This is a genomic window from Undibacterium hunanense (assembly GCF_014284335.1).
GTDB lineage: Bacteria > Pseudomonadota > Gammaproteobacteria > Burkholderiales > Burkholderiaceae_D > Undibacterium > Undibacterium hunanense.
Map to the genome: position 1 here is coordinate 57,672 of NZ_JACOGF010000009.1, position 115,343 is coordinate 173,014.

Consider the following 115,343-nt stretch of genomic DNA (forward strand, 5'->3'; position numbering starts at 1 on the left):
AGATGATGATGGTGGCGCCGCCGGTGCAGCTGCCATTTCTGCAGAACAGCTGGAACAACTGAAACGTGATTCGCTGGCAAAATTCGAAATCATTGCGACGAATTTTGAAAAAATGCGCAAGTCCTTCGAAAAAGAAGGCTATAACTCCAAGTCTTACATCAAGGCACAGGAAGCGATTTCCGGTGAATTGCTGGGCATACGCTTTACTGCCAAAGTGGTTGAAAAACTGTGCGATACCTTGCGTGGCCAGGTAGATGAAGTACGCCATGTGGAAAAACAGATACTTGAAGTGGTGGTTAATCGCTGCGGTATGCCGCGTTCGCATTTCATCAAAGTCTTCCCTGGTAATGAAACCAATCTGAGCTGGGTTGAAGGCGAAGTGAATTCCGGTCATTCCTACAGTGCTGTGCTGGGTCGTAATATCCCTTCAGTACAACAACTGCAGCAAAAACTGATTGATTTGCAGGCCCGCGTTGTATTGCCTTTGCCTGATCTGCGCAACATCAATAAAAAGATGTCTGCTGGTGAGATGAAAGCGCGCAAGGCCAAGCGTGAAATGACCGAGGCCAACTTGCGTCTGGTAATTTCCATCGCCAAGAAATACACGAATCGTGGTTTGCAATTCCTGGATTTGATCCAGGAAGGCAATATCGGTTTGATGAAGGCAGTGGACAAGTTTGAATACCGTCGTGGTTACAAGTTCTCGACGTACGCCACCTGGTGGATACGTCAGGCGATTACCCGTTCCATCGCTGATCAGGCACGTACCATCCGTATTCCAGTGCACATGATAGAAACGATCAATAAAATGAATCGTATCTCACGCCAGATCTTGCAGGAAACAGGCGTCGAGCCGGATCCGGCTACCCTGGCGATCAAGATGGAAATGCCGGAAGATAAGATTCGCAAGATCATGAAGATTGCGAAAGAGCCAATTTCCATGGAAACACCGATCGGTGACGATGACGATTCGCACCTGGGTGATTTCATTGAAGATAACCATACACTGGCTCCGGCTGATGCAGCCCTGCATGCATCCATGCGTAATGTCGTCAAGGATGTGCTGGATTCACTGACACCGCGTGAAGCAAAAGTACTGCGCATGCGTTTTGGCGTTGAAATGTCTACCGACCATACTCTGGAAGAAGTGGGTAAACAATTTGACGTGACCAGGGAGCGTATTCGTCAGATAGAAGCCAAGGCATTGCGTAAATTACGTCATCCTTCGCGTTCTGATAAGCTGAAGAGCTTCCTAGAAGGTAATTAATGTTGTACAATGGGCGTCGGTTTTTTCGGTGCCCATTCAATTGATATTGTGCTGAGTTTTTAGTAGGTAGGCACAGTATTTTGCAGGTGGCAGCATCGGGCTTTTCCTGCAAACCTGAAGTATTTTTCCAATCCTGGATTATCCTCAGATTAAAGCAGGCAGAGCTTGCAGAAAGAATTGGGCCTCTAGCTCATGTTGGTTAGAGCAGCGGACTCATAATCCGTTGGTACCGTGTTCGACTCACGGGAGGCCCACCAAATACCATGACTGATATCAAGTCCCCAGCTATACCTGTCCCCGGGCAAACTACACCAGACGTGAAGTTTGCTGATTTCGGCCTGTCGCCGGATATTTTGCGTGCCCTGACTGATCAGGGTTATGTCCACCCCACACCTATACAAGAACAGGCTATTCCGGTTGTTCTGCAAGGGCGTGACGTCATGGGTGCGGCACAAACCGGCACTGGCAAGACCGCCGGCTTTTCCCTGCCCATTATCCAGTTGCTGCTGGCGCATGCGAATACCAGTGCATCACCGGCACGCCACCCGGTGCGCGCGCTGATACTGACGCCTACCCGTGAGCTGGCTGATCAGGTCGCTGAAAACGTGAAAGCCTATTCTCGCCATACACCCCTGCGTTCTACAGTCGTGTTTGGTGGGATGGATATGGCACCGCAAGTTGCGGCCCTGCGTTCCGGCGTTGAAATCGTGATTGCCACGCCTGGGCGCCTGCTGGATCATGTGCAGCAAAAAACCATCAACCTGTCCCAGACCCAGATCCTGGTCATGGATGAAGCCGATCGCATGCTGGACATGGGCTTTTTGCCTGATCTGCAACGCATCATCAATCTGCTGCCTAAAAAGCGCCAGAACCTGATGTTCTCCGCTACCTTTTCACAGGAAATCAAAAAGCTTGCAGCCAGCTTTTTGACCAATCCGCAGACGATAGAAGTGGCACGCAGCAATGCCACGGCTGACAATGTCACGCAGATTCTGTATAAGGTGTCGACGGAAGAAAAACGCGATGCCGTATCCTTTATCATCCGCGAACGCGGCTTGAAACAGGTGATTGTCTTTTCCAATACCAAGATAGGTGCATCACGTCTGGCTGTACATCTGGTCAAACAGGGTGTCAAGGCATCGGCAATTCATGGTGACAAGTCACAGCAAGAACGCATGGCTGCACTGGAAGCCTTCAAGCAGGGCGAAGTTGAGGTGCTGGTGGCGACTGACGTGGCTGCACGTGGACTGGATATTGCAGAACTGCCTTGCGTCATCAATTTTGATTTGCCATATAACGCCGAAGACTATGTACACCGCATAGGCCGTACTGGTCGTGCCGGTGCCAAAGGGGATGCGATTTCCCTGCATACCGATCAGGATGAGCGTTTGCTGATCGATATCGAAAAAATGATCAAGCAAAAGATCGTGCGCCTGAACCTGGCTGGTTTTGTTGCTACATCCGTACATCAGGCTGAACACCGTGCGCCGCGTGAACGCGCTGACCGTGGTGGCGAAAGAGGCGCTGAGCGTACCGAACGCACAGAACGGACTGATCGTGCCGACAGAAGTGACAGGCCAACACGCAGTTTTCAACCGCCAAGAGAAAAAATCGATCCCTGGTTCCTTAAGCCTTACGAACCTAGCGCCTCTGCCGCCACACCAGTGGCAGATGCAACAGACGGCAAGGCAGGCACTACAGCCAAGCCACAAAGAAAAGCAGCCTTGCTTGGTGGCTTCTCCAAGACCTGATCAGCATTGCCCCATCTGGCTACTCAGCCATGCTGGCTGACTTGAACGAAAAATGGCTGTATGACGCTTTAGGCGTTGGCAGCCAGACTTTCCCAGACCAGGTTGGCGGCACATAAATCTTCTATCGCCGTTCCCACCGATTTAAACACACTGATGTCTGTTGCTTGCGTTCTTCCGGGATGTTGGCCTGCACAGAGTTCGGCCAGTTCCGCAACGATGGCTGATCTGGCCAGGCTTCCATTGGTCAGGGTTTGCGTCAGGTCCCCCGCCTCTGCCAGAGCGCCTGCGTACGTATCCACGTAGACAGTGGCCTTGTGCATCAGGGCATCGTCCACTTCACGCATATCGGGGCGAAATCCACCCACCAGATCCACATGTGTGCCTGCCTTCACATGTTCACCCAGTACCACCGGGGTCTTGCTGGTGGTCACACAGGAGATGATGTCGGCCTGCGAGCAGGCAGCTGCCAGGTCACTTACCACTTCAATATGGACAGTTGCAGGCAGCTCGGCATGTTCACGCAGCATCCTGGCAGTCAGTGCAGATTTATCGCCTGATCGTCCCCAGATGCTGATATGGCTGACAGGCCGGGTATGGCAATGTGCAACCGCAATGTGTGGAGCCAGGCTGCCATTGCCGACCAGCAGCAGACGCTGACTGTCGCTTCGGGATGCAAACGATGATGCCAGTGCTGAAGCGGCAGCTGTGCGACGCAGGGTCAGTTCTTCGCCATCCATCAGGGCCAGCGGCGCACCGGTTTGCGTATCAAACAAAACAAAGATCGCATGTACCGAGGGCAGGCTGGTATTGTGCGGGGCAACCGTCACCAGTTTCACTCCCAGGTGCCCGTGGCTTTGCCAGACCGGCATCAGCAAAAGACTGGAATTATCCGCCTCTGACAGGGTATGCGCATGTCGCCTGGGGGCGATCATGTCTTCCGTGAACGCTTGGCGCAAGGCAGGAATCAGTCTTGCGTAGGGCAATGCGGCACGGACTTGCTGCTGGCTGTAATGGGGAATCATGGTCTTCATCTGGTTTGTCTGGCTTGTCTGATCTATCAGGTGAACCTACATTAAGGGCTGGTAATCGGCCATGCTGGTTCTGGCTGACTTTGCTTGCGTACTCAAGTGACAGTAACACTCGCAAACCAAAGCTTGGTTAGAAAATTTGGTTAGCATACGACTATGAGCAATTGTAATTGAACGCGTTTTGCAGGTGATGGACTCAATGGCTGGATGTCGCATCAGTTTTGCTTTCTGCAGGCATTTCTTCAAACTGCGCCAGTGTCTTTAAGAAATGCCTGGTCTGTTTATAATCTTCGCCTGCCAGCGAATCGGTAAGCGCCTGGAAGCTTGCCGAGCGACTCAACCGTCCTGACAGCAGCTTGGAAATACCTATCGCCAGCGGGATGAACATCAGGCTGACCATCAGGCTGGGGATGATGAAGTTCTCGGTTTTTTGATACAGGTCCACGCCAAACACACCCTTGAAAAGCACCAGCAAAAACGGAATGAACCAGACAATTTGCCCCAGCAGGAACGCCCATTTGAACAGCTTGAGCCGCCCGGCTTTCAGTTCTGCCAGTTGTCTTTGCACGCTAGTGATGGGCTGTGCAAAATCCAGGTCTTGCAAGGCATGCCGCTGTTGATGGTTAAGCAGGGGCATGGCGATGGTCCATGCCAGTATGGTCAGGGCAGGCAGGGCAAATTTCAGGTCCGTGATGTAATGCGACAGAAACCAGATCAGGTAAATCAACACGGGGGTGCCGGCAATGATTTCATATTTGTCTGTCCAGCCCCATTTGCTGATTTCGCGCCTGTGCTGTTCCAGCAGGGATAATCGCAACATCTGGGTATTCAGCCTGACAGCCTGTTCCAGGCCCTTATCCCTGGCTTGCCATTCGGTTTTTAAAAGATCGAGATTCATCTTAATTTCCTTCTGCAAAACGACTTTGTAATTTCTGTTTGATACGACTCATGCGGGTGGCGACATTGCTGGTAGTCAGTCCCATGATGGCGGCAATTTCATCATTGCTGTAACCATCCATGAAGAGCAGGATCAGGGCGCGATTGAGTTCATCAAGTTCGCTGATGAGTTTGTCCAGGGTGCGTATATTGTCGCTTTGTGCATTGAAGAGCTGATCTGCTTCTGCAATGTCCAGGCCAAATTCTTCCAGTGGCAAGGTGTCACGCAATTGCCGTGTTTCGCTGCGGTAGTGCGAAATGGCGACATTCATGGCGATGCGGTACATCCAGGTGGAAAACAGGACGCGCTGGTCAAAGCTGCGAAACGAACGCCACAACTGCATCACCATGTCCTGCACCAGATCGCGCCGGTCTTCTGCATTACGGCAATAACTATAGGCAATCTTGTACAGCAGACGCTTGTGCGCTGCCAGTTGTTGCAGGAAGAGTGCTTCATCCATGTTATCGGGCCCTGTCTGTTCGCTGGGCACGTTTGCCATTCAACACAGCACCCAGCCAGGTGTATCTTACCAGCCAGTGATAGCTGAGCAGTGTCAGCAATAAAGTGCTGCCCATAATTACCGTCAGTTTGAATAGCCAGTGCCAGTCGCTGCGTGACACACATGCCTGGGTTGCCATGACCAGCGGCAGATGCATCAGGTAAATCCAGTACGACGCATCAGCAATATAGCGCAGTACGGGCTTGTACTGGGTCAGGTAGCACAAGCCCAGACCCGTAAGCCCAAAGCAGAAATGCCATGCAGCAGCGGCATACAGGAAGGCGTATAGCAGCTTGTTCAAGTCGTGGGGTGCTGGCATCAGTCGTGGCACCATGCCAGCAAGCAGCAGGCAATAACTGGTGAGAGAAAATGCCATCAGCAGATGCCAGGTCCAGCGTTTTTTCCAGCCATTAAAAACACTTTGCTCAGACCATAGCAGCCAGCCAAGACCGAACGCCATACCGAAACTGACCCAGGCCGCTCGCCCCGGATAGAGTGACTGATCTGGTGTGGGTACACCAAACCAGTTGATCCAGTAAGGCGTATAAAACAAAGCCAGGGCAACCGGCAGGGCCAGCAGGAAAGGGGCCGCCCAGCCAGTCAGGCTGGCCATGATCAGTGTACCGGCCTTGTTCAGCCACCTGACCATACCGCTGGTTTGCTGGCTTCTCCACAGTACCCACAGCGCTACAGATGGTATATACAACAGCAATAGCATGTACAGAAACCACAGATGAGCCAGCGGGAAACTGTCAGGTGTGAAGCGCGGGCCTGGTGGAGATTGCCTGGGCAAGTTGCCGCCCGACTTGATCCAGGCCGCCAGCACCACGGCTGCAATGATGGCGCTGAAGATCAGCGGCCAGCCTGTAAGCAAGGGCAGGGCGATGCGTCGGCCCCTGTCTTTGATGAAACCGGACACACCTTTTTTCTGTAAACCCATATGCGCAAAAAAACCGGCAAGCATGAAAAACAAAGGCATCCTGAAAACATGAATCATGAAAAATACAGGTCCCAGGACAGCACTTTTTTCATGATCACTGACTACCCAGAAAAACTGAGCACCCGGCAGGAAGGACATGCTTGCATGCAAGAGTACACCCAGCAACAGGGCAAATGCGCGCAGGGCATCCAGTCCATGCAGACGGTCCGTACTGCTGGTGGTTAAAGCGGTATGCTGCGTGCGTGTATGTGTGATGGAGTGCATGGCAGTGTGCATGAAAGTTTCCAGATCAGAAGTAAGGTCTGTGGCAATTCAATTGCCCGCAGGGCGCTGAAAACGGGAGGCTGCAATCACGGGATTGTTATCTACCTGGTCTATGATCATGCGCATGCGCTGACTTGCACCTTTGGTGCCGATTTCTATGCGAAAGGGTAGTTGTAGTCCATCCTGTTTACGGTAATCCATGCTGAAGATTTCCAGCTCTGTCATCTGTCCCATCACAGGTCGTTTTTGTACGCGTTTTACTTCGAGAAAATTGCTGGCATCCAGATAAATGCTGGATTCACCTGTGCCCGGCACGCTGACTTTAATGACATGGACAGACTTGCCATCAAGTTTTTCTTCACCCTGATAGCGTAGCTGGAATCCGGATTTTTGTGCCGCTACCAGGATGCCGTCAAAATAGGCTTCTTCAATCAGCGCAGGCAGTTCATCAGTGGGCATGTTGACGGTCTGTTTGCCGCTGGAAAGAAAAGGGTCTATTTTCCAGGCATCCTTACCATCGTGGGCGCTGCTTTGCACCTGCCCCTGTAGAAAGACATCACGCCGTAACAGATTAGGGCGTTTTGCTTCTACCGTGCTTGGTATTTCAAACGGCGCCATACCGATGATGCGCAATTTGACACGTCTGGATTGCAGCCTGGAAAAATCACCTGTCGCTGCATAGTGTTGTTGCAGGATAGAGTCCAGGTTTGGTAAAGCAGTGCCAGCAGCTTGTGCGTTTGCATGGATAACATGCAGGCAAAGAAAGATGAAAAATACTATACGGTATACAGCAGACATGACATCTCCCCGCCGTATTTGATGGAAATCAAATACGTGTCAAATAAGAAAATAAATATTCAGCGACCTGTGCTATGGCTGCAATCGCTGAACGCATATACTTTTATTCGCCAGTCACCAGAAAAATTCACAACTTACTCAAAATAATTTTTTCTATTCCCTGGACCGGCAGACCCTTATCAGCCATGTTGGTTATAATCCTGCCATGCGTATCTCTTACCGACTCCGGCACTTCACCATATGGCTTGCATGTTTTGCATTGCTGTTCAGTGGCCTGTTGCCATCCCTGGCGACAGGCAGGGAGTCGGGATCAACTGCTATCAGTCAGGCACCTGGCCTGGTGGAACTGTGCAGTGCCAGCGGCAAGACGCTGCTGGATACGGCTACCGGTAAAATTGTCAGGCTTGCTGAAGGCAAAACTGGCCAGCCAGGTGGGCACGCATTTAGTCACTGCGCGCTGTGTCTGCCGCTCAATGATCACTCCATTTTCCTGCCTCCTGTTTTTCCTGAACCTGCAGACAGCAGGCTCAGCGAATTCTTCCCATCCCTGTTTTATCATGCCCCTGTCACGCAGATAGCGTGGGCACATGCGCAAGCCCGCGCCCCGCCTGTCTTTCATAGCTGATCTTCCTAAATACATGATGGCGGTATGGCAGCATTCCAGCCATAGCACCGTCATAGGCGAAGTTACGCAAGCAGACACGCACGCAGTCACACGATAGTGAAAGGATTCAATTCAAGCCTGGATTGAATCCTGATGACTGATATGAGCACAGAAAGGAACACAAAAATGAAGCGACGTTACGCCCTGGAGCTACTTGGCCTGTTTGGGCTGGGCGGCATGGGTTTGCTGGCCTGCCAGCGTCCACCGGTGACATTTAATGGCATTGATATTACGGGTGCTGAATATGGGGCAGATTTTCATCTGCAAGGACATGACGGCAAGACCTATTCCCTGAAAGATTTCAGAAACAAATACCTGTTGATCTTTTTTGGCTTTACACAATGTCCGGATATTTGCCCTACTGCCTTAAGCAGGGCAGTATTGATACGTAAATTGCTGGGCAAGGATGCCAGCCGTTTGCAGGTCATCTTTATTACCATTGACCCAGAACGCGATACCCCGGAATTGCTGGCGCAGTATATGCGGGCATTTGATCCCGGATTTTTGGGTTTATGGGGTAATCTTCAGCAAATAACTGAAGTGGCCAAGGCTTTCCGTGTGTTTTTCAACAAGGTGCCAAGTGGAAGTTCTTACACCATGGACCACACTGCCATCAGTTATGTTTATGATGGCAATGGAAAAATCCGCCTTGCTCTGAAGCATGAACAAACGGCCGAACAATGTGCAGAAGATTTGCGTAATCTGATGCAGTCTGCGGCTTAGAAATAAAATATTCATCATGCTGGAAATTGCATGAATTCTGGATTACTTGAAAAGGAATAAATAAATGAAAAACTTCAATAAACTGGCAGTACTTGCTGCGTTGTTTTCTGGCCTGATCACTTCAGTGCAGGCGCAGGTAACAGTGAAAGAAGCCTGGGCGCGTGCAACTGTGGTCCAGCAAAAAGCCAGTGGCGCTTTCATGCAGATCAGTTCTGTCAAAGATGCAAAACTGGTGGAAGTACGTTCACCGACAGCTGGCATTGCAGAAATGCATAAAATGGAAATGAGTGACAACATCATGAAAATGCGCCAGGTAGACAGCATTGATTTGCCCGCTGGTAAAACGGTGGAGCTGAAACCAGGTGGATTTCATATCATGCTGATGGATTTAAAGAACCAGATCAAGGATGGTGACATCGTACCGCTGGTACTGGTCGTCGAAGGCAAGGACAAGAAACGCGAAACGCTGGAAGTGAAGGCAATCGCAAAGCCCTTGAACCAGGCTGCACATCATTGATTGGCGGTTACCATGAACATGACAAAAAATAAGCCGGGTCATTTATTGTCTGAATTGCCTGAATTGCCTGAACAGGCAAGGCCTTCAGATGTAAGGGGAGAAGTATGAAAAAATCGGGTTTCATTTTACTTGCCGCCTTATTCGCGCAGGCAGCATCTGCACACATTACCCTGGATCAGGCAAAAGCGCCTGCTGGCAGTTATCAGAAACTGACATTCAAGGTGGGACATGGTTGTGATGGCAGTGCCACGCATACCCTGACAGTCATCTTGCCGGAAACCGTGAGCGGTGCCAAACCCATGCCCAAGGCTGGCTGGAAAATTGATACGGTGATAGAAAATCTCAGCACACCTTATACCTCACATGGCAAGACCATCAGCCGTGACGTACGTGAAGTCAGCTGGAGCGGAGGCCCTTTGCCGGATGCTTACTATGATGAATTTTCCATACAGGTAAAGCTGCCTGATACTGCGGGCAAGCTGGCTTTCAAGGTGCTGCAATTATGTGAAAAGGGCAGGCTGGACTGGGTGGAAGTACCTGCTGAAGGGCAGAGCGGCAAGAGCCTGAAAACACCGGCCCCGGTACTGGAACTGGTGAACCACCCTGAGGCCGAGCATCATCATTGATATTTTCATGATGTAGTGTATGTGCATGAAAAACATCCCCCGTCAGATCAATATTGATCATTGCTGACGGGGGATTTTTTACAGCTTGTACCGTCATCAGACGGCATATTTTGCTGCGGTATTACAGAATATTCAAAGTCACATCAATATTGCCGCGTGTGGCGTTGGAATATGGGCAAACTTCATGTGCCTTGTGTACCAGTGCTTCGGCTGCTGCACGGTCCAGGCCAGGCAGGCTGACATTCAGTGTCACGGCCAGACCAAAACCACCCTTGCCATTCGGGCCTATGCCTACCAGGCCATTGACGGATGTATCTGCCGGCAGTGCTGTTTTCTGGGCCGCTGCGACAAATTTCATGGCACCGATGAAACAGGCGGAATAACCGGCAGCAAACATTTGTTCTGGATTGGTGCCTTCACCACCTGCGCCACCGAGTTCTTTTGGGGTCGTCAGTTTGACTTCCAGCTGATTGTCGCTGGAAACGGCACGGCCATCACGACCACCAGTGGCTGTTGCATTTGCTGTGTAAAGTACTTGCATTATCTTGCTCCTTGTTCGGGTTGATTGAGTGGCTACGAATGCCATGGATGAACTATATCGCGCAATTAAATTGTGTGCAATCTAATTTCTCATTGTTTTTTTCTATAGGCATCATAGTAGGCATATGTGTTTATTCAAGGGCTTGTTACAAAATCAATAGAAAAAATCCTTGTTGAGTGCATCTCATGACCTGAGAACCTGCCTACGATCTGTAGCGAGCGTGCGTGCTTCAGCGGGGTGGGGGTAATATTCATGACAACTAAGCGCAGCGCAAAAGTGGAATGTACTCTGGTACGTGCGCATTTTGATCAGCACATGAACCCTGCGTGAACTCTGATTGCGCACATTCGCTACAGATCGCAAACAGGTTCCAAGATGCTTCAGGTATTGAGCAACTCTGTCCTCAAAGCGCCCAGGCTGGTGCGCAGGTCTATCAGGGTTTCCTTGCTTTGTCCGCTGGCACAGAGGATTTTTTGCGGGATGTCCATGGCCGCCTTCCTCAACTCCCTGCCAGCTGTTGTCAGTGTAATTCTGACCTGGCGCTCATCTGCGTCATCACGCTGGCGCTGCAACAAACCATTTGCTTCCAGGCGTTTCAGCAAGGGGGTCAGAGTGCCGGAATCCAGGAACAGGGCGTTGCCGATCTCCTTGACCAGTACCTTGTCCTGCTCCCATAAAACCAGCATGACCAGATATTGCGGATAGGTAAGTCCGAGTTCCTCCAGCAGGGGCTTATACGCCTTCGTCAGGGCCAGGGATGAAGAATACAGGGCAAAGCAGAATTGGTTTTCCAGTGCCAGCATGTTGATGGGGGGATCAGCAGGTTTTTTCATCATGGCACTCGTGGTGATAGGGTAGCCGTGGGGCGGCAAAAAAGTCTTTGTCAGTCATGATAAACAGTTTCTTCAAGCTGTAGCAAACTTGCTGCAAGATGTTTGTTCGCCGGGACGGGCCTGGTTTGAGATTGGTCAGGGGCGGCAAGGTATAATGTCGGTCGTCATGCGTGGCTTTGCCACCGTCTACCGTATGAGGATAATGTGAGCTTTATCGAGAAACTTTCTGCCGCCTGGACGGCAAACAATTCCCTGCTGTGCGTGGGGCTGGACCCGGATGTCAGTCGCTTTCCGGTAGAGCTGGCAGGCAAACCGGATGCCATATTTACATTTTGCAAAACCGTGATTGATGCGACGGCAGACCTGGCATGTTCATTCAAGCCACAGATTGCCTATTTTGCCGCCCTGCGTGCAGAAGATCAACTGGAAGCAATTTGCCGTTATATCAAGACGGCGTATCCGCATATCCCTGTGATTCTGGATGCCAAGCGTGGTGATATCGGTGCCACTGCCGGTCAGTATGCACGTGAAGCATTTGAACGTTATGCAGCCGATGCCGTGACCGTCAACCCTTACATGGGTTTTGACTCCGTTGCGCCGTATCTCGAATGGCAAGACCGGGGCGTCATCATACTTTGCCGTACATCGAATGCCGGTGGCTCTGATCTGCAATTTCTGGATGTCGGCGGCAAGCCTTTGTACCAGCACGTGGCGCAACTGGTAGCCGATAAATGGAATACCAATGGTCAGTGTGCCCTGGTGGTCGGCGCGACTTTCCCGAATGAACTGGCGCAGGTGCGTGCCCTGACGGGGGATATGCCCTTGCTGGTGCCAGGCATTGGTGCACAGGGAGGAGATATTGCTGCGACGGTGCAGGCTGGCAAGACAGCAAACGGCACTGGCATGATGATCAATTCTTCACGCGCCATTTTGTATCCGGCACTGCAGGCAGGTGAAAGCAATGTCGCTGCGATTCGCCGGGTCGCGCTGGAAACCCGCGACACGATCAATACTTACCGCTAAGTTGCTTCGGTAATACAACAAGCTTCTTGTATTTGCTGCCTGGACGCTTGTTGTAAAAGATTATACGTGTCACCGGTCCACTCACTTTTTATACGTGGATCGGTAACGTGAAGCGCATCGCCACAAACGTCCTTGTGAAATTTTGCTGAACGCACTTCACTGCCTGACGTTCTTTTTAAAACTTGTTTACGATCTGTAGCGAGCGTCAGCGGGGTAAGGGTAACCAAGCGCAGCGCAAAAAGCGGAATGTACTTTGGTACATGAGCATTTTGAGCAGCACATGAGCCCCGCGCAGACTCCGATTGCGCCCGCGCAGTAAGATCGTAAACAGGTTTTTAGAAACTGTGGCGTATGCCCAGATGCAGGGCCTTATCACCAGAACCGGCTTCAATGGCACTACCTACGGTATAGCCGGCACCATTCTTGTTATCTATTTTGGCGTAAGCCGCATACAGATCAGTGCGCTTGGACAGAGAGTACAGGTAGGCCACAGCCAACTGGCTGGCATCCTGGTTTTTTACTGTCTTGTCGTCTTTGCGGATATAGGAAGCCAGTATCTTGTTGCTGCCGAATGGCACTGTCACGCCCACCAAAAAGTCAGTGGAATCTGTTGATGCTGTTGGTGCCACCAGGCTGCCGAAGGGGTTGGCGGTATTGCGCAGTGGCGAGCTGTTCAGGCCCTTGTTAACACCGTAGGCCAGATGCGCTTTGGCCACACCAAAATCATAGGTGGCAGCCAGCAGGGTGGTTTTGCCATCTTCCGTATTTTTAAGTGTTGCCGTGTCATTGTTGCGGTTGTGGTAGCCCAGACGTACCGCAAACGGGCCGGATGTATAGGCAATTGCCGCACCCAACTGACGACTGGCAGAGGTATCGCCCGCGGTTTCGCCAAAGCCGTAGGCCAGTTCACCAGTCAGACCATCAAAAGAAGGCGTGACGTATTTCAAGGTGTTGTCCATACGGCTGGCACCGGTGCCGGAGTTAGGCATGATATTGGCAGCATCGCCAGCAAAGCCGGTACCGAAGGGATCAGCAAAAGCCAGTGTCAGGTATTCTGGCGTGTACTGACGACCTGCAGTCAAGGTACCAAAATCCCCCTTGATACCGAGGTAGGCCTGGCGACCAAACATCAAGCCACCCTGGCCTGATGAACCGGTATCGACGTTGATGCCGCTTTCCAGCAAGAAGAAAGCAGACAGACCACCACCCAGGTCTTCAGTGCCCTTGAAACCCAGACGCGAACCCGAACCAATACCGCTGGTCAGCTTGCTGACAGAACCGGCGCTGCCGCCGTTTTCTATGGCAATGCCGGTATCCACGATACCGTAAATGGTAACGGAAGACTGGGCCGATGCAGAGCCGGCAAAAGTGCCAATAACGCCAAGTAAGGCAAGTGCAAGAAACGTCTTTTTCATTTGATTCTCTCAAAAAATAGGTAAGGAAATAATTTCGCTGCCAAAAGAATCGCCTGTTGCCGGGATGCCCCATCGTATGAATGCGACATCTGTGCTGCGGTGTTCAAGCTATACCGGCAATGCCAACAACAAGGGCGATATGTGTACTGAGGGTACTAATGGTGATACACGTGCTTACCGACCGGATTTCCTGTCATCGCAGTCGGTAATTTATTATCGATGAAAAATAAGATGTTTACATATATATTATTTATAAAACGTTGATAAAAAATAGATGAAACGTTGTTAAAAAGTTGAAATTGAACTTGGGGAAATATTTATGGAATATCCGTATGCTGGCGACGGAGGGTAATTATTTTGTCGCAGGTGATGAAAATAAAAATGGCCGGTGATGACTTCATCACCGGCCATTCTTCAGGCGCGTTCAGTTACTGCAAAGCTAGTTGATAGTGCTGCTTGCAATGCGTCGGGCCATGCACATCATGCTTTACCGTAGCCACCTCCACCTGGTGTTTCAATCACGAAGATATCGCCTGCCTGCATGTCGGTACTGGCGACAAATCCCAGTTCCTCAGTCTTGCCATTATTTCTGATGACATAGTTTTTACCGCAGGCACCGTCGGCACCGCCAGCTGTGCCAAATGGTGCATACACGCGATTATTCGACAGGATGGAAGCAGTCATGTTTTCCAGGAAGCGTATCTTTCTGACGCCACCATTACCACCATGCCAGCGACCCGTGCCACCTGAATCAGGCTTGATTTCATAGCTTTCCAGCCTGACCGGATAACGCCATTCCAGAATTTCCGGATCGGTAAGACGTGAATTCGTCATATGTGTCTGTACGACATCCGTACCGTTGAAACCTTCGCCTGCGCCTGAGCCGCCAGAGATGGTTTCATAGTATTGATAATCATCATTGCCGAAGGTGAAATTGTTCATGGTACCCGGGGATGATGCGACCACACCCAGCGCACCATACAGTGCATTGGTAATACAACTTGAAGTTTCCACATTGCCGGATACCACCGCAGCAGGGTAGCGCGGATTAAGCATCGAACCTTCCGGGATGATGACTTTCAGCGGTTTCAGGCAACCGGCATTGAGTGGGATATCGTCATCGATCAATGTACGGAATACATACAACACTGCAGCCATGCAAATCGCGCTGGGTGCATTGAAGTTATTATTCAGTTGTGGCGACGTACCGGTAAAATCCACTTCGGCAGAACGTGAAGCATGATCAACCCGGATGGCAACCTTGATGATGGCACCGTTGTCGAGCCTGTATTCATAATGGCTGTCTTGCAGGGCCGTGATGACACGCCTGACCGCTTCTTCTGCATTGTCCTGCACATGGCTCATATAGGCCTGCACCACATCCAGTCCATAGTGCTGCACCATTTTCAGCAACTCATCGACGCCTTTCTGGTTGGCGGCAATCTGAGCCTGGAAGTCGGCCAGGTTTTGATGGATATTGCGGCATGGGTATTTACCTGAAGAGAGCAGGGCGATGGTTTCTTTCTCCAGGAACTTGCCAGCACTGACCAGTTTGAAATTATTGATCAGTACCCCTTCTTCTTCCACCACTGTGCTGTCTGCCGGCATTGAGCCTGGTGTGATGCCGCCTATGTCGGCATGGTGGCCGCGTGAGCCCACATAGAACAGAACTTCGGTGCCCGCGGCATTGAAGGCCGGGGTGATAACCGTAACGTCAGGCAAGTGCGTGCCGCCGTTATACGGGTCGTTGAGCATATACACATCACCCGGCTTCATGCTGCCGGCATTGGCGCGGATGATGGTCTTGATGCTGTCGCCCATGGAACCCAGATGCACAGGAATATGCGGCGCATTCGCAATCAGGTTGCCTTCGGCATCAAATAGTGCGCAAGAAAAATCCAGGCGTTCCTTGATATTGACCGAGAAGGCAGTATTTTGCAGGCGCAGGCCCATTTGCTCGGCGATACTCATGAACAGGTTATTGAATACCTCCAGCATCACCGGATCTGCTTTGGTGCCTATGGCCTGGCGTTTCGGACGTGCTTCCAGACGCGTGAATACCAGGTGATCCAGGGCCGTGACTTCGGCCCCCCAGCCTGGTTCTATGATATTGGTGGCATTTTTCTCGGCAATGATGGCCGGACCCCTGATGTGATCACCCGGGCGCATGTCTTCCCGTGCATAAAGACCGGTGTCGTGCCATTTTCCACCAGAAAAAAGCTGGACGATTTCTACCGGTTTCAGCGTCTGATTATTTTCCCGCGGGGGCAGATAGTCGACGCTTTCATTACCTTCACCCGAATTGCCTATGGCTTCTACCGAAATTGCTTCTATCACCAACTGCTTGTTCGGCATCAGGAAGGAATAGCGTTTCTTGTAGGCAGATTCAAACTGGTAAATCATGCCGGCAATATCCTGCATGCCAACCACGATGACAGAATCTGTACCTTCATAGCGCAAATGCACGCGCTGTTTGACACTGAGGTTTTCTATTAACACGCCTTGCTCAAGCAAATCATTTTTTGCCGAAGCAGACAGGCGGGCCAGGTGTTTTTCCAGTGCGGGGAGAGACGTTGGTGCCAGCGGCAATTCCATGGCCTGCTCGCGCATCGCAGTCTGGTCTGCCAGGCCCATGCCATATGCGGACAGCACGCCAGAGAATGGATGAGCAAATACTTTTGTCATGCCCAGCGCATCCGCCACCAGGCAGGCATGCTGACCACCGGCACCACCGAAAGTGGTCAGAGTATAGTCAGTCACATCATGGCCGCGCTGTACCGAGATGAATTTGATGGCATTGGCCATATTGCCTACGGCAATTTCAATAAAGCCTTCGGCTACTTCTTCTGGTGATTTGCGTATGCCGGTAGCTTTTTCTATTTCTGCAGCCATGGCAGTAAATTTTTCCACCACGGCGTCGCGGTCCAGCGACTGGTCGGCTTTCGGGCCAAACACCTTGGGGAAATAAGCTGGCTGGATTTTCCCCAGCATGACATTGCAATCGGTCACGGCCAGCTGGCCGCCACGCCGATAGCTGGTGGGGCCAGGATTGGCACCGGCACTGTCAGGGCCAACGCGATAGCGGGTACCATCAAAATGCAGGATGGAACCACCACCGGCGGCGACCGTATGGATGCTCATCATTGGTGCCCGCATTCTGACACCGGCAACCTGGGTTTCAAATTCACGTTCAAATTCACCAGCGTAATGGGATACATCCGTCGATGTGCCGCCCATGTCAAAGCCAATGATTTTATCAAAGCCGGCAGTCTGCGCCGTGCGTACCATGCCAACGATGCCACCGGCCGGACCGGACAGAATGGAGTCCTTGCCCTGGAAACGATGGGCATCTGTCAGGCCACCATTGCTTTGCATGAAGAACAGACGCACGCCATCCATCTTGCTGGCAACCTGATCGACATAGCGTCGCAATATGGGCGACAGATAGGCATCCACCACCGTGGTATCGCCACGCGAGATCAGCTTCATCATCGGGCTGACTTTGTTGGAAATGGAAATCTGTGTGAAACCAGCTTCCGTTGCCAGCCTGCCTATGCGATCTTCATGCTGGGTATGGCGATAGCCATGCATGAGCACAATCGCCAGTGCGCGATAACCGTCCTTATATAAGACAGCCAGTTCTGTTTTGACGGCATCTTCATCCAATGCCTGCAACACATTGCCCTGGGCATCGATGCGCTCATCGACTTCCACCACTTTTCCATACAACAGTTCTGGCAATACGATATGGCGGTCAAACAGGCGCGGCCGGTTCTGGTAGGCGATGCGCAAGGCGTCACGAAAACCTTTGGTTATTATCAGTGCAGTCGGGTCGCCCTTGCGTTCCAGCAAGGCATTGGTGGCAACCGTAGTTCCCATCTTTACGGCAGAGACCAGTGCGGGTGAAATATTCTGTTCTGAACTTAAACCGAGCAGACCCTGTATACCAGCGACGGCAGCGTCTTTATATTGCTCCGGGTTTTCTGACAGTAATTTATGTGTCAGTAGTTTTCCATCCGGACGGCGCGCCACGATATCGGTAAACGTACCACCGCGATCTATCCAGAATTGCCAGCGTTGATCTTCAGGCAGATCTTCGTGCGCTTGTTTCTGTTCGTTCATTTTGCAACCACCTTTCATAAAGAGATGTTGCCGTCCACCGGCAAAGTCTAATCTCGGTTTGATCCGCCATCCACATCCAGGGCAACAGTCCTTGTGTCAAAAATCAGACAGTTCCCATATTTAACTGTTGCACGAAGGCAGCAAGTGGAATGGATTTCCAGTACTAAAAAAACAAAAAACATCACTGTTCTTGTGCATCTCCGCCACAGCGTGGTGCAGTTTTTTAAAACAGATTCAGAGTAGGAAAAAAACTTTATAAACATCTTGTGGATTTTTCCTTTAATGATATTGTAGTGTTTATTGAGATTAAATGTAATATATTTTATTGACGTTTTATCGATAAAACGTTTACGATATAAAACATCGAAAGGGTAAATGATGTCTGACTTAAAGCAATATAAGTTGATCTTGTCCTCGTCATATGCCCGCTTTCGATCAGGTATCAAAGGGTTTGCAGGGCTATCCGTCGTAGTATCAGTAACCGTATCAGTAACCATATTGATGATGGCCTTGCCCTGTCAGGCAGAAGAGACAGAGGTACGTTTCGCCACTGCTTATGCTGCCGATAATTTTCAGACTTTGAATCTGCTGCAATTTGCCAAAGACGTCATGGCAAGCACCGGGGGAAGAGTGAAGATGAGTATCTTTGCTGCTGGCACCTTGTTGAAGCCAGCAGAAATTTTTGCCGGTGTCATCAGCGACAAAGCCGAGGCAGGGGAAGTCATCATGTCCAGCCTGGCAAAAGATATACCGGTATTTGGTGTGGATTCTCTACCTTTTACCGTCAGGGGTTATGAAGATGCTTATAACCTGTGGATGGCGTCAAAACCTGAAGTGGAAAAGGCGCTCAACAAGCGTGGTTTGAAGTTGCTTTACACGGTGCCGTGGCCACCACAGAATCTATATTCAAAAAAGCCCTTGAGTTCACTGGCAGATTTCAAGGGTATGCGCATGCGCAGTTATAACCCTGCCAGCGAAAGAATCGCCGAATTGGCCCTGGCGACAGCCGTGCCGGTGCAGGTGATTGATCTGGAAAAGGCGATTGCCAGTGACAAGCTGGACCTGATGATTACCTCAAGCTGGACCGGGGTGGAAACCAGGGCCTGGAGCAAGATGCAGTATTACTACCGGGCCAATGCATGGATACCAAAGAACATGGTCTTCATCAGTCAAAAGGTATTTGCCCGATTTGACGCGGATACGCAAAAGAAAATCATGGATGCGGCCCAGCATGCCGAAAAACGTGGCTGGGATATGAGCAGGGACAGTGATGCCGGTTTTGAAAACCAGTTGCGCAACAACAAGGTTAAGGTCGACCGTGTCGACGCGCTATTAAGAAATAACCTGGACAGACTGGGTGAGCAGTTTGTCAGGGAATGGCTGAAAACAGCAAGCAGTGAAGAAGTATCGATTTTATTGAAATACACGACCGAAAGGTCGATGAAGTAAATCTTTGGCTGGCAGGTCCGGTAAATGCGGACCAATGCAGGCAAGGACAGGAGTTGCAGCATAGGAAACGGCTCTCATCAAGGTAGCAGAGGGCTTACATTTAATTAAATTGGAGCGTTTAATAATGTTTACAAATACCATCAAGAGAATTGCCCGCGCCGGTCTTCTGGCCAGTCTGGGATTGAGCTTTTGCTACTCCGCCTATGCGCAGCAAGAGATCAAGATAGGCGTCATTTATCCATTGTCCGGTGCTGCGGCATCGTCAGGCAGTGAAATGAAAAACGCGCTGGAACTGGCCGCGGACATCGTCAACAATGGCGCAAAAAGCGTTCCCAATCTGCCATTTTCTGCCGGCGGTGGTTTGCCAAACCTGAAAGGTGCCAAGATCAAGCTGGTATTTGCTGATCATCAGGGCAACCCGCAAATTGGTGCGACTGAAACCGAACGATTGATCACCCAGGAAAAAGTGGTTGCCATTGTCGGTGCCTACTTCAGTAATGTGACGGCTACCTCCAGCCAGGTGGCTGAAAAATACAAGATTCCTTATGTCAATCCGGAATCATCTTCTTCCACGTTGACACAGCGCGGCTTCAAATGGTTCTTTCGTACCACGGCCCATGATGATTTGTTCGTGCATAATTTCTTTGACTTCTTCAAGGAGCTGGAAGCCAAAAAAGGTATCAAGGTCAAGCAACTGGCAACCTTCAATGAAAATACCCTGTGGGGCAATGAAACCACCAAGCTGGAAACCAAGCTGGCAGCAGAAAAAGGCTATAACCTGGTGAAGACCATAGTCTATCCGGCGAAAAGCACACAGCTGACTTCCGAAGTGCAGCAATTGAAATCAGCCAGCCCGCAAGTGGTGATGCAGTCTTCCTATCTGGGTGACGCCATCATGGCGATGAAAACCTATAAGGAACTGGGTTTTTCACCTGACATGATCCTGGCCAACAATGCCGGTTTTACCGATACAGAATTCCGTCGCACCCTGGGCAAGGATGCTGATTATGTCATCACCCGCGAAGTCTGGTCGCCAGATCTGGCGAAGAACAATCCGCTGATCAAGCAGGTCAATGATTTGTTCAACAGTAAATACAAGATCGACTTTACCGGCAATTCTTCCCGTACCTTTACTGGTCTGATGACACTGGTGGATGCGATTAACCGTGCCGGTTCTACCGAGCCAGAAGCAATTCGCAAAGCCCTGACGGAAACCAATATTCCAGCCAACAAACTGATCATGCCATGGAAGGGTGTGAAGTTTGATGAAAACGGTCAGAACGTCCTGGGTTCCGGCATTCTGGTACAGATCATCGACGGCAAATACAACACGGTCTGGCCTTTCGACCTGGCGACCAAAGATGTCGTTTGGCCTATGCCAAAGTGGGATCAACGCAAGTAACAAGCACAGCAAAAAAGAAGCATGTTTTCCCGGCCTTCTGGCCGGGCAAGAGCAAAGATATTCAGTAAAAAATACCTGGCGATACCTGACGTCGGTTTTACATAGCTATACATAATAGGAAGTGCGAGGAGAAATATGTCCCTTGAAATTATTATTCAGACCCTGGCGTCAGGGATCTTGATCGGATTGATCTATGCGCTGGTCGCGATTGGTTTGACGTTGATCTTTGGCGTCATGGATATCGTCAATTTTTCGCATGGTGAGTTTCTGATGTTTGGCATGTACTCCAGTTTCTGGATGTACTCGCTGTTTGCACTGGACCCCATGTTTACCCTGCCATTGACCGCATTGTTTCTGTTTGCGCTTGGCGTGATCCTGTACAAGCTGATCATCAGAAAAATAACCAATGCGCCGATGCTGTCGCAGATTTTTACAACCTTCGGCCTGATGATGCTGTTCCGTGGTCTGGCCCAGTTTTTCTGGAAGCCGGATTTCAGGACAGTAGACCATTCTGTCGTATCCGGTGCGGTGCAGGTATTCGGCATACAGGTCGGTATGCCGCAGGTGACTGCAGGTGTCGGGGCAATTCTGGTGACGATGGGTATTTACCTGTTCCTGACCAAGACCCGAGCCGGGGCAGCACTGGAAGCGACTGCTGCGGATAAAGAGGCAGCACAACTGATGGGCATCGATTCACAGAAAATGTTTGCCATGGCCTGGGGCATTGGTGCTGCATGTGCGGGCGTGGCCGGGGCATTGCTGTCGACCTTCTTTCCCATCTTCCCTGAAGTGGGGGCGAACTTCATCCTGATTGCTTTTGTGGTGGTGAATCTGGGTGGCTTTGGCAGCGTCATCGGTGCATTGTTTGCCGGGATTATTGTCGGTGTCATTGAAGTCATGGGTGGCTTTTTGATTGGGCCGCAATACAAGCTGGCACTGGTACTTGGATTGTTCCTGGCGGTGTTGATGTTCCGTCCGCAAGGACTGATGGGTAAGCAGTAAGGTGAAAAATAAGGTGAAGCTATGAACATACAAGAAAAAACCGTGACATCGGCGCATGAATTGCTGGCGCCAGATTCTCATGGAAAATCCTCGGTTAAATACATACTGTTATCGCTATGTGTAATTTGTGCTTTGCTGGTGCCCGTCGTGGTCAAGGATCCGTCGCATCAGAATCTGGCGATATTGATTTTGATGGCGGCGCAACTGGGCGTGGCCTGGAATATCGTCGGTGGTTATGCCGGTCAGGTGTCGCTAGGGCACGTCGCCTTTTACGGACTGGGCGCCTACACCTCAACACTGCTGCTGACGCAATGGGGCATGAACGCGTGGCTGGCAATGTTATGTGGCGGCATACTGGCAGCACTGATTAGCCTGGTCATAGGCTGGTCATGCTTTCGTCTTAACGGTCATTACTTTGGCATGGCGACTATCGCCGTGGCTGAAATCATCCAGATCATTTTCACCAACTGGGAATATGCAGGTGGTGCCGTCGGCCTGACCCTGCCCATGGATCAGCAAGGCTGGAGCAATATGATATTTACCGACAAGGCACCGTATTACTACATCGCCCTCGGTCTTTTGTTGCTGACGCTGGCAGTGAATTACTGGATAGAACACAGTTACCTTGGTTATTACTTCCGCGCCATCAAGGATGAGCCGGATGCTGCACGTAGCCTGGGTATCAACCTTAGCCGCTACAAGCAGATTGCCTTTGCCGTCAGCAGTTTTTTTACCGCCATCGGTGGCAGTCTGTATGCACAGAAGGAATTGTATATCGATCCGGGTTCGGTCCTGCATACCGGCCTGTCGATCAAGATGGCCCTGGTATCCATATTGGGCGGAGTAGGCACTTTGCTGGGCCCCGTCATCGGTGCAGGTGTCTTGACTTTCATTGAAGAAGGTACGCGTGCCCTGTTTGGTGGTTCTGGCCGTGGTACGGATCTGGTGATTTATGCCGCTTTGATCGTGGTGATTGCGGTCTACTATCCGACCGGTGTGATGGGCTGGATCAAGCAATTTTTTGCGCGCAGAAAAGCGGTCAGGGCGCAGAAGGCGCAAGATGCACAAGACACCACAGGCACACAAGCCGGCAAGGAGGCAGCATGAGCTTATTGCGAGTAGAAAGCGTCAGCAAACGCTTCGGCGGTATTACCGCCAATCAGGATGTGTCATTTGAAGTCGGTGCCGGCAAGATCGTTGGTCTGATAGGCCCCAACGGTGCTGGCAAGACCACCATGTTTAACTGTATCGCCGGTTACGCACCACCGACTACCGGTGAAATCTGGATGAATGACATCAAGGTATCCGGCATGAGCCCGGAGCAATGTGCGCGTGCAGGCATAGGCCGCACCTTCCAGGTGGCAAGGACCTTCACCAGCATGACCGCTCTGGAGAACGTTATGGTTGGCGCATTCCTGATCAACAAGAATGTGGCTGATGCCAGACAAAGCGCCGCGAAATTACTGAGCTTTGTGAATCTGGGGCAGTTTAAAGACAAACCGGCAGGCAGCATGACTATCAGTGAGCAGCGCCGCCTGGCGGTTGCCCGCGCACTGGCAGTCAGGCCACGCCTGTTGCTGATGGATGAAGTGATGGCTGGCCTGAACCCGACTGAAGTCAAAGAGACGGTGGATGTGGTCCTGAAAATCCGTGAAGAAGGTATTTCCTGCCTGATAGTTGAACACGTGCTGGAGGGCATCATGCCGATTGCCGATGCCATCGTCGTGCTCGATTACGGCAAGAAGATCGCGGAAGGCAGTCCTGAACAAGTATCGAACGATCCCAAAGTGATCGCCGCTTATCTGGGAGATGAATGATGCTGCAAGTAAGAAATCTGAGAGTCAGTTATGACGGTGTGCTGGCCTTGTCCAAGGTCGATATTGATGTCGAAAAGGGCAAGATCGTTGCCCTGGTCGGCGGTAACGGTAATGGCAAGTCCACCACTTTGCGTGCCATCGCCGGGCTGAACACAGCCGATGCGGGCCAGATCATATTCGATGGCAAGCCACTGGAAAAAATACCGGCCAGCAAGCGCGTGGGCCTGGGCCTGTCACTGGTGCCGGAAGGCCGACGTATCTTCGCGCGCCTGACGGTAGAAAGAAATCTGCAACTGGGGGCCTATACCCGTCGTGACGCTGATGAAGTGGCCGAATCCATAGACACCATGTACAGCCTGTTCCCCATCCTCAAGGAGAGGCGCTACCAACTGGCTGGCACCATGAGTGGTGGTGAACAACAGATGCTGGCGATTGGCCGTGGCCTGATGGCAAAACCCAAATTGCTGTTGCTGGATGAACCTTCCTGGGGAATCGCTCCCAAGTTTGTCACCAAGGTGCTCGACACCATACAACTGATCAATGAACAGGGTATGTCCATCCTGCTGGTGGAGCAAAACCTGCACAAGGCGCTGGCGATTGCCCATCATGGCTATGTGATACAGACGGGGTGCATCGTCATGCAGGGAACGGGGCAGGAACTGCTGAACAATGAGGATGTCAAGAAAGCCTATCTGGGCGTCTGACATCGCTTAAACAATCGCGAGCAAACCAAGGGGCAAGTCTCTTACTTGCCAGGGCGCCCCTTTGCCTGCGATTCTGGTGACGACCTGCGTTTTTGTTTTTGATTACATCTTTGAGGATTCGCCATGCTGAACAAATACATCAAAAATTGGAAGATAGGTCATAGACTGGGCCTGGGTTTTGGTTTTGTAATTTTGTTGATGCTGACCCTGACGGTGACTGGTTTCACGCAGTTGGGACGTGTCAACCAGGGCGTGAATCTGGTGGTCAAGGAAGTTTATCCAAAAACGGCGGTTGCCAACCGCATCAAATCTGATCTTGATCACATCGCCCGCAGTCTGAGAAGTCTTTTGCTGCTGTCTACCCTGGACGAGAGAAAGCTGGAACAAGCCGCCATAGACAAGGCTGCGAGGCAGATTGATCTTGATCTGGCAAAGTTTGGCAAGCTGGCCAGTTCTGACGAAGAGAAAAAACGCTTGCAGGCAGTGCTGGCTGCCAAGCAGCGTTATCAACCCGTGCTGGACAAATTCTTAAAGCTGGTTGCAGACAATGAAGTGGAGCAGGCCAAGGATCTGGTCTTGCCTGAAATTGCTCCCTTGCAGGATCAATATTTTGCCGCACTGGACCAACTGGTGGCCTGGCAAGCCGGATTGATGGAACGTAGTGGCAGTGATGCTGCAAGCATATCTGGCGCAGCACAGGTGCTGATGATCATCTTGCTGGCGATCGCCGGGGTGGTGGCGATATTGATTGCCGTCATTACCACGCGGACGATTACCTCTTCACTGAATGCCGCGATCCTGGTGGCTGAATCGGTCGCCGGTGGTGATTTACGGGCAGAAATAGAAGTCAGAAACAATGACGAAACCGGCAAGCTGCTGGCGTCGCTGAATCAAATGAGTCAAAGCCTGATCAGTACCGTAGGACAGGTCAGACAAAGCTCGGAAAAAATTGGTACTGCTTCGCGTGAAATAGCGAATGGCAATCTGGATTTATCCAACCGTACTGAGCAACAGGCGTCGGGCTTGCAGGAAACCGCCGCCTCGATGGAACAGCTTACCGCTACTGTAGGGCAGAATGCAGAAAATGCTGCCCAGGCGCATCAACTGGCCGACAAGGCTTTCCAGCATGCAGGCAAGGGTGGCAAGGTGATACAGCAGGTTGAACAGACTATGGGGGCGATCAAATCCAGTTCCAACAAGATCGTTGACATCATTGGTGTGATTGACGGCATTGCATTTCAAACCAATATCCTGGCACTGAATGCGGCGGTCGAAGCGGCGCGCGCAGGGGAAAATGGTCGTGGTTTTGCCGTCGTGGCAGCGGAAGTGCGCAATCTGTCACAAAGATCAGCCAGTGCTGCAAAAGAAATCAAGGCCCTGATCGCTGATTCCGTCGGTCAGGTCGATGCCGGTGGTAAACTGGTGCTTGAGGCCAGCGCCACCATGCAGGATATCGTCGCCTCTGTGCAGCATGTGGCCAATATCATCAGCGAAATCAGCTCGGCCAGCCGGGAACAGAACACCGGCATTTTGCAGGTCAACCATGCCATCAGCATGATGGATGAGATGACGCAGCAAAATGCCGCACTGGTGGAAGAAGCCGCCGCCGCTGCCAAAAGCATGCAGGAAGAAGCAGAAATACTGGTGCATACCGTGGCGGTATTCAAACTGGAAAAATTCCGGCAAGCCGTGCCGGTGTTGGCGCGGCCTGTACCTGTGCTGGCGATATCCTGATTTTGGCCAAACTTGATCAGGCTTGATCGGACTTGATAACTAACAGGTGTGTAAAAAGACGAATTACTGATTATTTATTGATAAATTGATAGAAAATAGATGCTATTTTTCTCAAAAAAGCTAGAATTAAAGGATGAAATCTCGTCATCTGCTTACATATTTCAATTTATCTTTTAAAGAGTCACTATGTCCACTACCAAGCCTGCAAAAAAGACCAGCCTGAGTTCACCTGCATCACCCAGGGTGCCGATTGTTTCTTCCTCGCATCTGGCGGAGGGGCGCAGTGCAGAACTGAGTGAATTTGAATTTGGCATGATCATTGCCGGTAATGCCTTTAATCGCTGGGCCGTCAGGTGCATGGCTGCCGTCGGCATGAAAGACATGACGATTACCGATGTACTGGTATTGCATCATATCAACCACCGCGCACGCGAAAAGAAGCTGGCGGATATTGCCTTCATTCTCAATATTGAAGATACCCACATCGTCAATTATTCCCTGAAGAAATTGCAGGCCCTGTCGCTGGTACAGACAGAAAAACGTGGCAAGGAAATCCTGTATTCCACCAATGAAGCGGGCCGCGATGTCTGCCAGCGCTATTACGCCGTACGCGAACAGGTGCTGGTATCAGCGCTGACCGGTGATGGCACGGAAAGTTTTGAACTGAGCGAACTGGCACGGTTTTTACGTGTCCTGTCCGGTTTGTATGAGCAGGCTGCAAGGGCAGCCACCTCTTTATAAATTAAGGTTCCTGCTGTAGCTGTTTTGACTGCTGGCGATTCTTTTTCAGGCTGACTGCCAGCAGGACGATAAGCACTTTGAAGATCAGGAAGGCAATAAAAAGACTCAGTGCCAGTGGCAGTATGGTCAGCGCAAGCGCGATCGCCACACAGATCAGCAGCAGGTGTGGCAACGGCAGCCCCATTAGGGCGGCAAATGCTTTGCGACAAAGATAATAAAACTCGTGTGCGCTTTGGCGCAGGAAAGTGATCAACTGATCGGTATCGGTAAATTTCATGGTGTTTGCTCGTCTCTGGTAAGCGTGTGGACAGACAGAGAATACGCTGCCATAACGAGCAATGCAGCCCACATGCGACGAAATGCCGGAATCGGGGATTAAGCGGGGGAATAAGCGGAGGAATAAGCGGAGGAATAAGTGGGGAATAAGCGGGGGATTAAGCGAGGTAAGCGGTGACAATGGGTAATTCATGTCAACGGTGCCGGCCCTGTCTACATGAAAATGATTTCCCAAGGTACAATAAAAAATCGTCAGCATATTTATTGCCATCATGACAGACCAAAAAAATACCGAATTCGCTTTCCTAGAAGCTTTTACCGCTGAGCTATCAGCGAAAAAGCTGGTATTTCCCACTTCGCTGGGTGCGACCATGAAAATCCGCAAGGCCCTGGGCCAGGCGGACATTTCCACCGATATGGTAGCCCGTATCATTGGTACCGAGCCGGTACTGTCGGCCAAGGTGCTGCATCTCAGCAATTCTGCCTCGTTCAATCCACAGGGTAAGAAGATTACGGATTTGCGCGGGGCGACAGTACTGCTGGGTTTTGCTGCCGTGCGCAATATCGCCATCTCTGTCGGCATGAAGCAATTGGCAGAAAACAAGTACAACGGTAGCCTGTCTGCCCAGATGGATGGCTTGTGGCGGCGCAGCCTGCGGGTGGCTGCCCTGGCCATGGTGATTGCCAAGACCCATACCCGTCTGAGCGCAGACAAGGCCATGCTGGCCGGTCTGCTGCACGATATAGGCAAATTTTACATACTGAACCGTGCCAACCATTACCAGAATCTGTTCACGTCCGAACAGTCACTGTGGGATTTGATTGATCACTGGCATGCCAGCATAGGCTCGGCGATACTGGAAGACTGGGAAATCTCTGACGATATACGCATCGCCGTCATGGATCATCGCGATCATAATCCTGGCCCCATGCATAAGCTGGGTTTGATCGATGTGGTGGCCGTGGCAGATTTTCTGGATGCCCATTTCGTCAACGAGACGATTGCCGAACTGGATTGGAGCAAGGTGCCGGGCAGCTTTAAATTCCTCGAAATCAATCCGGACAATATTGATGAACTGATGCAGGCTACCAGGACAGAACTGGCCCTGGTTCTGAAGGCGATCAACTGAAAATCTGTTGGTGGCGAAGTTATGACTAAGTGACAGTTAAGCGATGGCTAAGCCTGATTATCCAGACAGGCCCTGATACGCTCATGGCCAGCGCGGCTGACGGGAATCTGCACGCCGGATTTGAGTATTGCGATGTGGCTGTCTTTGCTGACCCGCTCTATGTTTTTGAGCGCGGTGATATGCAATAAAAACGAGCGATGTATACGCACGAATTTGCTGGCATCCAGTTGCGCTTCCAGTTCTGACAGGCTCTGGGTTTTCATATAGGACTTTTGCGCTGCGTGGATGGTGATGTAATCATCCTGCGCCTCAACATATTCTATGCTGTCCAGTGGTACATGATGTACCTGGCCACGGTCACGTATCAGCAGGCGCTGTAGTTGATTGCCTTGTTGTGCTACCAGTCGGTCTAATTTACCCGCGTTCCCGCCTCCGTCTTGCGTCGTATCGGCTGATTTTTCTGTGCTTTTTTCCTGTGCCAGCAACTTGCGCGCCTTCGCCAGTGCTTCGTCAAAGCGTTGCTGGGAAAATGGTTTCAGCAGGTAGTCGACCGCATGTAAATCAAAGGCTTTCAGCGCATACTGGTCATAGGCCGTGGTGAAGATGACACCGCTGCGCCGGCCTGTCACTTCCAGTACTTCCAGACCGGATAATTGCGGCATCTGTATGTCCAGCAAGACCAGTTCCGGGTCCAGCCTGCTGATGGCGTCTACTGCCTCCAGCCCGGTTTCGCATTCGCCAACGATCTCTATGTCGGTATGTGGACGCAGGTATTCGATTGACAGCCGGCGTGCCAGTTCTTCGTCATCAACGATCAATGCCCGTAAGCGCTTGTTCATGTCTGTCTGTCCTGTTCATATGGTAAAGCCATTTCAAGTAAGAATTCATTTTCTGTTTTCTGCCAGGTGACACGTGCTTGTTCTGCATAGATGGCTGCAAAACGCTGGCGCAAATTGTGCAGGCCCAGACCATTGCCAGTACTGTTGCTGCCTGCGCTGCCAACCGGATTTTGTACCGAGATATGCAGCCACTGGTCACGTCTGAAGACGGTAACGGTGATGACGCCGCCTTGTGGCAGATTGCGTATGCCATGCTTGATGGCGTTTTCCAGCAACGGTTGCAAAATCATGGGCGGTATCAGGGCCTGTCCTGCATCCGGGCTGACATTGAATGTGCTCCCCAGTTTTTTACCGAAGCGGATTTTTTCCACTGCCAAAAAATTTTCACACAGCCGCAGTTCATCATTCAGGCTGATTTTTTCTTTTTCGGCAACCGACAGGGTCTGGCGAAAAAAATCAGCCAGCGCTATCGTCATGCCGCGCGCGCCAGCGGGGTCTATCGCTGTCAGGGCGCTGATGGAATTGAGACTGTTGAACAGAAAATGCGGATCAATCTGCGAGCGCAGGACCTGTAGTTCGGCATCCCTTGCCAGCAGGCGTGATGCAGCTTCTCGCCGTTCGGCTTCGCGCATATTGTCAAAGGCGATATACAGATCAAAGGCCAGCAAGGCCAGCAGATACAAGGCAAAACCCGCCAGGAAAAACAGTACCGACAGGTGTGATGTGATCTGTAGCGCAATTCCGTCTTCCATCAGGAACATCAATACCTTATTCCAGCCGTGGCAGATGCCCAGCCAGATCAGGCCGGAGATGAGTGAGGCACTGCCAAAGACCAGCACGGCTGTGGCCATTCTTCTGTGTGCGATGGGCAGCGAACGGCAGACAAAATAGGCGGATGAAGCAAGAAAACCACCGAGCAGGACCAGGGGCAGGGACAGCAGCAGTGCGTAAGACATTGTCGTCAGTCCCGCCACCACCAGCAATCTGGCGATACCGGCACCCATCAGCAGACAGGCGACGATATACAGCAGGAAGCGACGGAAATCTGACAATATGGGATGCATGCAAGTCCAGGCGCTTCAGTTTTTGATTTCTACGCCACCCATGACGGCGTAGCCCTTGATATACAATTTTTTTGTATTCAGCATAGGTGGCACGGTTTTATCGTCAAAGCCACCCAGTATCGGAGAGCCATGGCTGATTACTGTCCAGTCATTCGGTATTTTCAACTCTATCCCGCCCCACATGGCGAAAACATTCAGCGTTGCTTCTGACTGTATGGATGCCTGGCGCAAATCGAGCTCCACACCGCCCATGACGGCATTGATTTCGCCTCCCTTGAAATCTTGCGAGCTGTTTTGCAACTTGTTGCCGCTCATGACGGCAACGATATTGCATACTGAATCCTGATTTGTCTGTCCATTCAGATAGTTATTCTTATCACCCAGTTTGCCTTTGAAGATCACCATCAGGCCAGCGAAAATCAGGAAAACCGGCCACAGGTCGCGCATGCGGAAGTGGATGATGCCCATATATTGCAAGGTCAGCATGGTACCCAGAACGATGAAGCCGCCGCCGATAATATACCCGGTAGTACTATCGCTTTTTGAAATTTTCAGCACACCGACGATGATGAACACCATGGGCCAGAAGTGGAAAATGTCGCGGGTGCTGAAAATATCCAGATTATCCAGTAAGGCCAGCGTGCCAAATAGCAGCAGCATGGCACCTACCAGGATGCGGCCTTGCCCGTTATTGTTGTTCATGATGATAGTCCTTAGTTGAAATGTCTTTTTATTTACGTGCAGCCAGCAAGCCGCCAACGAAATGCTGTAACCCAAAAGCTATCAGCAACAATGGCCAACTGGTACGAAAACTCCAGCCCCACATGTGTTCTATCGATACATACAGCCAGAATGCAAATACCAGGTTGAAGCAACCTTTGGCGATGTGCTGGGGTTTGCCGGGGCTGATGATATCGACCAGGCCGCTGACGGCGATCATGGCGGGTAACAGGAACCAGTAGTCCATGGCATTGAGCATGTCCATATGATCCATCAGGAACACGCAACCGGCAACGATCAGTGTCAGCCCAAAGAAGAAATTACCCTTGCTGAGGCTTTGATTATCTCTTTCACTTGTCATACGATTTCCTTTCTTTAACTGTTGCGGACCTGCCGAATCTTGCTGGTCGCTCAAGGGCGCAAGCATGCTGGCATTGAAGACAGATGTTCTGGTGGATGCTGGAGCAAATGTCCTTGAAATCTGCCGGTTTTTGTCCGGTGAAGTCAAGATACCCAAGCCCAGCGCGTTTGTCGCGCCTGTGTCGGCGAATGACGCAAATCGTCGGTAATTGGCGCTGGAGGGTCGTTTTGCCGGGCAGAACTGGCTGGCTGTCGGCTTTACCATTGCCGCTTCCGGCAATGGTGTTGTGGCTGTCGTTTTAGCTTAGCAATTGAATGAAATGTTCGGCGGTGCGTACGATACGCTTGGATTCGGTGCCGAACAGGTCGTGGGTTTCCTGCACGATGTATTCGTTGGAACCTTTGGTGCAGTACAGCAAACCACGAAAATTTGTACCCAGGTAGACAAACGGGGCGGCCTTGGTCCTGACCGGTACATCACTGCCTATCAAGCTGCGTAATTTACGCTCGACGTCATACAGGCTTTTTTCATCGAGAGTAACGGTGGTGCCCTTGGGCGTTGGAAAACTGCTTTGAAACGAAGGGTTTTGACCCATGGGGTTTTTAAACGTGATTTTGATGCCCAGTTTCAAGAACTTGGATACGGCAGAGAAGTCATTTTCATCGTACATGGCGAATTCCTGAAAAGCTGCGATGCCAGCCAGGGTGGCATCATCCTGTTTTTGACGACATGCAATTGTTGGAGGCCATGTCTCTTTTGGGAAAGCTTGCCAGAAGTCAGTCGTTTATACAACTTTTCTTCCATAAATGTGGTTTGGGGTCTGTTAGCCAGTAAAACCGGCACCTTTCGCCATCAGCACCGCACCCAGAATAATGATGACGACACCGGCCAGTTCCAGATGCAAAACCCTCCGTATATTTCTGGCCTGGGCGAGACTCAGCAGCGGTAACTGATTTTGTTTCAGTGCCTGGCCCCAGCGCAGGAAGATCACGGTTGGATAGACAGACAGCAGGCCAACGATGATAAAAGCAGTCATCTTCAGCATGAAGGCGTGATTGTGCAAATAATAGACAGCACCTTTTTCAAAGTAGATAACGCGCAATATGCCCATGACCACGATGAGCATGGCGCTTACACCATAGATGCTATCGAGGGTACGCAGGCTTTTGGCGGTTGACAGGCTTAAAGGCTGGCGTATCAGCACCATTTCCGCAACCAGTGAACTGACCAGGGTGAATGCAGCAAGGTGGTGTAAAAAAGCGACTAGCAGATTCATTTGGCTGGCTCCTGGCAAGATGGTTGGTTACAACAGTGCATGCAGAAAGTCTAAACTATCTGTCTTGTACTTGCGTTAAAACTAAGACCAAGGCCGTCAAATTTGTCGCCAAGCCCTCATAAAACGGTGTGAAGCAGTTTTAAAACTATTGCAGGCTTTCACACAGTGGCAGACTGACTGCCTGCAGGATATTGCCTTGCCTGTCTTGCGCAAATGCCAGTAGCGACAGGTTCTTGCGTTTGGCGCTGGCAGGTATGCCCAGTTGGGCTGAATAGCTTGCGGCCTTGCCTGCGCTTAGCCTGTAGGCTTCTCCCCATTCCCGGGCGACATAGTCATGCTGTAAGGTGGCACCACGGTTTTCACCTGCCTGTATTTTGCTGACCAGGCCCTGTTCTACCAGGCTGAAGTACAGGCGGGCGTCCTGCATACTATTGCCTTGCAGATTGACATATAGCTTATTGTCGGCCAGTTTTTCTATAGCAAGGCGCAGGCTGGCCGTCGCCGGTTTTTGATTGATACGCTTGATGTCGTCAGTCAGGCCATTGCGCCAGTTGAGCATTTCCTTGCCTGCCAAAAAGATTTCAGGTGTGTACACCGAACGACTGCCTGCCAGGTCTGCCAGACTATGTTGCCTCTCGGTGAAAAGCTGTTTGGCAAAGATATCTTTCCAGCCCAGATAATCCCAATAATCCACATGCAGGGACACAGGTATCACCTGATCACTGTTGAGGCCTGTGCTTTGATACAGGCGGCTGATGGTTTTGTCGGCTGGCGGGCAACTGTCGCAGCCTTCGGAGGTATACAGTTCCAGCAAAGCCGTCGTGTGACCGGGGCTGGTTTTGCTGCAGATATCGGCTGCCTGTAGTGGGCTGCTGGCAGCACAGGCAAGCAGGATGATGAGGAATAGAGGTTTCATGGTTGTTCCTTATGACTAACTGTAATGTAGTCGGATCAGCCACGATTAACTTACAACTGCTGGTGTGTGACCAGTTTTTTCCAGTCGGCATAGGTCTGGGGAACTTTGTCATCCGCTACCATGATGCTGGCCAGGCTGTGCTTGAGAGCCTGTAATTCTTCTTCTGGCTGTTCAAATGAGACATCGGGATCAATGCTGAGCAGGCGGGTTGTCAGTTGTTCCAGTTGCAACGTGGGGTGCTGGCCTGTGTTTGCTGGCCTGGATGGATTCTTGTCCTTTGTTGCAAAGACAATGAGGTTGTAGCTATCTTCAGAACGGCTCCACCAGACCTGACGATCAAATACATGGCGCAGGCGACTCAGCATACCAGCCAGTGCGCTGGGCTTGCCCCAGACATTGGCGACCAGCACGCCGCTGACAGTCAACTGATGCTGGCAGGTGGCATAAAATTCTGCTGTGTTGAGTGCCGCTACCAGACCGTCTTCGTCGTAGGCATCCAGCAGGATGACATCGGCGGTACAGGCATGTTCCTGCAAATGGCTGATGGCATCACAATGGATGATGCGCAGGCGTTCATCATCTGCTGGTAGCATGAATTGCTCACGCATGGCGATTACGTCAGCATTGATTTCCAGCACGGTGATGCGGCAATCAGGCAGATGGCGATAACAGTATTTGACGAGGGAACCGCCGCCCAAGCCTATCAGCAGGATATGCGAAGGCCTGGGGTGAAACAGCAAAAAGCCCATGACGGCACGCGAATAGGCACAGACCAGTTCATCCGGCGCATCCAGCTTCATGACGCTTTGCATGCATTTGGGGTTCAGGTACATCATGCGCAGATTGTCGTCATCGACATAAAAAGCCCGGCCCTGATGCGCTTGTTGCAAGGCTTCCAGGCGACGCATATGCTCCAGCTCGGCACCGGATGGCTTGTTCAAAAACAGGCTGGACAAACTTGCACGCTTTTTTGCCATTTTCCTATCCACGGATTTGTGCGGTTGCTACTTGTTGGCAATACGGATAATCAGGCCGCCAGTTGCTCTTTCAGGGCAGCGATCTGGCGTTGCAATTCACTGTTTTCCATTTGCAGGTTTTGTACTTGCTGGCGCAGGGTGTTGACTTCATCCTGGGTCTGCACCCTTGTAGTCTGATGCTCTGCCGTGACTTCGGCAGCCGCTTCGCTGACTTTGGGTGGTGCTTTGTGCTCGCGTGCTTTTTCGCGAATCTGACGAGCTGCCTGCTGCAATTCCTTGCGGCCACCCGCTACCGCTGCGACTTGCTCGTCACTGGGCAGGGAAGCGATGGCCGCAGCAGCGCTGATGGAAATGGTGCCATCGCGTACCGCCTGTACCAGTTCTGGTGCTGCTGCCTTTTGTATTTTTTCTATCTGTACCACGGCATTGCTGCTGATGCCGGCAAGCCTGGCGATTTCCTGGCGGCTTTGGGTGGGTTTGATGACGGGAACGGCAACTTCGCTTTCCGGCGTATCTGGTGCGGGTTGTTCTTCCTGGGCCTTCATGCGGCTGGTGACGATTTCTTTCTTGCGTAACGCCAGCATGCCGCGCTGGAAGTCAGACACACTGCGACGTCCAAGGTGATTGTCTATCATCCACAGTTGCACGTCTTCAATGTTGCTAAAATTGTCATTCTGTACTGTTTTGTAGGGCAGATCATGGCGCTGGCAGATGGCGTAGCGATTATGCCCATCGATCAGGATGTCACCCCAGCATACCAGTGCATCGCGGCAACCTTCTGTGAGGATGCTGCGCTCCAGCGCGGCGAATTCGTGTTCGGTCAGGGGATCGATATAGGCGCGCAGCGCCTCATGGATGACTATGCTCATGCAATAACTCTTGTGGGATATTTCCTGGAAGGCGGCATTGTAGCCGAGATTTCACAGCTTACCGTTGTGAGCAGACAGCACGTGTACAATACTTCACCTTTGTGCAGACTTTATTGATAAAGCAGTAGTCGGCACAGCCCAAATACACTTGTGCCAAAAGCAATGATTGTGTAGTTGGCACAGCTTATGTATCTTTATGGCTATTTTTATATCCATTTGATGCATCAGCGCCAAGCACTTCATAACAGACAGGAAAAAATACAATGATGACCTATGAAGAATATCTGGATGAAGTCACCACTTTAATGACAGAACGATTTGATCTCAGCGACGATGAAGCCATCAAACACGTGATGCGCGCCCAGGCTGCCGACTTTTTTACCCTGCATGACGATATTCCCGCCATGCGTACGCAAGAAAGAGCAGAACTGGATGCCAAGGCTATTTACGAACTGCGTAACAAATCACGCGGCCATGCACCGGTCAAACTAGTGAAAACCGGCGGCAAGCCGCGCAAGGCCTGAGCAGCAGCCACGAATGAAAACACCAAAACGACTGCTGCCCTTGCAGGAAGAGGGTTTGCTGGATGAAGTCATGCGCCAGCTCATGAGCGGCAAAGAAGCGACCGTGTATGTAGTGCGCTGTGGCGAAGAAATCCGTTGTGCCAAGGTCTATAAAGAAGCCAGCCAGCGCAGTTTCAAGAACGCTGCTTCGTATCAGGAAGGACGTAAGGTCAAAAACAGCCGGCAGGCGCGCGCCATGGAAAAAGGTACACGCTATGGCCGCAAGATGCAGGAAGAAGTCTGGCAGAACGCCGAAGTGGATGCTCTGTACAAACTGGCTGCAGCTGGTGTCAAAGTGCCACGGCCTTACATCTGTTTTGAAGGCGTACTGCTGATGGACCTGGTCACCGATGCTGATGGCAATGCCGCACCGCGCCTGAATGACATAGAACTGTCACCAGTGATGGCGCTGGATTATCACGCCCAGTTATTGCATCAGGTAGTTCTGATGCTGTGCGCCGGCGTGATACACGGTGATCTGTCTGAATTCAATATTCTGGTCGATGCCGAAGGCCCGGTGATTATCGACCTGCCGCAGGCGATTGACGCAGCCAGCAATACCGAAGCGGCCGTTTTGCTGGAACGCGATGTACGCAATCTGGCGACTTATTTTGGTCAGTTTGCCCCTGAATTGCTGGATACCCAGTACGGCAAGGAAATCTGGAAGTTGTATGTCGCAGGCTTGCTGACACCGGAAACCGTATTGACCGGCAAGATTGCCATCGACAAGCGCCCGGTCGATGTCGGTGCTGTGCTGGAAGAAATCGAATCTGCCATCCTGGAAGAAAAAGAACGGCAACGGCGCCTGCTGGAAATGTAAGCCCCTGACAATTCAGGTGATCAGCGCAGCGCGGGAACTCTTGCCTTATTTTGCATGTCCATACCTGTTCATTCGCTACCCCATGCAGCGGATTCGCATGGATGGCATCAATCTTATGGATACTTGTAGAGGAGCATATGCATGATTAAAGGAAGCTGTTTTTACCTGCGCCATGTCCGGAAAGAAGATGTGGCGACCCTGCTTGATCTGATGAACCATCCGGATGGCAAGGGCGATTATCTGCCGCTGGATATCATGTTGCCGGGCACTGCTGAAAAGAAATTTGATGATGAATCGCGCTCCAAGGATGTGTCAGAGACATTTCTGATCATTGACGAGAATGAAAAGATCATAGGGCGCGTCTTTCATTTCAAGACCGTGCCGTATTTCAATGCCAGGGAAATCGGCTATGGCCTGTTCGTCAAAAACCTGCACGGCAAAGGTATCATGACCGAGGCAGTCAAACTGCTCACCGATTACCTGTTCAAAACCCTGCTGATCAACCGCCTCGAAATTCATATGAGTGTGGGTAACCTTGCATCAGAAAAAGTCGCTATCAATTGTGGATACATCAAAGAAGGCATTGCACGTGGAGCTATTTTCTGCCGTGGCAAGCATGGTGATATTGCGATGTATGCCTTGTTGAGACATGAATGGGAAGCACTTTGATATCGGGCCATCACTAAACAGCTTGATCAGGCTGTTCAAGCTGATGGCCGGTATTATTTCTTGCCCCGGAATACTTTCTGTATTGCCGCGTTGATCTTTTGCATCTGTTCGGGGGGCATGTCTTTGCTGCAGACAATGTAGCGGTTTAGTCCTGCCGGCATGCCTGCCAGATCCATCTGCGTGGTCTGACGCAGACTGTCTTCTTTGTCTTTCAGGTATTCCCAGTCTTCACGATCAATCAGCATATAGGATGCACGGTTGGCACCGACCATGCGCGCCATGATCATCGGCAGGGTAGTGCTGCGTTCTATTCTGTTTTTGCTGGATTTGATCAGGGCATCCAGTTCCGGCCCATAGGACACGGCATCGACGACACCCAGTGTCAGGCTGCGGTCAGCCATCAGGCTGGCAAGGCTGCGATGGGCTGCCACCTGCCTGATAGCGACGGGGCTTACCAGCAGTGTATGCGGTGGATCAGTGTGGAAGATATCGGAAAACTGTACCAGCGACTCCCGTTCGGGAATTCTGTACCAGCCAAATGAGCAATAATTTTTTGTGCCACTGGAAAAATTGCTCCAGATGCGTTTCGCCGGTTCTTCCACAAAATTGGCTGGTACTTGTGCCTGAGCGAAAACCTGTTTGGCACGTTCGAGCAAGATTCCTTTTTCGACTCCGTTTTCTATGTACTGATGTGGTGGCTTGATGCGCCAGGCGACGGTAACGGTGTCTTCTGCCGCCACCGTATGCACAGCGTGGATGAGCATCCAGATTGCTGCCAGACTTGTGAATGGAAAGAGTTTCATTTTGTGAATGCAAAGATCAATGATGCATTTTACTGTGCTGACGCTGGGTATTAAGGTATTTTATTTTTAATACTGTGACAACGTGGTTTTACTACGGCATATGTAAAAAAACCGCTGTCGTGCATCAGCACTGACAGCGGTTCTTTTATGAATCAGTGTTGATTTATTGACGTACGCGTTTCTTGGCGCCCGTGGCAGAGCTGGATTTTGCCTTGTACGCTGGGGCGGCAGCACCAGGGAAGGCTGGCGCGCCGGCTTTCAGTTTTGGCGCGATAGGGAAAGGAAATTTCACTGCGGATTTTTTCTCTGGCGCTGTTGCCGTTGTTGCTGCCGTTGTGTCCGCAGGTGCGGGTGTCTGGACGGGGGCGGCATCAACCGGGGCTACCGGCTTGGCGGCGGTTTTTTTGGGGACTGTCTTGGCGGGCGCGCTAGTCGTTGTGGCAGTGATACTGTCAGCGCTGCTGGCTTTGCTTGGTGTTGTAGCTTTTTTCAAGGGTTTCTTTGCGGTAGTTTTTACGGTAATTTTTTCTGCTATTGCCGGTGGCGCCTTGGGGGCTGTTGCTGACGCCGGCTTGCCAGTCCTGGCAGGACTTGCTTTCTTTGCCACCTCAGCAGGCTTGGCAGCGACTGGTTTTGCGATTGGGTTTTTGCTGGCCTTGCCAGTATCTGCATTAGTTTTGACTTCGGTTTTGACTTCGGCCTTGACATCAGTTTTCGCGCCAGCTTTAGTGGTAGCTTTGTCGTTCGCTTTTGTTGCCGGTTTTGTTTCTGGCTTGCTGTTGGCTTTTACCTTGGCCTTGGGTGCAGATTTGGATTCTGGTTCTGCCAGCAAAGGCAGTTGCCTGGTCGCTGCGATAGGTTTTGCCGCAGCCGGTTTTTTTGTTGCGACTTTTACTGTTGGTGCGGTAACTGCTGTCGCTATTTTGGCTATTGTTGCGGCTTGTGTCGGAGCGCTGACGGCTTGCCACAACTCTGCCCGCGTATTGCTGGTAATGCTGGCCAGCTCGCGACCATAAGACAGGATTTTTTCCAGTTGAGGCTGGCTGTGGGCGCGGCTCAATGCCAGGATATCTTGCGGCTCTTTGATGGTGAAGAGCTCATGCGTGACGGTATTTGCATTGTCGAATGACTGTTTTGCCAGATTGAAATTCAGGGCAATCAGTTTTTCCAGTCCACCAAATGCAGATTGCGAGAAAGCCCGGAAAACCGCGATTTGTGTCGCAAACTGGTTCTGGGCAGCAGATGATAATTGTTCCGTAAGCAAAGACATGAAACTCTCCAGAGTGGATAAAGGTGGACCGACTATGCTTTACTGCCGCGCCCATAGGGTTCATTGGCGCAATGCAGCATTTGCATATGGTCTTGCATTTTATCGCTTAAATGCTTAATTTGTAAGCACTATTTTTGCATTGCAATATCTGGATCTTGCCACTGCCATGGACACAGGCTGCCACAGCCTGTGTCAAGTCGGGATTTAAAAAGGGGCTTCTGAAAACTGTTTCTAAAAAGCTGCTTCACAGACCAGGCGACATTTTGCAAGGTCAAATTGATTATTGCTGCGCACGCTGGATTCCATGTCCAGCCAGTATGGTGTGCCAGGTGTGATGACCAGTGTCTGCAAAACATCCCGGATGGATGTCGGGCCAATGCCGCCAGAGAAGCCGCAGAAAGGGTGGGCGCCTTGCAACGGTGGCCATACGGACGGTTTGATGCCATTTCCAAAAGACACATCATAGAGCCAGTCTACCCTGCCATCGTCAGGGAAAACGCCCTGGGATTGCAATGCAGGGCGCACACCATGGCGCACGCCAAACAAATAGCAGTTTTGAATTTCCTGCTCGCTGCTGCCAGCACGGCCATGATTAATCTGTACACGGGAATATCCCGAGAAATCAAACCCGGAATCTCTGCCTTCGGCAATCGCCTGTGCCAGCTCACCGCAGACATGGGCGGAGAGACGCAGGCCGCTGCGTTGCATCGCCTGGCGGGTTTTGTGATCTGGAAATAGAGGAATTCCTTGTCGTGCGGGATCAATGAGTATGCCCCATTCAACTGAATATTGACTGGACAGTGCTTGCATCCCGGGTATCAGATCCATGCTGTCTGCGCCGGTAAATGTAATAAAGACGGGGGAGGAGGGGGAGGTAGGCATGGCATAAAGTATTGATTGATGATTTTTATATGGTACGTACCAACAATGATTTTTGTCAAGAAAAATAGATGTGCTGATAATGGTAGTCAATACGAATGTAATTTCATTCTATGTAAATTCTAAATTTCGTAGAAAAAACAACAGAATATGCATTGTTAACTATTAATTGGTACATACCAGTGTATTATTAATTGGCGTGATCGAATGTGGGATTTCAACAATTGCTCAAGGGGAATGTTATGCAAAATCATATTGATAAAAAAAGCATGCTTGCGTATGGCTTCGTGCTTGTACTGTCCGGGAAGTTGGTCGAAGCAAGCGCGCAAGATGCAGTTGCGACTGGTTCGGCAGTCGCTGCACCAGCGGTGAAGTTGCAGTCGGTTACTGTGACGGCAGAGCGCAGGGAAGAAAATATCAAGAATGTCCCGGTATCTGCATCCATAGTGGCCGATGAGCAACTGGCTGTTCTCAACTCTGGTGGCCAGGATATGCAAATGCTCGCCGGCAGGGTACCCAGCTTAAATGTGGAATCTTCATTTGGACGTTCTTTTCCACGCTTCTACATTCGTGGTTATGGCAACGTGGATTTTCATCAAAACGCTTCTCAGCCGGTGTCACTGATCTATGATGATGTGGTACAGGAAAGTCCGGTGTTGAAAGGTTTTCCCGCATTTGATCTGGAACGTGTTGAAGTGCTGAGGGGACCTCAAGGCTCATTGTTTGGACGAAATACGCCTGCCGGCGTAGTCAAATTCGATTCGGTTCAACCTGCACCTAATCGTAATGCTTACGTTTCCATTTCTGATGCTACGCACAATACGGCTAATTTGGAGGCGGCCATGAACCTGCCCGTAGGGACTGACCTGGCGGCCAGGCTTTCCATATTGCACCAGCATCGCGATAACTGGATTGACAATTCATATACAGGGGAGCAAAACCGATACGGAGGATATGATGACAGTGCCATGCGCTTTCAGTTGCTATACAAGCCAAATGCCGATTTCAGTGCGCTTGCCAACATCCACGCACGGACGCTGAACGGTAGCGCGTCTTTGTTTCGTGCCAATATCATTCAGCCGCGCAGCAATGCGCTTGTCCCCAACTTTGATATCGGCAGCCTGGCCACTGATGGGGGGAATGGACAGCATCTGGAAAATTACGGTGGCAGCCTGAAACTAAAGTGGCGGTTCGGGGATATGAGTCTTCATTCGATAACAGGCTACGAAACGGTGCGCGTATTCAGTCGCGGGGATATTGATGGCGGCTATGGTGCTGCGTTTACGCCGGTTTCGGGTCCGGGGTTGATTCCATTCCCGGTTGAATCTGCGGATGGAACATCTGGTCACCATCAATTTACCCAGGAATTTCGCCTTGAATCCAGTCCAAATGCAGGGCTCAAATGGCAAACCGGTCTGTTCTATTTTGACGAAAAATACCAGATAGATAGTTATAGCTATGATTCCTTGTCCGCTGGTGTGCTGACCAGCGACGTACGCTCACATCAAAAAAATGATGCCTGGGGAGTATTCGGTTCGCTTAATTATGATGTCAGCGATTGTTTCAATCTGCGTGCCGGTTTACGTTACACGCGAGACCGGAAGTATTTGATGACAGAGGCATCGAATAAACCGGATGGCAGCTCGGATATTGACCGGTCTGCCGGGCTGGCAGCGAGTAATACTGTTTCCAAGTTTAACTGGGATGTCAGTGGAGTTTATAAATTGTCTGACACAGCCAATCTGTATTCGCGTGTTGCAACTGGTTTTCGTGGGGCAACGATTCAACCTGCGGGATCTTTTAACCCGATGTCCGTGGCGCAACCTGAAACCATTACTTCTGTTGAAGCCGGATTCAAGGCCGACTTGTTCCAGCGCCGGGCGCGTTTAAATGCGGACATCTATGCTTACAATGTGAAGGGATTGCAATTAACGGCAGTAGGGGGCACATCAAATTCTGCAATCTTGCTGAATTCAAAAAAGAGTGTTGGCCGTGGTGTTGAAATGGATTTTGAAGCGTATTTGACAGATGACCTGCTCATGACCCTGGGCGGTAGTTATAACTTCACACGAATAGACGATGCTGCCCTGGCAGTAGGTGTATGTCGCTCTTGTACTGTGCTCAATCCTACCTATGTAAGCGCAGGTGGCAGCACGCTGGCGCTTATCGATGGCAATCCTTTGCCGCAGGCACCGAAATGGGCTGCCAACTTTACACTGCGCTATAGCGTGCCGTATCGGAACGGGGAGTTTTTTGCCTATACTGACTGGGTCTATCGCAGCCAGGTCAATTTCACACTATACAAATCGACGGAGTTCTCTGGCAAGCCGCTCCTGACTGGTGGCCTGCGTCTTGGTTACAAATGGAATGGCGACCGATACGAGCTGGCCATGTTTGGACGTAATATCACGAATCGGGTCCAAATTGTTGGCGGTATTGACTTTAACAACCTGACCGGTTTCGTCAATGATTACAATCCGCGCATAATTGGCTTGCAATTCACTTCGCGGTTTTGACCGCATATGAAATTTTATGAGGGACAGTGGGCCCTTTTGCCAATAGACGTAGCGAACGCGGTTTAAGCAAGGAGAGTCAAATGCTGGAAAAAATGGGATTAGCGTCGCCTCGTCGGTGGGATATGTTGGCTTTTGGCGATCCCAATGTCGACCTGGTTTTTGCCGTTGATTATGCGCCTGGTGCGGATCAGAAGGTATTGGGCCGTCGGCTCGGACAATTTGCCGGTGGTACGGTGGCGAATGTGGCCTGCGCAGCAAGCAATCTGGGTTTGCCGACGCAGGTTTATGGTCGTGTTGGTGATGACAGTGAAGGGGTATTGCTGACGCGAGAATTTTCCCGTTTCGGTGTCGGGTTTGAGCAACTGAAGAAGATTCCGGATACCGCCTCTTCAATGGCGATTATCATGGTGGAGAGCAGTGGTGAAAAAGCTCTTATCTATTCACCGATGCAGGGCACTGTACCGCTGGGATCGTCTTTTCTTCAGGCCCTGACGCAAAGCCGCTTACTGTATGCCATGCCTTACGACATGGAAGAATTTAGCCTTGTCCACGGTCTGGCGCGCGAGGCCGGGGTCATCGTTGCCATTGATGTCGAAGCGGTCATGATTACTGACCTGGCACATATGCGCAGGCTCATGGCGATGTGCGATATCGTATTCATGAATGAAGCGACCTATCTGAGCATTTTCAATGAAGCGCCGCAGTTGAAGGCGATGCAGGAGAGGCTCCATTCCAGACAACAGATACTGGTGGTCACGCGCGGTTCTCATGGCGCAATGGCGGTTAGTGGTGATGTCGGGGTTGATGTGCCCGCATTTCATACAACGGTGATTGACACTACTGGCGCGGGGGACTGTTTTAATGGGGCTTTTCTGGTGGCCTTGTTTGATGGTCTGTCACTGGCAGCATCCTTGCGATTTGCTTGTGCTGCAGGCAGCTTTGCGCTGGAAGCGACAGGGGCGCGTTCTGCTTTGCCTACCAGGGCACAGGTAGACGCCAGGCTCGCCTTATACGCGTAATAATCCGGCGCGGTTTTTCAGTACCCCTGCATGTCACGTTGCAGGGCTATCACATTCCTCATTGCGCATTCCTCATTGCCCATTCCTCAATGTCTCTTAGCCATTACTCCATTTGTTGATGCGCGTCTTGTAGCGATACGATGGGACATACTTCATTTCGCAATATTCTATCGGTTCACGCCTGTCTGACAGCATGACACGTTCACACACCAGCAGAGGGGTGCCAGGTCCGACGCCCAGCAAGAGCGCATCATCCGCAGAGGCGGCAATGGCGCCGACGCTCTCAAGGCTTTCTGACGGCTCGATAGAAAACTTGTCGATCAGCAGACGATACAGCGAACCGGCCCGCTCAAGCTCTTTACGCTCCAGCCGCGCACCCTGGGGAAGATGCAGATAAGAATCCTGCAAGCCTACCACCGCGTCATCCATCAGGCGCAAACGTCTGATGCGCATTAAGGGCACATGCGCCTCTACATGCAGCAGGCTGGCAATCGCCATATTGGCTGCGACGTTTTCCATGGAGAGGATTTTCTGGCCAGGCGTGCCGCCGCGTTTGAGTGTGTCTTCTGAAAAACTGTCCAGGAAGCGGGACATCTGGCGCACGGCAGCAGGGGCTGCGAAAGTGCCTCGTCCGTGATCGCTGTACAGGACGCCGCGTTCTTCCAGCAGACGGATAGCTTTTCTGACGGTATCCCGGCTTACTTTAAAGCTGATGGCAAGATCTCTTTCGGCGGGCAGGGGTTCATTCGGCGCAATTTTCCCGGACTCCATATGTAGCTGCAAAGTTTCGGCCAGTTGTCGGTACAGAGGGGCGGACGATTTTTCGACCGGATTCTGGTTGGTCGGGATGGTCTCGCTACTTTGTCTCTTGGTACGCATGGTTTCGTCTATTCCTTTAAAAAGCACATTTCCTGATTTGGACGCTTTCGCCTTCGTATCGATGTCCGCTGCATCTTGCATGTCAATGAATGGGCTTGAGCTTACAGATATCTGGTCGCATCAGTTGTATGTAAGGTGCATACCAATTTTTACACATTTCAGAAGTAATTGACATATTTTCTATGGAATAAGCACGATTTTCGTGCATTGGATCGTACCAACCAAGAAATTTTTCTGCAGGCCTGCAAATTCCATGGAGCCTTTCTTTAAAAATCGATCATTTTGGTGCAAAAATGACTCATTATTATTTATAAGGTACGTACCAGTATAAAATATTTATACTAATTAAGGTGTGGTATTTTTAAATTATTCTTTCAAGGAAAACGTTATAAACCATTAAATATAAGGGTTAATGGGCGAATTGAGGAAATTGGAAAGAAATTTTAAATTTCTATTGATTAGTGGTACATACCAATATAAAATTAATTCAACGGTTATCCATTGTTTTTCTTTCCGTCGAAATTCAGATGCAAATCAAGTCAGCTTAAGAATCGAAAACTTCACATGTCAATCGGGGGGTATCATGTATCGTAGGATAGGAATGTTTGCAGCAGGAACGGTGGTGGCGTTTCAGTGGGGTGGTGCAGCCAGTGCGCAAGAGGCTGCCACTGCGGCTGCTGCTGTGTCGGCGGAAAATCCGGTTACCGTTGTCGAGGTCACCGGTAAAGTGCTGGGTAAAGGCGAGGCCCGGGCGAATAGCGTTATCGATAAAGAGACGATACAGCAACAACCTGCGGGTCTTGATCCGCTCAAGTTACTGACCCGGGTGCCGGGTTTGCAAGTAGGGTCAAGTGATGCGTTGACAGGCAGCTTTTCAATGCGGCTGTCCATGCGTGGACTGAACAAAGAACAGATCGGTATATCAATCGATGGCATTCCTAACGGTTCGACCTTGTCGAATGGTGGAACCATGCCAAACCGTCTGATGGATACGGCAAATATTTCCAGAGTCGATGTTTCTCAGACTGCCGGTGATCTTGGTACACCTTCCAATCAGGCCCTGGGTGGCTATATCGATTTCAGAACACGTGATCCCAGCAAGGAGCGTGGTGGTGATGCCGAGATATCGATCGGTGATTATGGCTATCAAAGGGCGTTTGTCCGTTACGACACTGGCCGGTTTGATAATGGGATCAGCGCCTATGGCGACTTTTCGCATGAATATGTAAGAACCTGGCCAGGGGATCAGTCAGGCCGCAGCAAGCGCGATCATGCCGATATTCGTGTCCTGAAAGATCTGGGCAATGGTTCCAGTGTGCGCGCCACAGTCAGCTACAACAAAATGGCTGACAATGATTATGATGCCGTGGCATTGCGTGCTGTCAGTGCACCATTCTATAAATCAAATTTTGAAACCAATTCTGGCACGGATGGTTTGACTGATTACTGGACCGGCAATCCGGCTATCGATCAAAATTACCGTGGAACACGCGGTATCGCGAGTACCGAAGTATTTTCCCACATTGACTGGATTCAAAAACTGGGTGATGCAAGCAAGCTCACAATCAAACCCTATTTCCATCATCAGGAAGGCGATGGATGGTTCTATGTTCCTTATAAACAGAGGCCGACCAATGGTAGCGTCTACAGTGCCGTGGCACCTGGCGGTTCGCCTGTGTCTACCGTGCAGGAATGTTATGCGAATCAATACCAGACATCTGCATCGGGCGGCTTGATCCCGACAGCTAGTGTGGTACTGACTGCGGATGCCAGCGCCAGGCTTCTGGCTGGTGCTTGTCCGGCGGCGGCTAAATATGCCATGAACCCAGTCAGTCAATGGGGCGCACGCGAGGCGACCACCCGGCGCGGTGGCTATGAAATGGATAGAAAAGGTACGCTTGCAGAATTGGCTACCAACCTCGATAGCGGTCACTCGCTCAGGGTAGGTGGCTGGTACGAACATATCAGCCGTGCAAAAACACGTAACTGGTATCAGACCACAGACCCAACCGTCAGTTCGGCATACTCTGACAGTAATTTATATTCGATTACGCAAGATCGTCACTACAATTCCAATGCAGGAATGATGTATGCGCAAGACAAGATGAATTTGCTGGATGATCGTTTCGAGCTGGATGTCGGTGCGACTTACCAGCGTTTCAGTGAAACTTACAGCTCGCCTGTCGAGTTTAATGGTGAACGCCAGTTGTCGGTTTCTTCAGGTATTTTGCCGAAAATTGCCGCGCTGTACAGGATCAATGACGATTGGGAATTCTTTGTCAGTGGTTCAAAAAACTTCAGTGCAATTCCCGATAGTGTTTTTGAAGGCACGGCAGCAGTCGATGCGAAGAATGGTATCAAACCAGAAACCTCGATTAATAAGGATGCCGGTATTCGCTGGCTGAAAGGCCCCTACGGGCTGGGTATGACAGTCTATGCGATTGATTATCGTGACCGCATTTCCATCCAGAATGGCAATCCTAACGGGGACATTTTTTCTCGCGATGCAAAAACAACATTCCAGAATCTGGGTGGCATTAGTTCACGCGGCGTTGAACTGACTGCGCGTGCCAGTTTTGAACATCTGGAACTGTATGCCAATTATGCGTTCAATGACGCGCACTATGTAGAAGATACAGTGGCGGAAGGGATCAAGGCTGGTGACCCCGTACTGGGCGCAGCGCGGCATAATGCCTTTGCCGAAGTGACATGGAAATCATCTGCCGGCTGGCGTTTGACTGCCAATGCCAAGTATGTTGGCAAAGCAGCCGGTACCTACAATGTCGTCGCAAATACGGTAGTTAAAGGCGGCCCTGATTTCTATCCCAGAGAGTACATGCCCAATTACACCCTGATTGGTCTTTCTGGCAGCTATCGCCTGAATGGAAGTTTCCTGGGGGCCTTCACCAAAACAGAGCTCGCTTTCAATATCGACAATCTGTTTAACAAACAATATCTTGCCGGTGTGGGGTCTGAGCTGACAACGTCCAATCCTTTGACATCAGGACGATATTTTCTGGGTAGCCCGAGAACGCTGTTCGTAACGATGCGTACTCATTTTTGAGTTTCTGGACTGAACTTTTAGTCTGAATTGTTAGCTTGGACTGTTGCGTAGAAATTCTCTGGCAGAGGATGAGGGAAATGTCAGGGCGTGGTACTCAATCGCTAGTGTTTTCCCAAAAGATTGGGGTACCACGCACTGTGCCGCCGGGGGCAACCGGCAGCACATCGCCAAAAAGCAACATGAAATGTTGTATGAATGTACGATACAAAAATCACAGGCATATTGAAGGATTCCGGCAATGCGGATAGTCAAAGAATTCTTTTTTCAGGTGGCATGCTTTGCTGCAATTATGGCATTGCTCTACCTGTTACTTGCTGTGACAGCGCGTACTGATATCCGCAAGCCAGGCAATGCGCAACTGCGGGTTGCCTTGTTCATCAACGGAACACTGGGGGATAAATCCTTCTTTGATTCGGCGGCACATGGCATGGACCAGGCCAGGAAAACATTGCCCGTATTTGCCAAGATCATTGAAGGTGGTGTTGACCCTACACGTTGGGAAGCCGCGTTGACGGATCTGGCCGACAGCGGAGAATATGACCTGATTATTACCGGCACATTTGCCATGGTGCCTTATGTACAAAAGCTTGCCGAAGAATTTCCAGAAAATCATTTCATGGTATTTGATGCCGCAGTGGATTACCAGAAGTGCCGCTGCAAAAATGTCCATTCCATGCTTTTCAGACAGAACGAAGGCGCTTATCTTGCCGGCTTTCTTGCTCAAAAGCTGATGCAGAATGGCTTGCCGGATGTTGTTCCTGGCAGTGGTCTGGGAGTGATAGGCGGCATGCAGATTTCTGTCATAGAAGATTTTTTCACCGGATTTCGTGCGGGTGCAAAAGCCGCATCGTCAGATGCGCAGATTTTGAGTCAGTTCGCCAATTCTTTTTCTGACCCCGCCGCAGGCAAGGATATCGCCAAAGCGCAATATGCGCGCGGTGTGGGGCTTATTTTTCATGCAGCGGGTGCAACCGGGCAGGGCGTCAATGAGGCTGCGGCAGAGGCGCGTCGCTATGCAATCGGTGTGGACATAGATCAATATGCCTTATACCGGGTATCTAATCCGCAACGCGCAGCGCGGATAGTGACATCCGTCATCAAGAACGTGGATGTCGGTATTTTACGTGCGGTACAGCAGCAACTGGCAGGCAGCCTGGCATATGGACAGATTGAATCGCTCGGTCTGGCTGAAGGCGGTGTGCGTCTGGTGCGCGATTCAGACGTCATGGCGAAGGTGCCTGCGGAAGTGCTGAAAAGTCTTAATGAAACAGAACGTGCCGTGATTGAAAAACGTGTCCAGGTTCCTGGTGTTTTTACACAAATGCCCATTGCGAGCGGCGACGCATCCGTAAAGAGCAAGCCCTGATGCCATAGAGCAGACCATGCAAACTGATTACCCTGACAACAAGCTGCCTTACATCCTGGAACTGACCTGCGTATCGAAGCAATACGCTAACGGTATTCTGGCTAATGACAGAGTCAGTTTTGGTATCCGGCGCGGCGATATCCATGCGATTGTCGGCGAAAACGGTGCCGGAAAATCTACGTTGATGAAGTTGATTTATGGTCTTGAGCAGCCGGATGCAGGGAATATCCTGTTCGAAAGCAGGCAATTGCAATTCCGTACACCACGCGATGCGATCGCTGCTGGGATCGGTTTGGTTCCACAGCATCTTAAATTGGTGCCATCGTTTTCAGTTGCGAGAAATATCGTGTTGGGTCGTGAACCCATGCGTGGCCTGCTGGTTGACGATGACAGAGCGATTGCCGATGTGCGTGCAGTTTCGGCCAGGTTTGGGCTGGAGGTAGATCCTTTGGCGACAGTCGCAGATCTGTCGCTGGGTGAGCAACAAAAGGTTGAAATACTGAAAGCTTTGTATCGTGGTGCCCGTCTGTTGCTGCTGGATGAGCCGTCCGCAGTGCTGACACCGCAAGAGGCAGGTGCGCTGTTCACCGCACTGCGCAAGCTGGTTGAGCTGGGTCTGACGGTCGTGATCATCACCCACAAGCTCTCAGAGGTGCGCGAGGTGTCTGACCGTTATACCGTACTGCGTGGCGGAAAAGTCGTGGGCCTGGGCGATGCCAAAACCGTCAGTGAAGTTGAACTGACTGAACTGATCGTAGGCAAGACATTGACACCGTTGCAGATTCAAAGAAGCAGCAGAGATGCGCTTGATCCATTGGTAAGCGTAAGCAATCTCAGCGTGGTTCGTGATGACGGGCGACATGTCTTGCAGAATATATCGTTCGATATCGCACCGGGAGAAATACTGGGTATTGCCGGCATCGAAGGCAATGGCCAATCCTTCCTGGCCGAAGTTTTGTGTGGATCGCGCCAGCCTTCCGGAGGGCATGCCAGCATAGGCGGGCAGGTTTATACAGGACAGGGTGTGCGTTCAGCACGTTCTCACAGGGTCGCCAACATACCAGAAGACCGGCTGCATGATGGTGTTGCCGCAGACATGAGTATTGCAGAAAATGTCATGGCGGTTGATTACCATAAACGGCCTTTTTCCAGATTTGGAAGCCTGAACAGAGCGAGCATCCGGAATTTCGCCAGCCAGCTCATTCATTACTACGGTGTCGCCGCCGGGTCGGCAGATACCATCATTGGTGCCCTGTCAGGCGGCAATATGCAGAAACTGGTTTTTGCACGGGAAGTCGCCACGAAACCGCTGTTTTTGATCGCCTGCCAGCCCACGCGTGGAGTCGACATTGGTGCCAGTGACATGCTCCGGAAGTACCTGATCGAATTGCGCGATCAGGGAGCATCCATATTATTGATCTCTGCTGAACTGGATGAAATCCTTGCGCTCTCCGACCGTATTGCGGTGCTGGCGCAGGGGCAGATCGTCGGTCAATTTACCGGTGGACAGGTAAGCGCAAATGAATTGGGACTGTATATGACAGGAGCAAAACGCCAGTCAGGAGCCGACGCCGGTTTGGATGTGAACTCGGGTGTAGAAAGTGTTGAGGTGTTGGCATGACGGACATCATCACAAGTAATGTCTCACCCTCGATGGCAAGGCATGTCGATCTGGTCTGGCAACAGCGTCTGCGTTTGTTTTTCGCCGTGTTTTGTGCTTTGCTGATTGGCTTCCTGGTGACTGCCACGGTCAGCAAAGAACCTGTTCGCGCCTACCTGACCATGCTTACAGGGCCACTGCCTGAAATCCGCTGGAGCGATCTGCATGGATGGCAATTGCGACGCATGGTGCGTTTTGGTTCTGTCATTGAAGATACCATTACGCTGAGCTTTCTCGGTCTTGCCGTTGCCATTCCATTCCGGGCGCGTCAGTTTTCACTGGGTGCAGATGGACAATTGTTTTTGTCGGCACTGGCTGCGGCGGCGGTCAGTCTTTATCTGGGCGATGGATTCCCTTTTCTTTTGCCCATCGTTTTTGTAGCGGCCATTCTGACCGGCTTCACCTGGGGCCTGCTACCCGGGGTATTGAAAGCGCGTTACCAGGTCAACGAGATTGTGAGCACGCTCATGCTCAATCTGATCGCCGTGCAATTGTATCGCCTGATCATCTCTGAATACATGCGTGACCCCGGGGCCGGTTTTCTGGTAACGCCAGTGTTGCCTTCTTCTGCCATCTTTTCGGGTCTGATAGCGCATACCAATGTCAGCACCATGTTGTACCTGCTGCCCTTTGTCGTATTCGCAGCCTGGTATTTGTTGATGCGTACAACGACAGGTTATGAAATACGTACCGTTGGTTCTGCCCCTGCTTTTGCCCGCCGGGTGGGTATGCCGGTAACGCGCTCCATCATTCTTTCGATGGCGTTCGGTGGTGCGTTTGCTGCATTCGCGGGCCTGCACATCAGCAACGGACTTTTGAAGCGGCTACCGGTTGAATTGTCGCCGGGGCTGGGCTTTGATGGATTGGTCGTGTCCTTGCTGGCGCGTAATGACCCGAAGGCAATTCCAATGGCAGCATTTTTCTATGCCTATCTTCGTACCGGTGCCCAAGCGATGGAACGCACGACCGATGTGTCACGCGAAGTAGTGCAGATCGTCCAGGCCCTGATCATTCTGTTCGTTGTTGCCGAACACCTGATACCGGCAGGCTTTTCTGCCAGGCTGAGACAATCCTGGAATTCCTTTCTGCAAAAATTCAATTACATCCATCGTTTGAAGGGCCAGAAATGATGAGTTTTGATGCAATTGCACTGGCAACATTTGCCGCCACCATGTTAGTGGCTGTCATGCGGGCGTCGACCCCCATCGTGTTTGCTGCGCTGGGTGGATTGATTTCCGACCTGGCTGGCAGCATCAACGTGGCACTGGAAGGCATCATGCTGGTCGCTGCATTTTTTGGCGTCATCGTATCGGTTTATTGCCAGACATGGTTGCCAGGATTGTCACCCTGGATATATCCCTGGACAGGCGCCTTTGCAGGCATCCTGGCTGCACTGCTCCTTACTGGCGTGCTGGCGGTGTTCCATCTTGAATTGAAAGCAGACCTGATCGTTGCAGGTATTGCCATCAATATTCTCGCGGCGGGGTTGACCGTGTTTTTGCTGGTATCGATAGTCGGCGACAAAGGCTCGACCGCCAGCCTGAACAGCCCGGGCTTGCCTCTTATTCATATCCCCGGTCTGGCTGGCGTTCCACCACTGGACGTATTGCTCAACGGAGACGGTGGGCAGGGCCACCATGTTTTGCTGTATCTGGCGCTTGCCAGTGTTGTCCTGGTCCGCCTGTTTTTAGGGCGTACCCAATATGGCACCTGGTTACGCGCGGTAGGGGAAAACCGTGACGCGGCCCTCATTGCAGGCATACCGGTGAAGCGTGTCCAATACCTGGGGTTTTTCCTCAGTGGTTTTTTGGCCAGCCTGGGCGGTATTTACTTGAGTATGGGTTATCTGTCCCTGTTCCAGTCAGACATGGTGGCAGGTCGTGGCTTTCTGGCCTTGGCGGCGATTTTTCTGGGCCGCAGGTCTGCACCTGGAACCTTCATCGCCGCCTGTGTATTTGGTGCATCGTCGGTACTGGCGACGCAATTGGGAATGTTCAAAATTCCTACGCAACTGGTGTACATGATACCGCCTGTCATTACGGTTATCGTGCTCGTTTTTGCTGGCATGCGCCAGAGAAAACTGTCTGTCTCTTAAGAGGATAAAAATAAAATGAAGGAGCAATTTTTGAACAAACTGATATTCCAGGACCGGATTCTGGCTTCGCTGCTATTGGCAGGTATGGGTGATGCACTGGGTGCGCCGACTGAACAGTGGACCATAGAAGAGATTTTTAAAAAATATGGCGGACTTGTGCTTGATTTCGACATTCCGCCTGAAGATACTTTTGCGGGCGCAAATGCCGGTAAGCGCGGAGAAGTCACTGACGATGCCAGCCAGATGTATTACCTGGCGCGTGCAATGATAGCGGCTGATGGCGCGCTGGATCAGGCCGACTGGGTTGCATGCCTGCTGGACTGGGCAAGCAATAGTCCCAAGGCCAGTTTCATGGGACCAAGTACTGCCGGTATAGTCAAAGCGCTGCAAGAGGGAAGCGATACCGCATTGGTCGGGGTGATTGGCACTTCCCGCCGCAAGATGACATCTGTCGGTACCACCAATGGGGCGGCAATGCGGGTTGCGCCAGCTGGTTTGATATACCCTGGAAATATCGATGCGGCATGTCGTCAGGCTTTGATTACCTGTCTTCCATCCCATGACACGAATGTCGCCATTTCTGCTGCCTGTTCTGTCGCAGCAGCAGTGTCGCAGGCGCTGGTATCAAACAATCTCCATGATGTGATCAACGGCGCGATAGAGGGGGCACATATTGGTGAACAGCTTGCCAGTGAACATGCGCGCATAGTCGCTGGTCCACAATATATAGCGCGACTTGAGATGGCTTTGAGCATCGCAGCAGAGGCGACAAACGATTATTCCTTCCTGACCCGAATGGAGCGCATGGTTGGCAATTCAGTGCTGGCGGCAGAGTCAGTTCCAGCCGCCCTTGGTGTCGTCGCTTATTCCAAAGGCGATGCGTTGCGCACGATAGCCCTGAGTGCATCGATAGGTAACGATACCGATTCCATCGCTACCATGGCCGGGTCTATTGTCGGTGCGCTGGTTGGTACTGAAAAGCTGCCTCAGAATCTGATCCAGGAATTCAAGCAGGCGAATAAGGCCGATTTTGATCTTGACAAGTTGGCGCTGGCTTTGGCTGCGATTGCTGGTCGCAATCATGGATAGAAGTATTGTTGCCAGTAACTCTGGGCAGTGAACATCATGAAAAAAATCATTATTGACTGCGACCCAGGCATTGACGACGCGCTGGCTTTGCTTTTGGCGGCTTCCAGCGATCAGCTGGATCTGCTTGCAGTGACCACGGTTGCAGGTAATCGCCCGGTAGCAATTACTGCAAGGAATGCACGCCGGATACTGGATGCCGCTGGAAAAATGCATGTACCTGTGTATGCAGGTGCAGCCTTGCCACTGGGCTATGCAGAAGCCCGCTGCAATCTGGTGCATGGTGAAGATGGCCTGGGTGGAGTTGTATTTGGGGCGGACAGGTCAGTCCAGACTGGTCATGCAGCAAATCGCCTGATTGAACTGCTGCTGGAACATGAAGAGGGAAGCATAACGCTGGTAGCGATAGGTCCGCTGACCAACCTGGCACTGGCAGAACGCCTGTCGCCTGGCATTTTAAAGCGGGCAAGGCAGTTACTCATCATGGGTGGCGCACTGCGATGTCCTGGCAACGTAACGCCTGCAGCGGAATTCAATTTTTATGCAGATCCGGTTGCTGCAGAAATTGTCATCACGGCGGAAGCCAGTCTTGTACTGTTTCCTCTGGATGTGACACATCAGGTGGTCATGTCACCAGAGTGGATACAGTCGTTTTCAACTATTGACACGCATTGTGGCCAGCTGGCTGCCGACATGCTGGAAGCTTATGCAAAACTGGACCCGCTGCTCCACGATGCCTGTCCGGTCGCGTATTTATTGGACAGCAGCTTGTTTGGCGGTGAATCATGTGCTGTAACGATAGATTGCCGCCCTGGTCCTACCGAAGGTTATGCCATGTCCTGGTTTGGTTCCCAGATTGATGGGCGCAAGGAAAATGTATGGGCAATTACAAAGGTCCATGATGAAGCCTTGCTGACGCTGGTGCGTTCTTCCATCAACATGCTTTCCTGATGTCATTGAGAGAAGTTTAAATGTTTTCAATTAGATGTAATCAGTGCTGAGGAAATAATATGACTGCATTGGCAAAATTATCTGGACGGACTATATCCATGGCATCTGCAATTCAAAGCATCAAGTCACTGGTGACGCTGTGCATGCTTGTGTTGATCTCTGCTTGCGTTAGCGACAGTACTGTAGGCAAAGTAGCGAACACAGAGGTGAATAAGACAAGGGAAAACACAGTGCAACATACTGTGGGCAGTCTTCGTTTCATTGGTGAACAGCGCATTCCTTTAAAAGCAATCTATGCTGATACCGTGGTCGGTGGGCTTTCTGGAATTGACTACGATGCACGTACAGAAACATGGATTCTGGAAAGTGATGACAGGTCAGAATATAGCCCCGCACGTTTTTATACTGCCACACTGAATTATGACCAGCATGCCTTTACCTCAGTGACACTGACTGGCGTGCATTTTTTTAAACAGTCCAACGGAAAAAACTATCCGGATGCGAAGCTGTTTGAAAAAGAAGGTGGTGAGGTAGCAGACATAGAATCGATACGCTTCGATCCCCTGGATGACAGTATCTGGTATGCCAGCGAAGGCAGCCGGAAATTGGGACTTAATCCATTCATCAGACAGGCGAAGCGGGATGGCAGTTACCTGTCCACCTTACCCACGCCTGCGATGTTGAATGTTTCACCCAATGAAGAAACCGGATCACGGAATAATTTGAGTTTCGAAGGACTGAGTTTTTCTCCGGATGGTAAATATCTCTGGCTGGGCATGGAAACAGCCATATATCAGGATGGACCGGTTGCCACAGTCGATAAAGGGGCGGTCAGTCGCATTACACGTTTTGACCGCAAGGGTAAGGTGTTTGAACAATATGCCTATCCACTTGATCCAATTCAGGTGGCAGCTGCACCTGGCCGGTTCAGTGATAACGGTTTGTCAGAAGTGCTTGCTGTCAATGAGCATCAACTGCTGGTACTGGAACGTTCCGGCGTTCAGGACGCAACAGGTGTTTTCAAATTTTATATTCGTCTGTATGAAATGGATATTCATGGGGCAACAGACATCAAGGATATTGCCTCGTTGAAGAAAGCAAAGTATGTACCTGTTCAAAAAAGATTGGTCTTGAATTTGAATGAAGCTGGTTTGCCAAAAATCGACAATATAGAAGGAATTGCGTGGGGACATAAATTGCCCAACGGCCATGACACCATTGTGCTTGTATCGGATGATAATTTCGATCAGACCCAGGTGACACAACTGCTGGTTTTTGAGGTACTACCAAAATAACAGGACACCTCAATCAGTCTCTTCTAAAACGTCAAAGACTGATTGAGGACACAGTTTATTGGAAACAGCTTGCCAATAAAAAGGTGATACCCATCTGGTGTTTTTAACTCACCTGGTGTTCGGCGAAACTCAGTGCGCCAGTCAGATCACCTGGCGGCAAGGCACCCCGTTCAATAAATGCAGCGTTACGTACTTTGATCCCCTCCAACAGAGGCAAGCCATGCAGGCGGGTAATGAAACGCATGATGGATGTCGTGTCGTAGAAGCTATGATCGACATTTCCCTTCTTTGCATACGGGGAAACAATAATCGCAGGAATGCGTGATCCTGGCCCCCAGCGGTCGCCTTTGGGTGGTGCCACATGATCCCACCAGCCACCATTTTCATCGAAGGTAATCACGACCAGCATGTTTTTCCACTGGGGGCTTTTCTTCAAATGTTCCAATACATTGGCGACGTGCTGATCACCGGATTCAACATCAGAATAACCCGCATGCATGTTGAGATTGCCCTGCGGTTTATAAAACGTCACAGCAGGCAATTTTCCCGCAATAACATCTGCCAGAAACTTGTTGGAAATGGGGCTGTCACCCAGGCCGCCATCACGTAAATGTTCTTTGCGTGCCGCAGTGCCTGGCGCGAATTGCCTGAAATAATTGAACGGTTGATGGTGATACTGGAAATTCGGTTTTTCACCGCCCCCCTTATATTCCAGGGCGACTTGCCAGGCACCGCCATACCAGGCCCAACTGACACCTTTACGTGATAGTAAATCCCCTATCGTGTCATAGCTTTGTGGCGGCAAGGTGCTAGGATCTTGCGGGTCTGCCAATGTGGTATCACCACCAGGCGCTGGCTTGATATAGCTTGGCTGGTAGGGTGGGGCCATGGTGTTGACTGCGTAGCCGTCCGGAGTCATTGCGCCATCGCTGACGAATTTCGGTTTGCCGTCCATTGCTGATGGCGGACAGCCTTTGTCTATCGCCAGTCTCACCCCGGTTGGGCCATCCTCAGTGACGGCTATTTTCTTTTTTGCCGGGGTATTTGGCGCATCAAAGTATTCGGGTGTTCTGCCTGAGATCAGGAACTGGTGGTTCAAGTAGGAGCCACCAAATGCCGCCATGAAAAAGTTATCGCACAGCGTATATTGCCGGGCAATTTTCCATAAATCGAGATTCTTTTGCGTTTCGCCATAGTGGCCCATGGTCAGTCCACCTGAATCTGCCCAGGCGACGAAGTGGTCATTCTTCCCACCATTGATCTGCATCTGATTCTGGTAGAAAAGATGCCACAAATCGCGGGTGATCACCGATTCAGGAAGCGGCAGGCCTTCTGCATCCTTCAAGGCAAATGGCGCATTTGGCAGACCCGTGATCTTGTCTTCCGCAATCACGTAATTTTTACCGCTCAGGTTCTGCGCACGTGGCACCATTCCACCCCATATTTTGGGCAAGGTACTCAAGACAGAACCATCCCTGTCTTTTTGTGTAAAAACAGAAGCGGGAACATCAGACAAAGGCTGGCTGACACCAGGGAAGTTGCCAAACAGATTATTGAAGCTGCGGTTTTCCAGATAAATCACAACCACATTTTTGATGTGCGCTTTAAGCTTGGTATCCAGAGAGCCTGCCACGACTTTATCCGTTTTGTGCGTAGCAGCTTCTCCCACGAGAGGCAGGCTTCCCACAACGCCTGCAACTGCTGCACCTTGCAGCAGGCGCCGGCGGGATGGGTCTGTTGGAAGATCGGAATCTTCAGTATGAATCGGATGCTGCTTGTCTGACATATTGGCTCCAGAATAGTAATAAATTCAAGACAGAAATTACGAAAAATCGCCCCCGGTGTTACAACTCCTGCATGTGGCACAAGCTTGTACGGACTTCGCTTGCCGGACAATTTTTCGTCAATCCTGCGAGTAATAAAATCTTCAATGCATGGTGCTTATTTTCGCTCTCGATTATATGATAAGTTGCGTCCTTGTCTGGCATCTTTGCTCGATTTTTAATCAGAACAGCAGCTGAAAAATAGACCTGTCTTGCACATATTTTTTAAACGGCACAGCGAGCGAATATTTATGTGCACAGATGCTTGCAATCAGTGCTGGCAGGTGGACATGGCCTTAGGGATGCAAGTACTGGTGTCCGTAAATGAAAAATGAATAGAAATGAATGAGGACAGATAAAAAGGTGGGCACTTTATGTGGAATGGTCATGTAACTTTTGGGTACTTTTGGGCTGCTTATACGGATTGTATAGACCAGTACAGCCCGCATGCCCACATCGCCTCAACTTGCCAAAATAGCGGCCTGTATCTATGGTTTGCCCGACGCAAGGCGACAGAAAGCAGAATCACAGAAATTGAACGTCAACATGCAGCATCCATGGATGCTGACGCATGAGTGGCAAGATCAAATCAAAGAACAAGTTTCGCCATATTCGCCAGATATGGGGTATGCCCGTCGTCATTGGGCTATGCACGGTTTTCGGCTTGGTTGGTTCCAGATAGCGGCGACTCAACTGGAGCGGCTTGGCTTCTGTATTGGGGGGGGGCTTAAGGGGCAGCGTCACGGAAATAATGATATTTCTTTCCATTACCACAATAATGTAAATAGTTGCTTGCGAATAGTAATGAGAACCATTATCATTTAAGTGTTGCGGATGTGGCCTGTGCATAGCTTGAGCTGGCAAGACTTGTTCTTCCCGGTAAAAAGATCAGCGAGTACCTTTTTCAAAGATATGCCTGAATGATAATAATATGGAAAAAAAGACTAGACTCAATTCGATGAACTCTGAAGAAATACCGCGCTTGACAGAGCAGTTGCAACGCGCGGGGCTCAGGCCAACGGTCGGTCGTGTGGGCATGCTGTCTGCCATTATCCAGATGGGTGATGGCTATCATTATCCGGAAGATATTTTAAGAGAGTTGCTGCGGCAAGACAGGATGGGCAGCATCACGACGATTTACAGAGTACTTGCCGATTTGAGTGCCATCAATTTTCTGCAACGGTCTTTCGATGCAGATGGCAAAGCAAAATATCGACTGACATATGAAATCAAGGACGCTGAAGAGATATGTCTGGTGTGTGAACAATCTGGCCGTCGCATCACCGTCCATGACAGGGAACTCAGGGCGCAACTTGATCATCTGGCCCGCTTGCATGGGATGGAAACTTCTACCGTGCCTTTGCTGATACAGGTGAATGCTGTAACTGCATTTGAAAATTCAGACTTTAAATAAATATCTGGCTCCACCGGTCTGTTGATTTTCTTAATGAGGCTGCTGCATTTGCCATTCTATTCCAGACAGCAAGCAGCCTGCCGAAAGCAGGCGCTTGCATGGCAACATGGTAAAAAGCAACTTCAAAAATACCTGACCCATACCTGCCCGGATTGCCGTTTGAAGCGGGCAAAACTGCGGCAGGGATAATACAGCGCCGGTATCAGCGCCGCTGAGATCAGCCATAGCTGCCAGACATGATCGACACCAAAACGCTGGCCGTGGTTGGCGCCAAACAGTTTGACGAACAGGATTTGCATGAGCAGCAATACATACAAATGCAGCAGGTAGTAAAACATGGGGGCAGCACCAAAGATGCTGCATACGCGGCCTAGCCAGCCATGCCGGGTTTCCAGCCAGGCCAGACATAACATGCCCGCTCCCAGTGTCAGCAAGGCAAAATCCAGTGAGGGCGGGTATTTGGTCAGGTTCAGGAAGGACATGGTACTGTGCAGGCTGTCTTCACCTGTTTGCCACGGCAGGTTTTCTCCATAGCCGTTCAGGCTGCGCAATACCACAAACAATAGCAATGCCGTTGCACCCAGTAGCGTCAGCATGCGCTGGCGTCGCACTGGCGTGATGTCATTTGCATACAGCCTGCCAGCCACATAACCCAAAAGGATAATGCCTATCCAGGGTAACAGGGGATAGCTGACCTTGATCTTGACTGCACCTTCCGTCACCAGAAAACCACGATGCAAAAACACTGTCCACAAGGCATGGGCAATGCCACCGGGCGCTACTGTGAGCGAGGCCAGGGCATTGTGACCTGCGACGATGATGATACCCGTCAACCCCAATACCATGGCCGGCAGACGATGCAGTAAACCCAGTACGATCATGCACAGACCGATGACCCAGATCACCTGCAGATACAGGACAGGTGGTGGAAATTGTCCTGACCATGCAAAGTTCACCACCAGCAATTCCAGCAGCACCAACAGCAGACCACGTTTGATCAGGAAGCCGCTGGCATCGCGCGGTTCAGATGCGGAATGTGTAGCCGAAGGTGCAGCCGAATGCGCATACAGCCAGGCAGACAAGCCGGTCAGGAACACAAAGACTGGGGCACAGATGTGGGCCGCCAGCCGGCTAAAAAACAGGGCGGGTTCGGTCTGGCTGACATCCATGGGATCACTGACCTGATGGTGCAGGTAAAAACTTTCCCGCACATGATCAAGCAGCATGATCAGCATGACCAGGCCGCGCATGGCATCAATCGCAGTGATGCGCATGCGTCCCTCGGTTATACTGGTAGTGGCAAGACTGCTCATCGTTTTAGAACTGCTGGTGCAGGTTCAGGCTGACACTGCGTTCTGTGCCGGGTGTCACCCATAGCTGGCTATACGAACTGGCGTAATAGCGCTTGTTGAACAGGTTATCCACATTCAATGACAGCCGCGTGGTTTTGCTGGGACTATAGGACGACATCAGCTTCACCGTGGTGTAGGCGGGCAGCGTGAAGTTGGAAGATACCGCCACGTCACCCAGGCGTTCGCCCACATAGTTGATACCCGCACCCAGGCTGGCCCTGGCTGTGCCTATGGAAAATAACTGACTGAGTATCAGATTGGCGCTATGTTTGGCGACATTCGGAAAACGGCTGCCGGTGACAATGGTATTGTCGCCCTTGGTGACGGTCGCATCGGTATAGGCATACGCGGCTGACAGGCGCAGATTGGGCATGATATCGCCCGCCACATCCATTTCCAGCCCCTTGCTGCCGACTTCACCCGCAGCGATGGAAAAATCGGTATTGGCCGGGTTGGTTGTCAGTACATTGGTTTTCTTGATACGGTAGAGGGCGATGGTGGCGCTGGTCTTGTTGTCTGGCGTATCGAATTTGACGCCGACTTCATACGAGCGGCTTTCTTCTGCCGGGAAGGCGGTGTTGCTGATACTGATGCCGCTATTCGGACGGAAACCTTTTGCTGCGCTGGCATACAGTGATACACCAGCCATGGGCTGATACACCAGGCCCGCACGCGGGCTGGTGGCACTGAGCGACTGACTGGTGGCAACGGCAGCGCGATAATTAGTCAGAGTCTGGTCATAATGGTCGCTACGCAGGCCGAACAGCGCTTTCCATTGCGGGCCCAGATCAAGCTGGTCTTGCAGGTAGAGGCCACGGGCTTTCTGGTTTTCCAGCGTATTGACTGACAGCGCCAACGGATCGGCTGTTTTGCCATATACGGGGTTGTAGATATCGATGGCATACGCATTCGTCGCCGAAGGATTGCGGCGCAATTGCACGCGGCTGTCGTCAAACTGATAGCTGTCAATACCCAACAGCACATTATGCCTGATGGCTGCCGTATCAAACTTGCCGACCAGTTCAACACGGGCCGATCGGTCGGTTGCTGAAAAATCACGGTAGCGACGCTGGCGTCGTAAAGTACGTTCATCAGCCAGCAGATTATTCGCTTCGGTAGAAAAGCCGCGTAGCTCACTGTCACGGTATGACAGACCACTTTGCAGCGACCACTGCTGGTTGAAATCATGCTGTATAAAGACCTGGTGACCCAGAGATTTGACGGTTACCGGGCCATCGCCAGGTTCGCCAAGGAAGCGCGAATTCGGTATCAGGCCCAGTTTGCCGTTGATGGCCAGCACACCCCGGTCAAACGGCGTCTTTTGTTCGCTGGCTTCCAGTTCATACGACAGCGTGGTGCGCTCACCGATCAACCAGACCAGCGAAGGCGAAACGAAACTGCGCTTGCTGCTGATGGTGTCACGATAGCTGTCGCCCTGTTCTGCCGCTGCATTGATACGGTAAGCAATATTCTCACTGACTGGCCCGGTCAGGTCGGCGGCCACACGATAAGTCTGGTGGCTGGCGAGGCTGAGGTCGATATCATACCCGGGCTTGAAGCGTGGTTTCTTGGTCATAATGTTGACCGTGCCGCCGGGTTCGCCACGGCCATATAGTGCAGATGATGGCCCTTTCAGGACTTCGATGGACTGGGTGTTGGCCGTATCGCGCAAACCGTTATAGCCTCGGCTGGAATTGAAACCGTTGACCATATAATCGGAACCAAAATTCGGGTCACCAGTAAAGCCGCGCATGGCATAACTGTCCCACAAGCCCCCCAGATTACTTTGCCGGGCAATGCCGCTGGTGAGGTCAAGTGCATTATTCAGACTGGTGACACCGTTGTCCTTGAGCAGGTCTGCTGTCAGTACCCGCACGCTTTGCGGCAAGTCTGCCAGCAAGGCATCGGTCTTGGTTGCACCGGTGGCAGAGATGCCGCGGTAATTCTGTCTTTGCGACTGAATCAGCACTTCGCTACCAGCCTGGTCGTTTGCTGTGTTGCTGTCAGCGGCGGCTGCCAGCAATGGACAGGTGGCAGCCACCAGGATGCTCAGACGGGGGTAAAACTTGTGGGACATGAAATTTCCTGTAAATATAAAATTAAAAATGGGGGAGAGCAGACGTGGCAGCTTGTTGCCTGTTCAGGCACTTAGCCTTTGACAGGTTTGGGATAATTTTTCTGTATCTCCAGTGGCTGCGCATAGGGCGATTGCCAGGTTTGTTCATGCAGATCTGCCAGGCGCTTTGCCATGGCTTCGTTACGCAGAACGATTTCCAGATTGCGTGAATTGTCCAGATAACCGCCACTCCAGTTGCTGGTGCCTATCCACGCCAATTTGCCGTCTATCGACATGGTTTTACTGTGGATGACACGAGCAAAAGGGATGAAGCCGCTACTGGCCTGGGGCAGGTTGACGATCCTGATTTCCATGCCCGGCAGCAGGGCGAGACTTTTCAGGTGATGAATGGCAGGTTCTTCGGTATTCCAGTTCGATACCATGAGCCTGACCCTGACACCCCGCGCCAGCGCTGCGCGAATCGCGTTATCGATCACGGCGTAATACGGGCGCTTGCGACCGGGGGCGTAGCTCAGCGGCACATAGTCAAGTAAAGTGATCCTGACTTCAGATGTGGCCGCTGCCAGCAGCCTGACCAGTTCTGATTCCGAATCACCGATACCAGGCGGGTTAAACGCATTCGGGCTGGCCACCAGATAGGCGGACTGGGACTGGTCAGCCAATACCACCGACTGGTTCAGCGCGGGCACCGCTTTACCTTCAGTCAGCAAGGCCTGCGCTTGCCAGTCGATGTCGAAAATACTGTGTAACTGCCTGACCATGGCCACATCATTGATACGCAAGCCGGTTTCATGGATATGGCTTAATGAACGCCAGTCAAAATTCTGACTGCCGACATAGGCGATGGCTTTATCCACAACCATATACTTGGCGTGGATAATGCCTTGTCCACGCAGCTTGCCGAATTCCATGAAGCGGAAATCAAGATGGGGAATGTTTTTCAGGCGTTCTATGCTCTTCATCTCGGACGCAGACTTACCTTTTTCTTCCATCAGAAAACGTATCTTCACACCGCGTTCACCAGCCGCTGCCAGATGGGCAATCACCTTGTCCAGCGCTTCTCCCGTTTTGCCCGCAACGTAAAACTGCGCGATATCAATATCTGTTTTTGCTGCATCCAGCATTTCGCACCAAACGGTGACTGGGTCGCGCAAATCGGGGTTGCTCAATGTGGTTTCTGCTGGTGTGGTGTAGACCAGTTCAAAGCCGGGGATAGCGAAATCTGCTTTTGCCGGACCTGACAGAGCAAATGCTATCGCCAGCAATATACTGAGTTTGCGCATGGTTTTACCTTGTGAAATTATTGTTGCTTGTTTTTACTTGCCTGCAGCCGGTTCATTTTTGTTGTTCGTTTTTTCGTACATAGGGTGTGACACTCATCCCCGTCAGGCGATAACCCGCACTGCCCATGGAGGTGTCGCTGCGTGTGGTTTCCAGCACGCCCGTCACCCAGACTGCATCCATCATTTGTATCTTGGCCGGTTTTTCTAGCGTGACATCAATGATCTGGTTGGCCGGTGGTGGTGGCGTGTGGATGCAACCGCCAAAGTAGGGCACCAGCAGGAATTGCCTGAGTTTTCCACGCTCACCATCCAGCGGCACGATGAAGCCGGGGATTTTTATGTGTGTACCATTGAGACTGGGTTCAACCGGTGCCTTGTCCCATGCTTCACGCATGGCTTGCAAGGCTGCCATGGCGCGTGGGTCACCATCATTCAAAAAGTTCATGTCCAGGTTTTTGAAGTCTTTGCTCGGATCCCAGTTTTTGGGGATCAAGGCTTCCCAGGTAATTTCCTTGAAGCTATCGCTGGCTGCAGCAGCCGGCGGGGCTGCTGATTTTTCTGGCGCTGGTGCTGAAGCTTTTTTCTGCGGCAATCTTTCGCCCAGCTTGTATTGGGCACTTGCTTCTGCTGCTTTGGCGGATGTACTGCCAGACATCAGCAACCAGGCAGTCAGCATGAATAACAACAGGCAGGTGCTGCCCAGCCAGAATTTGTAACTAGATGGAGATGGTTTCATGATTTTTCTATCGCTTCCTATAGTTCCTATAGTTCTTACAATCGGGGTGTCAGGCCATCGGCCAGAGAGTTGCGGTAAGCGAGCCAGGCCGGGACCAGGCTGGCCAGCATGCCAGTCAGCACCACCAGACCCAAAAGAGGAATTTCTGTCATGTTGATCAGGCTGGCTTTGATCAGGATGCCGTAATGCATCTGTATCCAGTTTTTGCCTGCCAGTGTCAGCACATCCAGCAACAGCAGGCCACTGATTGCACCGGCGATAGTCAGGCCCAGGCTTTCTGCCATCAGCATGAAGAAAAGATGACCCGGACCTGCACCGGCAGAACGCAGAATCGCCAGTTCGCGACGGCGTTCATTCAGGCTGGCCAGCATGACTGCCAGCAAGCCCGCACTACCCAGCACCACCAGCAGTGAAGACATCGCCAGCAAAACCCGCTCCATGATGCTGATGACTTGCCACAACTGGTCCAGTGCTACGCCAGGCAAGACCGCCAGCAAGCTGTCTGAGCTGCCGGTATTGATTTGTCTTTGCAGGCGAAACACCGTGCTGCGGTTATGCAGGCCCACCAGGACGGCGGTAATTTCCTTGGGTTGCAGGTCAAACTTGCGTGCATATTCTGCGGCGATGGAAAACCCCGGAACCGGCGCGCCGCCCTGCCAGTCCAGATGAATAGCCTGCATCGATTGCAGGCTGATATGCACGCTGCGATCTACCGGCGTGCCAGTGCGCGCCAGGATGCCGACTACCCTGAACGGTTTGTCGGCATGCTCAGTCAGTGCCGCGTCGCCGGTGCCATGGCTGAGTGTGAGTTTGGTGTCTATCTGGTAACCCAGGCTGTCGGCCACGTCAGCACCGATGACTGCGGCAAACAGATGGTCTGCTCCATCGCCAAAAGCCTGGCCCTGTGCCAGTTGCAGGGCTTGTCCATCGCCATAATGGAAGTGCCTGAAATAATCAGCCGTAGTCCCCACCACGGCAAAACCGCGATGCGAATCACCCAGTGACAAGGGGACGGCCCAGGCCACGACAGGATTCTTTTGCAGGTCCTGATAGCTTTGCCAGGAAATATTATTGGTCGCTTCGCCTATGCGAAAGACGGCATACAGCATCAGTTGTACCGGACTGGTGCGGGCACCTACCACCAGGTCAGTGCCAGAGACGGCATGCGAAAATCCCTCGCGTGCGTCATTGCGCAGTCTTTCCACTGCCAGTAGTAAACAGACGGACAGGCTGATGACGAATAGCATCAGCCCCAGTGTCAGGCGGCGGTTCAAGGCACTTTTCCAGGCAAGTTGCAAAAAATAAGGCATCAGTGTTGCTCCTTGATACTTTGCAAATCCAGCTCACGCGTGAAGTGGCTTGCCAGACGGTGATCATGGCTGACAAACAGCAGGCTGCTGCCATGGCTGGCGCATTGCTGCAAGATGAGTGCGATGAAATCTTTTTGCCTGTCGGCATCCAGTGCCGAAGTGGGTTCATCGGCGATGATGATTTCTGGTTGACCTATCAGCGCGCGGGCCGCAGCGACACGTTGTTGTTGGCCTATGCTGAGGCCGGTAACGGTGCGCTGATGCAGGCCGGCATCCAACCCCAGAGTGTGCAGCAAGGCGGCAGCGGCAGCATGTGGGTTGCCGTGCGCCTCGCTGGCACGTTGACGGCGTCTGGGGGACAGCCGGCAAGGTAACAAGACATTGTCCAGCATAGACAGGTAGGGGATGAGGTTGAACTGCTGGAAAATAAAACCTGCATGATCGACGCGGAAACGATCCCGCGCTGCGCCGGACAGCGCACCCAGGTCTGTACCCAATACGGTGATCTGGCCACGTTGTGGCGTGATGATGCCGCCCGCCAGTGACAGCAGCGTGCTTTTACCGCTGCCACTGGGGCCATATAAAAATACGCTTTCGCCGCGATTGATACGCAGGTCTGCTATGTGCAGACAGGGCGGTTGTCTGGCCTGCCAGTGAAACAGCACATCGCTGAAACACAGGGCCGGGCCAGTGTCTGCATCCTGCATTGACGTCACCATGTCAGCAGGCGCTGTTTGGTCGTCAGTGTGGCTGCCGCCTGTCCGCGTGGGCCAGCCATTTGCGCTTCCACCTGCCGGATGGCGGGAAAGGCATCAAACAGGCTGAGTTGCAATGACTTTAATGCAGCTACCCTGGCGCAGGTGTATTCATACTCGGCATGCAGGTTGGCGTGTTCATCCTTGTTGGTGCTGGCCTTCTCGGTTGCCTGCAGAATGGGGGCCAGCAATTTTACGGTACTCAGTTGGCAATCGGCTTCGGCTGTGAGTTTGATCAGCGTGGCTGGCTTGTGCATCAGATCAAGCAAATCCCTGGCAGTCTGTTTTTGCTTGTCGGTACGTGGTGCATGTTCAAAGCCCAGCAGATTGTCCAGCGGGCTGTCAAATTCCAAAAACAGCTTGCTGCCATCCTGCGCCAGCGACAGGGTGGCAACGCCATGTACATGGGCTTCATGGGCTTCGTGCGCTTCATGGGCGCTGGCCCATGCTGTCAGTGACTGCAAAAAAGTGAAGAGGGCGATGGGTATCAGTTTTTTCATGTGAACTCCTGAGGGTATGGCTATCATGTTTTTACCGGGAAAAAGCCAGAGCCTGTCCATGGCAAGGCTCCTGCAACTGGCCCTGATGCCAGGCAAGCTGACCAGAAACAATGGTGGTATTGACGCGGTAATGGAAACTTTCCTGCTGCAAGGCAGACCAGCCACAGCGATACAGCACGGGGCTGGAGTGCACGCTCTGGGCAAGTTGCTGGCGTTCCAGCAAGACCAGATCTGCCCAATAACCTTCGCGCAGATAACCACGGTCCTTGATGGAAAACAGGTCGGCGACGCGATGACTGGTTTTTTCAACGATGGTGCATAAATCCATTTTTCCGGTTTCGTACAACTGCATCAACAAGGGCAGGGCATGCTGCACCAGTGGCAAGCCGGAAGGGGCTTCAAAATAGTTGCGTGATTTTTCCCGCCGGGTATGTGGCGCATGGTCGCTGCCGATGACATCTATGCGGCCATCTGCGACTGCTTCCTGCAAGGCCTGGCGGTCTGCCGCTGTCTTGATGGCAGGATTGCATTTGATCAGGTTGCCCAGGCGGGCATAGTCTTCATCGCAAAAATACAGATGTGCCAGGCAGGCTTCGGCAGTGATGCGTTTGTCGGTTGCAGAACCCGCATCAAACAAGGACAGCTCGCGCGCAGTACTGATGTGCAGTACATGCAGGCGGGTGTTGTGACGGCGCGCCAGTTCCACTGCAAATGAAGATGACAGGTAGCAGGCATCTGCATTGCGTATCAGCGGGTGACAATCGGGTGGCACTTCGCTGTGCTGGCGTTCATAATGCTCGCGGAAGCGGGCTTGCTGGTGTTCTATCGTTGGCGTGTGCTCGCAGTGCGCGAGTAAAGGCGCAGGGGCAATGCGGAACAGGCGTTCCAGCACGACCGGATCATCCACCAGCATTTGCCCTGTCGATGCGCCCATGAAAACCTTGATGCCCGCTACCGAATTTGGATCAAGCGCTGCGATGGTGTCGAGATTATGGTGACTGACGCCAAAATGAAAACCATAGTTGGCCACGGAGTTGCGTGCTGCCAGCGCTTTCTTGCGTTCCAGTTCATCCACGTTCAGCGTGGGGGGCATGGTATTGGGCATGTCCATGAAACTGGTGATGCCACCGGCCACAGCAGCCCTTGATTCACTGGCGATGCTGCCCTTGTCGGGCATGCCGGGTTCACGGAAATGTACCTGGTCATCGATCATGCCCGGTAACAGCCAGCGGCCTTCGGCATCGATTTGTATGTCGGCATGTTGGCCCAGATGGTCGATATGGCTGGCGATGCAGGCAATACGGCCCTGTCGTATCAGCATATCGACGGCCCTGATCTGGCCTTCATTGACCATCATGGCATTGCGGATCAGGATGACTGGCAGCGCTGCGGTCTGGGTTGTCATGACCAGTCTCCGGCAAATAATGGGGCGCCTGATCGGCTTTGTGCATAGGCATCATGCGGATGCAGGCTTTCCAGGTGCCGTACCCGTATTTCTGCATTGTCACTGAGACTGCTCACTGCATGCTGCAAGCGTCTGGCAGCATCTTCGACATACATCAGGTTTGCCCCGTTGCGTTTGGCAAAGGCTTGTTCATCGACGCGTTTGACGGCAGTTTGTACCGGGGTTTGCAAACTGTCTTCCAGCAGATTGATGAGAGGCAGTATGCCAAATTCTGTTGCGTCTGACGGCAATAGCAGGCTGACTTCGGCAATGCTGCGTTGACTGTGCGGGGTCGCCAGCGTGCTGTTGATGTTGAGCCAGTCAGCCACTTCGGTGGCAGACAGCGTGTCACGCTGACCCAGCGTGGCCATAAAGCCAGCACTGATCAACTGGCGGCTGAGTGCGGCAGAGCAGGGACAGGTAGATGAATACAAGACCGACACGCCCAGTTGCAATTGCAAAACTCCGGCAATCAAACGGATATCCAGCCTGACCGGATACGACCGCCAGCCTGCCAGGTGCAGGCTCAGCAAGGCCGGGCGGCGATGCAACAGATTAAAGCTGATGCTGACACGCGCACTGTCGGTGCCGCAATCATGGTGACTGTTGACCATTTCCCGCAGCAAGTCATGCAGGCTGGCAGGACGCAGGCTTTCTATGTCGGCAAAACTGTCGAGCAAGAGATACAGGCGCGACATGTGTATGCCCTTGATGTCGGGGTCAGGCAGGTTGACCTCGGCATTGATATGCGCGTGAACAGGATGGCCCTGACTGATCTCTGCCAGACGCAGCGGCATTTCCACACCCTGCATGCCAACCCAGTCCAGTGCACCGGGCAGGCTGACGATGCCATGTCGGGCGACGTCAGGTAATTCTTTGCTGTTCATGATGTGCTGTTGCTTCATGGATTGATAGTTGCTGTAACTGTGGTCTGGTTTGGCGTGTTGCTGCATGTCAGACTGCAGGCGTCGCCTGTCATGCCGCGTTCAACACTGACCTTCACCAGCGCCGGCAAATTTATCTGCAATTGTTGCCAGATATAGGTGCACAGGTTTTCCAGCGTGGCCGGGCCCAACCCCGCAACTTCATCGAGAAACCGGTGATCGAGTTGTTGACGCACATTCTGCATATGTCTGTCCAGCACCGCCAGGTCAAGCAGCATGTTGCTGTCTGGCGCAAGCTGGCCTTGCAAATGTACGCTGGCGCGATAGGTGTGACCATGGATGCGCTGGCTGCTGTCCCCATGCAGGGGGCGCTGCAAGGTATGCGCAGCTTCAAAAACAAAGCTTCTGGACAGGGTATACAGCATTGCGCCAGGCGGAACATCAGGCATGAATCAAGACCTCATGCTGTTTGCTGAGATTAGTGTCTTCGCCATTACTGTCCTCATCAACATTACCGTCGTCGCCATCGTCGTCGCTATGTAACCAGGATGGAAATGGATCGGCATAGCTGGCCCACAGCACCGGTCCTTCTGCCATTTCGGCTGTCGTCAACAGACAGGCATCTAGTGTTGCCTCTATGCTTGTCTGATCCATGTCCATGCCGATGAAAACCAGTTCCTGACGACGGTCGCCATGCGGTTCTATCGATTTGCTGAGAATGTGCTGTTGATAATCGGGGTCTTGCGGCCATTCAGACTGACTGACGGCAGACCACCATAATCCGGCTTCGTGATGACGGCAGATGCCACCGGCTTGCGACCATTCACCCGCGATATCCATGCGTGTGGCCAGCCAGAAATAACCCTTGGAACGCACTACGCCCTTGAAGCCCTGATGAATGCAAGACCAGAAACGTTGTGGATGAAAAGGCCTGCGGGCGCGATAGGCAAAGCTGCGTATGCCGTACTCTTCACTTTCCGGCACATGTTCGCCGCGCAGTTCTTTCAGCCAGCCTGGTGCTGCCGAGGCTTGTTCAAAATTGAAGCGACCCGTATGCAGGATGCGTTCCAGCGGGACCTTGGAAAAACTGGCCGGCACGATGTCGGCACGCGGGTTCAATGCCTGCAACATGATACAGAGCCTGGCGTAATCATCAGCACTGACCATGTCCGCCTTGTTGAGAACAATCACGTCACAGAATTCGATCTGTTCTATCAGCAAGTCGACGACGGTACGTTCATCATCTTCGCCCATGGAACTGCCGCGCTGGTTCAGGCTGTCGCCCGACGCGTAGTCACGCAAGAAATTATAGGCATCTACGACCGTGACCATAGTATCCAGGCGAGCAATATCGGACAAGCTGCGGCCTTCTTCATCACGGAAAGTAAAGGTCTCTGCCACCGGCATGGGTTCGGATATGCCGGTCGACTCTATCAACAGATAATCAAAGCGATTTTCACTGGCCAGGCGCTGGATTTCTATCAGCAGATCTTCACGCAGGGTGCAGCAGATGCAGCCATTGCTCATCTCTACCAATTTTTCATCGGCACGTGACAACTCGGCACCACCCTGGCGCACCAGGTCGGCATCGATATTCACTTCAGACATGTCATTGACAATGACAGCGACCCGCTTGCCTTCGCGGTTGTTGAGTATGTGATTGAGCAGGGTAGTCTTACCTGCACCCAGAAAACCTGATAGCACGGTTACTGGCAATAAGGGGTTCTGTGGCATGGCATGATGTCCTGTTTGCATAGACCAGTCTTTGGCCCATGATTAAATGCAACTTTGTTGCATTGTTGAATTAAAAAAACAGGCATTATCGTGACGCGAAACTGTCTGTAGTTACAGACAGCTTATTGCATGGGCGATAAGCCGCTGGTGGTGCTTGTGTTGACCAAGCATGTGGTCCATCTGCATGTCAGCATGCCATTGGTAAAGAACGATGACTAAGCAGCTATGTCCGTCACGATATTAGCCACGATAGCAGCCACGATATCCGTCACCACATCCGCCACGATATTCGCGACCATATCTGGCAGGCAAATACAGGCGACTTTTTAGTCCCAAACGAAAATCTATTTGCAACACAATTGCATTTTCGTATAATAATGCAGTCTCTTTTTAAATGCAACACTGTTGCAATTAAAAATAAAGTATTTCTTTTGGACTGATGCCATGGCGCGAAAAAGTGTAATGAGTCAGAGTCAGCAGAAACTGGCGGCAATGCTGGATGGGGTACGTGATGGCTGCATGGTGGCTACATGGTAGCTAGATGCGGATGATGATGCATAATGCTGTTCAGCACAAATCAGCATTTGCCTGGAAAAATCATGTCCTTACCAACGACCACTGCAGTTATGCCCCAAGATATACCAACAGATGCCAGCCTGATTGTCAGGGACAAGCTCAGGCAATTTGTGGCTGAGCGTGACTGGGGGCAATTTCACACACCCAAAAACCTGGCCAGCGCATTGACCGTTGAGGCCGCAGAGTTGCTGGAAAATTTTCAGTGGCTGCCTACCGGCAAACCGGAAGAATTGAATGAACAGGCCAGAACCGCCATCCGTCATGAGATGGCAGATGTGATGAATTATCTCATCATGCTGGCGGATACCCTGGATGTGGATTTGTTTGCCGCCTGCCAGGAAAAAATCGCGCTGAATGCCTTGAAATATCCTGCACCTCTGGTCAAAGGGGATGCCAGGAAATATACACAGTACGAGAAGTAGGAAAACCCCAGGCGTAGGAAAACCTGGGGTAGGAAAAAACCAGAGGCAGGGGAAATCCTGAATTACCTTGTCTTCAATGCCGCCAGATAAAACGCCAGCGAAGCAATCGAAAATAGCAGCAGACAGGCAAAAATGACATCAGGTGAAGAGGCGTGCTGCACCAGGCTGGCAATGATCAGCGGGCCAGCGGCTTTTGAAAACAGCGCCGGACCGGACATCGCGCCAGAAATCGCACCGTAGTTTTTTGTACCGAACAGGGCTTGCGGGATGGTGCCGCGTACGATGGTCAGTATGCCATTGCTCAAGCCATAAAACACACAGAATAGCGCGATTGCCCAGGCGTGCGTGCCAAATAATATCAGCGTCAACAGCGCAGCTGGCAGGGCGGCGAAGGTGAATTTACCCACAGTTTGCGGCAGGGCATTTCTTGCCAGCGTCATCTCACCTATACGGCCTGCGACCTGCATCGGGCCTATCAGGGCTGCCATGAATACTGCCAGCGTAACCGGGTGTCCCACCTGGCCCAGTAATGGAATCAGGTGTACAGACAGCGCAGAAAAAACGAAGCTGTTTGCAGAAAAAGCAAATGCCAGTTTCCAGAAAGTAGGATTACGCAAGGCTTCTTGCAGACTGTGACTGCGCTGTGTATCGGGTGCTGTTTTTGCTTTTGCTATCTCTACGTGAGGTACAGCTCTTTTCTTTTGCAACAGCAAATGCAGAGGCAGGCATACCAGAAGCTGGGCAATACCATAAGCCAGATAGGTGTCGCGCCAACCGATCATGCTGTTCAGTTTTTGTGTCAGCGGCCAGAACACGGTACTGGCAAAGCCACCGAACAGGGTCAGGGTAGAAATCGCCTGCCGGCTGTGGATGGTGAAATGATGGGTGATGGTGGCAAAGGCCGCTTCATACAGCGTCATGGCCATGGCCAGACCCAGTATGCTCCAGGCCAGAAAATAAATCGGCAGTGTGTGCGCGCTGCTCAGCAGTATCAGGCCCAGGCCACAAGTGGCCGAACCCATACCCATGACCAGCCTGCCGCCATGGCGGTCCAGCAGCATGCCGGAATAGGTGGCGATCATCCCCGCCACCAGCAGGCTCCAGGAAAACGCACCAAATACCAGTTCGGCGCGCCAGCCCATTTCTTTTTGAATTTCCGGTGCCAGGATGGCGATGGCGTAATACAGTGATCCCCACGACAGAATTTGTGTGACAGCCAGAATGGCGATGGTTTGCAAGGCGTGCGGAGTGTGTTTCATCGTCAAAATAAGGTGGACTGGATTGATCGCTCAGACTTTCCTGAGTGCGTTGCCAGATCAATATGCCCGGTATTCATTGCTGCGAATGAATTATGCCGGGTGTGCGTTTGGTTTGGTTTGTTTGTTTTGTTTCGTTTTATCACGGGCCCTGATGGCCTGTCATCATGTCGCAGGTTTATCAGGAGCAGTCTCATCCGGCCTTTTGCTGCTGCCTTCCAGCTTATAGAAGAGCAGGGCCATGCCGGGGGCGAAAATCAGCCACAGGAAAACCGTCCACATTTGTGACTGTTTTTCACCCGAAGTTGGCAAGGCGAGATAAGCCTTGTTGACATCGGTTTTGGAGACCATGACGCGTATGGGGGTGCCGGGTACCAGTTCATTTGGTTTCAGGCCTGTCATTCTCAGCACATGATGTGCTTCGCAACGACTGCAGATGGGGGAAATGGTATCGGCTGTTCTTTCGACGCCATTGACGATGTAAGAAAAGGTGATCTGTATCAGTTGCTTGTTAAAACCGCCGGTCACGACATAGCCTGGATTATCGTCCACACCATGCACCATCAAAACGACCGTGCCATCAATCTGCTCAAACTCGGTGTCTGGTATGCGCATGACATTGAGCTGTTGTAAATTGCTTATGCCAAGATAAATGGAAATGATGGCACAAATTACGGTGAGTGTTCTGACTATCATCTGATGCGCTCTGTGAATAAGAAGCTGGTCGCAAGCATGCCTTGCAACACAAGCTGAACTGGAATTTTAACCCCGACCGGCGACAAGTGGCGATAAATTGCATGGCCACGACCCATGCTTGTGGTTTCCATCTTTATCGTCTTTATTTCAGAGCAGGTTTTTCCGGGGATTCGGCCGGAATTTTTTTCCTGACCTGCAGATTTTGTCCCAGACTTTCAAAACTGCTGGCTGCCTGCAAATGCTTAAGGCTGATTTTCTCCCAGTCGCTTGTCGCAGTACACTTGAGCTTGTCTGTTTTTGCATTCATGGAAAAGCTGAGGTTCTTGTCTTTGCCCAGCATGATCAGGCGGCAATAGGTGTTGTCCCTGGCAGTTTCCAGCACATAGGGGTGTTGTTCATCGTCATAAAAAGCGATGTTTGCCGGTGTTGGCAAGTCTTCCCACTCATTGGCTGGCATGCTGAAAGTCTGGATCAGTTTACCGTTCAGGCTCAGGCGTTTGACGATGCGTTTCTTGTCTGAACTGGCATCCATGCAGTCTATGAAGCTGACATTGCCTGGTGCATTGATGGCCGTTGAGGACGTGCAGACATCAATGCCATGGCTATCGTGTTCAGTCATGATCCTGGCGTGGGTATCGGCAGACATGGCCTTGGCAAAGCTGACTGACCGGGCAAGCACAATGGTTTTATCGTCGATGATACTGACTTCGTCATAGTCCAGGTCTTGCCAGACAGGAAAAGAAACCAACCACCATTTTTCTTGCCGACGGATTGAATAGCTCACTGATGATTTGCTGTTGCCATTGGCTGCACCTGTCGCTTTGTCTGCCTCGTGCATTTTCAACCAGGGTAGCAATGTGACAGTCTTGCCGCCCCTGGTTTGCTCACAGCCAGTTAAACCTGGCAATACAGCAAGTACAGACAATAACAGGCCCGTGTGCAACAGGCCCCTGCACAGGAATGAAAATTGGAATGGATGTCTGTGAAATGCCTGCAAGCCGGTCTTTCTATGGAAACTGCATTGAAACTACAAAAACGCAGAAAACACAGATGTTGCCACAACTACTGGTCAACACGGCTATATTCCATGACAATGGGCACAAAAACGACTATGTGCCCAGTTTGGCTGCATTCTACAGACAAGCAGCTAAGGCAAATACAGGCTGAGCTGGCCAGTAGTACTTAACCTGGCCTTCAGTATATCCACATGCGCATCCAAAGCCAGTTCCATGTTTACCTGCATGGCGGCAGCAATGACGTCTATATCCTGACTGCTGATTTCAACGATGCCAAAGCGGAACTGGTAAGCCCAGTTGCGCACGCCGACAGAAAATTCCATTCTGTCCAGTAGCGGATGGATGGCTGCCACCTGCGACGGCAGCCACAAGACATCACGACGGTAAGGCTGAAATCCTTCCCCCATGTCCACCTGGTAAGTTGTACGTGGCTGGATGATGCCCAGCGCGGTAAACGCCTGTAGTTTGATCTTGCTGCCAAACACCTGGCTGGGTGAGTAGTAGACTACCCTATCGCCAGCTTGCAGGCGACGCAAAGGGGCAGCCTTGCCATGGCATACCTGCATGAAGCCATCGCGCTGACCACCTTGCACGTGGTCAGCCGAGGCAACTGCGATCCAGTTACGTGCCATGATCAGCCCGGGGTAAAAACGCGCAGGCGGTGACCGTCTGCATCCAGTGCTACGAAAGTGTAGCCAAAATCCAGCGCACGCGGGGTTTGCGCAATGCTCAGTCCGCGTGCTGCCCACTGTGCATGGGTGGCATCAACGGTAGCCTTGTCAGCGACGCTGAAAGCCAGTTCGCTGCCGCCAACGGCGGTGGCTGCCGGTTCAACCGTGGCAGCTGACCACAAGCCCAGCATGACACCGGAAGTGAGTTTGAACAGAGCAAAGGTGTCTGAGTTTTCTATAGGCGTCAAACCCAGCAATTCGCTGTAGAAAGCGGCGCTGGCTTGTGGACTGGAGACATACAAAAGAATATAGCCTGGATTAAACATGAAATGACACTCCTGATAATGAGATATGAGGTAAATACCTTGAGCCATGTGCTCAAGGCCTGGCCATGGTATGCCCGGCTAGTGTCAGTTTCTGTCAGTAGTGTTTTGCAGGACGAGGGTGGTGAAAACAATGCGGGCACCAGAATCCGGTGCCCGCATTGTGATTGTCAATGCATGATGGGAATGCATGGTGGAAATACATCACGGACCGCTAGTTGGGCCCGTCAATTTGAGAACCTGCTTATTTGCCCGAGCAGATAAAGGGATAATGGGTGTTGTCTATCAGCGGTATGACACCGAAGAAATCATTCAATACCGATTCGGCCGTGCAGTAAGCGCCTTCTACCCAGGCCTGGTCATTTGAATAGGCTTCACCGACGATGAAGATATTGGTATCTGCGCCCGGTATCAGTTGTGAAGGCTTGCGGATTTTTTGCTGTACGTCGCCAATATCATAATGCGCAGCCCAGGCATGATAGCCGGCATTGAATGGCGGCAGGGACCAGTCTATATAGGCGGCGTCCAGCGGTTCCGGCACGGCAGTAAAATCAGCATTCGGGCCGAAATGAATATTTGCCAACTGCTTGCGCACCATCTTCAGCATGCGTGGCGGCAGCTTGCGCGGACCTTTCAGTGGTTCGGTGTTTTCAGATATGGGTATATGCCTTTGCTCATCCGGCCCCAGTTCCAGTTCTTGCCAGAAGGTGGTGAACATTTCATCGTCATAGGCGGCCAGCAGGCCGTACACCGGTTCCGCCGTCTTGTCGGTGGCATTGTTGCCAAAATAGACTACCATGCGCACCGGATTATCCGTGACGCTGGGGCCTATGGTATTGCGTGTTGAGGCTGCCAGCAACTGTTCTTCCTGTGGCACGGTCAGGCGCTCCTGCAGGCGCTGCTCCACAACTTTCAACAGGCTTTCGGCGCTGGAATACGGCGTGTTCATGATCTCTGCCTGAGCATCTACTGCCGGTCTGGCAATTTTCAGCAAATACCTTTCAGGGAATTGCTGTTTTTCCAGTGTTAGCAAGACATCCTTGGTGACTTCATAGCTGGTCAGTTGTGGTGCATAGCTGGCCTGGGTCAGCCACCACGGGTCTTTGAAAAACATGCCTATCTTGTACGAAGGCTGCATGATGGATGCTTCCATATACAACTGCACTTTCTGCGCGTTCAATACATCCAGCCCGGCATGGCTTTCATAGCGTGTCGCCTGTGCCACCAGTTCCAGTGCATAGCGCGGCATGGCCAGCCAGGCGGCATCGGTGGTGCCACTGGCAGATTTCTTGTTCGGGTTATCGCGGTTGGCGATGTTGTAGTGGATGACATGATCGATGTCGAGTATGGAATGCAGACGGCGGTTGGGTTGGTAATCAAAAATTACACCCTTGTCTTTTGCCAGTTGTTTGACGGTTTCGAACAGGGTCTTGAACATGCCCGAATAACCGGTCGTCAGGGTTTTGTATTGGTTGCCGGGTGTGAATTCATTATTGGCCTGGAAAGCCACTGCGGCATTCCAGTTGATCACATTCGATGTATAGCCATTACCATCGGCAGCATAGTTATAGCCTTCAGAACCCAGTTGGTCAAACATCAGGTTCCAGTATCCGATATCCTTGAGTTTATCGCCTTTCTGGAAGATGGATGATTCCGGCAATTCAGCCGTGATTTTGCCATGCTGGTAAAAGTGATCCCATTCACGCCGGGTTTGTGGCCCGGTAGTGGCGGTGACAGCCAGGTCTTCAACCACAGTAAACCCCTGATTCGGCGACAGACTGGCAAGATAGTTGTTGGCGTTATAGGGTGCGGGGTTACGCGAAGTCACATCTTGCAGGTAGAAATTTTCGCTGCGCAGATAATACAGGGGATTGTCAGATTCATTGAAGGGAACTGAATACTGATCCAGCCCCAGCTTGGCAATCACGGTTGTCACCAGTCTGTGGCCCGGTGCCTTGCCATTATTTGCATCCTTGGCTTTACTATTCCACTCCGAATAGCGCATGCCACCCAGTTCCACATAGGATTTGCCGGGGTCATCCTGATAATGCCAGGTACAGACGCGGGCACCCGGCGCGCGGCTGCCGTGGTCTTCTTTGCTGAAATCGTACTTGCCCCAGTCAAACAGTTCAAGCTTGTCACCTTTGAGCAGCAGCTTGTGGTGTTCATGTTCCCTGGTTTGTCCGCTTAACAGACGCCAGGCAGTGTACAGGCCAGCTGCGCCGGCCCCGAAGATGGAATAGGTTTTGTTTGTCATGATGTCGTGTCGCCGTTGTTGTTGAGTCGATGAGTGCTATCGTGAATGCTGGCTTGGCTGCTCATTCCCATTATTTCAATTGCGTAAAATATTTGTAACCGGTGGAAAAATGCGAGATGTCAAATGGCGTGTGGCCATCCAGGGCCAGGTCGGCCAGTATTTTTCCCAGCAGTGGTACAAATTTTCCGGCCCAGCCTGTGGCATAAATCACGATGTCCTTGTGTGCGGGCACATAGGCTGGAGCAAAATCAACCAGCAATTCCTTGTTGGGGATTTTGCTCAACGCCACCAGACAGGTGGATGTGTAATGCGGTACCGGGTCCAGGCCCGACATATGGTTTTTGACCCACTCTGCCGAGTAGGCCAGCTCTTGCGGATTGGGCACCAGGCTGCGTTGTCCGGGAGAGTCAAGCGGTGTGATCACGAAATCAGATGCAACCCGTATATAACCAGGATAATTCCAGCTGACTTCAGGGAAACCATAAAACTGGTTGCCATTGCTGCCCACAGGATTTTGAAACACGAACCAGGTCGGGTATTGAACCTGCGGTGAAGTCTTTTTATAAAATGCCGATGCCATATTCCAGTAAGTGGCGGCAACCTGAAACTTGAGCAATTTGAAAACAGCATCAGCATACGGCCCCGGAACCAGCACCAGTTTTTTTGCCGTGAAATTGCCCAGTGGCGTAGTCACTTCAAACTGATCATAGCGATGTTCTATTTTTGTGACTGGTGCTTCTTCCTTCAATGTCACCAGGCTGGATTTGCGATTCCAGTTGTACAGGGTTTGCTGGGTCGCCTTCAGATCTATGCTGGCGCCCTGGGGCTGGAACAGACCTGTGTAGGTGGATGGCAGATCCTTGAAATGGTATTGACTTTCAAGCTCGCTGGCGCTGACGGTGGTGTAAGGGACATTCTGCGCTTTCAGGGCAGTTTCTGCCTGTTTGATATTGCCCTCGGTCGAATGCACATCCGGGTCACCAAACCACAGGGTACCGACTTCATCCATCAGCGGTACCGGTGTCAGACTTTGCAATTCATCCCAGAAAGGGATGGATTGTTTGACCAGCTTGACCATGTATTCATCGGGGTAAGGAATGCGGAACTGCCTTGAAACTCCGGCAGAACTACCCAGTTGATTGATGAAGGTAAATTGTTCAAGCACCAGGGTAGTGACCTTGCGCTTGCTTAAGTGCCAGGCGGTTGACAGACCCATGGGGCCACCACCGATGACGATCACATCGAAGTGTTTGTCACTGTTCATAGCATGTCCTCTCTGTGTTCAATGTGGGCTGCCAGCACCGCTTTTCTACATCAAGGCATCATGTCCTGATCAATGTGCCGACGGAGATATGGGGCCAGTCTATATCCAGGAAATTCAGTATCACCGTTTGCGTGTACTGCAATTGCAGGAAGTGACTGCCATCCGGGCGTTGCACCGTTTCTATCCAGAAAATTGCCTCCATCTTGGTGGCATTCGCGTTGATGGTCACGAAGGGGATATTCACAATTCCGCCTACCGGTATAGAGGCGACTGACAGCACTGTATTGCTGATGATGTTCTGGCCCTGTATGGCATCCACCAGGGCCTGGTTCATGTTGACGATGTATTCCTTTTTCATGCCGGGTGGCAGTTTCGTCAACGTGTACGGATCAAGATAGCCCAGCATCTTGTGCGCCAGGCCAGGCCCGGTGGGCTTGGCGCTGACCGGTGCAATTTGCGGGCCGCCTTTGGCACCAAAGCCTGAGCCTTGCGCCAGCAGGGAATCACCATGGGGTATGGTCGATTGCCGGACGATACTGGCCTTGCCTGGCGGCGCTGTAGTTGCCGGTACGTTCAGCCAGATGCCGGGTTCGATATGGATGCCTTCCATCGTCTGTGCATCATTGACCTGTTGCAGGTAAGTCAGACCAAAGATGTTGATGTCATTCTGGACCGAGCCACGATTGGGTACGGCACCACCGATGGCATTGAACTGTATTCTTTCCGTCGTCGTATTCAGGATCAGGCGAAAATCCTGCCCATTTTGCTTGTCGGGTACGGCAATCAGGTTAAAGCCGCGACCAGACCAGCTTCCTTCCAGTTCAGACAAAAATCCCAGCGGTGACGTGGCCTGATGGCTGGGAGCTGCGGCGCGCAAGGGTGAATTGGCATTCATTGATGACATCCTTTTGAGGTTTTACTGCGTGAGAAAATCCAGAATTGTTCTAAAGAGTAAATACAAAAGCCTTAAGCAAGCTGGTTCAGACGAGACGGGCTTGCCTGCATGCAGTTATCTGAATTTGATTGCTTAAAATATAATTTAATTATTCAATAGTATAGTAAAAAAATTAACTTGTGAAGCGGGATTTCACGCAATTCCATGATTGGTGTTAGCAAAATGCCTGACCATTTTTGACGCACAAAGCAAAGGAATGTGGCAGTGACATGACAAGAAATGACTACTACAGCCCAGGCAGGTGGCTGTGCAGTACTTTTGCCGGAGTGGAAGCGGAAGAGTGAGTGAGATGGCAGGGGGGAGAGGGCAGACTCGGAAGGAGCCTGCCCGGTCGCTTTAATTCGCGCTTTGAGGTTGCTGCCCTGCGCTGTGATAGAGCGAAGGGATTTTATTCTTGCTGAGTATCATCATGCCCATGCTGGCTGCTGCCAGCAAGGCCCAGTTCAATCCAGGCAGGTGCAGGGTCTGGGCCAGGTCAAACAATATGCCGCCTGCCATGCTGCCGACCATGGTGCCCATGCTTTGATAGAACATTTGCTGCGACATCAGTCTGCCGGTATCAGTTGCCGATTTGTTGGCGAAACGGGCGATCAGCACATCCAGTGAAGGCCCATAAAATACCTGGCCGAAGGACAGCAAAATCGCTGATGCGACGACTGCCGCTGCACTGTGGGTAAATACGACCATCAGTGCAAAACTCAAAAACAGACAGGTATACCCTATCTTTAAAAAGCGGAAATGGTCACGCGTACGCACGGCACGACTGGAGATGGGTATCTGGAAGAAAATGATCACCAGTGCCGCCAGCCAGAAGGGGGTGGATACCGGGATCTCGGGTGTAAACTTGGGGATGTGCAGGCTGAAGCCTATCATGGGCTGTACCGCAAAACACCAGAACACGGCATTCGACAAATGAAACATCAATGGCAACTGCGAAGGGGCAGCGCTGTCGTTGTCATTATCGCTGCCACCATTGTTTGCATCTGTTGCTGAAGCTGAAGCAAGCTCAGAACGGCTTTCCTGTTCCAGTGCCAGGCTGTGTGCTTCATGGTCACTGATGGCGCGCATGGCTACCAGCATGAACAGGCCGTAGACAATGAAAGTGACCAGCACGATCAGAAACACCAGTTTCAATTGCTCATGCGGCACCCAACTGGCCGTCAGATAACCGCCCACCAGGCCCATACGTATGGCAAATGCCAGCTTGCTGAACAGGGTGGCCTGATCAAGTTCTTTCAGCTTCAGCAGATAATTTTTTAAACCGGGAAAGGACAGGCCGCTGCCCAGGCCCGCCAGCAAGGCAAACAGTGCCAGCGCCCAGGCCTGTTGTAAATACGCCATGCAATACAGGGCAATACCTTCCAGCAGAATATTGCCGGATACCGCCAGTGGATGCGCTGCCAGGCGGGGGAAACGGCTACCTGCATAAGAACCCAGCACACGTCCGAGGTTCAGCCCGAATAAAATCGATGCAGCCCAGAAGCCGGAAAACGCCTTGCCAGTTTCAGAGACGATGATAGGTGTATACAAGGCAACGCCGCCAGAGGCAATCGCCACACCAACATAAATCAGATAGGAATTAAAAGCGGGATTGAATTTCTTGTTTTGCATAGTGATCATGAGCGACCAGGGCGCTGTCATCACCTGAAAACAGCGAATAACCGGGGTCTGCCAGTAAGGATGACATCGGCTACACGCCAAAGTTCACAAACTTGAATATTTTTGTGAATTCAGGCAAGACGAAGATGCATCGTGGAAGCCCTTGATTGTACGCTTAATTGATGTGGGCTGTTGCCGCATCGAAAGAATAAATGCCTGACAGCTATTCGAACGCATCTCACCCCTATTGATGAAATGAGTTCTAAAAATGTCCAAGATAGAGCCAGGTCCAGCCTGCCAGCAAAGCCAGGCTCAGCACAAACAGACCACCGGCACCGTTGGGGCGCAAGACGCCAAAATAGCCCAGCGCAACGGTTGCCACACCTTTCTTTGCCCGCTTCATGCCGCGCCAGCGCTGTATCACTTTCAGGCCCGACAACACAAAGGTAAAGGTCGCACATGACAACAGCGAAACCCGGAATACATTAAGCAGATTGACTTCGCCCAGCGATACCTTTTTATAAATGAGGCCGATCATCGCCATGATGAGCGCTGCACCAATAGAGATAGCAACATTCGCATACATGGTCTTGCGGCTGGTGACGGCGGCATCTTCCAGCTCACATTTGAGCATGTCGACTTTTTCGTTGATCAGGGTCGAAGTCTCATGCTTGATGGCGATGATGCGCTGGTCTATTGCGGCACCTATCTGTGCGGTGGAATAATCAATGAGCGACTTGATGTCTTCCTTGGTCATACTGCGCTGGTTATGTATTTCGTCTGACAGCAGGGCGATATTTCTGTCGACCTGTTCACCGGCCTGACGGATAACATCTGACAATTCCTTGCTGACATGGCTGATGGAACGATCAACCAGCGGCGCTACCCGTTCATCTATGACGCGGTTAAGACTGTTTTCAAAATGCTCGGAAGCGTTTTTTAATTTCAGTGGGTCAAATGCCATTCTTTCTCCGGGGCTTGATGTCGTGAAGCTGCCTGCGATGTCTGACGGGACGATACCTGCAAGATCGAAATATAGTACTTGTCAAAATTGATTTCAGTATTGTTATTTCTTTCTATACGCTTGCCCTTACTGTCATTCGCTGCCTGCTTAGTTGCTTAGCTGTTTTTACTGCGCAAGCATTGTTGCAAGACCCGTTGCTGAACCGGGGGCATGCCTGATTTGACAGAGCTTACGCAAAATCATTTACCTACAAAGGCTTATCATGCTGATGAAAAAATTATCCCTTGCCATAGCGGCCATGGCTGCGCTGACTGCGCATACTTTTGCTTCCGCCCAGGCTTATACCGGCGCGACTATTGGTCGTAGCGATCAGTCATTGGGCTGCAGCTTTGCCACTACATGTGACACCAAGTCGAATAATTTCAAGGTCTTTGGTGGCTATAATATTGACAAGAATTTTGCAGTGGAACTGGCTTATTTTTCTTTGGGTTCTGCAAATTATTCTTATCCCGCTTCGAATAGTCCTTATGGGAATGTCGCTGCATCTGGAGCGATGTTTAACTCCAAAGTCAAACAAAGCGGCGTCAGCCTGGCAGCCATCTATAAACTGGAATTTAATGAAAGCTTTGGTGGCTTTGCCAAATTGGGCATAGCCAATGTTAAAGAGGAGCAGTCGTTTTCCGTTCCAGGCATTGCAACAATCAGTGATTCTTCGTTCCGTTCGAACAAGGCCTTGTTTGGTTTGGGGCTGACGTATAAATTAAGCCCGGACTGGACCTTGCGGGCAGAGGCTGAAAAATTGAATCCCGGTACCTTCTCTGGTAAAGGCAGGGCTGCAACCAATTTCAACATAGGCGCGCAATACAATTTCTAATTGCACAGGCAGGTTGTCATTGCCAATGAAAAAGCAAAACCTGCAATCAGGTTTTGCTTTTTGTTTTTATTTTTATTGAAGACTTCTTAACTGACGCAGGCAAGGTAGAAACCGTAGTCACGGCCAAAGTCTAGCCAGTCGGTACCGGCCAGACATAAATACGGTACTTGCGTATAAAAGTTTTATTTCTGCAAGTTTTTGTATAAACTGCAACTTGCAACCTGAGTAATAAAACAAGTGTTTTTGGTCATGATGCCATACACCTTTGATGCTTCGGGTCCGGTTTTCTGATTCAGTTCAGATACATTGATAAACGAATAAGGGTTTTTATGTTGATTAAAAAAATTTCCATTATCGTGTGCGCAACTGCAGGCATGCTTGCCAGCTCCTTCGCTTCTGCCCAGGTTTATTTCGGTGGCTCGGTTGGCCAGAGTGACAAAGGTAATTACTGTAGTAACAGTACTACCTGCGATTCCAAAGCCACCAGTTACAAGGTTTTTGGTGGCTATAACATAGACAAAAATTTTGCGGTGGAAAGCAGCTATTTTTCAGCTGGAAAAACATCGATCAACTCGGGCCTTGCGCTTGGGCGTAGTGAGCAAAAGAAAACCGGGTTCAGCCTGGCTGGTGTGTATAACTATGAATTCAATGAAGCTTTTTCCGGCTTTGGAAAATTGGGTTTTGCACGTTTGAAAACCGACTCGTTTTACGACACGTCAGGCCTGCCTCCAACAAATTATTCATATACTGAAAACCATGCCTTATATGGACTGGGGCTGGCTTACAAGATCAATGCCAATCTCTCAGTTCGTGCAGAACTGGAGGTATATAACCCCAAGACTTTTTCCAACAGGGGAACCTCAGTAAGCAATCTTTCGGCTGGTTTGCAATACAATTTTTAAGTAATGGTCTGGCGTTGATGAATACATTTTGCTTCATCAACGCCACCAGTAAAACCGTGGGGACTCAGGCGCTGCTTGTTTTCGCCGTTTTCTTTGCTTTTTTTACCGGCATTGGCAAGGCAGCGGCAGTGGCGCGTGCCAATGCTGCCAGGTCATCTCTGTTTTCCAATAAATCACTATCGATCAGATACCACGGCCTGGCCTGGGGATAAGGTGGAACCTCAGTGGTCGTGCCTAACAGTTCCCGGCCTGCTGTCGTCGGTTTGATGAATAACTGATCGTCACATATCAGCGCAAACATTTTTCCAGACATGTACAGCGCATACTCGCCAAACATTTTCTTCGCGATCACATCATCACAGGCACTTAACTGGTCGAGAATAAATTCAACAAAGCTTGCTTGTGATGCCATGGTGTTATCTCTTAAAAAATTTTAATCTGAAAATTTTAATCTGGGCGACGGAAATCATCTGCTATCCAGGCCCTGGCATTTTGCTGGTTCAGTTTGTAGTTAGGTGCAACCCTGACTTTGGCCAGTTCCACATTATTGGCATCCTGCGCACTGAGCCAGGCGTAGGGATCATCTTCGTCCGGTACGATATCAAGCATGATTTTAAAATCAGCTTCGACTGTCGCCACCATCAGGCTCTTGTGCAGTTGCGCATGCAATTGCTGTTCATGCCGGCGTATGACTTCAGATGCAGTTTTCACCAGGGTGCCAAAGGCATTGGCATCCAGCGGCTTGGGATTTTTCTTGTCCCGGCCCATGGTCCAGGGGCCGACCAGGGCTGGTTCTGGTTCACCATCCTTGATCATGGCGACGGCCCAGCCTTCATCGTCATCATTTTTAATGACGCGTGCGGTCCAGCCTTTGTCACGCCACAGGCGGGCTTCACGAATGATTTGCTGTTCATCGGGCATGGCGTCATGCGCTTGCTGGTTGTCGGTATCGCTAGGCAAAAGAAATTCTCGCTAATGTAATAAATCAGGCTGCATCCTACACCTTATGCAGACATGTTGTCTGGAAGCGTATCTGAAGGGGCATGTTGAGAGGGCGGGTTGGGGAGATGCAGCTTGTACAGTCTCTGCGCAATAACATGAAACAAGACAGTTGGCGCAGCAAGTATGCCATGTCAGACCGCGATTATTTGCTGCCATCCGGGCGAGCTTGCATATGCAATGCAGTATCTGGCGTAATTGACCTAATTGACTGAATTGACCGAATTGACATATAGCGGAGTTGCCAACTCTGCTAGTGAATTTTAGTGACAAAACAGGCTGATGTCCCGTTCCGCTATCATGCGGTCGTTATCGTCTGCTTTGGTACCGGATGAAATGGTCCGGTGATAGGCGCGGCCTTCCTTGATGGCTGGCAGCAGACGACGCGCCTCAGCACAACGGGTGGCATCGGTTTCTACCTGATTGCCGGTGTTGGCTTTGGGGCCAGGATTGATTCTGGGTCTTGTGTTGTCGTTCTTGCGTTCTGCCTGGCGTTGCCTGAATGCCTGTTCCTGCTCTTGCCAGCTTTGTGCTGATCCTGTGCCTGCCTGGGTACTGACTTTTACTTCTTCAGTTTTGGCATTGCCGGCATCCTGCTTGTTTTCAGAATAGTGAATGTGTCCGCTGGCATCTTTCCATTTATAAATTTCTGCCTGTGCCAGAGGGGTTAGCATGGCCAGTATGGCAGTCATTATGCCAAGCTTGCGGGCCAGGCTAAAAGCAGAGCGAGAAGATGTTTTCATTCGGGTTTATGGTGTCAGCTAGTCAGTCATGCCATTGTATGAATGGCGCAGGCACATTGTACTAGCTCTTATGAATAATGCAGCAAATGAAGTATCTTCTCGTCAATATTTTATTGCTTACTGGTTGTAGTTCTCAACGATAAAAACAGTCCGCCTGATATCAGCAGGGCACCAGCCAGCAGGGACAGGCTCATGGCTTCCCCGAGCACCACAATCGCCAGCGACACACCAACCAATGGCATGAGTGCCGTAAACATGGATGCCTTGGCCCCCATCTGCTTTACCGCAAGATTGAATAGCAATACGGATACTACACTGACCAGCAAGCCCTGATATCCAGCCTGCACCGCGATGGCAACCAGGTCTTTGTCAAACAGCGCGCCCCCTTCAAATAGAAAGTACACGGGCACGTACAGCAGGGCACCGACCTGTATGACGCTGACTACCGACAGCGGGTCGGTATTCCAGCGCCGCATCAGGACCGTGTAAAACGACCACATCAGTGCTGCCAGCATGAACAGCAAATCACCACGCCAGGCATCCGCATACACCTGGGCTGGTGCCTGCAACACACTGCCGATTTTAACCACCAGCACACCCAGCACCAGCAAGCCAAGTCCGAATAGCGGGATGCGATCCTGCCTGCCCAGCATCAGCCTGGCCAGTATCGAAGTGAACAAAGGCGTGAACGCCGGATAGATGAGCGAACTATGGGATGCCGGTGCCCAGTGCAAGCCACCGACCAGTACCATGTTGTACAAGGGCCCGGCCAGCAAGAGCAGCACCAGCGCCCGGGGCCAGCCTGTGCCACCGGCATTCCAGACGCCACGCCGTAAAAACAGCGGTAACATGACCAGGCCACTGACGGTAAAACGCAATAAGGTCAAGTCCAGTATCGTCAGCGATGCACGGTAACCAAACGTGGCGACCACCGGCTGCGCGCCCCAGATAATGGCCACCACCAGGCCATACAGTATGCCCATGCGATTTGCTCCGGGCCGGTTAAAAAATGGAGTAGTCAGAGTTGCGCAAATCGGTCAGCAACATATGACCGGGGGCATGGGTAATACAAACAGCAGGCCTGGCCTTTGCCAGTGCCGCCTGTGGCGTCACGCCGCAAGCCCAGAACACCGGCAATTCATCAGGCTGCACGTCTACCGCGTCGCCATAATCCGGTTGTGCCAGGTTCTTGATGCCTATCAGTGCCGGGTCACCGATATGTACAGGCGCTCCATGTACACCAGGGAAGCGTGACGTGATCTGTATTGCCCGTATGGCATCCGCTGCCTTCATCGGGCGCATGCTTACCACCAGTGGCCCGTGGAAGTTGCCTGCCGGGGTGGTTGGTATCGTTGTGCGGTACATGGGTACATTGCGGTTTTGTTCTATGTGGCGAATGGCGATACCATTTTCTATCAATGAATGTTCAAACGTGAATGAACAACCGATGGCAAACGTCACCAGGTCATCACGCCAGATATCCTTGACGTCATTCGGCTCAGCAACCAGTTCGCCATGATGGAAGACACGGTAACGCGGTACATCGGTGCGGATATCAAGATCAGCGCCCAGAGCAGTGACATGTGGGTTTCCTGCTTCAGAAATGGCAATCAAAGGGCAGGGCTTGGGATTGTTTTGGCAAAAGCGATGAAAGTCGCTGGCGTCTGATGCGGGCAAAATCACCAGGTTGACTTGTACAAAACCCGGTGCCAGACCCGATGTCTCTTTATTCCATTCGCCACGGCGTATGGCCTGGCGCAATTGGGCTGGTGATTGAGAACCGTGAGAAGATGAGGACATGGCTGCTCCATAGCTTGTGAATAGAGGGAATGGCCGCCAATGAAGCATGACGACCGATACAGCCAGTATAAAATGGGCTTTTGATAGAAGATAATTGAAACTATCGCCAATATTTGATAAGATTTATCTATCATGCGACCATCATTGCAGCAACTTGAAACCTTTTACTGGATAGCCCGGCTGGGTGGTTTTCATGCTGCCGCCAGGCACCTGCACCTGACACAGCCGACTATCAGCGCCAGAATCCAGGAATTGGAAGACATCCTTGGCCTCAAGCTGTTTGAGCGCGGCGGTCACCGCGCCGTCATCACCCCGGTCGGGCGCGATGTGCTGGTGCAGGCAGAAAAAATGCTGCGTCTGTCTGACGATATGGAACAAATCAGCAAACGGCGCAACCCCATGCGCGGCCTGCTGCGCCTTGGCGCAAACGAATCCACGGCCATGTCCGGCCTGATTGAATTGCTGGGGCGGCTAAAAGCGCAATACCCTGACCTGCGCATAGAGCTGACCATTGATGTGGGTGCCAACCTCAGTCGCAAATTGAATGCGCGTGAACTCGACATCGCCATCCTCAGTGACCCTGTTTCTGCACCGCATGTCGTTGATGTTGCGATAGGGCATGTAGACCTGGCATGGGTGGCATCCACCCAAACCGTGCTGAACGAGCAAGCACTCCATCCCGCAGGCATGGCCGCGTTGCCGGTTGTCGCCATGCCTTCACCAACGACGATCTGTAATGTCGTCATGGAATGGTTCAGGGCGGCAGGTCATGAGCCAGAAAATCTCAGTATCTGTAATTCCATGGTCATGATGATCAAGCTGGTCGTTGCAGGCCACGCGATTGCCGTGCTGCCGCGTGCTGTGGTCGATGCAGAAATCAAGAGCGGAATTATTCGCACGCTGAAAGTAAAACCGCCACTCAATCCCTTGATGTATTACGTTTCGTACTTACGCCAGGAGCCCGGTCTGGCTGATGGCACGCTCGTCACCATGGCGCGTGAAGTATTGCAGCAAAGCGGTTTGCTTTTGCCACTAACACTGCCACTGTCACCTTAAAGTCGTTTAGTCGCTAACTCGCTAATTCGTTTAGTCGTTTAGTCGTTTAGTCGTCAATTCGTTCCAATACGGCCAGGAGCTGCAACGCTGCCCGGGCGGATTCGCGTAAGCCCTGATGCATTTGGTTCCTCAAAATTTCAGTTTCAATCCCTTATATTGCGCTTCCGTCTCAATCTGCCCACTTGCAATGCAGGTATTGCCTATATTGCGCCATGTGCATGCAAGAGACTGCACCGGCGAAGGGAATACTGGACTATCACAGCCCATTAGTTTGCCTTTGCACAGTTTTCCAGTGACCTCTCCAGGAGCAGGTCCGGGTTTCTCAATCCTGAATCAGAAAGTACATAGAACATGAAAAAAACTTACCGCCTTCTCCCCGTAAAATTACTGATGGCAACGCTGGCACTGGGTGCAATTCAGGCGCATGCAGCGACATCCATGTCGGACGCAGACATCCTGAACATCCTCAAACAGCGCATAGATACAGACAAGAAAGGCGTAGGTCTGGTGGTTGGTATTGTTGATGAAAAAGGCAGCCGGGTGATCAGCTATGGCTATGCCAACCTGGCAGAGCGCCGCCCGGTTGATGCCGATACCCTGTTTGAAATTGGTTCCATCACCAGCGCATTTACGGGTGTGGCCATGATGGATATGGCAGAAAAAAGTGAAATCAGATTGAAAGACCCACTTGCAAGCTATCTGCCTGCTAGCGTCAAGGTACCTTACTATGACGAGAAGAAAATCACACTCGCTGACTTGTCATCTCACCGCTCGGGATTGCCTGCCGTGCCAGGCAATTCCACCCAGAGTGGCAGCGATAATCCCTATGCAGGTTTTACTGCAAGCAAGGCGTATGAATTCTTGTCCAGCTACGACATGAAATACGATGTTGGTAGCCGTTTCGTCTATTCAAATTTTGGCAATGGCCTGCTGGGTCTGGCACTCAGCCAGCGTGCCGGTACAGACTATGACACCCTGATCAAGAACCGTGTCACCACGCCTTTGGGCATGACAGCTACTGGCGTCAATCTCAGCACAGACATGCAAAAACGCCTGGCAACCGGGTATAGCAGCAAGGCACAATTTACTGCGGCACCAGCCTGGAACTATACTTCATTCGAAGGTGCTGGCGGCTTGCACTCCTCTGCCAATGACATGCTCAAGTTTCTTGCCGCCAATATGGGCCAGACCAAGACAGCTTTAAATGGCACCATGCAAAAACTGCAGTTGCAGTTCGAGCCAGGCAATCGCCTTTTGCTTGTATGGGGTGGTTATAATAATAAATTCGATAGTTCCATCCTGGGACTGGAAGGCAGGACGGGTGGTTACAGCAGCTATATTGCCTTCGATAAAAAAGCCGGCAAGGGTGTCGTGATACTGTCGAATGCCGATGTCAGCGTCAGCGACATAGGCAACAAGATCATCAATAGCGAATTTCCGCTGGCGCAGTAAGTGAATAGCTGCGGGTACATGCGCGCCCGCAGCCTTCAGTGAATTTAAAAACAGCTACGGAAATATGAGGATGACGTCGTCAGGCCTGGTGTGCGACATATTTAAAAAGTGGATACATGCATGGTATCAGTACAGCAAGCGCCGCATAGAAGTAGCCCTGTCCGCATAGGGCCCCTGATTGCCATTCTGGTGCTGCATATCCTGTTGTTCCTGGTTTTATCACGTAGCAATGTTCTTCAAACAGATAAAGACATGCCAGGAACGGCAGTAGCCTTCTTGGCGCCTGCGATGACGCCAGCAGATCCATTGATACAAAAAACTGAACATGAAAGACTTGTTCATCAAAAGCCGCTACTTACTTCCCAAAGAGAGTCTGTGCACCCACCCAGGATTTCAGCGAATTCAGCAAATCTGGCATCAATCGAAAAATCACCTGCGCCTCCGGCAACAGCTAAATCAATGACGGATATAACGGCAGGCGTCGAAGCGGATGCATCCAACAAAGCCACAATCAATCTTTCCCAGCTTCGCTCACAAGGCGCATTGCTTGCCAGGGAACTGGCACAAACTGACACCAGTGAATCTGGTCATATAGGTATTCTTGGCGATTATTACGGTAGTTATAACGGTGCCGATACAGGCACGTTTTATATCCATGTTGATCACATCGGCAATATCTTTGGTTCTGCCGATTCAAGCACCGCCCATAGCAGTTTCACGATTACCGGCAAAGTATCAAGCGATGGCGTCGTGCAAATGACAGGGAAGGGCCTGGCTGGTTCAGCCAGTTTTGATGGCAAAATCAATCTTAAGACAGGCGGTGTGTCCGGTTACTGGAATTTGACCGGTTTTGGAAAAGGGCAGTTCGCCGGTCAACGCGCCAAAGCTGTCGGTGGCAGAGCGTATTGATGAGCGGATGCAATAATCCAGAGTACTCGAAGTGAGTCGAAGCTACTTCCGGCACTCAAGCATTTCACCCGGATCACGCCATATCGATCATAGCCAATGTCAATGGCCAGGATTGACATAATCAATTTCGTTGTAGGGACAGGCCATGCTTTAATGGCGGGCCTGGTCGCTATAGGGTAGTATTAAAGACAATACCCATGCATGCCCCAGCAATTTGAAGAAAAGAGAAGGATTGCCACGACTGTTTTACCTGTACAGTGACCTGAACTATTACCATAGCAGAGACAACATCATGAAATTTCAATTCAAAAAACCTCATGCACCCCGTATCAGCTACCTGGCCGCACTGTTATTGACCCTGCCTTGCCTGACCTATTCCGCCAGTAACACCAAGCCCATTGCTGTCGTCAATACACCAGATTCCACCATCTGCAGCAGCAGTGCGATAGAACGCACACTGCCTTTTCCTGTGGGTGACAAGACACTGTATTTTCTCAACCTGCGTGATGGTGACAAAGTACATTCGCCATTCAGGGCCGTGTTTTCCGTCTCTGGCATGGGTGTCGCACCGGTGGAAGCCGGCAAGATTGATGGTACCGGCCATCATCACATCCTGATTGACCTTGATCTGCCGCAAGACATCAAAAAAGCCATCCCTTTTGACCGCACCGATGAATACCAGCATCAGCATTACAAGCACTTTGGTAAAGGCGAAACCGAAACCGTCCTTAACCTGCCGCCCGGCAAACACAAGCTACGCCTGATGTTCGCCAACCACCAGCACGTGCCTTACTACATCGCCAGCAAGGAAATCACGATTGAAGTTTTGCCGAGTAAGGGGTAGGGGGCGGTTGAGGTGGGCGTGCCATACTGTAGGGTGCGCCCCGCGCACCGCCGTCAAAAGGGAGCAAAATAATACCCCGTACCTACTCACCAAACCCCTGCCGCACATCCGTTACAACACCAAGACCCCAATCCGGTAAAAGCATCCCCTGTTCTACATAACGATGAAATGTCGAATACAGCCAATCACCCGCACGACTAACCAGGCCATGTTTGACCGGATTCCAATGGATGTAATCGACATGCCTCGCAAAGTCTTCATCATCACGAATTTGATGTTCCCAAAACCGGCGTTGCCATAACCCGGCCTCTCTTCTTGCAGTACCAGAGGTTGAAGTAACAGGCATTCCCAGTTCCGCCGCGCAGGCTTGCGACACCAGACGTTTGATCATGGACCAGCGCAAAGAAAAATTGGCATCATCAGGTGGCAATGTCCAGATGCAATGCAAATGCTCAGGTAATAATACCCAGGCGTCAATGTCAAAGGGGTGTGAAATCCGGGTTTGCTGTATCGCTATCCGTAATGCCTGTCGCAATGCCGGTTGTGTCAATACAGGCCGACGCCGCAAGCTGGTGACAGTAAAAAAATAACTACCGCCGCTGACACGTGAACGTCGATAATTGGGCATGATGAAATCGCCTGCTACCTGATAGGGTGCACCATGTGCACCGTGGGTTAAGGTAAAAGACAGCTAGATGGTCAAGGCTGTACTATCGTCATTAATGAATCGAATCGTATGCGAACGCTTTTGTTTTGCGTAAGCCATCGCAAATAAACCACATGATAAGTAGGGTGTGCCGCGCGCACCATTTTCTACGCTGTCACTCCGATTCATAGGGGCGGTGCGCATGGCGGACCCTACTAAAATGCGAGTATCAGCCTTGTGACCAGGATTTGGTTGACGGGAGAAAACCCAGGCGCTGAGCTTTATCGACGGCTTCTCTGACGGCTTGTTGTACGACTTTGGTCAGGGCTTGCGTATCGCGCAATTTTTCTGCAATAGGATCATGCTCTTGCGTCAGATCGACATTATTTTGTTCCATGATGTTTCCTCAAATATGCCGGTATGATTTTCATGTATTTAGGTAGCGATCAACTTTGCATAGGCCAATTTTGAATTGTCGAAGGTATTCCATTTATTCGCCAACGCGGCATGTGAGGTGTTGGTGGAGAGTGGTTTTAGTTTAGCCCAATTGGGGATGTCCCTACATATTTTATTTTAAACGAAATATATACCGAATTTTCGTGACGGTGCTAGCTGGGCTGCCGTCAAAAGTGCCGGGTTTAGTTCTACATCTGCCTTCCATGAGGCGATTTGTTATTGCGTCGTCCAATAACTGACTTTTACTTGATTCAATTATTGTGACTTTGGTAACCAGGCCGGTTGCATCAATAAGCGCACTGAACAATACTGTTCCTTGTAAATTTGTTTTTAGACCCTCTTTCGGATAGTCTGGTGTGCAGCCTACTATCGACATATCTATAACACCAGGACGAATTGAAATTGGTTGTGCGTTATTAGCGATGGCAGTCAGCACTTCATTTTGTTCTTCCGATTTAAATTCCCATTGAGTTTTGTACCATGTCTGTTTTGTTTTTTCATTTTCTGAAATCGCTTCCAGCGAACATGTGGACATGGCTGTGCGTGCAGCTTCATCCAATAAATTATCGCCACTAGTCTTTAGGATTTTAATGTTGGTAATCTCACTTTTTTCGTTGACAATGTATTGAAGCGTGACAATGGCAGATGCCAAATTTTGCAGTGTATTTGTTGGAACAGAAGCTTTACATCCACTCTTAATGATTCTGGAGCCCGGTTCATTGTGATTTTGGTTGATTTGCTGATTTACTTGAGCAAAAGCCTGAATTGAAAAGTAAAAGGAAAGAAATGCGAAGCAAAAAATTGATTTGGAATGATGCATTTTGACGGTTCACCTTTGTTCACTACGGGCTTATTCAGGCCTTGCGGATATAGTTCGATATCGGAATTTTGTGGAAATGTCAGATCGCCTATTCGTTTCAAAAATCGACGGCCTGACTATCTCCCTTTTATAAAAAACCGCGTAAATGGTTCTGCTATGCTTTACTTCCCCCAACTATCCTTCAACGTCGTCACCCGGTTAAACACCGGCTTACCCACAACAGAATCCACACGATCTGCCACAAAGTAACCATGGCGTTCAAACTGCAGGCGCGTATCTGGTGTGATGGTCGCCAGGCCAGGTTCTACGTAGGCGCGTACCACTTCCAGTGCATTCGGGTTTAGCAAAGTCATGAAGTCTTTGCCGCCGGCGTCCGGGTTGGCGTCGGTGAACAGGCGGTCGTAAAGGCGGACTTCGGCTTCCAGTGCATCTGCTGCATTGACCCAGTGCAGGTTGCCTTTGACTTTGTAGTTGGCGCTGCCTTCGGTGCCGGATTTGCTGTCGGCGAAGTAGTTACAATGCACGGCGATGACATTGCCATTTTCATCCTTGTCGCAGCCTGTGCATTCAACCACATAGCCATAACGCAGGCGTACCTTGTTGCCAGGGAACAGGCGGAAGTAGCCTTTGACTGGCTCTTCCATGAAGTCTTCCTGTTCTATCCACAGTTCTTTGCCTATGGTGAATTCGCGGTTGCCCAGTTCAGGGTGGTGCGGATGGATAGGTGCCGTGCAGGCGATGTTTTCGCTCTCAGGGAAATTGTCGATGATCAGTTTCAAGGGGCGCAGCACGGCGGTGGCGCGTGGTGCCTTGGGGTCAAGATCTTCGCGCAGACAGCCTTCCAGCGTGCTGTAATCGATCCAGCCGTCAGAACGGGTCACACCTATACGTTCGCAAAACAGTTGCAGTGATTCTGGCGTGTAGCCACGGCGGCGTATACCGACGATGGTGGGCATGCGCGGGTCATCCCAGCCGTTGACGATGTTTTGTTCTACCAGTTGGCGCAGCTTGCGTTTGCTGGTGACGACATAGGTCAGGTTCAGGCGGGCAAATTCATATTGTTGCGGTACTGGTTTTTTGAAGAAGCCACCTTCAGCGGCACGTTCTATGATCCAGTCATAGAAAGGACGATGATCCTGGAATTCCAGCGTGCAGATCGAATGGGTGATGTTTTCTATCGCGTCTGACAGCGGATGCGTGTAGTCATACATGGGGTAGATGCACCAGTTATCACCCGTGCGGTGGTGGTGGGCATGGCGTATGCGGTAGATGGCCGGATCACGCAGGTTCATGTTGGGCGACGCCATGTCTATTTTGGCGCGCAGGATGTGTTCGCCATCTTTGAATTCGCCCGCCTTCATGCGGCGCAGCAGGTCCAGTGATTCGGCTGGTGCACGGTCGCGGAAAGGCGAGTTCACGCCTGGTCTGGAAAAATCACCACGGTTGGTAGCCATGTCGGCGGCGCTTTGGCTGTCGACATAGGCAAGGCCGGCGCCGATCAGGTATTCGGCAATTTCATACAGGCGATCAAAATAGTCACTGGCGTAGTGCAGGTGTTCCACGCCATTGTTGTTCCAGTCAAAGCCCAGCCATTTGACGCTGTCCATGATGGTGTCGACATATTCCTGGTCTTCTTTCTCAGGATTGGTGTCATCAAAGCGCAGGTGGCAACGGCCGGCGTAATCGCGTGCCAGGCCAAAGTTCAGGCAGATGGATTTGGCATGGCCTATGTGCAGATAGCCGTTTGGTTCTGGCGGAAAGCGGGTGATGACGGTTGGCATGCCATCGCGTGCGTACTTGCCTGCTGTCTGGTCATTGTCGATGATGGCGCGCAGAAAATTGGAAACCGGTGCGGGCGAGGTTGCGTTGGTGTTGCCGTTATTTTTAGTATCGTTGCTCATAGTAGTGAGGTAGTGACCATGTATGTTTTTTGACTTGCACAATATCAATTCATGGGCATGACATCTTGCCGGAAGATGATTGAGCAAGCCTGATTTTTGTTATTTGCACATCATACTAATCGTTAATCAATAATTAAGTAAGTAGGATGCAAATTTAGGGCTGACAAGTATTTTACCGTAGCGCAGCATTGCGGGCGCGAATGTTTGACAGTCAGTTTGGTAGTTGGCAGAGGCGGCTCAGCGAAAATGGGCAATTTTTTGAGGGGAATTGCCTGAAAACAGGGCAAAGTAAGTGTAAAACGGCTCAGATTGTTTAAATTCCGCTCGATTCCACACGATTGCGCCCGCATTTCTTGGCATGGTAGAGGGCATTGTCGGCCTTGCTCATGGTGTCGTGTATGGTATCCGGATGGTGATAGGCGGCCACGCCAAAGCTGGCAGTTTTCTTGCCGACGATCTTGAATTCATGATTGGCGATGGCGCAGCGCAGTTTTTCTGCCGTGGCCACGGCGGCGTGGATGCTGGTTTCACGGAAGATGACTAAAAATTCTTCACCACCCCAGCGGCCAACGGCATCCATGCTGCGCACATGCTCTTTGAGGATGTTGGCAATGCCGACCAGGACCTGGTCACCGATCTGGTGCCCATAGCAGTCATTGACTTGCTTGAACAGGTCAATATCAACAATGGCCAGTGAAAAGAAGGTGCCATAGCGCAAGCTGCGCTGGTGTTCTTCATCCAGTATTTTTTCCAGCTTCAAGCGGTTATGCAGACCGGTCAGACGGTCGGTGCTGGACAATAATTCCAGGTCACGATTGCGCATTTCCAGTTCGTGGGTGCGGGCGGCGACCAGGCTTTCCAGGTTGCTGTTCACTTCCATCATGGACTTGTGGCTGCCTTCCAGTTTTTCTGCCATCTGGTTGAAACCTGCTTCCAGCTCCTGCAATTCGCCGCCAGAACTGGCTGTGATGCGGGTGCTCAGGTCGCCCTGTTCCATCTGGTGTACACCATCCAGCAGACGTGACAGGGGGCGAGTGATGTCGCGGCTCATGCGCAATGCCAGTACCGATGCACAGGCAGTGCCAATCAGGCCTAACAGTATGCTGGCGGCGACAAAGGCATTTTTGCTCTGGCGGCTGGCATGGGTGCTCAGTTCAAGATATACCCGGCCCAATAATTTGGGTTTGTTGCTGGCCTTGTCGCCAGCCTTGTCATTGCTGCCGCGGTCAAACAGGTCAAAGGTATCGCTGTCGGCCTTGCCCTGGTAAATCGGGGCGGCAAAGATCAGCGAGCCCTGTTCACCCTTGATCACTTTGCCGGTGTTGGCGGCATCTGCATGTTCCGGCCCCATTTTGCTGGGTTTGCCGCTGACGGCCAGTACCTTGTTGCTGGCATCTGTGATGATGACGGCCTTGGCATCATCTTCTTTCATGACAGACTGAGTCAGGGCTTGCAAGACGTCGCGGTTACCGGAAAACGCACCGTACTCGCTGGCAGGTGCCAACTGGCGGGTGATGACGGCACCGCGTGCTTTCAGGGCACCATCAATTTCGGTAATGCCGACGATGACGGCCAACAGCACCAGCAAGACAGAAATTACCCACACCGGTGCCAGTGCCAGGAAGAGTATGCGATGGGCGAGCGGCCAGTTTTTCATTGGGCGCGCTCCGGTATGGCTTTTAATTTTCGCATCAGTATGCTTTCATCATCTACTTCCAGGCTCAGCGAACGGCTGACCTGGGTATTCACACTGACGGTGAAGTAACGTGGGTATTGCGGCTGTGGCAAGGATGCATGGGCGGGCAAGCCCTGAATGATTTCTGCCACCTGCTGGCTGATTTGAGCCGGGGAACTGAAGACGGCAGCCAGGGCGCCGGCCTTGACATAAGATGCGGAAAAGCCGAACAGCGGTATTTTCTGACGATAGCTGGTCAGCAAAATGCTGGGAATATTATTGCGGTTATAAATAGCCGGATCAGGTACTGCCAGCAGGGCATCGCTATTGGCCAGCAGCCTGCGCAGGGCTGGCAGCAGGTCTGAATCATCATTCGTGGTTTCCATATTCAACTGGAAATCAGCTTCTTTGGTGGCGGTCTGCATACCTGTCATCATGTCGGCAGAATCCTTGCCCAGCAATATGCCAATGCGGCTGCTGGCAGGCAGGGCGGCACGTATCAAGGCCAACTGGCGGTTCCACGACTGGTCTACATACACGGCAGAAAAATGATGCGGGTCCTGATGGCGGCCATACTGCCTGGCGACCTTTTGAAAGGTGCTACGCGGCACCAGCACGTTCAGTACAGACATGGCGGGCGGCTTTTGTGCCATGGCCGTCATCGCCGGCGTGCCTACTGCAATCAGCAACTGGTTATAGGCATTGCGTGACAGCTCGTCTGTTTTCAGGGTAGGCAGGTACAGGGTTTTGACCGTGGTTTTGGCAGTGCTGCCTTGCGCCAGCTGGCTGGTCAGACTACTGGCAAATTCGGTATAGGCAGCGCCATCTTCACTTAGCAGTATGGTGACATTATCGATAGCCAGACAGCGCAGGGGCGTCAGCAGACAGAATAGCAAGCCGAGCATGTACGGCAAACCCATGCCGGCACAAGAGGGCAAGTGACGAAGCAGGCGCTGGACATGCTGACGCAACATAGCTCACATATCCAGTCTGAAATTCAGCCTGACGCGACGCCCTGGCAATTCATTGTCATGCCGGTATTCAAAGTAACGGGCGTCAGCCAGGTTTTGGGCTATCAGCGAGCATTCGGCCTGCTTGCCACCGACTTTGAACTGATAACTGAGCTTGCCGTCCAGACGGCGGTTGGCATCGACGTAATACCCACGGTTTTCATTGGGATTGTAATCAGTGGCATTGAACTTGGTTCGGGCGACCTGGTACATCACCAGGCTGCCGTTCCACTGTTCATTGAAGCGATGACTAAGCATCAGGCTCTGGCTGTACTTGGGCAGGGAATCACTATAGATGACACCATTCGCATTATCGCTTTTCACTCCACCACCCGATAAACCGTATATCAGTTTGGTTTTGTCGCCAAGCTGTGTTTTCAGTTGCAGTTCATACCCGCGCATGATGGCGGTGCCTGCGTTAAGGTTGCCACTGGCTGCCGAACGCTTGTTGCGTACATCAATCAACTGGCTGTAGTCATCGTAAAACAGGCGGAAATCAATATCCAGGCCAGCATATTTGCCCATGTAACCGATGTCGCTGGATTTCACGCGTTCTGTCTGCATTTCGGGCAAGCCGGGGTAAAAACCGGCGCTACGCCAGTAGGTGTCGTAGACTTTTTCATACACCGATGGCGAGCGGGTAGCGCGCGAATGGCTAAAGCGCAAGGTATGCCCCGGCAATACATGCCAGTTGACGGCGACGCGCGGTGTAGTGTCGGTGCCAGTATAGGTATTGTTTTCTATCATGCCACCGACATTGAAAATCAGATCGGGTCTGGCACGCCATTCCAGGTTGCCGAAAAAGCGTCGCAAATGATAAGGAAAATCACCGTACAGATACTGGTTGTTACCGACCCCCAGATAATACGGTGCATAGGTCTGGTCATAACGCACGCTGCCACCCCATACCAGCCTGGCATTCTTGAAAGGGGTAAAGGTATGCTGTACTTCAATGTCATAGCGGCGCAAGATGGCATCGCCATCGCTGACACCATCAGAATCCTTGAGTTTGGCGTAGACCCGTTCTACGGTGTGGAAAAGCTGTACGGACAGTTCACCACCGGCTTCCAGTGCACGTCGCCAGTGCAGCATTTCAAAATGGTTTTCTGCCCTGCGGCTGATGGCAGATACGTTGCCGTATTCGCCCACTTCACGCGGACCGCCGTTGTAACCGAACTGGAATTCCAGCGCATCGGCTGCAGTGAGCTGGTAATCGGCGCGCAGGTTCAGGTTTTGTATGGTCTTGTTGTCGTACTTGTTCAGGTTCCAGAAAGTGAATTGTGAGGTTGCATTCTTGATACGGCTGTCTTCGCCGATATCGTCACGCAGGCTGCCGGTGATGCGATAGCTGAGATCACCATTCTTGCCGCCATAACGGAATATGGCTTCCTTGCGCCCGGTACCGGCTGTCAGTGACAGCATCTGACCCTGGGTTTCTACAGGGTGGCGGGTGATGATATTGATGACGCCGGAATAAGAATTCGCCCCATAACTGGCAGAGTCGGGCCCGCGTATGACTTCTATGCGTTCTATGTCTTCCAGGACGATGGGCAGGTCACTCCAGTTGACGCCGCCAAACAGACTGGAATACACCGATCTGCCATCAATCAGCACCTGCATGCGGTCAGATGTGGTGGTGGTGACCATGCCGTGATAAGCAACAGTGCTATCAGCAGAAAAATACGGGTCTGCGTGATAAGCCACATACATGCCGGGCACCAGGCGGAATACTTCAGATAAATCCCAGGCGCCGGAATCTTTGATCATTTGCCGGTCTATGATGGTGACCGCGACCGGCGCTTCGTTGATGGGTTGTGACAGGCGTGATGCCGACAGGATGACTGGCATGTCATCGAGAAAAATTGATTCTTCGCCACCACCTGCCAGGGCCTGGCCCTGAGTCAGCAAGCACAGCAACAGCATGCTGCCGGTTTTTTTGCCCGGGCACAGGCAGGGTAAAGCGAATCTGTTTTTTTTAGCTGACAAGAGTTGCTCCAGCACCATAACAAATGTTGATTTAGAGTAACACAGCGAAGCTTACAGATGTAGTTTAAATGCAAAGAAAATCACAGGTGTGCTTTTTTGGTGATTTACCGGGACTTTTATGCGTTATTTAACATTTGTACAAAGATATGGGCTTGAATCGTGGCGCAGGTGCACACAGGCTTATGTTTATACTATGTCTGCCAGCTATCCCACAGCTTGCAATTGGTGACCGTGTTTTAAAAAATATCATTTATCCCGGCCACGAAGGAGGGCAAAGCTTCTGAACCAGGCAGGCAACGGGGTAGAATAGCGGGATGACTACAGAATTAATTATTTCCCCCGAAGCCGGTACTGAAACGGCTACCACAAAGCCTTACGAACCCGCCTTCGTGCACCTGCGCATCCATTCCGAATATTCGATTGTGGATGGCCTGGTGCGCATAGATGATGTCATCAAGGCAGCGGTCAAAGATAAACAGCCAGCAATGGCGATCACTGACCTGGCGAATCTGTTCGCCATGGTGAAGTTTTACAAATCCGCACGCGGCAAGGGCATGAAGCCAATTGCCGGTTGTGATGTCTGGATCAGCAATGACGCTGACCGCGACAAGCCTTCCCGCTTGCTGTTGCTGGTCAAGAACCGCCTGGGCTACCTGCAATTATGTGAATTGCTGGCACAGGCCTGGCTGACCAATCAACACCGTGGCCGCGCAGAAATCCGTTATGAATGGTTGCAAAAACTACATGAAGAAGGCCAGGGCGGCGGCCTGATCGCTATTTCTGGCGCGCATTTTGGAGATGTTGGTGTTGCCATCGACAATGGCAATGTTGACCTGGCGGAACAACTGGCATTGCGCTGGTCGCGTATTTTCCCTCAGCATTTTTATATAGAGATTCAGCGTGCCGGCCAGCCAAACATGGAAAACCATGTGCGTGCAGCCGTGGCAATGGCCAGCAGGCTGCAGTTGCCTGTAGTGGCAACCCACCCCGTGCAATTCATCAGCAAGGATGACTATACGGCGCATGAAGCAAGGGTCTGTATTGCAGAAGGTGACATGCTGGCCAATGGCCGCCGTGTACGCCGCTTCAATGAGCAGCAGTGTTTTAAAACCCAGGCAGAGATGGCAGAACTGTTTGCCGACATGCCCGGTGCCTTGCGCAATTCAGTAGAAATTGCCAAGCGCTGCAACCTGACACTGGAACTGGGCAAGCCCAAGTTGCCGGATTTCCCTACGCCGGATGGCATGACCATCAATGATTTCCTGGTGCATGAAGCCCAGCGTGGCCTGGAATTCCGTCTCCAGCATTTGTTCACCAACCCTGAAAAGCGGGAGAAAGAGCGCGCCCGCTATGAAGCGCGCCTGAAGTTTGAAACCGACACCATCATCAAGATGGGTTTTCCCGGTTACTTCCTGATCGTGGCGGACTTTATCCAGTGGGCAAAAAACAATGGCGTGCCTGTCGGGCCTGGTCGTGGTTCCGGTGCCGGTTCGCTGGTTGCGTATTCGTTGCTGATTACCGATCTGGACCCTTTGCAGTACAACCTGCTGTTCGAACGTTTCCTGAATCCTGAGCGGGTATCCATGCCCGATTTCGATATTGACTTTTGCCAGGAAGGCCGTGACCGCGTCATTCAATACGTGAAAGACCGCTACGGCAAAGATGCGGTGTCGCAGATCGCCACCTTCGGTACCATGGCGGCCAAGGGTGCGATACGTGACGTCGGCCGGGTGCTGGATTTCGGCTATATGTTTTGCGATGGCGTGTCAAAGCTGATTCCGTTCAAGCCGGGCAAGCAGGTGACGATTGCTGAAGCCATTGTCGAAGAGCCACTGCTGGCTGAACGTCAGGAAAATGAAGAAGAAGTCAAAACCCTGCTCGACCTGGCGCAACAGGTGGAAGGCATCACCCGTAACATCGGCATGCATGCCGGTGGTGTGTTGATTGCACCGGGCAAGCTCACCGATTTTTGTCCTCTGTATACTCAGGGTGGCGATTCTGGCGTGGTTTCGCAATATGATAAGGACGACGTGGAGGCCGTAGGCCTGGTCAAGTTCGACTTTTTGGGTTTGACCACGTTGACCATTCTTGACCGGGCCGTGCGTTATATCAAGATGATGGACCCTGCCATGGCAGATTTCGATCTGGCCAAATTGCCGCTGGATGACCGGGCATCATATGAACTATTGACCAAGGCGAAAACCGTCGCTGTGTTCCAGCTGGAAAGTCGCGGCATGCAAGGCATGTTGAAAGATGCGCGTCCCGATCGTTTTGAAGACATTATCGCGCTGGTGGCTTTGTACCGGCCTGGTCCTATGGACCTGATCCCGGATTTCTGCAAGCGCAAGCATGGTGAGAAATTCGATTACCCTGATCCGCGTACTGAAGGCATTTTGTCTGAAACCTACGGCATCATGGTGTATCAGGAACAGGTTATGCAGATGGCGCAGGTGGTCGGTGGTTACTCACTCGGCGGTGCGGATTTGCTGCGTCGTGCCATGGGTAAGAAAAAAGCCGAAGAGATGGCCGAGCATCGTCAGATTTTCCGCGATGGTGCCGCCAAGGATGGCTTGCTGCAAGAAAAGGCCGACGAGATTTTCGATTTGATGGAAAAATTCGCGGGTTATGGTTTTAATAAATCCCATGCTGCCGCGTATGCCTTGCTGTCGTATCACACTGCGTATCTGAAGGCCCATCACCCCGCTGCGTTCATGGCAGCCAATATGTCGCTGGCCATGGATGATACCGACAAGGTCAAGATTCTGGTGGAAGATGCGATTGATATCTGCAAGCTGAAAATGCTGCCGCCGGATATCAATCAGTCTGAATACCGTTTCATGCCAGTTGCTGAGCCAGGCAAAAAATCCACTCAGGTACGGTATGGCATGGGGGCTGTGAAGGGCTCTGGTCAGAATGCGATAGAGAGCATTATTACTGCAAGAAAAACTGGCGGGCCGTTTACGGATTTGTTCGATTTCTGCAAGCGTGTTGACAAGCGTCAGGTCAACCGTCGTACCGTGGAATCACTGATACGTGCCGGTGCCATGGATTGCCTGGGCAAAGACCGTGGCATTTTGCTGGCCACGGTAGATTTTGCACTGGAAGCTGCCGAGCAGGCCGAAGCCGCAGCAAACCAGGTCAGCCTGTTTGGTGATGACGACGACCTGATCCCGCCGCCGGATTATCTGGATGTACCAGTCTGGACAGACAAAAGACGCCTGACCGAAGAAAAGACGGCCCTGGGGTTTTATCTGTCAGGCCACCTGTTTGATTCTTATGCACCTGAAGTGCGTCAGTTCATCAAGACCACGCTGGCCAAGCTGGAACCATCGCGTGATTTGCGTTTGATTTGCGGCATCATCAGTGGTGTACGTACCCAGATGACGCAACGCGGCAAGTTATTGATTGTCAGTCTGGACGACGGCACTGCCGTGGTTGAGGTCACGGTCTACAGCGAAATCATGGAAGAATTCAAGTCACTGTTCAAGGAAGATGAATTCCTTGCAGTGCTGGGCAAGGTGTCAGAAGATCGTTTCTCTGGCGGTTTGCGTATTTCTGCTGAAAAAGTCATGGACATTGGCCGCGCCCGCGTACAGTTTTCGCAAGGCTTGCGCCTGACGCTGACTGCCGGTGCCGATACCAAGAAACTGCAAGAGCTGTTGAAACCGCATCTGAATGCCGATGGTTGTCCGGTCTTGATACGCTACCAGAACGCCAATGCCGGTGCCGAGCTGTATCTGTCGGACCAGTGGCGGGTGAATCCGGATGACACCTTGCGGCAAAATCTGGGTGAATGGCTGTCCATGAAAAACGTCAAAATTGAGTACGCCTGATTCCATGGATAATGTTCGCGTGTCGTCTGTTGACGCTGTGCTGTACAGGGATGCAGCACAGGGTTGGCGGCAGGCTTTGCCGCAGCAGATATTGTCGGTATTGCCACTGACCCTGTTTTTTCCGGTGGGTGTGATGTATTTCGGCGTCTTGCTGTTTTATGCAGGATTGCTGGTATCTGGCGGTTTTGTCCGCAAGATACAAAGACTGCGCCAAAGCCCCATGCTGTTGCCAATTTTTGCCCTGAGCCTGGTCAGCGTGGTGATAGCTGCCAGCCAGGGTATGCCGGACGATAATGCCAGGGAATTCTGGCCGGGTTTCTGGCATTACCAGACTTATCTGTTTCTCTTGCCCTTCATCACGGTGGCACCGGGTATCTGGCAGCGTCGTGCGATGTATGTGTTTTTTGCCGGGGCAGTTGTGGCAGCCAGCCTGTTCGTGGCGAATGCCTTTCACCTGCTGCCTGCGAATACCCTGTTTCGCAGCTATGTAGTGTATGAGGGTAATAAATCAATTTTGCTGGGTATCCTGATGGCGGTGGCGGCTGCCTGGATGTTGCATGAATTGCGTACCCATCGCGATCATTTGTTGTGGCGGGTACTGGCCATTGTGTATGTGGCGGCGGCATTGATCTTGCTGGCCAAGACCCGCACGGCGAGTCTGCTGTTTGTGTTGTTGTGCGTGATCTTGATATTGCGCCAGATGGGCTGGTCCTGGCGTACCTTTGCCTTGCCGCTGGTATTGCTGGCAGCCTTGTTTGGCGGCTGGAAATATGCATTGAGCCTGCCACCACCACCGACCTGCGAGATACGGCTGGTGCAGGCTGGCCCTTGGGAAATATTCAAATTGCGCAGCATCTGCACCATACAGCAATTGCGCGATTTTTCTCAGGGCCGCAAGGTTAATGAAGATGGCATGCGTCTGGAGATATACCGGATTACTGCCGACATCATTGCCGACGACCCTGTGGCAGGGCATGGTATTGCCAGCTGGATGCCGCTGTATCAGGAAAAAGCCAAAGGTCTCAGCAGTGCCACCATGACCACGCCACACAATGATTATCTGTTGTACCTGACTGAGCTGGGTGTGTTTGGCTTGCTTGCCCTGCTGGGTATCTGGGCAGCACAGTTGTGGACGGCGCGCCGCATGTCGCAGCATGAACATCCCCGGGTAGCGGAATTGGCCATGCCCTTGCTGATGCTGACCGTGGCGATGATGCTGGGCGGTATGTTCAATGCCATTTTGCGTGACGGGGTGTTTGGCATGGCATTCATGATACTGCTGGCGATACCGCTGGCTGGTCTGCGCAGTGAATAAGTCTGCAGTAAAACTGCTGCAGAACATCTTCAGAATAAAATTTTTGTGATGCCATGCTGTGGTATTGCGTGGCATTCAATGACATCAAGTGTGTCAGTAAGCGTGACATTCGGTGAGATATTAAGTGCCCGCATACATATCAGCGTAAATCAGAGCAAACGAGAAAAATGAAATCGGACTATGAGCTTGATCAATAAAGAAACAACGATGGTTTTCCGGCGTTTATGGGCATCCATTACGCCCTATCGCGCGCGCGTCTGGTGGGCCTTGCTGACCATGTTGGGAACAGCTTCGACCGAAGTCATGTTCCCCAAGGTGCTAGGGTATATTCTGGATCATGGCTTCAACGGTGATGCCAGCAAGTTGGCTTTGTGGAAAGTGCCGGTGGCGATTATTGCGATTTTCCTGTTTCGTGGCATCTGCACATTCACCACCAGTTATCTGATGACCTGGGTGTCGAGCAAATTGCTCAATGAACTGCGGGCCAGGGTATTTGACCGCATACTGAACGTGCCCATCAGTTTTTATCAGGCCGAATCCAGCGGGCGCATCATCAATACCATCATGTTTGAAGCACAGCAGATTGTGGAAATGCTCAAGGTGTCGATGACGACCTTGTTCCGCGATTCGCTGACGGTGATCGTATTGATGGCGGCACTGCTGTGGCGTAACTGGCAATTGACCATCGTCGCCCTGGTGCTGATGCCGGTCATGGCCCTGCTGGTACGCGGGGTCAGCAAGCGCCTGCGCAAGCTCAACCAGAATCAGCTGGACGTCAATAATGAACTGACGCAGGTGATAGAAGAAGCCACCCGCGCCAGCCAGGTCATACGTATTTTTGGTGGCCAAAAGTATGAACAGCAGCGTTTTGATGCCAAGAATGAAAAACTGCGTGGCTATGCCATGCGCACCACGGTTGCCGTGGCTTCCACCACGCCGCTGACGCAATTGGCAGCTGCCGTTGCAGTGGCGGTGGTGATCATGTTTGCAGTGTCGCAGGCGGCAGCCGATGCCACGACAGCAGGACATTTTGTTGAATTTGTCAGCCTGATGATGTTGTTGCTGACCCCGCTGAAAAGACTGGCTGATCTGAATGGCCCTTTGCAACGTGGCATGGCAGCGGCAGAATCGGTATTTGCATTGATCGACACCGCACCCGAAAGCGATAGCGGCAAGACACTGACTGCAAGGGCGCAGGGCAGGCTGGAGTTTGTCGGCACCAATTTTTCGTATCCGGGGCAAGAACAGGAAGCACTCAAGGACATTAATCTGCGTGTAGAACCGGGTGAAACCATCGCCCTGGTAGGGATGTCGGGCGGCGGTAAAACTTCGCTGGTGAATCTGGTACCGCGTTTTTATACGCCAAATTCAGGAGATATCCTGCTGGATGGCTGCTCGCTACAGGCGATTTCCCTCAGCAGCCTGCGTGAACAGATTGCCATGGTCAGCCAGAACGTGGTGCTGTTCGATGACACCCTGGCCGCGAACATTTCTTATGGCGATGGCGAGCCGGATGCTGCCCGTATTGCTGCTGCCGTGCAAGCTGCTTATCTGACTGATGTGGTGCGCGATTTGCCAGACGGCTTGAACACCATGATAGGCGACAATGGCATGCGCCTGTCTGGTGGCCAAAGACAGCGCCTGGCGATTGCCCGTGCCATCTATAAGAATGCGCCCATCCTGATCCTGGATGAAGCCACATCGGCACTTGACAGCGAATCCGAACGTGCTGTCCAGGCGGCGCTGGACGAATTGATGCAGGGTAGAACCACGCTGGTGATTGCACACCGTCTGTCCACCATAGAACGCGCCAGCCGCATTGCCGTGCTGGTGGATGGCAGGATTGTGGAAATGGGGACGCATGCCCAATTGCTGGATAATAATGGGGTGTATGCCAATCTGTACCGCCTGCAATTTGCAGCTTAGCGCAGTAACTTGAACTAGTAACTTAGTAGAGGATGCATGATGACCGCTGCCATTTCCCGTTTTCCGGTGCCTTCCCTGCAAGATTTGCCTGAGGACATACGTGAAAAAATCCTTGCGGTACAAGAGAAAGCTGGTTTTGTGCCCAATGTGTTTTTGACGTTGGCGCACCGGCCGGATGAGTTCCGTGCCTTTTTTGCCTACCATGATGCATTGATGTTGAAGACCACGGGCAATCTGAACAAGGCCGAACGTGAAATGATCGTCACTGCCACCAGCGCCAAAAATAATTGTTTGTACTGCGTGGTGGCGCACGGTGCCATCCTGCGCATTTATGCCAAAAATACTTTGGTGGCTGACCAGGTTGCTGTCAATCATTTGAAGGCTGACATCACGCCCCGCCAAAGCGCAATGTTGAATTTTGCCATCAAGGTGTGCCTCGATTCGCAAAGCGTCAACGAAGCTGATTATGCCTTGCTGCATGGCCATGGTTTTGACGATGAAGATATCTGGGACATTGCCGCCATCACCGCTTTCTTTGGTTTGTCCAACCGCATGGCGAATGTGATTTCGATGCGACCGAATGATGAATTCTTTCTGATGGGGCGTACGCCAAGATGATGCCGGGTATGGAACAGACATTGCCCCGTATCCTTGTCATCGCACCTAACTGGATAGGTGATGCCGTCATGGCGCAGCCTCTGTTGCAATTGCTTAAACAGGATAATCCGCAGGCTGCGATTGATGTGCTGGCACCGGCCTGGGTGGCACCCGTACTACGCGCCATGACAGAAATCGATACCGTGCTGGAAACCCCGTTCCGGCATGGTGCCTTGCAATTGCGCGAACGCTGGCGTTATGCGCGCCAGTTGCGCCAGCGCGGCTATGTGGCTGCCTATGTCTTGCCCAATACCTTGAAATTTGCGCTGCTGCCGTGGATGGCAGGTATCAGGAAACGCGTAGGCTACAAGGGCGAAAGTCGTTACGGCCTGATCAACCTCATGCATCATGACAATCGCCAGGCACCGCGTGCCATGGTGGCATTTTATGCTGCCCTGGCTTTTGCACCTGCCGATGCAGCACCTCAGAATTTGCCAAAACCAAGGCTGCAAGTTGATGCTGTCAACATAGCGGCGACCATGCAGGCCATGGATTTATCCATGCAGCATACGCTAGTCTGTTTTGCGCCGGGTGCCGAGTTTGGTAATGCCAAGCGCTGGCCGGTCACGCACTTTGCCGAACTGGCCCGCACCATCCTGTATGCGCAGCCGACTGCACAAATTGTCTTGCTGGGTTCGCCCAAGGATGTGGAAGTCTGCAATCAGATCCAGGCTATCTGCCCGCAGGTACATCAATTTGCCGGCAAAACCTCGCTGGACCAGGCCGTGGCCTTGATCGCCCAATCGGCGGCAGTGGTTTCCAATGATTCTGGTCTTTTACATATCGCTTCGGCCCTGAATCGTCCGGTGATTGCGATTTATGGACCAACTGATCCCGGTCATGCACCGCCGTTTTCAGATGTTGCCCATTCATTATCGTTGCATCTGGACTGCGCACCTTGCCGCCAGAGGGAATGCCCCTTAGGGCATCATGACTGCATGCAGAAGCTGGGGGCAGACAAGGTCTGGCAACCACTGCAAAAGATCTTGCTGTCCGCTGGCTGAGCGCATTCATGCTGGCAGACATGTTCAGATTGCTACTGCCAAGTGCATCTGAACGGGAAACCATTCGACTGTAAATGATTGTTTCAGCCGTGATTCTGCACGGCAAGCTGTTGTACCATCAAAAATCAAACACTACAAATACACTGTCAAGCTTATTTTTGTGCCCTTAGCACCCGAAGCATGTCAATTTTGGCAATATTGGACTTAAGCGTTGCAGTATCCTTAGACGTAGCCTGGACATCAATTAGATGTAATAAACATTGCAGGGCATTGTAGCCAGATGAACAAGGCAGGCAGTGACGTGGCAGTGGATCTGCGCCTGTATTGTGTGCATTTTAATAATTACAACATTCCTTTTAGCTGTATTGATGTGTATTCAGTCAGGAAGTGTCGTGCTGCTTCCCATTACATGAAAACGAAACTCTTCAGACACTTATTGCTTGGCCTGGTCTGCCTGTGCACGCAAATGCTGCCCATGCTCACGCCGTCTGCGCATGCCGTAGAAAAAGTGAGACTGCAACTGAAATGGACGCATGCCTTCCAGTTTGCCGGTTATTACGCGGCCAAGGAACTCGGTTATTACCGCGAGGCAGGCCTGGATGTCGATATCCAGCAGGCACAGCCTGGTATGGACGTCATTGATGAAGTGGTGAGTGGCAAAGCCGACTATGGCATAGGCACCAGCAGCCTGGTACTGTCGCGAAAGGAAGGCAAGCCGGTCGTCGTCATTGCGGTGATTTTTCAGCATTCACCCTTGATATTGATTGCCAGAAAAGATGGAGAGTCACAGACTGTGCATGATCTGTCTGGAAAACGCATCATGCTCGAACCACAATCCCAGGAATTGCTGGCTTATCTCAAGCGCGAAAACATCCCGTTTGATCAATTCAAGAAAGTTGAGCACAGTTTCAATGTCGATGATTTGATTAATGGCAGGGTAGATGTCATGTCCGCCTACCTGACGAACGAACCTTTCCGGCTGGGGCAGGCCGGTGTTGCCTATCACATCTATACACCACGTTCTGTCGGCATTGATTTTTATGGCGACAATCTGTTCACTACCGACAAGGAAATCAAGGAACATCCCGAACGGGTAAAAGCTTTCCGCGCGGCCAGCCTGCGTGGCTGGGAATATGCATTGCAACATCAGGAAGAAATTATCGACCTCATCCTGCAGCGCTATGTGGGTTTGAATAAGCTTGGGTCGAATAAAGAGTTTTTTCATTATGAGGCGGCACAAACCAGCTACCTGCTTAGTCATGACCTGATTGCCATCGGCTATATGAACCCGGGGCGCTGGCGACATATCGCCGATACTTATGCAGAATTGGGAATGTTGCCAGCCCATTTTTCCATGGATGATTTTTTGTATGAGCCCAATCCGGAAGTCAATCTGAGCTGGTTCTATGTATGGAGTCTGTTTGCGCTGATTTTTGTCGGCATTGTTGGTAGTGTTGCGCTGTATATTTTGCGTGTGAACCGCAGGCTGGCACATAGTCTGGATGAAATTCGCAAGAACGAACTCAGGCTGAGTTTCCTGTCTTCTGCGATCGAACATAGTCCGGCATCTGTCATCATCACTGATGCCAATAGTGTCATCGAATATGTGAATCCGCATTTCACTACCGAAACGGGATATGCGGCAGAGGAAGTTATCGGCAAAAAGCCCAGTATTTTGCAGTCAGGCCAGGTCAAGCCAGAAACCTACAAGGCCATGTGGCAACAGTTGTTGCGCGGTGAAGAATGGACCGGCGAACTCATCAATCGTCGCAAGAATGGCCAGGTGTATTGGGAAGAAGCGCATATTGCGCCTGTGAAAAACGCGACAGGAAAAACTACCCATTATGTTGCGGTGAAGGTTGATGTCAGTGAGCGCAAGCTGGTCAACGATAAACTGGCTTACCTGGCACACCATGACAGCCTGACGAACCTGCCTAACCGGATTTTGTTTTTTGAGCGCCTGGCTCAGGGGCTGGCACTGGCGAAAAGAAACAAGACACGACTGGCGCTGATGTATATAGACCTGGACCGCTTCAAGCCCATCAATGATACTTTTGGTCATGCTGTGGGGGATGTCTTGCTGCAGCAGGCTGCTGAACGCATGAAGCAGTGCCTGCGCGATTCAGACACGGTAGGGCGCATAGGTGGTGATGAATTTGTCGCACTGACCCTGAATGTCAGCGATGAGCAAAGTGCCGGAGTGCTGGCAGAAAAAATCCGCGCCGCGCTGACAGCCCCGTTTGTGATTGCAGACAATACCCACATCATTTCCGCCAGTATAGGCATCGCCATCTATCCTGATCATGGCGTGACAGAGCTGGAACTGGCAAAAAAAGCCGACATGGCCATGTATGCTGCCAAGGCTGGTGGGCGTAATCAGGTTACCCTGTACACACCCAGCCTGAGCCCCGCACCATAACTGGCCGGATTTGTTACGCCTGAAACCTTGCGCTCAATTGATCCTTGAAGGCGTTCCAGAGCGTTTCTTGATGTCTTCAATTTTTGATTTCAGCACGCTTAATTCTTTCAGCGATGCCGATGCTTTGGGAGACAGGTCTTCAGTTTCTTTGACTATATCCAGCAATATATCGATGATCAATCCTAACTGCGTACCATACGACGCCGCATTGAATACTTGCGCTTCTATTTCAGCATCCCCGGACACAGGTGGAATCATGGCGTTGAACCATGTCCTTGGTTCAATCTTTTGTGCGACATTGCCACTCCAGGGGAAATGAACTTGCGGTGACCACACCCATAGCCATGGATACATGATAGCTCCTTGTTTTGATGGAACATGCCGAGAGGGAAAAACGAAGCTGAATTGCGGTATTCTGAAACGCTGTGAATCCAAATTCTTGCAGCTATACCTTACAGCCATACTCTGGTGAGCAGACTGTTTTGCTGAGTGTTGCCTAAAAAATATCATCTATCCAGATAATATGCAATCATCAATTGTTGCAATGCGCTGCGCAACAACATTGACTCACGCTTGGAGATGGCGAGTGAGGAGGTAGGGCGGGGGACTGGCTGATTCAAGAACAGAATCAGCCAGAGATATTCATGCCAGGTGCATGGTGCGCAATATTTCTGCGGGACAATCGTCGTAGATGGCTATTGCCACGTACATGTTTGCATCTGAATGAAAATGCTATGAAGCTTGCCAGCCGGACGGTTATACAAAAAAGCAGCCAAAGCAGGTAAAAATCACAGCATTTTCTGCACTAATTACAGCTCTAATGCAGTTTCGATATCGGACACTTTGCGTCGGGCGAGTGCCAGGTTCGATTTGGATTTATCCAGCACGACATACAAGAACAGACCTTCGTGTTTGGCCAATGGACGCAAGATATGGTATTGCTTACCCAAAGTGATCAGGATATCTTCAATCACATCATCGATCGCCAGGGATTGCATGGTTTTCAGTTTTGCACGCACTACTTCAGTATTGCCTGCTGCTGCAATTTCCAGATCCAGTCCACTGCCTGCCTGTCCCAGTATCATGCCGCTGCTGGAATCTACCAGAGCCGCGCATTGCGCGCCATCCAGGGTCAGTAAATTTTGCACTGATTGATTAATATTCGCCATTCAAAACTCCAATATAACGACGTCAAGAAAAAAACAAACGACGTGACGCCTAAAACGACATTTGTCTGAAAGAAATCTGTAGCGCTAACCAGCGATTTCCCATGTGATACAGGGAAGGACCTTGTCAGCTTCCATCTCAAGCTAATTTGCTGCTTTATTTTTTGGGTATTGGTGCGCTCTAGGTATGCTGCAGGTTACGTGCTGCCTGCTTGGCGAAATACAGCACTTGCCCCACTATCGCATCACGCCCTGCAACCACACTCATGATCAGCGAGCCTTGCTCCCTCTGAATCTGAAATATCAGTAACATCCCGAATTTGGCTTCAATGATCACGTTTTCACATGATCCAAGATTGCTTTCTTCACCCGCCAGTGCACCCAGAGAGGCTAGCGAGCTGGACATGGCAGACAGGCGGGTGACGAGTGCGGTACTTTCCACACGAGAAGCAACTTCAAACCCATCTTCCGTTGAGATGACAACCGCCTTTACACCCTTCACCTGGGAATGCACGGAATCGACTGCTTTTTTTGCGCTTTCTATCAAACTGTCATCAATCTTCATAAGTATCCATATCCTGTTTCGCTTCCAACTGCAGCATAAGTAACTCCAACAATTCGGCAACATGTCTGGCTTCGCGAACATCGGTTTGCAAAACGGGACACAATATGCCGCGTGTGTTGAGGTGCTCGGAAAATTGTTCAACATCAGGTTCCGGATGTGTGCCCATGTGGCTGATGGCGACAACACAGCTGGTCGAGTTAATCAAATTCTTGAAACCATTCAGGTACACGTCCAAATCAGCCAGCGGATCAGCCTTGCGGTTATCAATCAAGATGATCAGGCCCAGTGCACCCCGTGACAATATGTCCCACATAAAATCAAAACGGGTTTGGCCTGGCGTGCCATATAGCCTGAGCTTGTCGCCGTTACTCAGTGTCATTTCGCCGTAGTCCAGCCCAACGGTCGTGGTCAGTTTATTGATTTCCAGGTCCGTATTGAGCACATCCGTATTCAGGGTTGTGACCTCACTCACCGCAGTGATGGCCGTGGTTTTTCCAGCACCTGCTGGTCCGGTAAATAATACTTTGTAATCCATGGTCACTCGTTCCCCATGATGCGAGAAAGCTTGCTGCGTATCCGGGACAGAACGCCCGGTTGAACATACGCAGGCACAGCAGATTGATGTGAACTTTCCACTTTTGTTACGATGGATTCTTTTGCCAACAGTCCGGACGCGTACAGATCGAATACAAATGACTTGCACGTTTCGATGTCCAGGCCGGATTTCTTGTTCAGTGTTTCTATTGAAATGGCTTGTCTGGTCATGACGGTAGCCAGGCGAATCCGGTCACGTGTATTGATCAGGCTGGATGGCGGCCATCGTTTCAGGCGATACGGTTGGGCCAGATCGGAAACAGGTACAGTAGGCATTTTTTGCCCATTGGTCTTTCCGCCAAGCGCCATGCCGATACGGT

At 51.4% G+C, this 115,343-nt stretch carries 106 protein-coding genes and 1 tRNA gene (2 of these 107 cut by a window edge); 45 read left to right on the forward strand and 62 right to left on the reverse strand.

The features are described 5' to 3' along the window. From rpoD to H8L32_RS17340, 3 genes are all read left to right on the forward strand, one after another. Window positions 1-1,267, forward strand: the 3' portion of a protein-coding gene (gene rpoD / locus H8L32_RS17330) for an RNA polymerase sigma factor RpoD (protein ID WP_408058946.1). It extends 905 nt beyond the left edge of the window; 1,267 of the gene's 2,172 nt are visible here — the last part of the coding sequence; its start codon lies beyond the left edge, outside the window; it ends in the stop codon at window positions 1,265-1,267. 179 nt (window positions 1,268-1,446) lie between these two features. Then, window positions 1,447-1,524: transfer RNA gene (locus H8L32_RS17335), tRNA-Ile, on the forward strand. A 6-nt stretch (window positions 1,525-1,530) separates the two neighbouring features. Next, window positions 1,531-3,018, forward strand: a complete 1,488-nt coding sequence (locus H8L32_RS17340; RefSeq protein WP_186948524.1) for a DEAD/DEAH box helicase — start codon at window positions 1,531-1,533, stop codon at window positions 3,016-3,018. A gap of 68 nt (window positions 3,019-3,086) precedes the next feature. Here the strand turns inward: H8L32_RS17340 and lhpI are convergent, their stop codons facing one another. The 5 genes from lhpI to H8L32_RS17365 form a co-directional block, all read right to left on the reverse strand. Beyond that, entirely contained in the window at window positions 3,087-4,040 is a 954-nt protein-coding gene (gene lhpI, locus H8L32_RS17345) for a bifunctional Delta(1)-pyrroline-2-carboxylate/Delta(1)-piperideine-2-carboxylate reductase (RefSeq protein ID WP_186948525.1), read from the reverse strand. Window positions 4,041-4,242: 202 nt separating this feature from the next. After that, the gene (locus H8L32_RS17350; RefSeq protein ID WP_186948526.1) at window positions 4,243-4,944 is read right to left on the reverse strand and encodes a hypothetical protein; all 702 of its coding nucleotides are present in this window, start codon (window positions 4,942-4,944) and stop codon (window positions 4,243-4,245) included. Between the two features lies 1 nt (window position 4,945). After that, on the reverse strand, window positions 4,946-5,443 hold the full coding sequence (locus H8L32_RS17355; RefSeq protein WP_186948527.1) for an RNA polymerase sigma factor: 498 nt from the start codon (window positions 5,441-5,443) through the stop codon (window positions 4,946-4,948). A 1-nt stretch (window position 5,444) separates the two neighbouring features. Continuing rightward, window positions 5,445-6,698 carry an acyltransferase family protein gene (locus tag H8L32_RS17360; RefSeq protein WP_186948528.1) on the reverse strand — a complete coding sequence of 418 codons (1,254 nt, stop codon included), beginning with the start codon at window positions 6,696-6,698 and terminating at the stop codon, window positions 5,445-5,447. A gap of 36 nt (window positions 6,699-6,734) precedes the next feature. Beyond that, a complete protein-coding gene (locus H8L32_RS17365; RefSeq protein ID WP_186948529.1) occupies window positions 6,735-7,484 on the reverse strand; it encodes a LolA family protein in 750 nt (249 codons plus the stop codon). 205 nt (window positions 7,485-7,689) lie between these two features. On the opposite strand from H8L32_RS17365, the gene H8L32_RS17370 reads away from it, so the two are divergent. The 4 genes from H8L32_RS17370 to H8L32_RS17385 all read left to right on the forward strand — a co-directional run bounded on the left by H8L32_RS17370 (window position 7,690) and on the right by H8L32_RS17385 (window position 10,014). Further along, the gene (locus H8L32_RS17370) at window positions 7,690-8,109 is read left to right on the forward strand and encodes a DUF2946 domain-containing protein (RefSeq protein ID WP_186948530.1); all 420 of its coding nucleotides are present in this window, start codon (window positions 7,690-7,692) and stop codon (window positions 8,107-8,109) included. Window positions 8,110-8,274: 165 nt separating this feature from the next. Continuing rightward, window positions 8,275-8,871, forward strand: a complete 597-nt coding sequence (locus tag H8L32_RS17375) for an SCO family protein (RefSeq protein WP_230412283.1) — start codon at window positions 8,275-8,277, stop codon at window positions 8,869-8,871. A 64-nt stretch (window positions 8,872-8,935) separates the two neighbouring features. Further along, the gene (locus H8L32_RS17380; RefSeq protein ID WP_186948531.1) at window positions 8,936-9,388 is read left to right on the forward strand and encodes a copper chaperone PCu(A)C; all 453 of its coding nucleotides are present in this window, start codon (window positions 8,936-8,938) and stop codon (window positions 9,386-9,388) included. Window positions 9,389-9,492: 104 nt separating this feature from the next. After that, window positions 9,493-10,014 (forward strand): YcnI family copper-binding membrane protein, encoded by a 522-nt coding sequence (locus tag H8L32_RS17385; protein ID WP_186948532.1) that lies wholly within the window; start codon window positions 9,493-9,495, stop codon window positions 10,012-10,014. 121 nt (window positions 10,015-10,135) lie between these two features. On the opposite strand, the gene H8L32_RS17390 is transcribed toward H8L32_RS17385, so the two are convergent. After that, window positions 10,136-10,555 (reverse strand): organic hydroperoxide resistance protein, encoded by a 420-nt coding sequence (locus H8L32_RS17390; protein ID WP_186948533.1) that lies wholly within the window; start codon window positions 10,553-10,555, stop codon window positions 10,136-10,138. Between the two features lie 380 nt (window positions 10,556-10,935). Then, window positions 10,936-11,388, reverse strand: a complete 453-nt coding sequence (locus tag H8L32_RS17395) for a MarR family winged helix-turn-helix transcriptional regulator (protein WP_186948534.1) — start codon at window positions 11,386-11,388, stop codon at window positions 10,936-10,938. 204 nt (window positions 11,389-11,592) lie between these two features. On the opposite strand from H8L32_RS17395, the gene pyrF reads away from it, so the two are divergent. Further along, window positions 11,593-12,411, forward strand: coding sequence for an orotidine-5'-phosphate decarboxylase (gene pyrF, locus H8L32_RS17400; protein WP_186948535.1), 819 nt, complete (start codon window positions 11,593-11,595; stop codon window positions 12,409-12,411). A 335-nt stretch (window positions 12,412-12,746) separates the two neighbouring features. On the opposite strand, the gene H8L32_RS17405 is transcribed toward pyrF, so the two are convergent. Both H8L32_RS17405 and H8L32_RS17410 read right to left on the reverse strand, forming a co-directional pair. Continuing rightward, on the reverse strand, window positions 12,747-13,826 hold the full coding sequence (locus tag H8L32_RS17405; protein ID WP_186948536.1) for a porin: 1,080 nt from the start codon (window positions 13,824-13,826) through the stop codon (window positions 12,747-12,749). A gap of 480 nt (window positions 13,827-14,306) precedes the next feature. Further along, window positions 14,307-17,948: a hydantoinase B/oxoprolinase family protein gene (locus H8L32_RS17410; RefSeq protein ID WP_186948537.1), complete on the reverse strand. Its 3,642-nt coding sequence runs from the start codon at window positions 17,946-17,948 to the stop codon at window positions 14,307-14,309. Window positions 17,949-18,326: 378 nt separating this feature from the next. On the opposite strand from H8L32_RS17410, the gene H8L32_RS17415 reads away from it, so the two are divergent. The 8 genes from H8L32_RS17415 (at window position 18,327) to H8L32_RS17450 (ending at window position 26,797) form a co-directional block, all read left to right on the forward strand. Beyond that, on the forward strand, window positions 18,327-19,397 hold the full coding sequence (locus tag H8L32_RS17415) for a TRAP transporter substrate-binding protein (RefSeq protein ID WP_186948538.1): 1,071 nt from the start codon (window positions 18,327-18,329) through the stop codon (window positions 19,395-19,397). 124 nt (window positions 19,398-19,521) lie between these two features. Continuing rightward, entirely contained in the window at window positions 19,522-20,799 is a 1,278-nt protein-coding gene (locus H8L32_RS17420; protein WP_186948539.1) for an ABC transporter substrate-binding protein, read from the forward strand. A gap of 135 nt (window positions 20,800-20,934) precedes the next feature. Next, window positions 20,935-21,801 carry a branched-chain amino acid ABC transporter permease gene (locus H8L32_RS17425; RefSeq protein ID WP_186948540.1) on the forward strand — a complete coding sequence of 289 codons (867 nt, stop codon included), beginning with the start codon at window positions 20,935-20,937 and terminating at the stop codon, window positions 21,799-21,801. A 21-nt stretch (window positions 21,802-21,822) separates the two neighbouring features. After that, the gene (locus tag H8L32_RS17430) at window positions 21,823-22,908 is read left to right on the forward strand and encodes a branched-chain amino acid ABC transporter permease (protein WP_186948541.1); all 1,086 of its coding nucleotides are present in this window, start codon (window positions 21,823-21,825) and stop codon (window positions 22,906-22,908) included. Then, window positions 22,905-23,618, forward strand: a complete 714-nt coding sequence (locus H8L32_RS17435) for an ABC transporter ATP-binding protein (protein ID WP_186948542.1) — start codon at window positions 22,905-22,907, stop codon at window positions 23,616-23,618. Before H8L32_RS17430 ends, H8L32_RS17435 begins: the two co-directional genes overlap by 4 nt. Then, window positions 23,618-24,322 carry an ABC transporter ATP-binding protein gene (locus H8L32_RS17440; protein ID WP_186948543.1) on the forward strand — a complete coding sequence of 235 codons (705 nt, stop codon included), beginning with the start codon at window positions 23,618-23,620 and terminating at the stop codon, window positions 24,320-24,322. Before H8L32_RS17435 ends, H8L32_RS17440 begins: the two co-directional genes overlap by 1 nt. Before the next feature lie 123 nt (window positions 24,323-24,445). After that, a complete protein-coding gene (locus tag H8L32_RS28190; RefSeq protein ID WP_186948544.1) occupies window positions 24,446-26,056 on the forward strand; it encodes a methyl-accepting chemotaxis protein in 1,611 nt (536 codons plus the stop codon). 186 nt (window positions 26,057-26,242) lie between these two features. Continuing rightward, window positions 26,243-26,797 (forward strand): winged helix DNA-binding protein, encoded by a 555-nt coding sequence (locus tag H8L32_RS17450; RefSeq protein ID WP_186948545.1) that lies wholly within the window; start codon window positions 26,243-26,245, stop codon window positions 26,795-26,797. Between the two features lies 1 nt (window position 26,798). On the opposite strand, the gene H8L32_RS17455 is transcribed toward H8L32_RS17450, so the two are convergent. After that, a complete protein-coding gene (locus H8L32_RS17455; RefSeq protein WP_186948546.1) occupies window positions 26,799-27,074 on the reverse strand; it encodes a hypothetical protein in 276 nt (91 codons plus the stop codon). Between the two features lie 271 nt (window positions 27,075-27,345). On the opposite strand from H8L32_RS17455, the gene H8L32_RS17460 reads away from it, so the two are divergent. Further along, window positions 27,346-28,203 (forward strand): HDOD domain-containing protein, encoded by an 858-nt coding sequence (locus H8L32_RS17460; protein ID WP_186948547.1) that lies wholly within the window; start codon window positions 27,346-27,348, stop codon window positions 28,201-28,203. Window positions 28,204-28,250: 47 nt separating this feature from the next. On the opposite strand, the gene H8L32_RS17465 is transcribed toward H8L32_RS17460, so the two are convergent. From H8L32_RS17465 to H8L32_RS17505, 9 genes are all read right to left on the reverse strand, one after another. Continuing rightward, entirely contained in the window at window positions 28,251-29,042 is a 792-nt protein-coding gene (locus H8L32_RS17465) for a LytR/AlgR family response regulator transcription factor (RefSeq protein ID WP_186948548.1), read from the reverse strand. Then, window positions 29,039-30,106 (reverse strand): sensor histidine kinase, encoded by a 1,068-nt coding sequence (locus tag H8L32_RS17470; protein WP_186948549.1) that lies wholly within the window; start codon window positions 30,104-30,106, stop codon window positions 29,039-29,041. Before H8L32_RS17470 ends, H8L32_RS17465 begins: the two co-directional genes overlap by 4 nt. Before the next feature lie 15 nt (window positions 30,107-30,121). After that, window positions 30,122-30,808 (reverse strand): LiaI-LiaF-like domain-containing protein, encoded by a 687-nt coding sequence (locus H8L32_RS17475; RefSeq protein WP_186948550.1) that lies wholly within the window; start codon window positions 30,806-30,808, stop codon window positions 30,122-30,124. Between the two features lie 28 nt (window positions 30,809-30,836). After that, window positions 30,837-31,451, reverse strand: a complete 615-nt coding sequence (locus H8L32_RS17480) for a LiaF transmembrane domain-containing protein (protein WP_186948551.1) — start codon at window positions 31,449-31,451, stop codon at window positions 30,837-30,839. Window positions 31,452-31,485: 34 nt separating this feature from the next. Beyond that, window positions 31,486-31,857: a hypothetical protein gene (locus H8L32_RS17485; protein ID WP_186948552.1), complete on the reverse strand. Its 372-nt coding sequence runs from the start codon at window positions 31,855-31,857 to the stop codon at window positions 31,486-31,488. A 153-nt stretch (window positions 31,858-32,010) separates the two neighbouring features. Then, window positions 32,011-32,463, reverse strand: coding sequence for a DUF2214 family protein (locus H8L32_RS17490; protein ID WP_186948553.1), 453 nt, complete (start codon window positions 32,461-32,463; stop codon window positions 32,011-32,013). A 145-nt stretch (window positions 32,464-32,608) separates the two neighbouring features. Continuing rightward, a complete protein-coding gene (locus H8L32_RS17495; RefSeq protein ID WP_186948554.1) occupies window positions 32,609-33,379 on the reverse strand; it encodes a DUF1223 domain-containing protein in 771 nt (256 codons plus the stop codon). A gap of 50 nt (window positions 33,380-33,429) precedes the next feature. Next, window positions 33,430-34,356, reverse strand: a complete 927-nt coding sequence (locus H8L32_RS17500; protein ID WP_230412284.1) for a fused MFS/spermidine synthase — start codon at window positions 34,354-34,356, stop codon at window positions 33,430-33,432. A 50-nt stretch (window positions 34,357-34,406) separates the two neighbouring features. Next, window positions 34,407-35,225, reverse strand: coding sequence for a ParB N-terminal domain-containing protein (locus H8L32_RS17505; protein WP_186948555.1), 819 nt, complete (start codon window positions 35,223-35,225; stop codon window positions 34,407-34,409). Window positions 35,226-35,491: 266 nt separating this feature from the next. Here H8L32_RS17505 and H8L32_RS17510 point away from each other — a divergent pair, with 266 nt between their 5' ends. From H8L32_RS17510 to H8L32_RS17520, 3 genes are all read left to right on the forward strand, one after another. Continuing rightward, entirely contained in the window at window positions 35,492-35,749 is a 258-nt protein-coding gene (locus H8L32_RS17510) for a hypothetical protein (RefSeq protein ID WP_186948717.1), read from the forward strand. A 13-nt stretch (window positions 35,750-35,762) separates the two neighbouring features. Next, entirely contained in the window at window positions 35,763-36,608 is an 846-nt protein-coding gene (locus H8L32_RS17515; protein ID WP_186948556.1) for a PA4780 family RIO1-like protein kinase, read from the forward strand. 141 nt (window positions 36,609-36,749) lie between these two features. Next, complete coding sequence (locus H8L32_RS17520) at window positions 36,750-37,277, forward strand: GNAT family N-acetyltransferase (protein WP_186948557.1); 528 nt, start codon at window positions 36,750-36,752, stop codon at window positions 37,275-37,277. A gap of 53 nt (window positions 37,278-37,330) precedes the next feature. Here H8L32_RS17520 and H8L32_RS17525 read toward each other — a convergent pair whose 3' ends face one another. From H8L32_RS17525 to H8L32_RS17535, 3 genes are all read right to left on the reverse strand, one after another. Continuing rightward, window positions 37,331-38,080, reverse strand: coding sequence for a transporter substrate-binding domain-containing protein (locus tag H8L32_RS17525; protein ID WP_186948558.1), 750 nt, complete (start codon window positions 38,078-38,080; stop codon window positions 37,331-37,333). 163 nt (window positions 38,081-38,243) lie between these two features. After that, window positions 38,244-39,350, reverse strand: coding sequence for a phasin family protein (gene phaP, locus H8L32_RS17530; protein ID WP_186948559.1), 1,107 nt, complete (start codon window positions 39,348-39,350; stop codon window positions 38,244-38,246). 231 nt (window positions 39,351-39,581) lie between these two features. After that, window positions 39,582-40,232, reverse strand: coding sequence for a phosphoribosylanthranilate isomerase (locus H8L32_RS17535; RefSeq protein ID WP_186948560.1), 651 nt, complete (start codon window positions 40,230-40,232; stop codon window positions 39,582-39,584). 206 nt (window positions 40,233-40,438) lie between these two features. On the opposite strand from H8L32_RS17535, the gene H8L32_RS17540 reads away from it, so the two are divergent. Beyond that, window positions 40,439-42,745 (forward strand): TonB-dependent receptor, encoded by a 2,307-nt coding sequence (locus tag H8L32_RS17540; protein WP_329605195.1) that lies wholly within the window; start codon window positions 40,439-40,441, stop codon window positions 42,743-42,745. An 80-nt stretch (window positions 42,746-42,825) separates the two neighbouring features. Beyond that, the gene (locus H8L32_RS17545; RefSeq protein WP_186948561.1) at window positions 42,826-43,764 is read left to right on the forward strand and encodes a carbohydrate kinase family protein; all 939 of its coding nucleotides are present in this window, start codon (window positions 42,826-42,828) and stop codon (window positions 43,762-43,764) included. A 96-nt stretch (window positions 43,765-43,860) separates the two neighbouring features. Here H8L32_RS17545 and H8L32_RS17550 read toward each other — a convergent pair whose 3' ends face one another. Continuing rightward, window positions 43,861-44,643, reverse strand: a complete 783-nt coding sequence (locus tag H8L32_RS17550; RefSeq protein WP_186948562.1) for a GntR family transcriptional regulator — start codon at window positions 44,641-44,643, stop codon at window positions 43,861-43,863. A gap of 601 nt (window positions 44,644-45,244) precedes the next feature. Here H8L32_RS17550 and H8L32_RS17555 point away from each other — a divergent pair. The 8 genes from H8L32_RS17555 to H8L32_RS17590 all read left to right on the forward strand — a co-directional run bounded on the left by H8L32_RS17555 (window position 45,245) and on the right by H8L32_RS17590 (window position 56,160). Next, on the forward strand, window positions 45,245-47,707 hold the full coding sequence (locus H8L32_RS17555) for a TonB-dependent receptor (protein ID WP_186948563.1): 2,463 nt from the start codon (window positions 45,245-45,247) through the stop codon (window positions 47,705-47,707). Between the two features lie 289 nt (window positions 47,708-47,996). Beyond that, on the forward strand, window positions 47,997-49,073 hold the full coding sequence (locus H8L32_RS17560; protein ID WP_230412285.1) for a BMP family lipoprotein: 1,077 nt from the start codon (window positions 47,997-47,999) through the stop codon (window positions 49,071-49,073). Window positions 49,074-49,089: 16 nt separating this feature from the next. Next, window positions 49,090-50,694, forward strand: a complete 1,605-nt coding sequence (locus H8L32_RS17565) for an ABC transporter ATP-binding protein (RefSeq protein WP_186948565.1) — start codon at window positions 49,090-49,092, stop codon at window positions 50,692-50,694. Then, window positions 50,691-51,863, forward strand: a complete 1,173-nt coding sequence (locus H8L32_RS17570) for an ABC transporter permease (protein ID WP_186948566.1) — start codon at window positions 50,691-50,693, stop codon at window positions 51,861-51,863. The genes H8L32_RS17565 and H8L32_RS17570 overlap by 4 nt, the downstream gene beginning before the upstream one ends. Further along, window positions 51,863-52,828 (forward strand): ABC transporter permease, encoded by a 966-nt coding sequence (locus H8L32_RS17575; RefSeq protein WP_186948567.1) that lies wholly within the window; start codon window positions 51,863-51,865, stop codon window positions 52,826-52,828. Before H8L32_RS17570 ends, H8L32_RS17575 begins: the two co-directional genes overlap by 1 nt. 30 nt (window positions 52,829-52,858) lie before the next feature. Then, window positions 52,859-53,917 carry an ADP-ribosylglycohydrolase family protein gene (locus H8L32_RS17580; RefSeq protein WP_230412286.1) on the forward strand — a complete coding sequence of 353 codons (1,059 nt, stop codon included), beginning with the start codon at window positions 52,859-52,861 and terminating at the stop codon, window positions 53,915-53,917. Window positions 53,918-53,953: 36 nt separating this feature from the next. Next, window positions 53,954-54,865: a nucleoside hydrolase gene (locus tag H8L32_RS17585; protein WP_186948569.1), complete on the forward strand. Its 912-nt coding sequence runs from the start codon at window positions 53,954-53,956 to the stop codon at window positions 54,863-54,865. Between the two features lie 230 nt (window positions 54,866-55,095). Continuing rightward, window positions 55,096-56,160: an esterase-like activity of phytase family protein gene (locus H8L32_RS17590; RefSeq protein WP_329605196.1), complete on the forward strand. Its 1,065-nt coding sequence runs from the start codon at window positions 55,096-55,098 to the stop codon at window positions 56,158-56,160. A gap of 103 nt (window positions 56,161-56,263) precedes the next feature. Here the strand turns inward: H8L32_RS17590 and H8L32_RS17595 are convergent, their stop codons facing one another. Next, window positions 56,264-57,946 (reverse strand): acid phosphatase, encoded by a 1,683-nt coding sequence (locus H8L32_RS17595; protein ID WP_186948570.1) that lies wholly within the window; start codon window positions 57,944-57,946, stop codon window positions 56,264-56,266. A 484-nt stretch (window positions 57,947-58,430) separates the two neighbouring features. Between H8L32_RS17595 and H8L32_RS17600 the strand changes: the two genes are divergently transcribed. After that, window positions 58,431-58,808 carry a hypothetical protein gene (locus tag H8L32_RS17600; protein WP_186948571.1) on the forward strand — a complete coding sequence of 126 codons (378 nt, stop codon included), beginning with the start codon at window positions 58,431-58,433 and terminating at the stop codon, window positions 58,806-58,808. Window positions 58,809-58,941: 133 nt separating this feature from the next. Further along, the gene (locus tag H8L32_RS17605) at window positions 58,942-59,397 is read left to right on the forward strand and encodes a Fur family transcriptional regulator (protein ID WP_222619402.1); all 456 of its coding nucleotides are present in this window, start codon (window positions 58,942-58,944) and stop codon (window positions 59,395-59,397) included. 122 nt (window positions 59,398-59,519) lie between these two features. On the opposite strand, the gene H8L32_RS17610 is transcribed toward H8L32_RS17605, so the two are convergent. The 11 genes from H8L32_RS17610 to zigA all read right to left on the reverse strand — a co-directional run bounded on the left by H8L32_RS17610 (window position 59,520) and on the right by zigA (window position 71,472). Then, window positions 59,520-60,710 (reverse strand): DUF1624 domain-containing protein, encoded by a 1,191-nt coding sequence (locus H8L32_RS17610; protein ID WP_186948573.1) that lies wholly within the window; start codon window positions 60,708-60,710, stop codon window positions 59,520-59,522. A 4-nt stretch (window positions 60,711-60,714) separates the two neighbouring features. After that, window positions 60,715-62,826 carry a TonB-dependent siderophore receptor gene (locus H8L32_RS17615; protein ID WP_186948574.1) on the reverse strand — a complete coding sequence of 704 codons (2,112 nt, stop codon included), beginning with the start codon at window positions 62,824-62,826 and terminating at the stop codon, window positions 60,715-60,717. 71 nt (window positions 62,827-62,897) lie between these two features. Continuing rightward, entirely contained in the window at window positions 62,898-64,109 is a 1,212-nt protein-coding gene (locus H8L32_RS17620; RefSeq protein WP_186948575.1) for a phospholipase D-like domain-containing protein, read from the reverse strand. 52 nt (window positions 64,110-64,161) lie between these two features. Next, the gene (locus tag H8L32_RS17625) at window positions 64,162-64,845 is read right to left on the reverse strand and encodes a DUF3299 domain-containing protein (RefSeq protein WP_230412287.1); all 684 of its coding nucleotides are present in this window, start codon (window positions 64,843-64,845) and stop codon (window positions 64,162-64,164) included. A gap of 35 nt (window positions 64,846-64,880) precedes the next feature. Then, window positions 64,881-66,155 (reverse strand): ABC transporter permease, encoded by a 1,275-nt coding sequence (locus H8L32_RS17630; RefSeq protein WP_186948576.1) that lies wholly within the window; start codon window positions 66,153-66,155, stop codon window positions 64,881-64,883. Beyond that, a complete protein-coding gene (locus tag H8L32_RS17635; protein WP_230412288.1) occupies window positions 66,155-66,874 on the reverse strand; it encodes an ABC transporter ATP-binding protein in 720 nt (239 codons plus the stop codon). The genes H8L32_RS17630 and H8L32_RS17635 overlap by 1 nt, the downstream gene beginning before the upstream one ends. Next, window positions 66,868-67,410, reverse strand: a complete 543-nt coding sequence (locus tag H8L32_RS17640; protein WP_186948577.1) for a DUF2796 domain-containing protein — start codon at window positions 67,408-67,410, stop codon at window positions 66,868-66,870. Before H8L32_RS17640 ends, H8L32_RS17635 begins: the two co-directional genes overlap by 7 nt. 31 nt (window positions 67,411-67,441) lie before the next feature. Then, on the reverse strand, window positions 67,442-68,815 hold the full coding sequence (locus H8L32_RS17645; protein WP_222619403.1) for a dihydroorotase: 1,374 nt from the start codon (window positions 68,813-68,815) through the stop codon (window positions 67,442-67,444). Then, window positions 68,812-69,741, reverse strand: coding sequence for a GTP cyclohydrolase FolE2 (gene folE2 / locus H8L32_RS17650; RefSeq protein WP_186948578.1), 930 nt, complete (start codon window positions 69,739-69,741; stop codon window positions 68,812-68,814). The genes H8L32_RS17645 and folE2 overlap by 4 nt, the downstream gene beginning before the upstream one ends. A 14-nt stretch (window positions 69,742-69,755) precedes the next feature. After that, window positions 69,756-70,187, reverse strand: coding sequence for a 6-pyruvoyl trahydropterin synthase family protein (locus tag H8L32_RS17655; protein ID WP_230412289.1), 432 nt, complete (start codon window positions 70,185-70,187; stop codon window positions 69,756-69,758). After that, window positions 70,180-71,472 (reverse strand): zinc metallochaperone GTPase ZigA, encoded by a 1,293-nt coding sequence (gene zigA / locus H8L32_RS17660; RefSeq protein WP_186948579.1) that lies wholly within the window; start codon window positions 71,470-71,472, stop codon window positions 70,180-70,182. The genes H8L32_RS17655 and zigA overlap by 8 nt, the downstream gene beginning before the upstream one ends. 626 nt (window positions 71,473-72,098) lie before the next feature. Here zigA and H8L32_RS17665 point away from each other — a divergent pair. Then, window positions 72,099-72,470: a nucleotide pyrophosphohydrolase gene (locus tag H8L32_RS17665; RefSeq protein ID WP_186948580.1), complete on the forward strand. Its 372-nt coding sequence runs from the start codon at window positions 72,099-72,101 to the stop codon at window positions 72,468-72,470. A 62-nt stretch (window positions 72,471-72,532) separates the two neighbouring features. Here H8L32_RS17665 and H8L32_RS17670 read toward each other — a convergent pair whose 3' ends face one another. From H8L32_RS17670 to H8L32_RS17715, 10 genes are all read right to left on the reverse strand, one after another. Next, complete coding sequence (locus H8L32_RS17670; protein ID WP_186948581.1) at window positions 72,533-73,729, reverse strand: MFS transporter; 1,197 nt, start codon at window positions 73,727-73,729, stop codon at window positions 72,533-72,535. 162 nt (window positions 73,730-73,891) lie between these two features. Next, window positions 73,892-74,341, reverse strand: a complete 450-nt coding sequence (locus H8L32_RS17675; RefSeq protein ID WP_186948582.1) for a hypothetical protein — start codon at window positions 74,339-74,341, stop codon at window positions 73,892-73,894. A 223-nt stretch (window positions 74,342-74,564) separates the two neighbouring features. Then, complete coding sequence (locus H8L32_RS17680; RefSeq protein WP_186948583.1) at window positions 74,565-75,206, reverse strand: hypothetical protein; 642 nt, start codon at window positions 75,204-75,206, stop codon at window positions 74,565-74,567. 363 nt (window positions 75,207-75,569) lie between these two features. Next, on the reverse strand, window positions 75,570-76,070 hold the full coding sequence (locus H8L32_RS17685; protein WP_186948584.1) for an EVE domain-containing protein: 501 nt from the start codon (window positions 76,068-76,070) through the stop codon (window positions 75,570-75,572). A 2-nt stretch (window positions 76,071-76,072) separates the two neighbouring features. Next, entirely contained in the window at window positions 76,073-76,435 is a 363-nt protein-coding gene (locus H8L32_RS17690; protein WP_186948585.1) for a VOC family protein, read from the reverse strand. A 241-nt stretch (window positions 76,436-76,676) separates the two neighbouring features. Further along, window positions 76,677-78,689, reverse strand: a complete 2,013-nt coding sequence (locus tag H8L32_RS17695) for a flavin monoamine oxidase family protein (protein ID WP_186948586.1) — start codon at window positions 78,687-78,689, stop codon at window positions 76,677-76,679. A 70-nt stretch (window positions 78,690-78,759) separates the two neighbouring features. Beyond that, the gene (locus H8L32_RS17700) at window positions 78,760-79,953 is read right to left on the reverse strand and encodes an FAD-dependent oxidoreductase (protein ID WP_186948587.1); all 1,194 of its coding nucleotides are present in this window, start codon (window positions 79,951-79,953) and stop codon (window positions 78,760-78,762) included. Between the two features lie 58 nt (window positions 79,954-80,011). Continuing rightward, complete coding sequence (locus tag H8L32_RS17705) at window positions 80,012-80,848, reverse strand: heme-binding protein (protein ID WP_186948588.1); 837 nt, start codon at window positions 80,846-80,848, stop codon at window positions 80,012-80,014. Window positions 80,849-81,244: 396 nt separating this feature from the next. Beyond that, window positions 81,245-82,528 carry an MFS transporter gene (locus H8L32_RS17710; RefSeq protein ID WP_186948589.1) on the reverse strand — a complete coding sequence of 428 codons (1,284 nt, stop codon included), beginning with the start codon at window positions 82,526-82,528 and terminating at the stop codon, window positions 81,245-81,247. Between the two features lie 241 nt (window positions 82,529-82,769). Next, a complete protein-coding gene (locus H8L32_RS17715) occupies window positions 82,770-83,471 on the reverse strand; it encodes a hypothetical protein (RefSeq protein ID WP_186948590.1) in 702 nt (233 codons plus the stop codon). Between the two features lie 268 nt (window positions 83,472-83,739). Between H8L32_RS17715 and H8L32_RS17720 the strand changes: the two genes are divergently transcribed. Together H8L32_RS17720 and H8L32_RS17725 are read left to right on the forward strand one after the other, a co-directional pair. Continuing rightward, window positions 83,740-84,345 carry an outer membrane beta-barrel protein gene (locus H8L32_RS17720; protein WP_186948591.1) on the forward strand — a complete coding sequence of 202 codons (606 nt, stop codon included), beginning with the start codon at window positions 83,740-83,742 and terminating at the stop codon, window positions 84,343-84,345. Window positions 84,346-84,674: 329 nt separating this feature from the next. Continuing rightward, window positions 84,675-85,247, forward strand: a complete 573-nt coding sequence (locus H8L32_RS17725; RefSeq protein ID WP_186948592.1) for an outer membrane beta-barrel protein — start codon at window positions 84,675-84,677, stop codon at window positions 85,245-85,247. 64 nt (window positions 85,248-85,311) lie between these two features. Here H8L32_RS17725 and H8L32_RS17730 read toward each other — a convergent pair whose 3' ends face one another. From H8L32_RS17730 to H8L32_RS17750, 5 genes are all read right to left on the reverse strand, one after another. After that, the gene (locus H8L32_RS17730) at window positions 85,312-85,659 is read right to left on the reverse strand and encodes a TfoX/Sxy family protein (protein WP_186948593.1); all 348 of its coding nucleotides are present in this window, start codon (window positions 85,657-85,659) and stop codon (window positions 85,312-85,314) included. A gap of 35 nt (window positions 85,660-85,694) precedes the next feature. Then, complete coding sequence (locus H8L32_RS17735) at window positions 85,695-86,168, reverse strand: hypothetical protein (protein WP_186948724.1); 474 nt, start codon at window positions 86,166-86,168, stop codon at window positions 85,695-85,697. 341 nt (window positions 86,169-86,509) lie between these two features. Further along, window positions 86,510-86,989 carry a DUF4124 domain-containing protein gene (locus H8L32_RS17740; RefSeq protein ID WP_186948594.1) on the reverse strand — a complete coding sequence of 160 codons (480 nt, stop codon included), beginning with the start codon at window positions 86,987-86,989 and terminating at the stop codon, window positions 86,510-86,512. Between the two features lie 110 nt (window positions 86,990-87,099). Further along, a complete protein-coding gene (locus tag H8L32_RS17745; protein WP_186948595.1) occupies window positions 87,100-87,972 on the reverse strand; it encodes a DMT family transporter in 873 nt (290 codons plus the stop codon). A gap of 19 nt (window positions 87,973-87,991) precedes the next feature. Next, complete coding sequence (locus H8L32_RS17750) at window positions 87,992-88,789, reverse strand: putative hydro-lyase (RefSeq protein ID WP_186948596.1); 798 nt, start codon at window positions 88,787-88,789, stop codon at window positions 87,992-87,994. A gap of 132 nt (window positions 88,790-88,921) precedes the next feature. Here H8L32_RS17750 and H8L32_RS17755 point away from each other — a divergent pair, with 132 nt between their 5' ends. From H8L32_RS17755 to H8L32_RS17770, 4 genes are all read left to right on the forward strand, one after another. Further along, window positions 88,922-89,845, forward strand: coding sequence for a LysR family transcriptional regulator (locus tag H8L32_RS17755; RefSeq protein WP_186948597.1), 924 nt, complete (start codon window positions 88,922-88,924; stop codon window positions 89,843-89,845). 351 nt (window positions 89,846-90,196) lie between these two features. Beyond that, window positions 90,197-91,297: a serine hydrolase domain-containing protein gene (locus H8L32_RS17760; protein ID WP_186948598.1), complete on the forward strand. Its 1,101-nt coding sequence runs from the start codon at window positions 90,197-90,199 to the stop codon at window positions 91,295-91,297. Between the two features lie 459 nt (window positions 91,298-91,756). Further along, window positions 91,757-92,206 carry a hypothetical protein gene (locus H8L32_RS17765; protein WP_186948599.1) on the forward strand — a complete coding sequence of 150 codons (450 nt, stop codon included), beginning with the start codon at window positions 91,757-91,759 and terminating at the stop codon, window positions 92,204-92,206. Between the two features lie 292 nt (window positions 92,207-92,498). Then, window positions 92,499-93,050: a DUF4399 domain-containing protein gene (locus H8L32_RS17770; protein ID WP_186948600.1), complete on the forward strand. Its 552-nt coding sequence runs from the start codon at window positions 92,499-92,501 to the stop codon at window positions 93,048-93,050. Between the two features lie 82 nt (window positions 93,051-93,132). On the opposite strand, the gene H8L32_RS17775 is transcribed toward H8L32_RS17770, so the two are convergent. The 7 genes from H8L32_RS17775 to H8L32_RS17805 form a co-directional block, all read right to left on the reverse strand. Continuing rightward, window positions 93,133-93,678, reverse strand: coding sequence for an REP-associated tyrosine transposase (locus H8L32_RS17775; RefSeq protein WP_186948601.1), 546 nt, complete (start codon window positions 93,676-93,678; stop codon window positions 93,133-93,135). Between the two features lie 247 nt (window positions 93,679-93,925). Beyond that, on the reverse strand, window positions 93,926-94,093 hold the full coding sequence (locus tag H8L32_RS17780; protein WP_186948602.1) for a hypothetical protein: 168 nt from the start codon (window positions 94,091-94,093) through the stop codon (window positions 93,926-93,928). Window positions 94,094-94,264: 171 nt separating this feature from the next. Further along, the gene (locus tag H8L32_RS17785) at window positions 94,265-94,972 is read right to left on the reverse strand and encodes a TonB family protein (RefSeq protein WP_186948603.1); all 708 of its coding nucleotides are present in this window, start codon (window positions 94,970-94,972) and stop codon (window positions 94,265-94,267) included. A gap of 161 nt (window positions 94,973-95,133) precedes the next feature. Next, window positions 95,134-96,873 carry a glutamine--tRNA ligase/YqeY domain fusion protein gene (locus H8L32_RS17790; RefSeq protein WP_186948604.1) on the reverse strand — a complete coding sequence of 580 codons (1,740 nt, stop codon included), beginning with the start codon at window positions 96,871-96,873 and terminating at the stop codon, window positions 95,134-95,136. A 313-nt stretch (window positions 96,874-97,186) separates the two neighbouring features. Continuing rightward, window positions 97,187-98,530, reverse strand: coding sequence for a GGDEF domain-containing protein (locus H8L32_RS17795; RefSeq protein ID WP_186948605.1), 1,344 nt, complete (start codon window positions 98,528-98,530; stop codon window positions 97,187-97,189). Next, complete coding sequence (locus tag H8L32_RS17800) at window positions 98,527-99,522, reverse strand: ABC transporter substrate-binding protein (protein ID WP_186948606.1); 996 nt, start codon at window positions 99,520-99,522, stop codon at window positions 98,527-98,529. Before H8L32_RS17800 ends, H8L32_RS17795 begins: the two co-directional genes overlap by 4 nt. A 3-nt stretch (window positions 99,523-99,525) precedes the next feature. After that, complete coding sequence (locus tag H8L32_RS17805) at window positions 99,526-101,544, reverse strand: TonB-dependent receptor plug domain-containing protein (RefSeq protein ID WP_186948607.1); 2,019 nt, start codon at window positions 101,542-101,544, stop codon at window positions 99,526-99,528. Window positions 101,545-101,858: 314 nt separating this feature from the next. On the opposite strand from H8L32_RS17805, the gene dnaE reads away from it, so the two are divergent. From dnaE to H8L32_RS17835, 6 genes are all read left to right on the forward strand, one after another. Further along, complete coding sequence (dnaE, locus tag H8L32_RS17810) at window positions 101,859-105,377, forward strand: DNA polymerase III subunit alpha (RefSeq protein WP_186948608.1); 3,519 nt, start codon at window positions 101,859-101,861, stop codon at window positions 105,375-105,377. Between the two features lie 4 nt (window positions 105,378-105,381). Then, on the forward strand, window positions 105,382-106,692 hold the full coding sequence (locus H8L32_RS17815) for an O-antigen ligase family protein (RefSeq protein WP_186948609.1): 1,311 nt from the start codon (window positions 105,382-105,384) through the stop codon (window positions 106,690-106,692). Between the two features lie 180 nt (window positions 106,693-106,872). Then, window positions 106,873-108,618, forward strand: coding sequence for a lipid A export permease/ATP-binding protein MsbA (msbA, locus tag H8L32_RS17820; protein ID WP_230412290.1), 1,746 nt, complete (start codon window positions 106,873-106,875; stop codon window positions 108,616-108,618). Between the two features lie 36 nt (window positions 108,619-108,654). Continuing rightward, window positions 108,655-109,236, forward strand: a complete 582-nt coding sequence (locus H8L32_RS17825) for a peroxidase-related enzyme (protein ID WP_408058945.1) — start codon at window positions 108,655-108,657, stop codon at window positions 109,234-109,236. A gap of 8 nt (window positions 109,237-109,244) precedes the next feature. Continuing rightward, window positions 109,245-110,279, forward strand: coding sequence for a lipopolysaccharide heptosyltransferase II (gene waaF / locus H8L32_RS17830; RefSeq protein WP_186948611.1), 1,035 nt, complete (start codon window positions 109,245-109,247; stop codon window positions 110,277-110,279). Window positions 110,280-110,688: 409 nt separating this feature from the next. Continuing rightward, entirely contained in the window at window positions 110,689-112,698 is a 2,010-nt protein-coding gene (locus tag H8L32_RS17835; protein ID WP_186948612.1) for a GGDEF domain-containing protein, read from the forward strand. A 33-nt stretch (window positions 112,699-112,731) separates the two neighbouring features. Here the strand turns inward: H8L32_RS17835 and H8L32_RS17840 are convergent, their stop codons facing one another. The 5 genes from H8L32_RS17840 to H8L32_RS17860 all read right to left on the reverse strand — a co-directional run. Next, window positions 112,732-113,052, reverse strand: a complete 321-nt coding sequence (locus tag H8L32_RS17840) for a hypothetical protein (RefSeq protein ID WP_186948613.1) — start codon at window positions 113,050-113,052, stop codon at window positions 112,732-112,734. A 455-nt stretch (window positions 113,053-113,507) separates the two neighbouring features. Continuing rightward, window positions 113,508-113,867, reverse strand: a complete 360-nt coding sequence (locus H8L32_RS17845; protein WP_186948614.1) for a hypothetical protein — start codon at window positions 113,865-113,867, stop codon at window positions 113,508-113,510. A gap of 178 nt (window positions 113,868-114,045) precedes the next feature. Next, on the reverse strand, window positions 114,046-114,429 hold the full coding sequence (locus tag H8L32_RS17850; protein WP_186948615.1) for a roadblock/LC7 domain-containing protein: 384 nt from the start codon (window positions 114,427-114,429) through the stop codon (window positions 114,046-114,048). After that, the gene (locus H8L32_RS17855; protein WP_186948616.1) at window positions 114,419-114,964 is read right to left on the reverse strand and encodes a GTP-binding protein; all 546 of its coding nucleotides are present in this window, start codon (window positions 114,962-114,964) and stop codon (window positions 114,419-114,421) included. Before H8L32_RS17855 ends, H8L32_RS17850 begins: the two co-directional genes overlap by 11 nt. A gap of 2 nt (window positions 114,965-114,966) precedes the next feature. Beyond that, window positions 114,967-115,343: the 3' portion of a hypothetical protein gene (locus tag H8L32_RS17860; protein WP_186948617.1), read on the reverse strand. Its footprint extends 283 nt past the window's final position; 377 of the gene's 660 nt are visible here — the last part of the coding sequence; its start codon lies beyond the right edge, outside the window; its stop codon occupies window positions 114,967-114,969.

What these genes read in the sequence shown, in the direction of transcription:
- H8L32_RS17340 (WP_186948524.1), top strand. Translation starts at nt 1,531, where the DNA reads ATGACTGATATCAAGTCCCCAGCTATACCTGTCCCCGGGCAAACTACA.
- lhpI (WP_186948525.1), bottom strand. Translation starts at nt 4,040, where the DNA reads ATGATTCCCCATTACAGCCAGCAGCAAGTCCGTGCCGCATTGCCCTAC.
- H8L32_RS17350 (WP_186948526.1), bottom strand. Translation starts at nt 4,944, where the DNA reads ATGAATCTCGATCTTTTAAAAACCGAATGGCAAGCCAGGGATAAGGGC.
- H8L32_RS17355 (WP_186948527.1), bottom strand. Translation starts at nt 5,443, where the DNA reads ATGGATGAAGCACTCTTCCTGCAACAACTGGCAGCGCACAAGCGTCTG.
- H8L32_RS17360 (WP_186948528.1), bottom strand. Translation starts at nt 6,698, where the DNA reads ATGCACACTGCCATGCACTCCATCACACATACACGCACGCAGCATACC.
- H8L32_RS17365 (WP_186948529.1), bottom strand. Translation starts at nt 7,484, where the DNA reads ATGTCTGCTGTATACCGTATAGTATTTTTCATCTTTCTTTGCCTGCAT.
- H8L32_RS17370 (WP_186948530.1), top strand. Translation starts at nt 7,690, where the DNA reads ATGCGTATCTCTTACCGACTCCGGCACTTCACCATATGGCTTGCATGT.
- H8L32_RS17375 (WP_230412283.1), top strand. Translation starts at nt 8,275, where the DNA reads ATGAAGCGACGTTACGCCCTGGAGCTACTTGGCCTGTTTGGGCTGGGC.
- H8L32_RS17380 (WP_186948531.1), top strand. Translation starts at nt 8,936, where the DNA reads ATGAAAAACTTCAATAAACTGGCAGTACTTGCTGCGTTGTTTTCTGGC.
- H8L32_RS17385 (WP_186948532.1), top strand. Translation starts at nt 9,493, where the DNA reads ATGAAAAAATCGGGTTTCATTTTACTTGCCGCCTTATTCGCGCAGGCA.
- H8L32_RS17390 (WP_186948533.1), bottom strand. Translation starts at nt 10,555, where the DNA reads ATGCAAGTACTTTACACAGCAAATGCAACAGCCACTGGTGGTCGTGAT.
- H8L32_RS17395 (WP_186948534.1), bottom strand. Translation starts at nt 11,388, where the DNA reads ATGAAAAAACCTGCTGATCCCCCCATCAACATGCTGGCACTGGAAAAC.
- H8L32_RS17405 (WP_186948536.1), bottom strand. Translation starts at nt 13,826, where the DNA reads ATGAAAAAGACGTTTCTTGCACTTGCCTTACTTGGCGTTATTGGCACT.
- H8L32_RS17410 (WP_186948537.1), bottom strand. Translation starts at nt 17,948, where the DNA reads ATGAACGAACAGAAACAAGCGCACGAAGATCTGCCTGAAGATCAACGC.
- H8L32_RS17415 (WP_186948538.1), top strand. Translation starts at nt 18,327, where the DNA reads ATGTCTGACTTAAAGCAATATAAGTTGATCTTGTCCTCGTCATATGCC.
- H8L32_RS17420 (WP_186948539.1), top strand. Translation starts at nt 19,522, where the DNA reads ATGTTTACAAATACCATCAAGAGAATTGCCCGCGCCGGTCTTCTGGCC.
- H8L32_RS17425 (WP_186948540.1), top strand. Translation starts at nt 20,935, where the DNA reads ATGTCCCTTGAAATTATTATTCAGACCCTGGCGTCAGGGATCTTGATC.
- H8L32_RS17430 (WP_186948541.1), top strand. Translation starts at nt 21,823, where the DNA reads ATGAACATACAAGAAAAAACCGTGACATCGGCGCATGAATTGCTGGCG.
- H8L32_RS17435 (WP_186948542.1), top strand. Translation starts at nt 22,905, where the DNA reads ATGAGCTTATTGCGAGTAGAAAGCGTCAGCAAACGCTTCGGCGGTATT.
- H8L32_RS17440 (WP_186948543.1), top strand. Translation starts at nt 23,618, where the DNA reads ATGCTGCAAGTAAGAAATCTGAGAGTCAGTTATGACGGTGTGCTGGCC.
- H8L32_RS28190 (WP_186948544.1), top strand. Translation starts at nt 24,446, where the DNA reads ATGCTGAACAAATACATCAAAAATTGGAAGATAGGTCATAGACTGGGC.
- H8L32_RS17450 (WP_186948545.1), top strand. Translation starts at nt 26,243, where the DNA reads ATGTCCACTACCAAGCCTGCAAAAAAGACCAGCCTGAGTTCACCTGCA.
- H8L32_RS17455 (WP_186948546.1), bottom strand. Translation starts at nt 27,074, where the DNA reads ATGAAATTTACCGATACCGATCAGTTGATCACTTTCCTGCGCCAAAGC.
- H8L32_RS17460 (WP_186948547.1), top strand. Translation starts at nt 27,346, where the DNA reads ATGACAGACCAAAAAAATACCGAATTCGCTTTCCTAGAAGCTTTTACC.
- H8L32_RS17465 (WP_186948548.1), bottom strand. Translation starts at nt 29,042, where the DNA reads ATGAACAAGCGCTTACGGGCATTGATCGTTGATGACGAAGAACTGGCA.
- H8L32_RS17470 (WP_186948549.1), bottom strand. Translation starts at nt 30,106, where the DNA reads ATGCATCCCATATTGTCAGATTTCCGTCGCTTCCTGCTGTATATCGTC.
- H8L32_RS17475 (WP_186948550.1), bottom strand. Translation starts at nt 30,808, where the DNA reads ATGAACAACAATAACGGGCAAGGCCGCATCCTGGTAGGTGCCATGCTG.
- H8L32_RS17480 (WP_186948551.1), bottom strand. Translation starts at nt 31,451, where the DNA reads ATGGTAAAGCCGACAGCCAGCCAGTTCTGCCCGGCAAAACGACCCTCC.
- H8L32_RS17485 (WP_186948552.1), bottom strand. Translation starts at nt 31,857, where the DNA reads ATGTACGATGAAAATGACTTCTCTGCCGTATCCAAGTTCTTGAAACTG.
- H8L32_RS17490 (WP_186948553.1), bottom strand. Translation starts at nt 32,463, where the DNA reads ATGAATCTGCTAGTCGCTTTTTTACACCACCTTGCTGCATTCACCCTG.
- H8L32_RS17495 (WP_186948554.1), bottom strand. Translation starts at nt 33,379, where the DNA reads ATGAAACCTCTATTCCTCATCATCCTGCTTGCCTGTGCTGCCAGCAGC.
- H8L32_RS17500 (WP_230412284.1), bottom strand. Translation starts at nt 34,356, where the DNA reads ATGGCAAAAAAGCGTGCAAGTTTGTCCAGCCTGTTTTTGAACAAGCCA.
- H8L32_RS17505 (WP_186948555.1), bottom strand. Translation starts at nt 35,225, where the DNA reads ATGAGCATAGTCATCCATGAGGCGCTGCGCGCCTATATCGATCCCCTG.
- H8L32_RS17510 (WP_186948717.1), top strand. Translation starts at nt 35,492, where the DNA reads ATGACCTATGAAGAATATCTGGATGAAGTCACCACTTTAATGACAGAA.
- H8L32_RS17515 (WP_186948556.1), top strand. Translation starts at nt 35,763, where the DNA reads ATGAAAACACCAAAACGACTGCTGCCCTTGCAGGAAGAGGGTTTGCTG.
- H8L32_RS17520 (WP_186948557.1), top strand. Translation starts at nt 36,750, where the DNA reads ATGATTAAAGGAAGCTGTTTTTACCTGCGCCATGTCCGGAAAGAAGAT.
- H8L32_RS17525 (WP_186948558.1), bottom strand. Translation starts at nt 38,080, where the DNA reads ATGAAACTCTTTCCATTCACAAGTCTGGCAGCAATCTGGATGCTCATC.
- phaP (WP_186948559.1), bottom strand. Translation starts at nt 39,350, where the DNA reads ATGTCTTTGCTTACGGAACAATTATCATCTGCTGCCCAGAACCAGTTT.
- H8L32_RS17535 (WP_186948560.1), bottom strand. Translation starts at nt 40,232, where the DNA reads ATGCCTACCTCCCCCTCCTCCCCCGTCTTTATTACATTTACCGGCGCA.
- H8L32_RS17545 (WP_186948561.1), top strand. Translation starts at nt 42,826, where the DNA reads ATGCTGGAAAAAATGGGATTAGCGTCGCCTCGTCGGTGGGATATGTTG.
- H8L32_RS17550 (WP_186948562.1), bottom strand. Translation starts at nt 44,643, where the DNA reads ATGCGTACCAAGAGACAAAGTAGCGAGACCATCCCGACCAACCAGAAT.
- H8L32_RS17555 (WP_186948563.1), top strand. Translation starts at nt 45,245, where the DNA reads ATGTTTGCAGCAGGAACGGTGGTGGCGTTTCAGTGGGGTGGTGCAGCC.
- H8L32_RS17560 (WP_230412285.1), top strand. Translation starts at nt 47,997, where the DNA reads ATGGCATTGCTCTACCTGTTACTTGCTGTGACAGCGCGTACTGATATC.
- H8L32_RS17565 (WP_186948565.1), top strand. Translation starts at nt 49,090, where the DNA reads ATGCAAACTGATTACCCTGACAACAAGCTGCCTTACATCCTGGAACTG.
- H8L32_RS17570 (WP_186948566.1), top strand. Translation starts at nt 50,691, where the DNA reads ATGACGGACATCATCACAAGTAATGTCTCACCCTCGATGGCAAGGCAT.
- H8L32_RS17575 (WP_186948567.1), top strand. Translation starts at nt 51,863, where the DNA reads ATGAGTTTTGATGCAATTGCACTGGCAACATTTGCCGCCACCATGTTA.
- H8L32_RS17585 (WP_186948569.1), top strand. Translation starts at nt 53,954, where the DNA reads ATGAAAAAAATCATTATTGACTGCGACCCAGGCATTGACGACGCGCTG.
- H8L32_RS17595 (WP_186948570.1), bottom strand. Translation starts at nt 57,946, where the DNA reads ATGTCAGACAAGCAGCATCCGATTCATACTGAAGATTCCGATCTTCCA.
- H8L32_RS17600 (WP_186948571.1), top strand. Translation starts at nt 58,431, where the DNA reads ATGCCCACATCGCCTCAACTTGCCAAAATAGCGGCCTGTATCTATGGT.
- H8L32_RS17605 (WP_222619402.1), top strand. Translation starts at nt 58,942, where the DNA reads ATGAACTCTGAAGAAATACCGCGCTTGACAGAGCAGTTGCAACGCGCG.
- H8L32_RS17610 (WP_186948573.1), bottom strand. Translation starts at nt 60,710, where the DNA reads ATGAGCAGTCTTGCCACTACCAGTATAACCGAGGGACGCATGCGCATC.
- H8L32_RS17615 (WP_186948574.1), bottom strand. Translation starts at nt 62,826, where the DNA reads ATGTCCCACAAGTTTTACCCCCGTCTGAGCATCCTGGTGGCTGCCACC.
- H8L32_RS17620 (WP_186948575.1), bottom strand. Translation starts at nt 64,109, where the DNA reads ATGCGCAAACTCAGTATATTGCTGGCGATAGCATTTGCTCTGTCAGGT.
- H8L32_RS17625 (WP_230412287.1), bottom strand. Translation starts at nt 64,845, where the DNA reads ATGAAACCATCTCCATCTAGTTACAAATTCTGGCTGGGCAGCACCTGC.
- H8L32_RS17630 (WP_186948576.1), bottom strand. Translation starts at nt 66,155, where the DNA reads ATGCCTTATTTTTTGCAACTTGCCTGGAAAAGTGCCTTGAACCGCCGC.
- H8L32_RS17635 (WP_230412288.1), bottom strand. Translation starts at nt 66,874, where the DNA reads ATGGTGACGTCAATGCAGGATGCAGACACTGGCCCGGCCCTGTGTTTC.
- H8L32_RS17640 (WP_186948577.1), bottom strand. Translation starts at nt 67,410, where the DNA reads ATGAAAAAACTGATACCCATCGCCCTCTTCACTTTTTTGCAGTCACTG.
- H8L32_RS17645 (WP_222619403.1), bottom strand. Translation starts at nt 68,815, where the DNA reads ATGACAACCCAGACCGCAGCGCTGCCAGTCATCCTGATCCGCAATGCC.
- folE2 (WP_186948578.1), bottom strand. Translation starts at nt 69,741, where the DNA reads ATGAACAGCAAAGAATTACCTGACGTCGCCCGACATGGCATCGTCAGC.
- H8L32_RS17655 (WP_230412289.1), bottom strand. Translation starts at nt 70,187, where the DNA reads ATGCCTGATGTTCCGCCTGGCGCAATGCTGTATACCCTGTCCAGAAGC.
- zigA (WP_186948579.1), bottom strand. Translation starts at nt 71,472, where the DNA reads ATGCCACAGAACCCCTTATTGCCAGTAACCGTGCTATCAGGTTTTCTG.
- H8L32_RS17665 (WP_186948580.1), top strand. Translation starts at nt 72,099, where the DNA reads ATGCCCCAAGATATACCAACAGATGCCAGCCTGATTGTCAGGGACAAG.
- H8L32_RS17670 (WP_186948581.1), bottom strand. Translation starts at nt 73,729, where the DNA reads ATGAAACACACTCCGCACGCCTTGCAAACCATCGCCATTCTGGCTGTC.
- H8L32_RS17675 (WP_186948582.1), bottom strand. Translation starts at nt 74,341, where the DNA reads ATGCGCATACCAGACACCGAGTTTGAGCAGATTGATGGCACGGTCGTT.
- H8L32_RS17685 (WP_186948584.1), bottom strand. Translation starts at nt 76,070, where the DNA reads ATGGCACGTAACTGGATCGCAGTTGCCTCGGCTGACCACGTGCAAGGT.
- H8L32_RS17690 (WP_186948585.1), bottom strand. Translation starts at nt 76,435, where the DNA reads ATGTTTAATCCAGGCTATATTCTTTTGTATGTCTCCAGTCCACAAGCC.
- H8L32_RS17695 (WP_186948586.1), bottom strand. Translation starts at nt 78,689, where the DNA reads ATGACAAACAAAACCTATTCCATCTTCGGGGCCGGCGCAGCTGGCCTG.
- H8L32_RS17700 (WP_186948587.1), bottom strand. Translation starts at nt 79,953, where the DNA reads ATGAACAGTGACAAACACTTCGATGTGATCGTCATCGGTGGTGGCCCC.
- H8L32_RS17705 (WP_186948588.1), bottom strand. Translation starts at nt 80,848, where the DNA reads ATGAATGCCAATTCACCCTTGCGCGCCGCAGCTCCCAGCCATCAGGCC.
- H8L32_RS17710 (WP_186948589.1), bottom strand. Translation starts at nt 82,528, where the DNA reads ATGATCACTATGCAAAACAAGAAATTCAATCCCGCTTTTAATTCCTAT.
- H8L32_RS17715 (WP_186948590.1), bottom strand. Translation starts at nt 83,471, where the DNA reads ATGGCATTTGACCCACTGAAATTAAAAAACGCTTCCGAGCATTTTGAA.
- H8L32_RS17720 (WP_186948591.1), top strand. Translation starts at nt 83,740, where the DNA reads ATGAAAAAATTATCCCTTGCCATAGCGGCCATGGCTGCGCTGACTGCG.
- H8L32_RS17725 (WP_186948592.1), top strand. Translation starts at nt 84,675, where the DNA reads ATGTTGATTAAAAAAATTTCCATTATCGTGTGCGCAACTGCAGGCATG.
- H8L32_RS17730 (WP_186948593.1), bottom strand. Translation starts at nt 85,659, where the DNA reads ATGGCATCACAAGCAAGCTTTGTTGAATTTATTCTCGACCAGTTAAGT.
- H8L32_RS17735 (WP_186948724.1), bottom strand. Translation starts at nt 86,168, where the DNA reads ATGCCCGATGAACAGCAAATCATTCGTGAAGCCCGCCTGTGGCGTGAC.
- H8L32_RS17740 (WP_186948594.1), bottom strand. Translation starts at nt 86,989, where the DNA reads ATGAAAACATCTTCTCGCTCTGCTTTTAGCCTGGCCCGCAAGCTTGGC.
- H8L32_RS17745 (WP_186948595.1), bottom strand. Translation starts at nt 87,972, where the DNA reads ATGGGCATACTGTATGGCCTGGTGGTGGCCATTATCTGGGGCGCGCAG.
- H8L32_RS17750 (WP_186948596.1), bottom strand. Translation starts at nt 88,789, where the DNA reads ATGTCCTCATCTTCTCACGGTTCTCAATCACCAGCCCAATTGCGCCAG.
- H8L32_RS17755 (WP_186948597.1), top strand. Translation starts at nt 88,922, where the DNA reads ATGCGACCATCATTGCAGCAACTTGAAACCTTTTACTGGATAGCCCGG.
- H8L32_RS17760 (WP_186948598.1), top strand. Translation starts at nt 90,197, where the DNA reads ATGAAAAAAACTTACCGCCTTCTCCCCGTAAAATTACTGATGGCAACG.
- H8L32_RS17765 (WP_186948599.1), top strand. Translation starts at nt 91,757, where the DNA reads ATGACGGATATAACGGCAGGCGTCGAAGCGGATGCATCCAACAAAGCC.
- H8L32_RS17770 (WP_186948600.1), top strand. Translation starts at nt 92,499, where the DNA reads ATGAAATTTCAATTCAAAAAACCTCATGCACCCCGTATCAGCTACCTG.
- H8L32_RS17775 (WP_186948601.1), bottom strand. Translation starts at nt 93,678, where the DNA reads ATGCCCAATTATCGACGTTCACGTGTCAGCGGCGGTAGTTATTTTTTT.
- H8L32_RS17780 (WP_186948602.1), bottom strand. Translation starts at nt 94,093, where the DNA reads ATGGAACAAAATAATGTCGATCTGACGCAAGAGCATGATCCTATTGCA.
- H8L32_RS17785 (WP_186948603.1), bottom strand. Translation starts at nt 94,972, where the DNA reads ATGCATCATTCCAAATCAATTTTTTGCTTCGCATTTCTTTCCTTTTAC.
- H8L32_RS17790 (WP_186948604.1), bottom strand. Translation starts at nt 96,873, where the DNA reads ATGAGCAACGATACTAAAAATAACGGCAACACCAACGCAACCTCGCCC.
- H8L32_RS17795 (WP_186948605.1), bottom strand. Translation starts at nt 98,530, where the DNA reads ATGAAAAACTGGCCGCTCGCCCATCGCATACTCTTCCTGGCACTGGCA.
- H8L32_RS17800 (WP_186948606.1), bottom strand. Translation starts at nt 99,522, where the DNA reads ATGTTGCGTCAGCATGTCCAGCGCCTGCTTCGTCACTTGCCCTCTTGT.
- dnaE (WP_186948608.1), top strand. Translation starts at nt 101,859, where the DNA reads ATGACTACAGAATTAATTATTTCCCCCGAAGCCGGTACTGAAACGGCT.
- H8L32_RS17815 (WP_186948609.1), top strand. Translation starts at nt 105,382, where the DNA reads ATGGATAATGTTCGCGTGTCGTCTGTTGACGCTGTGCTGTACAGGGAT.
- msbA (WP_230412290.1), top strand. Translation starts at nt 106,873, where the DNA reads ATGAGCTTGATCAATAAAGAAACAACGATGGTTTTCCGGCGTTTATGG.
- H8L32_RS17825 (WP_408058945.1), top strand. Translation starts at nt 108,655, where the DNA reads ATGATGACCGCTGCCATTTCCCGTTTTCCGGTGCCTTCCCTGCAAGAT.
- waaF (WP_186948611.1), top strand. Translation starts at nt 109,245, where the DNA reads ATGGAACAGACATTGCCCCGTATCCTTGTCATCGCACCTAACTGGATA.
- H8L32_RS17835 (WP_186948612.1), top strand. Translation starts at nt 110,689, where the DNA reads ATGAAAACGAAACTCTTCAGACACTTATTGCTTGGCCTGGTCTGCCTG.
- H8L32_RS17840 (WP_186948613.1), bottom strand. Translation starts at nt 113,052, where the DNA reads ATGTATCCATGGCTATGGGTGTGGTCACCGCAAGTTCATTTCCCCTGG.
- H8L32_RS17845 (WP_186948614.1), bottom strand. Translation starts at nt 113,867, where the DNA reads ATGGCGAATATTAATCAATCAGTGCAAAATTTACTGACCCTGGATGGC.
- H8L32_RS17850 (WP_186948615.1), bottom strand. Translation starts at nt 114,429, where the DNA reads ATGAAGATTGATGACAGTTTGATAGAAAGCGCAAAAAAAGCAGTCGAT.
- H8L32_RS17855 (WP_186948616.1), bottom strand. Translation starts at nt 114,964, where the DNA reads ATGGATTACAAAGTATTATTTACCGGACCAGCAGGTGCTGGAAAAACC.